Genomic DNA, 111,753 nt, shown 5'->3' with positions numbered 1-111,753 from the left:
TGTCCCAGACCTTGCCGCCGGTGCAGCTCTTGGTCGTCTCGGTCTTCGGCGGAGGATTGGTGTTGTCGTTGCTGTCGCCGGCCGCGAAGGCGGCGCTCGCCATGCCGAAGAAAAAGCCGGCGGCAAGTGTGGTTCTGCACAGGCGATGGAAGGGGGAAGTCATTGGCGGCTCCGTTCTGGGGCGATGCAGTTGATCGGATTGTACGCTTACCGGTAAAAATACCAAGAGGGTAAGCGGCCTCCATGACAAATGTTGCGGCGGCGGCGAAGCGCTTGGCAAGACCGCTTCAAGTGCTGCATGAATTGAGTCGGAAGTCAGCGCTAACCTGCGAAAATATCGACGCTTTCCGGCATCATTGCGTCGCCTGTCCTGTTCAGGCTGAAGCGCTCGCCGGTGAGTTCCCAGGCCCCTGGAGAGCCATCGATGGAGAAGAGGTTGTAGGCGGCCGGCGGCTTGATGCTGCCGGGGGCCTGCGAGGCCGACGCGACGCCGACGACGGGCACCGGCTGCACTTGGCCGCGCAGCCAGTGCAGCGTGTTCAGATGCGTGTGGCCGTGCAGCACGAGCTCGGCGCCGCCGGTCGAAATGACGGCTGCGAAGCGGCGGATACCGATCATGCGCTTGTAGAAGGTGGTGGCGCCACGGATCGGCGGATGGTGGATCATGACAACACGAAAGAGACCGGCCTCGCCGGCGGCGCGAAGCATGTTCACCGTATCGCGGGCCTGGCGAGCGCTGAAAAAGCCGGAGGCGGCGAAGGGCGGCGTGGCGACTGCCGTGGAACAGCCGACGATCGCGACTTTGTCACGGACGCGCAGATAGGGGAAAATATGGCGGTCTTCCTGCCATTGCGGCGAGGCGAGGTCGCCGCGGACATAGTCGTACCAGGCGCGCATCGACTTCTCATAGGCGCCCGGCACATAGGCGTCGTGATTGCCGGGAACGACCGAGGTGTCGGCAGGATCGCCGAGCGCGCGCAACCAGGCGGCGGCGGCACGGATCTCGATGCCGCTGGCCAGGTTGACGAGGTCGCCGGTGACGGCCAAATGATCGGCCTGATGAGCGCGGATGTCGTCGAGCAACAGATCCAGCGTGCTGCCGAAAAGGTGCTTGCGTCGATTTCGATGCCAGTTCACAAAGCCGGTGATGCGTTTTGAAAACAGCTCTTGAACAGAAAGACGGGGCAGCGGTCCGAGGTGGACGTCGGAAATATGCGCGAGCTTGAACATGCTACGAGACATAGACCAGCTTATTGACAAATCAAACACATCCGGCGCGATGAAAAGCCGAAACGGAACGATGGTGGATAAAGAGAAGCGCCCCCCTCACATCAGGCTGGCCCTGCGCCTCCTGCATGTCTATTTCTCCTTTGCCCGCGGCATGACGATGGGTGTCCGGGCGGCCTGCTTCGACAAGGACGGCCGTATTTTCCTCGTGCGCCACAGCTATATCGGCGGCTGGCATATGCCCGGAGGCGGGCTGGAGCGCAACGAGACGGCCGAAGAAGCGCTGGTGAAGGAACTGCGCGAGGAGGGCAATCTCAGGATCATCGGGAAACCACAACTGGTCCAGGTCTATTTCAACACCACGACCACCCGGCGCGACCATGTCGTGTTCTACCGCGTGACGGTCGAGCAGACGGCGCCGAGGCCGCCGGATTGGGAGATATCCGACAGCGGGTTCTTTTCGCTCGAAAGCCTGCCCGAAGGCACGACCGAGGCGACGCATCGCCGCCTCGCCGAACTTCGTGGCGAGCAGGAACCCGACCACCGCTGGTAAAAAGTTTCAGGCTGCATTCAGCTTGTCGCGCCCATGCGGGCTGCCGAGATCGAGTGTCGGGCCGACCGGAACGATGCCGCTCGGGTTTATCGTCTTGTGGCTGCGGTAATAATGCTGCTTGATGTGCTTCAGGTTTACCGTCTCGGCAACGCCTGCGGTCTGATAGAGGTCCCTGAGATAGCCGGGCAGGTTGCGGTAATCCGCGATGCGGCGGATATTGCACTTGAAGTGGCCGACATAAACAGGGTCGAAGCGCACCAGCGTGGTGAGGAGGCGCCAGTCCGCCTCGGTCAATATGTCGCCGAAGAGGTAGCGGCCCCTGCCCAGGCGATCGTCGAGAACATCGAGGGTTTCGAACAGTTTGCCGACATTTTCCTCGTATGCTTCTTGAGTTGTGGCAAAGCCTGCCTTGTAGACGCCGTTGTTGACGGTGTCGTAGACGGTAGCGTTCAGCGCGTCGATTTCGGCACGCAGATTCTCCGGATAAAAATCAGCCTTCGAGCCCGTCAGTGCATCGAAGGCGCCGTTGAACATGCGGATGATTTCGGCCGATTCATTGCTGACGATCGTGCCGGTCTTCTTGTCCCAGAGGACGGGAACGGTGACACGGCCGGAATAATGGGGGTCGGCCTTGACGTAGATCTGCCAGAGGGTGGCGGCGCCGAAGAGGTGATCGCCGGTGGCGCCGTCACCGACCTTGAACTCCCAGCCATTCTCGAGCATCAGCGGATCCACGACAGAAACCGAAATCAGCTCCTCCAGCTTCTTCAGCTTGCGGAAGATCAGCGTGCGGTGCGCCCAGGGACAGGCAAGCGAGACGTAGAGATGATAACGCCCGGCCTCGGCCTTGAAGCCGCCGTTTCCGGAAGGCCCAGCCTCGCCGTCCGCAGTCACCCAATTGCGGAACTGCGAGGGCTGCCGCTTGAAATGGCCTTTGCTCTCCTTCGTGTCGTACCAGACGTCATGCCAGACGCCGTCCACCAGCATTCCCATGATGTTCGTTCCCTTAAATGGCAGAGGTCCTGATTGGTGTCCGGACCGGTAATTGCGTTCGGATCGAAGATAGGTGAGATAGCGGGGCGTTGCAGGCGGTAAAGATTGAACAGTGCGTCACGTCATTCGTGTGGCAGTTCGTCCTTTGCGCTTCTGAAAAGACGCGAGGCGCTGTCGTGCGCATTTTGCGTTGGACGGCCGAAATTTTTCCTGCTATCGGCCTTCTCACGATTTAGGACCCTGCTTGATGTTCATTTTCAGAAACCCGCGACGACGCTGATGTTCCCGAACGCCGAAGGCGTGTTCGCGACCCATCAATCTGTCCATCCGGTTTCTGTCATCATGTACAAGCACGATCTCGTCTACCTCACTGAAGACGCGTCCCACGACGCCGCCATCGAACACATCAATGAAGAAGCCTTCGGTCCGGGCCGCTTCGCGCGGGCGGCGGCGCGAATCCGCGAACAAGGGCCGCATGACCTGTCGCTCTCCTTCATCTGCGCCGATGATGGCGAGACGATCGCCTCCGTGCGCATGACGCCGGTGCTGGCCGGCAAGGTGAAGGGGCATCTGCTCGGTCCGCTTGCCGTCCGTCCCTCGCACAAAAATATGGGCATCGGCCGGGAGTTGGTACGGATCGCAGTGGAAGCTGCGCGTCGCAAGGGTTCGGAAGCCGTCATCCTCGTCGGCGATCCTCCCTATTACGGCCCGCTCGGCTTCGAGAAGGTTGCCTACAATGCGCTTACCTTTCCTGGCCCCGTGGATCCAGGTCGGGTGCTCGTCGTTCCGATCGCCGAAGGTGTGCACGAACGGCTGAAAGGCCCCATTGCCTGGCGCGATACGTCTTATTAGAGCTTTGCAGAGGAAGCTGCTCGTGTCGTACCTTGGCCTCTTCGTCCGCTTTTGTGAGCATCCTCGCGTAAGACCGGCGCCGCTTAGCGTATCCGGAATAGGCCGCGGTCACCTAGCCGTCGCTATCGATGCGATTACCTTCCTTCGCGCCACCACATGGCGCCGAAGGCGAGCAGCAGGATGCCTACGCCGGCGAAGCCGGCAAAGAGCGGCAGCGTGTTGATACCCTTCAGAACGGTCTCGTTGGTCATGCGGATCATCATCCGATCGTGATCGGAGACGCGGACCTGGCCACGCACCGGCAGGATCGGCGGAACGCTGACCGCGCCACTTTCACTGACGACGCGGGCGACGAGTCCCTTGCTTCGGTCGGTAACCGGCCTCAACACATCCGTCGTCGAGATCATTGCCTTGAATTCCGGGGCATCGACGGCACCGATATGGACGAGCGTCGAAAGCGGGCCGTTGCGGATTTCGAAGAGGCCGATCTCGTCCATCCTCTTCTCGGCCTTGTAGAGCCCGGGCTCAGTCTGAGTGAGCGGCAGGGTTTCGGTCTTGCCGGAGGGATAGCGCACCGTGGCGTTGCCCGGATTGTCGCCGATTGTCTGGCGGGTTACTTCAAGGGTGCGGCCAGAGGCGCGCGCCGTCAGGGCTTCTTCCTCCAGCGCCGGTTCCTTCATCAGCCAGTGGGCGACACGGCGATAGAGCGAGACATTGGGGCCGCCGCCTTCGAAGCCGCGCGCCCAAAGCCAGCCCTGATCGGAAAGCAGCATGGCGACGCGGCCCTGGCCGGAGCGGTTCAGCACGAGAAGCGGGTGGTTGTCGGCGCCAAGCATGATCGTCTCGCCTTCAGGCTTCTCGACGTCGACGCTGCGGAACCAGCGGCCCCAATGCGGCGGATCCTCGCTGGAACCGTCCAGGCCGCGCGTGACGGGGTGCTTGCGACCTTCCTCGGAGAGTCGGGGATAGAAGGCTTTCTCGATCATCTGCCCGGTGGGCATTGCCGGCAGCACCGCGGAAAGCGGCGTCACCGCGATGGAATCGGGGCCGGCATGTTCGGGACCGGCGGCGACCAGCAGCGCGCCACCGTTTTCGACATATTGCGCGATGTTGTCGTAATAGAGCAGCGGCAGCACGCCACGATGCTGGTAGCGGTCGAAGATGATCAGGTCGAAATCCTTGATCTTGTCGACGAAGAGCTCGCGCGTCGGAAAGGCGATCAGGGAGAGCTCGTTGATCGGCGTGCCGTCCTGCTTCTCCGGCGGACGCAGAATGGTGAAGTGGACGAGATCGACCGAGGCGTCGGATTTCAACAGGTTGCGCCAGGCGCGCTCGCCGGCATGCGGCTCGCCGGACACGAGCAGGACGCGCAGATTCTGCCGGATGCCGTCGATGACGTGGACGGCCCGGTTGTTGGCGGCGGTGACTTCGCCGGGAAGCTCTGCGACGGAGAATTCGAGGACGTTGCTGCCGCCGCCCGGAACCTTGAAGGAGAAAGGTGTGTCCTGGCCGGGTGTCGCTCGCAGGGTCGCGATCTCGTTGCCGTTCAGCTTCACCGTGACATCGGCGGTGCCGCCGGGGCTCGGGCCGTCATCGAAGACGCGCAGAATGACCTGCTGCTCCTCATTGACGATGCCGAAACGCGGTCCCTTGATCACTTCGATGCGGCGATCGAACTCGTTTGCCTTGCCGGTCACAAGGCCGTGGATCGGCGCGTCGAAAGCGAGTGCCTGATTGGCGGCAGGAACGTCATGGATTTCCCCGTCAGTCAGCATGATGGCGCCGCCGACGCGGGCGGGCGGGACATCGGCGATGTTGGCCGACAGCGCGTCGAACAGACGGGTGGCGGGCACGTCGGAGTTGACGTCGCCTTCGACATCGACGAAGCGGGGTTCTATCTGGGGAAAGCGGGCGAGTTGTCCCTTCAAGGCGGCAAGTGCCTCGTCGGTCATCTTGACGCGATCGGGTGTCTGCTGGCTTTGGCTGCGGTCGACGATGACGGGGACGATCGTCGAAAGTTGATCGCGGTCTTCCTGCAGCAGCACGGGATTGGTCAGCGCGGTCAGCAGCGCCGCCGCTGCCAGCGTCCTGATCCAGGCGCCGCGGACACCGCGCCAGATCGCAAACGCGGCGATGAGAGCGCTGACGGCGGCCAGTGCGGCCAGAATCGGCCAAGGCAGGAAAGGCGAAAAATCGAAGGTCATCTCACTGTCCTAACCGTTCGAGGAGGTCGGGAACATGAACCTGGTCGGTTTTGTAATTGCCGGTCAGCATGTACATCATGATGTTGACGCCGGCGCGGTAGGCATATTCACGCTGCGCTTCATCCGAGGGCACTGTCGGCAGGATCGGGACCCCGTTGGCATCGACGGCCCAGGCGCCGGCAAAATCATTACCGGTGATGAGGATCGGCGAAACGCCATCGGCCGTCGCTGCCGATTTTTCGCTCGGCTCGCGACCGCCCTGACGTGCCTCGATCCATAGGGCGCTGCCGGCATAACGACCGGGAAAGCTCGACAGAAGATAGAAGGATTTCGTCAGCACATGATCTGATGGCACCGGCTCGAGCGGCGGGATGTCGAGATTGGCAAGGATTGCCTGCAGCCTCTCGCCATTGGCACTGACATTCCCGCCATTGTCCAGGGCGCTGATCTGGTCACGCGTGTCGAAAAGCACCGTGCCGCCATTGCGCATATAGGCGTCGATACGGCTGATCGCCGCCGATGACGGCATCGGCGCCGTTGCCGACACCGGCCAATAGATGATCGGATAGAAGGAGAGCTCGTCCTTGGTGAGATCGAGACCCACAGGCGGCGCCGGTTCCAGCGTCGTGCGGAAGGTCAGGAACTGGGTCAGTCCCTCAAGGCCGCGCTCGGATATATTGTCGACCTCCTGCTCGCCGGTGACGACGTAGGCAAGATGCGTATTGTCAAGCCGCTGCAGGATGAGATCGTCGCCAGGCCGGGAGTCGTCGGCGTGAAGCGTGCCGGGCTGGGCAAGAAAGCCTGCCGCGACTGCGATCGCGATCATCGTTGCCATACGGCCGGCGGGGCGCGATCGCGAGAAGGCGCCGTTCATGAAAAGCACAATCAGGCTATCGGCTAGAAGCAGCAGAAAGGCCGCGAGAAAAAGCGCAGGTTTTGCCGACCAGCTTTCGCCGCCGATCAGGCCTTCGCGCACCGCATTTATCCCCGTCGCGTCAAGCGGTTTCAATTCAGCGTTATCCGGCAGCACGTTCAAGGAGGTGAAACCGTCCTCGGAGCCGTAGAGCCCGGGCGGGTTGTCGAAATTCGCCGTCGGCTCAACTCCGGCTTTCGGAATGAGCGGCCGCGCCGAACCCGTCTCGGAGACGAGCGTGCCCTTTGCCGTCAGCATGCGGAATGGCGGCAGGCTTTCCGAGACACGCGCATTGCCGCGCGTCTCCGACGTCACGCCGCCCGAGCGCGATATCTGAAGGAGGTGGCGCAGCATATCGACGAAAGTGCCCGAGATCGGCAGATCGGACCAGGTCGCTTCCGCGGTGACGTGGAAGAGGACGATCTGGCCGGATGCGAGCTGCTTCATCGTGACCAGCGGCGTGCCGTCGGCAAGGCTTGCCCAGGTGCGTTCAGCAAGGTCGGGTGTCGGCTCGGCGAGCACCTGCCGTTTGACGACGACATCGACAGGACGCGGTATGCCCGCGAATGGCCCTATGCTTGGAAATTCGGCAAGCGACTGCGGTTCGCTCCAGGACAGGGTGCCGCCCAGCGCACGTTCTCCCTGGCGCAGGATGACCGGAATGAGCGGATCGTCGGCGGGGGCCGCCGCCATGCGCGGGCCGGCGAAACGCAGGAGCATGCCGCCGTTCGATATCCAGCGTGTCAGAGGCTCGTAGGTCTCCTCCGGCAGGCGGCCGATATCGGCCATGATGATGATTGAGGGGTTGCTGACGAGAAGTTTCGGTATCGCGACGGCCAGATCGGAATCCGTGGGCTGGATGAGATCAGCATAGGGCTGCAGCGCCCGCTGGATGTAGTAGAGCGGCGAGAGCAGCGGTTGGAATTCATCGGCTCCGGTGCCGGACAACAGCACGACACGTCGGCGCTTGAATGCGTCGTCGAGAAGGTGGACCGCGCCGGCCGTCGCGCCGCTGTCGACGCTGATCCGCGCGAAATCGTTACGCATCTCGAAGGGAGCCGTGATCGAACTTGTGGCGACGCTCTGACCGGGGCGGAAATCTGCCCTGCCGTTGGCGATCGAGCGGCCCTGGGCATCGACGGCGTTCAACGCCACGGATGCGGGGCGCGAACTGTCGAGCCGTGTGACCTTGACGGTCATGGCGTCGGCCGCATTGTTAGCCGCGGTGACGGCAACCGTCTTCGTGGCATCACCTTCGATCAGGCGCAGATCGGCGGGCTGGAGCTCGGCTAGCCTGCGCACCGTCGCGTCATCGGTCTTTGCGGCGGCACCGTCGGTCAAGAAGGCGAGAGTGCCCGGCTTGACGCCGTTCAGGGCCGCCCGCAGCGCCTGAAAGGCGCGCTCGCGGTCCGGGACCAGCGGCCGCGGTTCGGTCGCGCGCAACTTGTCGCGGGCGTTCGCTGCCGTGCCCGGTACGGCGTCGTTGGTAGGGTCGGCGGTGAAAGTGATCGACACCGGCATGCCGGCGGATTCAGCATCGTCCACCAGCGCGTCGGCGGTTTGGATGCGACGCTCCCAATCGGGCGCCGCCGCCCAGCTGTTGTCGACGAAGAGGACGAGCGGGCCGCTCGATGCGAGCGAATTGGTGCGCGGATTGAAGACCGGATCGGCAATCGCAAGGATGATGATGGCGGCGAGCAGCATGCGCAGCAGCGTCAGCCACCAGGGGCTCTGCGCCGGCGTTTCCTCTCGCTTCAAAACCGAGGCAAGGATCTTCAGCGGCGGAAAGACTTCCGTTTTGGGACGTGGCGGCGTCAGCCGCAACAGCCACCAGATGACCGGCAAAGCGATGAGGGCGCCGAGAATGGCGGGGTAGGCGAAGGCGAAGGGAAGGGCGCTCATAGCAGCCCTCCATGCGTTGCCTTGGCCGGCATGCCGGACAGGTACATGTGGACCGCGACCAGGGCTTCCGAGGCAAGATGATCGGTGCGGTGGGTCGTAAAGGTCCAGCCGAGATGACGCAGCGACTGGCCTAGGCTCTCCCTGCGGGCGAGGTAGGCGTTGCGATAGGCCTCGCGGATGTGTTCGGCGCGGCCGGAGATGAGCTTGGTCCCGGTCTCCGGATCGGTGAATTCGGTGCGGCCGCTGTAGGGAAATATCTCTTCGGCGGGGTCTGATATCTCGACTACGTGGCCGTGCAGGCCGCGGCGGGCAAGCGGGCCGAGCCGCTCCATGATTGCCGGCGCGTCGTCGAGGAAATCGCCGATGAGCACGAGATCGCTCCAGCCGCGGATCATTCCCGTTTCCGGCAGTCCACCGGTCAGCGGCGCGTGCACGAGCGCGGCTGCGAGGCGTTCGGCGGCATTGCGGGTGGAGGCGGGCTCCATGATGCCAGGGCAGCCGATGCGCTCGCCGGAGCGGGCGAGGATTTCGGCAAGCGCCAGCATGACGACCAGCGCCCGGCTTTCCTTGGAGACGCTGCCGTAGCTCGATTTGTACATCATCGAAGGCGACATGTCGCACCATAGCCAGATGGTGTGCGCTGCCTCCCATTCGCGCTCGCGCACATAGGTATGGTCGTCGCGGGCTGAGCGGCGCCAATCGATTCGCAACAGGCTCTCGCCCTCGGCATAGGGTCGGAACTGCCAGAAATTCTCGCCGATGCCGCGCTTGCGGCGTCCGTGCCAGCCAGCGATCACCGTGTTGGCGATGCGCTTGGCTTCCACCAGACAATCCGGCATCAAGGCGGCCCGCTGCCTGGCGCGGGAAAGGGCATCGCTGCCTGACGTCGGGTTGACGGTCTGTCCGATAGATGCCACGCGTCCGGCTTCCTTATCCCTTTGCCTGCTTGACCAGTCCGGCGACGACGTCGCGGACCGACATGCCTTCGGCGCGAGCGGCGAAAGTCAGAGCCATGCGGTGCTGGAGAATGGGTTCGGCAAGCGCGAAGACATCGTCGAGAGACGGCGCGAGGCGGCCTTCATAGAGCGAGCGGGCGCGCGCGCAAAGCATCATTGCCTGGCCGGCGCGCGGGCCTGGACCCCAGGCGACGTTCTTGTCGGTCGAGGCATTGCCGTGGCCTGGGCGGGCGGAGCGCACCAGGGAAAGGATGGCGTCGACGACCGTCTCGCTTACCGGCATCTGGCGCACCAGGGTCTGGATCTCGATCAGCCGCTGTGCATCGATGATGGCTTTCGGCCGCGTTTCCCCCAGGCCGGTCGTCTCGAGAAGGATCTGGCGCTCGGCGGCGAGCTCGGGATAGTTGACGTCGACTTGCAGCAGGAAGCGGTCGAGCTGGGCCTCGGGCAGGGGGTAGGTGCCTTCCTGCTCCAGCGGGTTCTGGGTGGCGAGCACATGGAAGGGAGCCGGCAGGTCATAGCGCTGGCCGGCGATGGTGATGTGATATTCCTGCATCGCCTGCAGAAGCGCCGACTGAGTGCGCGGCGAGGCGCGGTTGATTTCGTCGGCCATCAAGAGCTGGGCGAAAACCGGTCCTTTGACGAAACGGAAGGAACGGCGGCCGCTGTCGTCCTGGTCCATAACCTCCGAACCCAGAATATCGGAAGGCATCAGGTCCGGCGTGAATTGGATGCGGTTGGCGGCAAGGCCGAGCACTTCACCGAGCGTCGTCACCAGCCTGGTCTTGGCAAGGCCGGGGACGCCGACGAGCAGGGCGTGGCCGCCGGAGAGCACGGCGAGAATGGTGTTCTCGACCACGCTTTCCTGACCGAAGATCACCTTCGAGACTTCCCCGCGGATGGCGGCGATATCGGAGAGCGCCTTCTCGGCGGCGGCGACGATCGCCTTTTCATCGAGGCTGGCTTCGGTCTTCATCATACCCATGGGCATCTCCAACGGCTGAAATCATTCGGCAGCGAATCGGCGGGCTTATACATCTGCCTCATACTCGATAGAGTTATGGAGATGCGACGGGCTGACAAGTTCGCTATAAATGACTATCTCGTGACTTCACTTCGTTAAGGACAAACCGGGACGGAAGAATGGCAGCCGAGGAAATCAGCAGACAGGCGGATGCGGCGGGGCTTGCCGCGCTGATTTCGCGCGCGTCTGCCGAAAACAACGGAAAAAAACGCGGCCTGCCGCCCGTCGAGCAATGGAATCCGCCGTTCTGCGGCGATATTGACATGGAGATCAGGGCCGACGGCACCTGGTTCTACATGGGTACGCCGATCGGCCGGCCGGCACTGGTGCGGCTGTTTTCGACCGTCTTGCGGAGGGATGAGGATCAAAAGACCTATCTCGTGACTCCTGTGGAAAAGGTCGGGATAAGGGTCGTCGACGCGCCGTTCATCGCCGTCGAGATGAGCGTAACGGTGCGCAAGGGTCGCCAGGTGCTGACATTCCGCACCAATGTCGGCGATGTCGTGGAGGCGGGAGGAGAGCACCGGCTGCGCTTTGCGACTGCGGGCGATAATGCCGAACTGAAACCCTATCTGCATGTGCGCGGGCGGCTGGAGGCGCTGGTGTCGCGCGCGGTGATGTATGAACTGGTCGCGCTCGGCGAGATCCTCGACGTGGAGGGGCAGGCGACGTTTGCGATCCGCTCCGCCGGCGAGGTCTTCCCCGTCATGCCGGCCGATGAATTGGATGCGCTCAGCCAATGAACGACGCGATCACCCAACGTTATCCGCTGTTCTCAGCAGCCGAATTCCGCCGCCGTGCGCTCAACCAAAATGGCGGACCGGTGGACCATGCCTGGCGCGATCATGGCGACCATGTCCTCAATCCGGACATCGTGGCTGAGGTGGCGACCTTCAAGCTGCGGGATGCCGCGGTGCTCGTGCCTGTCGTCGACGACGGCGAGGAAGCGCGTGTAATCTTCACCAAGCGCACGACGACGCTGCGCAAGCATTCCGGCCAGATCGCCTTTCCCGGCGGTTCGATTGATCCGGCCGATATCTCGCCCGAAATGGCGGCGATCCGCGAGACGGAGGAGGAGATCGGCCTTTCCGGCTCCTTCGTGGAAACCGTCGGGCGGCTGCCGAACTACCTCGCCTCGACCGGTTTCCGCATCACGCCCGTGCTCGGTGTCGTCAAGCGTGGTTTCGCGCTGACGCTGAATCCGGCCGAGGTCGACGACGTTTTCGAGGTGCCGCTTTCCTTCCTGATGAACCCGATCAATCATGGCCGCGACAGGCGGGTCATCGACGGCATCGATCGGCATTTCTATCGCATGCCCTATGAAACCAGGATGATCTGGGGCATCACCGCAGGCATCGTCCGTACACTCTACGAAAGGCTTTATGCATGACCGGCATTGCCGACCAAGCATGGTTCCGCGACCCGGCGCTCGGCCGGATCCTCGCGCTTCTCAATGACGACGGCGGGGAAGGGCGTGTGGTCGGCGGCGCGGTGCGCAACAGTCTGATGGGCCTACCGGTCAGCGATATCGACATTGCCACGACGCTGACACCGGAGATCGTGATGGAGCGGGCGGCAGCGGCCGGCGTCAAGGCGGTTCCGACCGGCCTGCAGCATGGCACGGTGACGCTCGTCGTCGATGGCAAGCCTTTCGAGGTGACGACGCTGCGTACGGACGTCGAGACCGACGGGCGCCGCGCCAAGGTCGCCTTCAGCACCGATTGGAAGGCCGATGCCGAACGGCGGGACCTGACAATCAACGCGCTTTATGCCGACGCCAACGGCGAGGTGGTGGATCTCGTCGGCGGACTTGCCGATATCGAAACGCGCAACATCCGCTTCATCGGCGATGCCGCCAGGCGAATTGCCGAGGACCACCTGCGCATTCTTCGCTTCTTCCGCTTTTTTGCCTATTACGGCTCCGGGCGGCCGGACGCCCAGGGTCTGAAGGCCTGTGCGGCGGCGCGTGCGAAACTGAAGACACTGTCGGCCGAACGCGTCTGGTCGGAGCTCAGAAAACTGCTCGGCGCCGCCGATCCAGGCCGGGCGCTTCTCTGGATGCGGCAAGTGGCGGTGTTGACGGAAATTCTGCCGGAATCGGAACGTTGGGGGATCGATGCCATCCCTTCTCTGGTCGCTACTGAAAAGGCGCTCGGCTGGGGGCCCGACCCGCTGCTGCGCCTTGCGGCAATCGTGCCGCCCGATGCGGTTCGGCTGGAGGCGCTTGCGGCCCGGCTGAAACTCTCCAATGCGGAAGCGGCCGCTCTCAAGGCCTGGGCAATAGAGGCGCCGGTCAACGACGAACTCTCGCCGGCCGCCTTCGAACGGCTGCTTTACCGCAACGGTCCCGACGGCATCGTGACGCGGCTGAAGCTGGCGCTTGGCGTTTCGCGCGGCAAGGCTGAGGTCGATCTTGGCGAAATGGCACGCTCGGCGCGACTCGGCAAGCTCCTGGATAAGGCCACGACCTGGAAGAAACCGCAGTTTCCGGTGAATGGCGGCGATGTGATTGCGGCGGGCATCGCATCCGGTCCTCGCGTTGGCGAGTTGCTAGCGGTGCTGGAAAATCAGTGGGTGGAGGAAAACTTCGCCTCCGACCGGGCGACGCTGCTCGCCCGGCTGCAGGAACATACGCGATAGCGATACCGCGTCGCATCGGTGATGCAGCGCTGCTGTAGTCCGTCGGCATCAGGACCCAGGCACCGGCCCTCAGGCGGCGGTGGCTTCGTCGCGGATGCGAGCCTTGATGTTATCAACCATGTTCTCGCGTATGGTCGTTTCGCCGTGAGCAGTCCTCAGGTGCTCCACGGCGCGGCGAACCACTTCTGCGTCATTATCCGCCCGGGTGTGCCAGGCGCAGCCGGGAACGAGGGTGCCGCATTCGAAAAGTCGCATGGTTTTCTCCTCTGTCTGAAACGCAACGGCCATCGCGCTTTCACGGATTGATGAAATGTACGTGCGAAGAGAAGGTTCCGGCCGGCAGGAGGTGGCGACCGGAGAGGGTGGTTCAATCGGGCATCGCCCAGGCTTTGTAGGTTTCCGAGAGGTGGCCGGGCAGGTTGTTGTTGGCCGCCTCATTCTGCAGATCCTCCGGCGTCTTTCCGCCGGCCAGCTGCAGCTTGACCTGCTCGATGAAGCAGCACAGGGGCAGATCGGAGCCACTCTTGGCCCGCAGTTTCTCGGCAATACGGATTAGGAACTCCGGTGTGTCGACCGCACGGAGCGTTTCCTGGACATCCGTGGACGCAGGCGAGCCGCTTTGTGTCGTCATGACAATCCTCCTCCGATTGTTACGCACGTACACATAAAGTTAGGACTCACTGAATTTTTATGAAGGTCCCTCAGTCGAATTATCGATGAGATTTTACAGTCTCACGGCCAGCGAACGACCGGAGGCAGCGATGAGAGAATGGATTCGACATTGCCGCCCGTCTTCAGGCCGAAGATCGTGCCGCGATCATACAGCAGATTGAATTCGACATAGCGGCCTCGGCGGATCAATTGTTCGTCGCGATCGGCTTCGGTCCACTGCTTGTTGAAGTTGGAACGGACGATCTTCGGATAGACCATGGCGAAAGCCCTGCCGACATCGCGCGTGAAGGCGAAATCCGCGTCCCAGCCGCCGGCGTCCTCGCTCGAATGCAGCCAATCATAGAAGATGCCGCCGATGCCGCGGGGCTCATTGCGGTGCTTCAGGAAGAAATATTCGTCGCACCAGGCCTTGTAGGCGTCGTAGTCGGCGACGGCGTGATTGCGGCAGGCGATCTCCATGGCCTTGTGAAAGAGCTGGCTGTCCTCGTCATCCTGCGTGCGGCGGCGCGACAGCACCGGCGTCAGGTCGGCGCCGCCGCCAAACCAGCGGCTAGTCGTGACTACCATGCGGGTGTTCATATGCACGGCCGGAACGTTTGGGTTCACTGGATGGGCGATCAGCGAGATGCCCGACGCCCAGAAACGCGGATCGTCCTTGGCGCCAGGTATCTGAGCGCGAAAGTCATGAGAGAATTCGCCGTGGACGGTGGAGGTGTGGACCCCGACCTTCTCGAAGACGCGGCCCTCCATCATCGACATGCGGCCACCGCCGCCGGCGTCGTTTTCACGCGACCAATCCTTGGCTACGAAGCGGCCGGGCTCCTGATCTGAAAGCGGACCTTGCAACTCGTCTTCGAGGGCTTCGAAGGAGGCGCAGATCGTATCGCGCAGCCCCTCGAACCACCTGCGGGCGGCCGCCTTCTTTTCCTCGATGTCGTCAGGCAAGCCGATCGGCAGTTCCGGTCTTTCCATGTCACGCCTCCGCGGCCGGCATCCTGTAAGGACACGACTCGCTCATTCCTCGTTGCTCGCCACATCTAGCAGGTGGCGGCGGCCCTCGCCAAGCCGAGGTGAGCCCGGCCAGCGCATTCAAGATTCGACTCGCAAATCAAGTATTTCGGTACTACCTTTTCCGAAGAGGTAGGTTTGATGGCAAAAATTCCAGGACCTCCGTCCTTCGACGGCCTGAAGCGCAGAATGGCGAAACACCGGGCAGAAAATCCTACCCGCAGGAAAGACCATTTTGTACGCGAGACATATTGTCTCGGCCTCATCGACGCACGCGCAAAGGCACGCGAATGGTTCGACGAGTACCCAAAAGCAGCCTATTGGACCGAAGTGGAGAGCTGGCGCCAGCTCGACGGCGACCGGATCGAATTCACCATGCGCCGCCTGCCTTCGGCCGACTGACCGTCATTCCGCGGCAGTCCGCACGCGGCTTTCAATCAGCAATCCGCTTTCATCCATGATCGGGTGCGCAACCGAGACGATGTGGGCGTTGATGCGCTTCAAATCGCGCAGCATGTCGAGATGCAGCGAGCTTGTCTGAAGGCTGTCGGCACGTCCGTCACGCAGACGTTCGAGATGGTGTTCGGCCGACTGCTTCTCCATGCGGCGGACCTCGACTTTCGTTTCCATCATTTGGCGCGCGAGATTGAAATCGCGGGTGACGAAAATTGTCTGGGCGACCCGCAAGTTATCGATTGTCAGATCGAACAGCTTGCGCAGTTCCTGGTGGCCGTCTTCGGAAAATCTCAGTCCGAGCGAAATCTTCTTTGTCACTTGTTCCGCCAGACCCTTCTCGATGATGTCGCCCATATGTTCGAGATTGATGGCATAGTCGATAACGACAATGGTGCGGCGGCCGTTTTCGTCGCTGAGGCCTTCGCGGCCGAGCTTCGAGAGGTAGACCTTCACCGCCTGCTGCAGCCGGTCGACACGCTCTTCGAGGGCTGCAATCTCGGCAAGCTTGGATGCGTCGTTCCGTTCGAAGGCGTCGGAAACCCGCATCAGCATGCGCTCGATGAGATCTCCTATGCCGAGCACTTCCCGAGTGGCGCTGGCAAGGGCAATGACCGGCGTCGAAAGTTCCTGCGCGTCAAGATATTTCGGAGCGTCCTCAGGCTCCGGCTGATCTGGCACTAGCCGAGCCATCAATACGGCGATCGATCGTGAGAAGGGCCAGGCGAGCGCGGCAAGCAGAAGATTGAAAGCCAGATGAGCGTCAACCGGCAGCTTCGCCGGACCGAAAGGCAGCATCCGGATAAGTTCGGCACCATAGCCCACCAGCGGCAGGACGATGAAACAGCCGAGCGTGCGAACGGCGAGATTGCCGAGGGTGACGCGTCGTGCCGAGACCGGCCCGGACAATGTCGCAACAACAGGCGGTATTGCGCCGCCGAGATTGGCGCCAAGTACCAACACAATAACGAGTTCTGCGGAGATGAGCCCGGTCGACGCGATCGATAGGATGAGTACTACGACCGCGAGGCTTGACGAAGAGACGAACGCGAGCGCTGCCGAGAAGAGGAGCGCCACGGGCAGGGCGCCGCCCAGCAGGCTGATGAAGGCAGCTAGGGCGGGAGAGTCACGCATCGGCTCCGTCGCAAGGCTAAGAAGATGCAGCGAGAGCAGCATCAGCCCGACCCCGACAAGCGCTATCCCGCCGCCCTTGCTGGTGTTGGAAGGGCCGCGGCAAAGCACGATACCAGCGAGGATAAGTAAAGGTGAGAGCCATTCGATGCCGGTGGCGACGATCCAGGCGGTGATCGCAGTGCCGACATTGGCGCCGAGCAGGACAATCTGCGCCATGCGCGGCTTGATGAGATCACGTTCGACAAAGGAGGCGGTCATCAGCGCCGTTGCGGTCGAGCTCTGCAACGCGACGGTCGCCACGAGACCCGACAAGAATGAACGAGCGCTGCCCCGTGTGCCGGTCGCCAACCCCGTTCTCAGCCGGGCGCCGAAGGCTCTGGACACCCCGTCCTTCACTTGCGCGAGGCCGAACAGCAGCAGTGCCACGGCTCCGAACAGGTTGATCATGATGATCGTGGAATCCATTTCTTGTTTTATTCTGCTTTCTTTTAGCCTAGAGCTGCGGTGGCCTGAGGCGGTTCTCCACAAGCCATTGAATTTCCGAGGATCGCGCGAGACTTTTGGTTTCCCGGCTAATTAAATATACGCCGGATTGACCGATTGGCAATGTCGATTTCCGACACTCGCCGGTTAATCGGCAATCGCTTGTAGGCGGGGCCAATCAAGCCCACAGGGTCTGGCGCATCGCCTCACCGACGATCATGGCTGACGCGACCGCGACGTTGAGTGAGCGCTGGCCATCGACCATCGGGATCAAGATCCTGGCGTCGGCTCTCTCATGAACGTGGTCCGGCACGCCGGCGCTTTCGCGCCCGAAAAGCAGGATGTCATCAGAATGGAAGGCGAAGTCGGTATAGCGATCCGCAGCCTTGGTGGAGGCGAGGATCAGGCGGCGGCCGGCCGTGGCGCGCCACGCCTCGAAGCGGTCCCAGCTGACATGGCGGGTCAGCGCGGCGGCGGCGATATAATCCATTCCCGATCGTTTCAGGTTGCGGTCGGAGACGTCGAAGCCGGCGGGCTCGATCAAATCGACGGCAAAACCGAGGCACGCGGCAAGGCGCAGGATCGTGCCGGTATTGCCGGGAATGTCCGGCTGGTAGAGTGCCAGTCTGAGATCTGTCATTGAGGCGCCGCCTATTCTTTTCGACGCGGGAGGCCTAATACAACTGTGATTTCGGCGCAACGGGGCGCGGTTTGGCCCGAAAACGTTCGATGTATATCCGTAAAGGCCTAGAAATTTCGCGGTTTTCGCGTTATGCATGCACCTCTTCCAACGCCAGCAGGGAGGGCCACATGAATATTTTGCTCAATATGCGCTTTCCCGCCGTGATGCCGGTCAAGGTGACATGGCGCCGCTAGAGCGGGCTTCTTTCTAAAACTTCCCTTTTGATCCATCGCGCGGCTGTTTCAGCCTCGCCCCTTGAACGTCCGGTTCCCATATGTGCTTGCATGGCGCTGAGATGGCGCAAAGCCGGGAGCCGGAACGCTGGTGTTTCGGAGCAATTTCATGTTTGGCTGGTTCGAACAGCGACTCAATCCCTTTCCGAGCGAGGAGCCCGCGGCTCCTCCGAAAGGCCTCTTTGCCTTCTGCTGGCATTACAGCAAGCCGGCGGCGCCCTGGCTCGGCCTGATGGCGGTGCTGACTTCGCTGATCGCCATCGGCGAAGTGGCGCTCTTCCAGTTCCTGGGCGATATTGTCGACTGGCTGACTAATGCCGATCGTTCAACCTTCCTGCAGACGGAAGGCTACAAGCTGTTTTGGATGGGGGCGCTGGTGCTTGTGGGCTTGCCGCTGGCGGCCGGGCTCGATTCCCTCATCATGCACCAGATGCTGCTCGGCAATTATCCGATGATGGCGCGCTGGCAGATGCACCGCTTCCTGCTGCGCCACAGCATGTCGTTCTTCGCCAACGAGTTTGCCGGGCGCGTCGCTACCAAGGTGATGCAGACGTCGCTTGCCGTGCGCGAAACTGTGATGAAGATCCTCGACGTCTTCGTCTACGTCGTCAGTTATTTCCTGACGATGATCATCGTGATCGCGGCGGCCGATTGGCGACTGATGATCCCGATCCTCGTCTGGCTCGCCGTCTATGTCAGCATTGTCTCTTATTTCGTGCCGCGGCTTCGCAAGATCGCGGCCCAGCAGGCGGATGCGCGCTCGATGATGACGGGCCGCGTGGTCGACAGCTATACGAACATCGCGACCGTCAAGCTGTTCTCGCACGCGGGACGCGAGGAGATCTATGCCAAGCAGGGCATGGACGAGTTCCTGCAGACCGTGCACACGCAGATGCGCAAGGTAACGCTGTTTCATATAAGCGTTTATGTGAACAACTGCCTCGCGCTTTTCGTCGTCTCGGGCATGTCGATCTGGTTTTGGCTGAACGGGGCGATCTCCGTCGGCGCGATCGCCATCGCCATCGGTCTTGCCATGCGCGTCAACGGCATGTCGCAGTGGATCATGTGGGAAGTCTCGGCGCTGTTCGAGAATATTGGCACGGTCTATGACGGCATGGAGATGATGAGCAAGCAGCACGACATCATCGACAAGCCGAATGCGCCCGCGATGACGGCAAAGAAGGGGGCGATCCATTACGATCGCATCCGCTTCCACTATGGCAAGGGCAAGGGTGTTATCGACAATCTCTCGCTCGATATCAAGGCCGGCGAGAAAGTCGGCCTGGTCGGTCGCTCCGGCGCCGGCAAGACGACGCTGATGAACCTGCTGTTGCGTTTCTACGATCTGGAGGCGGGCCGCATCACGATCGACGGGCAGGATATATCGGGCGTCTCGCAGGAGAGCCTGCGTTCGCTGATTGGCGTGGTGACGCAGGACACCTCGCTGCTGCACCGCTCGATCCGCGACAACATCGCCTATGGCCGGCCGGAGGCGAGCGACGCCGAAGTGATCGAGGCCGCCAAGCGCGCCAATGCCTGGGAGTTCATCGAAGGCCTCGTCGACATGCAGGGCCGCCAGGGGCTCGACGCGCAGGTCGGCGAACGCGGCGTCAAGCTCTCCGGCGGCCAGCGCCAGCGTATCGCGATCGCCCGCGTGTTCCTGAAGGACGCGCCGATCCTGGTGCTCGATGAGGCGACATCGGCGCTCGATTCGGAGGTCGAGGCGGCGATCCAGGAAAACCTCTTCGCTCTGATGGAAGGCAAGACGGTGATCGCGATCGCCCACCGGCTTTCGACGTTGACGGAGATGGACCGGCTGATCGTGCTCGACAAGGGCAGGATCATCGAGGCCGGTTCGCACGCCGAACTGATCGGAACCGGCGGCATCTACGCCGACCTCTGGAACCGCCAGTCCGGCGGCTTCCTCTCTGATCACGCCGAAGAGGCGGAAGAGGCTGCGGAATGAGAGAAGCCCTCTCGGCGTAGTCGGGAAGGGCTTGCCATTTATGACTAAGATCTGTGCTCGCCAGATGAATGTCCAGGACCGGCGCCGGTCCTGTCGGCCCAATCTTTAAAGACTGTCGGCCCAGTCGATCACGCGGTCATGTTCGACGACGATGATGGTGTTGGCGGCTGCGATCGTGCGCAGCGTCACGATGCGGCGGCGCTCCTCGCTGTCGAGCCAGGCGGCGATGGCATCGGTGACGATCACGTCGCGCGGCAGCGCCAGGTCGAGAGCCAGGGCATCCAACCTTTCTGCAAGCGGAAGCGGAATATGCGCATCGAGCATTTTCGTTTCCATGAGCCTTCTCTCCGGTGAAGCGCGATCCTATCGTCAGATTGTGACGGGTTCGGGGGCAGTCAATGGCGATGCCGCCGATGTTATCGTTGATTACCAAAATATAAGGTTGCGTCCGCTTATCATTCCCTTTGCCGCTCCTCTCAATCCGCCTATATCGCTTCCATGTTTCTGCGACCCGTCTTCCGCCTGTTCGAAACCTGGATCGATCCTTTCCGCCCACGCGACAACTTGCAGCCGCCGCGCGCTACTCTCGGATTCATCTGGTTCTACATCGGCCAGGCGAAGATGCCGTTCATCGCCATGCTCATTCTCGGCGGCATGTCGGCGGCAATCGAGGCCGCACTCTTCTGGTTCGTTGGGCGTCTGGTCGATATTCTCGCCAGCACCACGCCCGGCGCCGGCTGGAGCGGCCTTCTCGCGGCCCATGGCGGCGAGCTGTTCGGCATGCTCGCTCTCATCGGCGTCGCGCGCTTCGTCGTCGCCTTCTTGATCGCGCTCGTCGACCAGCAGGTGATCACGCCCGGCTTCTATAATCTAGCACGCTGGCAATCTTATCTCCATGTCTCCCGACAGTCATTGTCGTTCTTTCAGAGCGATTTCTCCGGACGTATTGTCACCAAGGTCTGGTCGGCAGGGCAGGCGACCGGCGATCTCGTCACTTCGCTGATGGAAAGCGTGTGGTTTGTCGGCATTTATGCCGCAACCACGATCGCGCTCGTCGCCCGGCTGGATTTTTCGCTCGCAGCCGTCGTGCTGTTCTGGCTCGGCGCTTTCAGCCTGCTCGCTCGCCATTTCGTCCCGCGCATCCGTTATCACTCCCGCGAAACCGCGGAAGCCGGATCGATGCTGAACGGCAGGATGGTCGATTCTTACAGCAACATGCAGACACTGAAGCTGTTTGCACGCGACGAGGAGAGCGATCGATACATGCGGCAGGGCTTCGACATCTACCAGGATACGGTGCTGCGCTTCACGCGGTTCATCACCGGTGTGAGGGCCTCGATGGCGCTGCTCTCCGGCCTGATGATCGTAACGATGGCGGGATTGAGCGTCGATCTCTGGCTGCGCGGCCTCGTCAGCTCGGGCGCGGTGGCATTCTCGCTTGCATTGGTGCTCCGGCTGAATTTCCTGCTCGGGCGGCTGATGACGCAATTCAACGGGATCATGCGCAATCTCGGCACCATCCAGAACGCCGCGGAACTGATCTCGCAGCCGCTCGGGCTTGTCGATCGGCCCGATGCAAAGAGCCTGGCGATCCGGCAGCCAGGCATCCGTTTCGACAATGTTTCCTTCCGCTACGGCAAAGGCCAGCAGCCGATTGTCGAGAATTTCTCCCTGACCATCCGCCCGGGCGAAAAGGTCGGGATCGTTGGCCGTTCGGGCGCGGGAAAATCGACGTTGATGAACCTGCTGCTGCGTCTCTATGACCTCCAGGAGGGGCGCATCCTCGTCGACGGCCAGGATATATCGGCCGTGACCCAGGAATCGCTCAGGATGCAGATCGGCGTTGTCAGCCAGGACACGTCGCTGCTGCATCGTTCGGTGCGCGACAATATCCTGTTCGGACGGCCGGATGCCGGCGAGGAGCGGCTGGTCGAGGCGGCCAGGCGCGCCGAAGCCATCGACTTCATCTCGCGCCTGCAGGATCAGCAGGGCCGTAGAGGCTTCGACGCGCATGTCGGCGAACGCGGCGTCAAACTGTCGGGCGGCCAGCGGCAGCGCATCGCCATTGCCAGGGTCATGCTGAAGGACGCCCCGATCCTCGTGCTCGACGAAGCGACGTCGGCGCTCGATTCGGAAGTGGAGGAAGCGATCCAGTCCAATCTCCACCGGATCATGGAGGGCAAGACGGTGCTTGCAATCGCCCACCGGCTGTCGACGATCGCCGCCCTCGACCGGCTGATCGTGGTCGATCTTGGTCGGATCATCGAGGAGGGTAGCCACGACGAGCTGCTTCGCCGCGGCGGGCTCTACGCCGAACTCTGGGCACGCCAGTCCGGCGGCTTCCTCGCGTCCGACGGAGGCCAGGCCTCAAGGATCGATGGCGAAATCCGCCATCAGGCCAAAATGGTTTGATCCGAAACTGTTCGGGATGCGGCGGACCGATTTCAGCCGTAGGGGCGCTTTGCTGAAAACGTGATCGATCGCAATACCGAAGGGGCCGGCGATGATCGGCCACGTGGCTGGTTCCAGCGACACCGTACCCAAGCCCTGGCTGCGCATGAGATACTGCATGTCAGGAGCCAGAATCGAGGTGTTGAAGTCGCCGGCAAGCACGAGCGGTCCCGGCAGCGAAGGGATAAGCTCGGCGAGATCTTCGATTTCAAGGCCGTGGAATTCATCGTAATAGGGCTTGGTCAGGTGCGCGGCGAGGAAATTGACCTTCCGGCCGTCGAAATCGATCGTCGAGATCGTCAGCCGGTTGCGCCAGAGGAGCCCGAGGTTGCGGATGTGGGGCTCGATGAGAGGGCGCTTCGACAAGACGAGCGTATCGCATTGCTCCATGCCGATGCCGCAGCCGACGTAATAAGGATAGGTCTGCAAGAGCCGCGGCAGTTCGGACAGCAGCGGCTCGGCCTCGAGGATGTTGACGACATCGGCGCCAGAGGCGATGACCATGTCGGCGATATCACGGCCGTTTGCGAAATTATCATTCTCGATGTTGAAGGACATAAGCCGGAAGAGAACAGGGCGGCGCTCGTCGATGGCGGGTTCTACGAATTCACGCGCCATCACGACACCATGGACGGCGAGCATCACCGACACGCCGAGCGTCAGCAACGCGTACCAATGCCGTTTGACGAGAAAGGCCGCGACGGAAGCGACCGCTGCGGCCAGCGCCAGGTGGAGTTGGAAGCTGTAAAAGAAGGAAAGCAGATAGAAATCTTTGACGTAGCGCAGAGAGATAATGGCGAGGACAAGGGTCGTGAGGACGCTGAATACGCAAAAAATCGTGTCTCTCATCCGCTTCGGTCCGGCTTGCTGGCTTGGCTGCGACTGCGCCTATCATGCCAGCTTTTTTGTTGCAATGCAGCATAACGGCAAGTGGGTATTTGCCTTAAAAAGTTCATCGGAAATTTCCCGCGACATTGTGCCCACATCCCCTTGTCAAGGCTGGACATAATTTGCGATCAAGCTTAGAACGCGCCGGATTACCGGGGAGTCTATGGCCGAATTGTGTCTAGAGAGATTCGTTGGTAGAGGGGGCAGGGCGGAATTCCGCGATATTTGCGCAGAGGATGGTTAAGCCGTGAGCGAACACGAAACGACAAGCGAGGCTTCGACAGAGCCCACTCGCCGTGATTTCCTTTATCTCACCACTGGTATGGCTGGTGCTGTCGGCGCCGCAGCGTTCGCATGGCCGTTCATCGACCAGATGCGCCCGGATGCGTCGACGCTGGCGCTGGCTTCCATCGAAGTCGATGTCGCAAGCCTCGAGCCCGGCATGTCCTTGACGGTGAAGTGGCGTGGCAAGCCGATCTTCATCCGCAACCGCACGCCGGAAGAAGTCAAGGCCGCAGCCGATGTTCCGATGTCGGACCTCAAGGATCCGGTGGCCCGCAATGCAAACCTTCCTGCCGACGCTCAGGCAACGGGCGTCGACCGCTCGGGCGGCGAAGGCAAGGAAAACTGGATCGTCATGATCGGTACCTGCACCCATCTCGGTTGCGTCCCGCTCGGCCAGGCCGGCGAATACAATGGTTGGTTCTGTCCCTGCCATGGCTCGGTCTACGATACGGCCGGCCGCATCCGGAAGGGTCCTGCGCCTGAGAACCTGGCGATCCCGACCTTTTCATTTGTGTCCGATACCAAAATCAAGATCGGTTGAGGGGAGACTGATTCATGAGTGGCCATTCCAGCTACGAACCATCAACCGGCTTCGAGAAATGGGTCGATGCGCGCCTGCCGCTGCCGCGCATGGTGTATGACAGCTTCGTGGCATATCCGGTTCCGAGAAACCTGAACTATGCCTATACTTTTGGCGCCATGCTCTCCGTCATGCTGGTCGTGCAGATCCTGACGGGTATCGTGCTCGCCATGCATTACGCCGCGGACACAGCGATCGCCTTCAACTCCGTTGAAAAGATCATGCGCGACGTCAACCATGGCTGGCTGCTGCGCTACATGCATGCCAACGGCGCATCCTTCTTCTTCGTCGCCGTCTACCTGCACATCGCCCGCGGCCTCTATTACGGCTCCTATAAGGCGCCGCGCGAAATCCTCTGGATCCTCGGCGTCGTCATCTACCTGCTGATGATGGCGACCGGCTTCATGGGCTATGTCCTGCCCTGGGGCCAGATGTCCTTCTGGGGCGCGACCGTCATCACCGGCTTCTTCTCGGCCTTCCCGATGATCGGCGAATCGCTCCAGCAGTTCCTGCTCGGCGGCTTTGCCGTCGAACAGCCGACGCTGAACCGCTTCTTCTCGCTGCACTACCTGCTGCCCTTCATGATCGCCGGCGTCGTCGTCCTGCACATCTGGGCGCTGCACGTCACCGGCCAGACCAACCCGACCGGCGTCGAGGTCAAGACGAAGACGGACACCGTGCGCTTCACGCCATATGCGACGATGAAGGATGCGCTCGGCGTATCGGTCTTCCTGCTGGTCTATGCGTATTTCGTCTTCTATATGCCGAACTTCCTCGGCCATGCCGACAACTATATCCCGGCCGACCCGTTGAAGACGCCGGCACACATCGTTCCGGAATGGTATTTCCTGCCCTTCTACGCGATGCTGCGTTCGATCACCTTCAACATCGGCCCGATCGACTCCAAGCTCGGCGGCGTGCTCGTGATGTTCGGCGCGATCATCGTGCTGTTCTTCCTGCCCTGGCTTGATACCTCCAAGGTTCGCTCTGCGGTCTACCGTCCCTGGTACAAGTTGTTCTTCTGGCTGTTCGTGATCAACGCGATCATCCTCGGCTGGCTCGGGTCTCAGCCGGCGGAAGGGAGCTTCGTCATCATCTCGCAGATCTGCACGCTCCTTTACTTCGCCTTCTTCCTGGTTGCCATGCCGGTGCTCGGCCTAGTCGAGACGCCGCGGCGCATCCCGAACTCGATCACCGAAGCGGTGCTCGAGAAGCGCAACAAGACAGCTGCCGCCAGTGCAGCGGCCAATGCGTAAGCGCGAGACGGAAGGGAACAGAAACATGAAGACGCTTGTTGCAAGCATACTCTCGCTCGCTGTTGTTGCCGGTCTCAGCGGCGCGGCTCTGGCCGAAGAGCCGGGCCCGGCCGGTGCGGCTCCGGCCCATCACGCGGAAGGCGAGACGCCGCATTATCCGCTGAAGCATCCGAAGCAGCAGGACTGGAGTTTTGCCGGTCCCTTCGGCCATTACGACAAAGGCCAGCTGCAGCGCGGCCTCAAGGTCTACACGGAAGTCTGTGCAGCCTGCCATTCGATGAAGCTCGTGCCTTTTCGCACGCTTGGCGAACTCGGCTATTCCGAGGCGCAGGTGAAGGCCTTTGCCGCGAATTACGAGGTTCAGGACGGTCCCGACGCGAACGGCGAGATGTTTACCCGCAAGGCGGTTCCTTCCGATTACTTCCCGTCGCCTTTCCCCAATGCCGAAGCCGCTGCTGCTTCCAACAATGGCGCCGCTCCGCCCGATTTTTCGCTGATCGCCAAGGCCCGCGCAGTCGAGCGCGGCTTTCCGCAGTTCGTTTTCGACATGTTCACGCAGTATCAGGAAAGCGGCCCCGATTACATCTATTCGCTGCTGACCGGCTATGAAGAGCCGCCGGCCGGCACCAAGATAGCGCAGGGCGCGCACTACAATCCGTATTTCAACGCCGCTGACGTACTCGCCATGCCGAAGCCGCTCTCCGACGGCCAGGTGACCTATGACGACGGCGCACCGGCGACCGTCGACCAGTATTCCAAGGACGTCACTGCTTTCCTGATGTGGGCCGCCGAGCCGCATCTGGAGGAGCGCAAGCGTACCGGCTTCATGGTCATGGTCTTCCTGGCGATCTTCACCGTGCTGATCTACCTGACGAAGCGCTCGGTCTACGCCAATAAGGAGCATTGAGCGTTCCTTGGCTGAATTCGAAAGGCGGCTTGCGAGCCGCCTTTTTTGTTGGTTCCACCCTCGGCAATTGATAGGGTGCGGCCGGTTTATGCGCTCGCAGATACGGACTTTCCATGGACAATACAATTTCGGAGCTTGCAGCCAGCATCCGCTCCATTCCCGATTACCCCAAGCCCGGAATCATCTTCCGCGACATCACCACGTTGCTCGGCAACCCCCGTGCTTTCCGAAGGGCGGTCGACGAACTGGTGCAGCCCTATGCGGGCACGAAGATCGACAAAATCGCCGGCATGGAAGCGCGCGGTTTTATTCTCGGTGGCGCGGTGGCGCACCAGCTTTCCTCGGGCTTCGTGCCGATCCGCAAGAAGGGTAAGCTGCCGCACGACACCGTGCGAATTGCCTACAGCCTGGAATATGGCGTCGACGAAATGGAGATGCATCGTGATGCGATCCAGCCTGGCGAGAAGGTGATCCTGGTCGACGATCTCATTGCTACCGGCGGCACGGCCGTTGGGGCTACGAAGCTTCTACGCCAGATTGGTGCGGAGGTGGTCGGCGCCTGCTTCGTTATCGACCTGCCCGACCTTGGCGGCCGCAGGAAGCTCGAAGAGCTCGGCGTCGCCGTACACACGCTGGTCGAATTCTCCGGGCATTAGGCTTTCAGTGCATCCGCGTCAGTCAAACTCCAGGACGCCGCTTTCAAAGCGCATGACGGGATCGCCATTCTGATTGACGCCCTCGCAGAGGATGGTGTTGAGGTGCCAGCCTGGCCGCGAGGCGAGCGGCCGGCTGGAGAGAAGGGCGACGGAATAGGTTACGACGTCGCCTGCGAAGACTGGCCGCAGCCATTGCAGCTTCTGAAAGCCGGGCGAGGGGCCGACATTGGGCGACGTCAGGCCCTTTTCGGCGAGAATGACGCTTTGCCTTTGCCAGAATGCGAGGAAGGTCCGCATCCAAGCCGCCGTGGTGTGCCAGCCCGAGGCGCAGAGCCCGCCGAAGAGGGTGTCTTTGGCGGCCTCCTTGTCGACGTGAAAACGCTGCGGGTCGTAGCGTCTGGCAAAGCGAATAATGTTTTCCTCGGTGAAGGTGTAGCTGCCGATCTCGGCTTTCTCGCCGACGGCGTAAAGTTCGGACATTCTCATGCTGACAGCCCCGAGCTCATATTGGCCTCCTCCGGAGGGAGGCGCATGCGGATCATCACAGAATTTTCCGAGAGGCAGACGAGTTCGCCGCGCTGGTTTTCCACCTCGTGGCGGAACTTGACCATGCCCATTCCGGGGCGCGAACGCATCGGCCGGGCTTCGAGGACGATGGAACGGCCCTGCAGCGTATCGCCTGAAAGCACCGGTTTTCGCCATTCCATGAGATCGATGCCCGGCGCGCCCTCGCAGAGCGCGTTCAGGATGTAGCTGTCGGCCATCATGCGCATCAGCATCGAAGACGTATGCCAGCCGGAAGCGGCAAGCCCGCCGAGTATGCTGGCGCGGCCGGCCGCCTCGTCGAGATGCATAGGCTGCGGGTCATATTCTCGGGCGAACTCGATGATCTCCTCGGCCAGCACCAGCTGCGGCCCGAGGGGAAAACGGCGGCCGGGCTCAAAATCCTCAAAAGACAGCTTTTCTGCCGGCATTTTCTCCTCCGCCATATGCAGCGCACAATGCTTACAATAGCATCCGCGCGGGCTCAATGATTCCGGGGAGATAAACCGGCATGACCGAACTGAAGTCGATACTCGACGAAGCGGCGCGCCAAGGGCTGATTTCGCCAGAGGCGGGCGGCAGACTCTTGCCGTTTCTGACTGAGCACGGCGTAGCCGTCATCGAGACGCTACCTGTGTCGAGAGCCGATGGGCAGGCCTGGTCGGATACCGAGACGCCACGCTTCGTGCGCGGCTTCCACGACGTGCTGATTACCATTGGCGTTGTCGTCGCACTGGTCGGCCTCTGGGGCCTGGCGCCGCTTTACGCCGTGCCGGTCGCGATCATCGTACTTTCGGAAATCCTGGTGCGCCGCCAGCGACTCGCTTTGCCAGCGGTCAGCCTGACGATCGCGCTGTTCTGCTGGATATGTCTGCTGATGTCCCAATTCTTTCCGCCGTGGACACCGACCTCCCAGTCCTTCGGAGCGGAGGCGACGCAGTTCGTCGCCGGCTTCCCGATCATTCTCGGCGCCTATTATGCCCGCTACCGCGTGCCGCTGTCACTGGCGCTCTGCATCATGTCGGTGCTTGCGTTCGTCCTCACGCTGATCTTGCGCCTGGTGCAATGGGTAAGCGGTAATCCGGCGTTCTTCCTCGATCATCCCGTCGTGCTGGCGCTGGTTGCCCTCATCTGCGCGCTCGGCCTGTTTATGATGGCGCTCTATTTCGATCTCGGCGACCGGCTGCGGCGGACGACGCGTTCGGATATCGCCTTCTGGCTGCACCTCGGCGCGGCGCCGGCGCTGCTCTACAGCACCGTTTCGCTGCTGTCGTTCGGGGAAAGCGGCCGTATCTTCGACTTGGCGAACATGTCGGCGCGGACGCCTGTGGTCGTCGCGACGGTGGCGGCGCTGATGCTGATCGGCCTGGTCATCGACCGGCGCGCATTCGTTACCTCAGGGCTGCTGTCGCTCGGCGTCGCGATCTTCGGCGTCGTCCAGGAGGGAAATGCGACTATCGATACCTATATCTTCACGACGCTGATTATCGTTGGGGCCATCGTGCTCATTATCGGAACGGGCTGGATGCCGCTTCGGCGGCTGGTGCTCAGGGCACTGCCGCCGGCTATCGCAAGCAGGCTGCCGCCTGGTTAAGGCGGCAGCGAACTGATCAGGTGTTAAAGCGGAAGTGGATGACGTCGCCGTCCTGGACGACGTATTCCTTTCCTTCGTCGCGCGCCTTGCCGGCATCCTTGGCGCCGACTTCGCCGTTGTATTTGATGTAATCGTCATAGGCGATGGTGTTGGCGCGGATGAAGCCGCGTTCGAAATCCGAATGGATGACGCCGGCAGCCTGCGGCGCCTTGGTTCCGCGCTCAATCGTCCAGGCGCGCGTTTCCTTCGGGCCGACCGTGAAATAGGTGATGAGGTCGAGCAGCTTGTAGCCGGCGCGGATCAGCCGATCGAGGCCCGCCTCGTCGAGGCCGAGGGCGGAGAGGAATTCCTTGGCTTCCTCATCGGCAAGCTGGGCGACCTCGGCTTCGATCGCCGCCGAGATGATGACGGTTTCCGCACCCTGTTCTTTAGCCATGGCGGCGACGGCCGCGGTGAATTCGTTGCCGGTGGATGCATCGACCTCGGCGACGTTGCAGACATAGAGCACCGGATGCGAGGTGAGCAGGTTAAGGCCCTTCAGGATAGCTATCTCATCGGGGGCGAGCTTCGACAGCAGGGTGCGCACCGGCTTGCCTTCGTTGAGCAGCTTCAGCGAGGCTTCCATGATCGGCAGCATCGCCATCGAATCCTTGTCCTTGCCGGTGGCGCGCTTGCGCGTCTGCTCCGTGCGGCGCTCCAGGCTCTCGAGATCGGCGAGCATCAGCTCGGTCTCGATCGTCTCGGCGTCGGCAACCGGATTAATGCGACCCTCGACATGAGTGATGTCGCTATCTTCGAAGCAACGCAGCACATGCACAATCGCGTCGACTTCACGGATGTTGGCAAGGAACTGGTTGCCGAGGCCTTCGCCCTTAGAGGCGCCGCGGACGAGACCGGCGATGTCGACGAAGGAGATGCGGGTCGGAATCAGCTCCTTGGACTTGGCGATGTCGGCCAGCTTGCGCATGCGCGGGTCGGGCACGGCGACTTCGCCGGTGTTCGGCTCGATGGTGCAGAAGGGATAATTCGCAGCCTGTGCGGCCGCCGTCTTGGTGAGCGCATTGAAGAGAGTCGATTTGCCGACGTTCGGCAGACCGACGATGCCGCATTTGAAGCCCATGGCTTAATCCATATCTATTGGTGACTTTGCCCTGCCTATGCGGGAATGGCTGCCCCGGGTCAAGAGTTCGCGTCAATTGAAAGAGCATTGAGGCGCGGAAGGGTGATCGAGGGCCACAAGTTGCCTCGTCAATTCGCAGCCTTCGATGGGAAGCGGGTGCGGTGATCAAGAGCAGCGACCATCCCTCCCGCTCTCCATCGAACGACATTTACGCCATTGAACTGCCGTGCCGACGGTGCAATATAGTCCCTGCGGATGTTTCTTACGCCTTTTCATGTCATCAACGGTTGGGTTTTCCGATGAGTGACAATGACGTTGCCCTGAAACCGAAGACCAAGGTGAAGCCGAAGCTGGACAAGCCGAAGCTCTACAAGGTCATTCTCGTCAACGACGATTATACGCCTCGTGAATTCGTCATCGTGATCCTGAAAGTCGTCTTCCGCATGAGTGAGGAGACCGGCTATCGGGTGATGATGACGGCGCATAAGCTCGGCTCCTGCGTGGTCGTGGTCTGCGCCAAGGACATCGCCGAGACGAAGGCCAAGGAGGGTATCGACCTTGCCAAGGAGATGGGTTTTCCGCTGATGTTCACCACCGAGCCCGAGGAATAGCCCCAGCTCACTACCGACGGATCTGATAGCCGGTCTTGTCCTTCGTGAAGCCGCAATTTTCGTAGAAGCGCAGCGTCGCCGGGTTCTTAGAGCCGGTGAGCAACATCACCTTATAGCAGCCGGCCTTCCAGGCCTGCTCCACCGCGTGGCTGATGACGGCGCCGGCATAGCCGCGCCGGCGGTGCTCGGCGTGAGTGACGATGTTTTCGATCACTGCATAAGAGGCGCCGCCGCGCGTCAGGTTCGGCATGACGATTAGGGTGACGGTCGCCGCCGCGAAGTCGCCGGCAAAGCCGATGAAGACTGTCATGCCGGACCGGGCGAGGATGGCTGAGAAGCGCTCCTCGGCCTTGGCCCTGTCGAGAACTGGATCGGCTGGATTAAGGTGATGGTAGAGTGTAATCAGCCCCTCGAGATCGCCGGCGGTGGCGGGGCGGACAGTAAAATCCTGGTCCGGCACCGGCCTCATTCCCCTTTGTTGCCGAACATCTTCTTCAGCATCTCGGCCATCGGGCCGGTGGTGGGGAGCTTTGGCTGGTTATTGTTGCGAGCCTGGCGGATATGCGACTGGCCGGCCGGCTTCTTTTCGCTGTCCTTGCTGTTCTTCCGCGGCTTTTCCTCTTCGGCCTTGTCGCCGAGCGCCAGCGCGATCTTGTTCATCAGCTGCGAATCCTCGTTTCGCACCAGCATATCGGCATTGTCGGCCAGGGCGTCGAGAAGCGGCTCCAGCCAGGTTTTATCGGCCTTGGCGAAATCGCCGAGCACATGGTTCTGCACCATTTCCTTGACGCCGGGATGGCCGATGCCGAGGCGCAGCCGCCGGTATTCCTTACCGCAATGGGCATCCAGCGATTTTATGCCGTTATGGCCGCCATGGCCGCCGCCGGTTTTCAGTCGGGCTTTCCCGGGTGGCAGATCGAGTTCGTCATAGATCGCCACGAGGTCGGCCGGCTGGAGCTTGTAGAAGCGCATCGCCTCGCCGACCGCCTCGCCGGAAAGATTCATGTAGGTCTGCGGCTTGATCAGCAGTACCTTGTCGCCGCCGAGTTCGCCTTCGGCGATCTCGGCCTTGAACTTCTTCGACCAGGGCGAGAAGCTGTGACGCCGATGAATGGCGTCGACGGCCATGAAGCCGATATTGTGGCGGTTGCCGGCATATTTGCCGCCGGGATTGCCGAGACCGGCAATGATCAGCATGGCCTGTCGTCCTCGCTTGAGCGTTTCTGGACGTTCACCACCCGGAAACGAAGGTAAAGTCAAGCGGAAATGGCGAGCCGATCGGCAGCATCATTGCGAGAGGTTCATGCCGTATTTCAAGAAGATCTGCCGCTGGTCGCCGTCAGCGATCAGCTTGTCGAGGGCGGCCTGCATCTTGGCGCGCAAATCGTCGGGAAAGCTTTTCTCACAGGCGATGCCCATTGGTTGAGAGGAGAGCACGGTTACAATCTCCACCGGCTGATCGGCCTTCAGTTTTTCGAAATAGAGTTCGGAGATCGGCATCATGTCGATCCGACCGCTGAGCAGCTTGCGCAGCGTGGCGTTAAAGTCAGTAGCCACATCGAGCTTAGTGAACCCCTTTTCCTTCAGGATCGTCTCGGTATAGTCCTCGCGCTGGGTGCCGATCGTATATTTTTTTGCCTCTTCGAGATTGCCGGCTGTGACGCCCGACCCCTTGCGGGTGATCAGGATGTTTCGGTCGATGAGCAGCGGCTCGACCCATTTGAACAGCGGATCGCGTGCGCTGTTGTGGGCGGTGGCGAAAACACATGTCATCGGCGCAGTGCGCGCAAGGCTGAAAGCACGCGCCCAAGGCATGACTTCGATCGTGTAGTCGATGCCGATCGCAGCCATCACCTTTTCGACCTGCTCGACGGTCGCGCCCTTGATCACCTTGCCTTCGCGATAGTTGAAGGGAGCGTAATCCTCTGTCGTGAAAGCAACCGCCTGCGCGTTGGCAGGGGAGGGCAGCGCCAGGCATGCGAGAAGCAGGAGCTTTTTCATCATGTCATCCCCTTCATTCTTCGGTTATGAGGCGCGTGCGACGGCGGATTGCGGGGCCATCAGTTCCTCGATGAGAGCGGCTGCGTGCTGCGGACGATGGAAGAGATAGCCCTGGCCGTAGTCCAGACCCATCTGGTGAAGCGTGCGGCATTCCTCCTCCGTCTCGATGCCTTCGGCAATGACGGTGCAGTACATCTTGTGGGAAAGAGTGGTGATGCTTTCGATCAGCATCCGGCTCTTCTGGCGCACATCGTCGTCGCCGTCGTTGATCGCGCGGGTGAAAGACTGGTCGATCTTGATGATATCGACAGGAAAGCGGTTGAGGTAACTCAGCGATGAATAGCCGGTGCCGAAATCGTCCAGCGCGATGCGACACCCGAAGCGGCGAAGCTCTGCGACGATCATGCGAATTTGCGGGTTGTCGTGCATCAGCACGGCTTCCGTGATCTCGACGACGATGCGCTCGGGGCGGATGCCGTGGCGACCGACGATAGCGGCAAGGCGGGCCGGCAGCGCCGGGTCGAACTGCAATGGCGAGAAGTTGATTGCGAGGTAGGTATCCTGCATCCCCGATATACGAGAGATTTTCGCAAGATGGGAGATCGCCATTTCCATGATGACGTTGCCGACGCGGACGATCTTGCCCGTCTCCTCGGCGACGCCGATAATCTCGGCTGGCGGCATCAGACCCTTCTGCGGATGGTTGAGGCGCATCAGCGCCTCGAAACCGGCAATGCCGCGGCCGTTCAGGTTGACGATCGGCTGCAGGAAGGCTTCGAACCAATTGTCGACGAGGCCGGCTTCGATATTGGCTTCGATTTCGGCGCGGCTGCGGGCGCGGTCGAGCATGGCATTGTCGAAGAGCTGCGCGCCGTTCTTGCCGTCCCGCTTCTTGGCATACATTGCCATGTCGGATTTCTGCAACAGTTCGGCCGCGGTGGCGGCATGATGTGGATAGATGGCGATGCCGATGGAAGCGCTCAGATGCATATCCGGGGCAAATGGCGTTTCGAAGATTGAGGCGATCTGCTCGCACATCGCCCTGGCGCGTCTTTCGGCGTCCTTCGCAGGCAACAGGATGGCGAATTCGTCGCCGCCGAGACGGGCCGCTTCATCCGAGGGAGCGAGATGGGTCTTCAGGCGCTCGACCAGCTCGATCAGCGCCGCGTCGCCGGCGGCATGCCCCATATTGTCGTTGATCCACTTGAAGCGATCGAGATCGACGAAGAGGCAGGCAAGTTCCTGGCCGGCGGCGTCCGCGGCGGCGATCTTGTTATCGAGCACCGCCTCGAACCCTTGCCGGTTGAGGAGCCCGGTAAGATGATCGGTGATTGCCTGGCGATGGTTGCGGTCCTCCGAAGCCTTGAGCTCGGTCACATCGGTCATGACAGACAGCGAGAGGCGATCGTGAGCGCCGGCGCCGGCTTCCGCTTCCATAATGAGGACGTCCATCGTGCGGCCATCCAGGCAGACGAACTTGACGGTGACGGTGATGCCGTTTTCGGCCTGGCGACGCTTGACGAACTTGTCCCGGCTGCTTGATGTGACCAGATCTGCGAAATTGCGGCCGATGATGTCGGCGCGACTATAGCCGGTGGCGAGCAGCCAATAGTCGCTGACCGCGGTGATGCGATCTTCCTCATCGAGCGAGAAGAGCATGGCGGGCGTCAGGTTGTAGATATCGGTGGCGCGGCGGTGGGCGAGCTTCAGCTCCTTCTCCTCGCTTTCAAGCTTGGTTTGCATCTCGTTGAAGCTGCGGGCAAGCCGTCCCATCTCGTCGTTCGACTGCCAGTCGACATGATGGCGGGAGCCGAGCTGCCGGGTGGCCTCGATCGCCGCCGTCAGACGCATCAGCGGCTGGATGACGAAGAATCGGTTACCGATCAGCGCTGTGCCGAAAACGGTCAGAACCGCGAAGATGAAGATCGAAATGAAGACGACCTCTTCCTGCTTCAGGCCGGAAAACAGGCCGAGGGCGGGATAGTAGACGCTGATGCTGCCGAGATTCTTCGGGCCGTCGACGGTGTTGTAGATGATGGCGCGCGACACCTGCACGAGATCGCCGTCAAAGGAACGCGGAATGGTGGATTGGCTAACGTCGAGCTGGCCGGACTGATCACGCACCTCGACCTTGACAATTGCGCCTTGGGAGACGACCGTCGCGCTGATCTGGATGACGCTTTCTTCATCGAGGTCCCAGAGCGGTTTTGCCAGCGCTTGCGCGTTGGCTACAAGAAGAACAGAGATGTGGTCGCGTATTTCCTTGTCGGCGCGTTCCGAGGAAAGAAAGAGGAAGAGAACAAAAAGGGGAGCTACAAAAACAAGCAGCGCCCCGCAAACAATTCCAAAAAATCTGTTCTCAACGGAATTGTTCATGGTTCCGTCTACTCCCCCAGGCCGGCCATATTTGCTGTCGCGCGTTCGGGCCGGCTTCTTCGCAGCTGACGGCACATGCTTTCACGAATATGTTAAATGTTGCTGAAACGGAGCTTTGGCGGACAATGAAAAGCCCGCCTTCCTGTGAACTGACCCCGGAAAGTTGCGTGTTAACGCTCCGGGGCCAGTTCACTGGGAAAGCGGGCCATATGTTTACAAATTTGTCGAAGCTATCAGGCTTCGGTTTCGCCTTCAGCTTCCGCGGCGCTCTCGTCGACGCCGGCAGCAGGAGCGACAATGGTCGCGATCGTGAAGTCGCGGTCGATGACCGGGGTCACGCCCTTCGGCAGAGTGACTTCCGAAATATGGATGCTGTCGCCGATCTTCTTGCCGCTGAGGTCGATGTTGAAGAATTCCGGGATCGCATCGGCCGGGCAGTGAACTTCAACTTCATGGCGGACGATGTTCAAAACGCCGCCGACCTTGAGGCCCGGGGACTTCGCTTCATTGATGAAGTGAACCGGGATTTCGACGCTCACCTGGGTGTTGCCGGAGACGCGCAGGAAATCGACATGCAGTGTAAAATCGCGGACGGGGTCGAGCTGGTAGTCCTTCGGTAGAACCTTGTACTTCTTGCCGTCGACTTCGATGGTCGCCACGGTGGTCATGAAGCCACCGGCGTGAATGCGCTTCGTCACCTCATTGGTGTTGAGAGCGATGGCAATGGGGGCCTGCTTGTCACCATAGATGACAGCGGGAATCAAACCGTTGCGGCGAAGTTCACGGGCGGACCCCTTACCAACCCGTTCGCGCGCCTCGGCCTTGAGCTCGTAAGTTTCCTGGCTCATGGCTATTCCTTTCGAGGTTATTTGGAGAGTTCGGCGGCGGCCAGATGCCTTATGCCAGCGAACTGGAGGCGGGTTTCCCCATCCTCATCCGCGTTGCCTCCAAGGGTGTCTACGCGGACCGGTGGCCTATATTATAAGTCGCTCGGAAACGCAAGTTGCGGATTGCGGTGCGGATCACGCCCCTGCAGGCGTCGACCGTCAAGTCTTCAAATGAGCCCGGCAGGCGTAACCAGCGGGCGCCGGCATTTCGGCTCAAAGAGGCGAACTTCATGAAATCACTTCAAAACCGCGTCCGTCCAGGTAGCATAATTGCCATTAGCTGCCGCCACTTGGCTTGACATCGGCGCGCTTCGCATCTTTGGATGGCCGCCTTAAAGCGGCTGAGGAGAAACCAGACTATGCGTCTAAAATTTGTCACGGCAACGAGCCTGCTCGCCCTTTGCCTTTTTACCACGGCAGAGGCGGTGGAAATCAATCAGGACGGAGCCAATGCGGTCAGGGACACTTTGACGAAGCTGCTTCCCGATGATCTGGCGAAGAGCGGCTTCATCGCTGTCAATCCGGCAGGCACGCGCTATGAGATCATCTACGATCTGGCGAAGCTGCTAGCCAAAGCTGACCCTGCGACCTTCACGATCAATGGGCTGACCCCGTTCTCGACATTCGCCACGCCGCTCGACAACGGGCTCTGGAACATCGAGGGTGATGACAACTTCAACGTCTCCGGCCATTTTAAAGGCCCGGATCAGAAGCCGACGGATTTCACCTATTCCATCGCCTCGATTGTCTATAGCGGCGTTTTCGACCCGGCGATCAGCTATTTGCGCTCCGGCACCTTCGCGGCCAAGGACATAAAGATCGCCAGCAAGTCCGAAACCGAGGAGGTTCATGCCACCATCGCCAGCATGGACCAGAAGCTGAGCTCGACCGATAGCGCAGGCGGCAGTGCGCGTATCGATTTTGTCGGCAGCGCCTCGATGTCTGGTTTCTTCGAACAGGTTTCCGGCCTCCAGATGCCACCCATCGAAATTCGTGCCGGCTCGATCATCGTCGACGCCAAGGTGAACGGCCTGCCGGCAAAGCAGATTCGCGAGATGGTCTTGTTCGTGCTCGACCATCTTGATGAGAAGGAATTGAGCGCGGAAAATAGCGTCGAGATAAAAGGAATAGTGAAGGAAGCGTTCCCGCTTCTGACCTTGTTCAGCGAGACGATTGCGGTTAACGATCTCACGATCAGCAACGAGATGGGCAAGGGCGGAGCCAAGGCATTTGCCTATAACCTGGCGCTCGACGGCCCCAGTGACGCTATGCGTTTCGGTTTCGGAATGAATGCGCAGGAGATCAGCCTCGACACGCCGCTGATGCCGGCAAATTATGCGACCTTCATGCCGACCAATTTCGATTTCCAGCTTGCTCTTCCGAACCTGGATTTCGCAAAATTCGGCGATGCCCTCATGGCGGTGGATTTCAACGATGAGGCGCCCGAGAAGACCGGCGAGGAAATGGCGAAGAAGCTGTTCCGCGACGGGCGGCTCGCTGTCGAGTTCCCCAGGATCAGCGCCAAGTCCGCAGTTTACGACGTTGACATGACGGGCAAGATCGAAGGCCGGGTCGACACCGAGAAAGACTACTCGATGGAGGCGACAATTCTTGCCCGCGATCTCGACAAGACGATCGCGGCTGTCCAGGAACTCGCCAAGACGGACCCCGATCTCAACCAGGTCTCCTTCGGCATCATGATGGTGAAGGGCTTCGCCAAGACCGATTCCGACGGCCGTTCGCGCTGGGACATCAGCATCAGCCGCGATGGTTCCGTGGCGGTCAATGGCCAGCAGATCAAGGGACCGGACGGTCCGGATCAGGATCAGGGGCTAGAGCCGGACCAGGAGCAGGAATCGGATCAAGGTCAGGACGCGGAACCTGCGCCGCCGCAGCAGCCCTGAGCAGTTTTAACTGGAAACAGAAATGTAGGAGGCCGGCCTTTTGCCGGCCTTTTTGCGTCTGACGTCACCCGGCGTCAGCGAGACCCGTGTTCGGCACAGCGGCTTAATCCGGCTCCAGGAGCGCGGCTGGCGACCAATTGAGGGTCAGCCATTCATGCGCCTTCGCCGGGTTCATCTCATGCGGTAATTGAAAGAGCCGATCGAATGCCGGCTCTTTTTAATCGAAGAGGCTGGAGACGGACTCTTCCTGGCTCGTCCGGCTGATCGCCTCGCCGATCAGCGGAGCCGTGGTGACGATGCGGATGTTGTGCGCAGAAAGTACCGCTGTGGTCGGCTGGATCGAATCCGTGATCACGAGCTCGCGCAGTTTAGAGGAGGTGACACGGGTGACTGCGCCGCCGGAGAGAACACCGTGGGTGATATAGGCGGTGACGCTCGATGCACCCTTGGCCAGCATCGCATCGGCGGCGTTGCAGAGCGTGCCGCCGGAATCGACTATGTCGTCGATCAGCAGACAGTCCTTGCCTGTAATGTCGCCGATAATGTTCATGACTTCGGATTCACCAGGCCGATCGCGACGCTTGTCCACGATGGCGAGCAGACAGTCCAGGCGTTTGGCGAGCGCGCGGGCACGCACGACGCCGCCGACATCGGGTGAGACGACCATGACGTTGCTGAGGTCGTAGTGGCTCTTGATATCGCGTGTCAGCACGGGCAAGGCGAAGAGGTTATCCGTGGGAATATCGAAGAAGCCCTGGATCTGACCTGCGTGGAGATCGAGCGTCATGACGCGGTCGGCCCCGGCTTCGGTGATGAGATTGGCAACCAGCTTGGCCGAGATCGGCGTGCGGCCGGAAGCGCGGCGATCCTGACGGGCATAACCGAAATAAGGAAGCACAGCGGTGATGCGCCGGGCCGATGAACGACGCATTGCGTCGATCATGATCAGCAGTTCCATCAGATGGTCATTGGCAGGATAGGACGTAGGCTGTACGAGGAAAACGTCCTCACCGCGCACATTTTCCTGGATTTCGACGAAGATTTCCTGATCGGCAAACCTTCGGACACTGGCTCTCCCCAAGGGAACGTTGAGATAGTTGCAGATCGCTTCGGCCAGTTGCCGGTTCGAATTGCCTGCGAAAACCTTCATGTTGGTCCGCCTGTTATGCGCTGATAGCCGCGCTTTTTAGTCAGCTTCCCCGTGAATGCAAGGGCAAAGGCGCCACAGACTTTCATAATTGCAAAAAGTTTGTGACTAACCGCCCTGAGTCTGCCGCCAAGAGGTGAATTCCGCGATGGTTTTCGAAGCGATCTGCTGCATCACCGAAGCCGGAACGCCGGCCCAAGGGTCGGCCGCCGCCGTCGGTACGCTTTCCTGCCCTTGTATGCGATGCAGGCGGGCACCGCCGCTGTCGAGAATGTCCCAGACATAGATCACGGTGACCTTGCCGTCGTCGCTGAAGGCGGAGAGATAACCTTTGAGGATGTAGTCGCTGCTCGTATCGTTCGAGCTCTTGATGGAGAGGCCGTGTGAGCGCGCCTCGGCGCCGAGCTGGCGCGAGAGCGGAGTCACGGCCTGCACAGGCGCGCCGATGATCGGCAGGAAGCGCACCGTATTGCCGCGGGCGGAGGAGGCGCCGGGGTTGAGGGCGGCGGTCTGCTGCGGCTGCTGAGTGTCAAGTCGCTGGCCGGACTGTGCCAGAGACCCGGCGCCGGCGGCAGCCGGCGGCAGCGCCTGTCCCTCGATCGGGGCGGAGGCGGCAGGCGAAGAGCCGTTTCTGGAGAGGGCGTCTGCCTGCTCTTGCATCGTTGTCGGTGGTGCGCCGCTGCCGGGCCGATAGGTCCTCTGCGATTGATCATAGGCTGGATGATAACCACTCGGCTGGGCGCTTCCGGCGAAAACCGGTTGGCGGGCGCCCGCCAAACGTTCCGCCTCGCCCTGCGTGACCGGGCTTGACGGTGCGGTTCCGGAGGAATCGCCGATGCCGACTTGCGGCGTCAGCGCTTCGGTTGTGTTGCAGGCGGTCAGGAGAGCCATGACGAACAGGAGCGTGGGCACAGTCGCAGCTCGCGTCATCCCGTGATCCGTCCTTCCCACAATCGCATCAGCCCGCCCGAAGTTATGCGGGCGGGGACGATCCTCTGTCAATTCCGGATTCTCACCCTTCAATTCGGTCTTCAAAGGCCGATGAAATCGAGCGAATGACGGGAAAGTGTGCGCGGCGCATCCGCCGTCGTCAGATAGGTCTGTCCGAGCGTCATCGCCGTGCCCGTATCGGAGTCCGCAATGATCATGTGCACGAAGAGTGACATGTTCGGCTCGATAGGCTGCGGATTGCCGACATGGAACATCTGGTGCTCCATCCAGGAGGGCGAGAAGCGGGCGCCCAGCGAATAACCGCAGGCGTTCAGCCGGTGGCGGGCGAGGCCTCGTTCGTCCATGATCCTGGCATGCATGTCGAAGACGTCGCCGAAGGTGTGGCCGGGCTTCAGCACGGTCTCGATAGCCTCGATGGTTTCGCGGCAGGCATTGTAAAGCTCACGATGACGTTGCATCGGCTCGCCGATGACGATCGTACGCATCATGGCAGCATGGTAATGGGCGTAAGTGCCGGCCCATTCAAGCGTCAGCTGGTCCTTGGCGTCGAGCTTGCGGCGGCCGGCCTTGTAGCGGCAGAGCAGGGCGTCGGCCGCGGAGCCGATGATGAACTCGTTGGCGGGATAATCGCCACCGCCGGAAAAGATCGCACCCTGCATGGCCGCCAGGATGTCGGCCTCATCGGCGCCCGGTTTCGTCAGCCGGATTGCAGCGTCGAGCGCGTCGTCGGCGAGAGCGGCAGCTCGCTCCACATAGGCGACCTCGGTCTGGCTCTTGATGAGACGAAGACGACTGACGAGATAGGAGGCGTCGACGATCTGGCCGAAGGTGGTCAACTGCGCGTCGAGCAAGCGGGCGACGCGGCCGGTCATGCCATGCGTATCATATTCGACGCCGATGCGCGCGCCGAGCAGATCCATCTCGACCAGGAGGTTCTTCAGGTCGAGCGTCGGATCAGCATTGACCCTGTCGACCCAGATGTGGATATCCTCAAGGATTGACGTGTGTTTAGCCTGGCGAAGATCGGCCGAGCGCGTGATCAGCGCCATGGTGCCGTCGCTCTTGACGATCAGCGTCTGGAAAAAGCAGTAGCCGAAGGTGTCATAGCCGGTCAGCCAATACATGCTTTCCTGGGCGAAGAGCAGCAAGGCGTCGAGCTTTTCTTCCTTCATCTTCTCGGTGAGGCGCGCAAGCCTGCTTGAGAACTCGGCCTTTTCGAAGTGCAGTGCCATTCTGCTCAAGTCTCCCTGATTGATATCGCTGAAATCTGCCGGCCGTAGTCCGGCTCGTCGCGATGTGTCGTCCGGCGATAGGAAAAGAAGCGCTCGCTATCGGGATAGGTGCAGAGGCCGAGGCTTTCGGCCTGCACGCCAGCCCGGGTCAGCCTGTCGATCGTCAGCGCCGGCAGATCGAACATGGCGCGGCCCGGCGTTGCGGAGGGCTTGAAAAAGCGCTGGTAATCCGGATTTTCGGCGACGAAACGATCGACGAATTCCGGCCCGACTTCGTAACTCGCCTGACTGATCGAGGGGCCGACGCAGGCCAGTATGCCGGCACGGTCCGCCCCCAAGGCTTCCATGGCTGCAATGGTGTTTTCAAGCACGCCGGTCAGCGCGCCCTTCCAGCCGGCATGGGCGGCGCCGATGACCCGATTTTCGGGGTCGGCAAAGAGGATTGGGCCGCAATCGGCGGCCAGTACGCCAAGCGCAATGCCGGGAACCGCCGTCACCATCGCGTCGGCGTCGGGGCGGGCGCCGTCGTAATCAGCGCCGATCGTCACGACGTCGGGCGAATGCACCTGATGAACGGTTGCCAACCGCTCGAGCGGCAGATTGAACCAGGCAGCGACGCGGCGGCGGTTTTCCATGACGTTTCCGCGCTCGTCGCTGGAGCCGAGGCCGACATTGAGACCGCGATAGATCCCTTCGGAAACACCGCCGGCCCGGGTGAAATAACCGTGGCGGATGGCGGCGCCGGCGGCTTCATTCAGTAGCGCGCTTTGGATCGGTGCGGGAAAGGCCGCGTCCTGCATCTGTGATTCCGGGTTTTTCGAGAGGTTTGTTCTTGTCCCGAGCGCATCGCATCAGCGACGCGTTTCAAGTTCCTGTTTCGCGCGGATGTTGGCTCAGCCGCATGCGCCCTGTCAATCCACCGGGCGAAAGGGCATGAGGTCGACGGCTGGATGGGATACCGCCATTACCTTGAAGAGTTCGCCCATCCGACCCTCACCGGCGCCGGCAAGCCTGTCGACTGCCGACTGGATGACCTGCTGGGTCTGTGGTTCGCGGTCACGCTCGAGGGTGGCGGCGCGTTCGAGAATGCCGAGCCCGGTCAGAAAGTCGCCCTGATGCAGGGCGCCGTTCAGATGCAGGCCGGCCGCCAGCGCCGTTTCGGCGAGCTGCTGGAAGTCGACATGGCTCGTCAGGTCGGCTTCGCCGGGATGGGCGAGCGGCGGGTCGAATTCATGCATGCGCACCGCTTGCAGCGTATCGCCGAAGCCGGTGACGAGATGGCCGTAGTCGATGACCAGCGCCGTGCCGCCGAAGGCGCGCAGCCGCTCGCAGATCGCCAACATCACGGCCTGACGGGCGGGCGAGATCTCGAAGAGCGTGCCGAGCGGCAGGTTCTGCATCGGTTCGGGCAGCAGGGCCGGATCGAGGCCGGCGACACCGGCGGCAAAGGTCAGCTCGCCATCTGCGTCGAGGCCGACCATACGCTCGCGGAAACCCGTTTGCGTGCGGATGAACTGGCGGATCGGGATAGCGTCGAACAACTCGTTGGCGGCTATCAGCGTGAAACCCGGCGGCACCTCGTCGAAGCCGTGATGCCAGGCGATCTTTTCGCCGTAGGACTCGAGTGTCCGGCTTTGGACGTCGCGCAGGCGCTCGCTTGTTTCGACGAGATGAACGCTCATCGTTTCGAAAAGCGGCGGCGCGATGCGGGCGATGACACGCAGCATATCCGCCATCATCGTGCCGCGGCCGGGCCCGATCTCGACCAGGCGTACGCTGCCTGGCGTGCCGTGACGCTGCCAGGCGTGGACGACGAAGACGCCGATCATTTCACCGAAGATCTGGCTGACTTCCGGCGCGGTGACGAAATCGCCGGAGCGGCCGAAGGGCTCGCGGGTGCGGTAATAGCCGTGCTCGGGATCGGCGAGGCAGAGCGAGAAATAATCGGTGACGCTGATCGGACCGTTGGCCTGGATGATCGCCTTGATCTTTTCGCCTAAAGCGGTGGTCATGTCGCGCATCCTGCCATTGTCAGAGCTGCGGTGCAGCCTGGCGCCGGGCCCGCAGGATCGCCCAGAGGCCGAGCAGGATCATCGGGGAGGAGAGAACCATCCCCATGGTCAGCCAGTTCGTGCCGAGGAGGTAACCGAGCTGGGCGTCCGGCTCGCGGAAGAACTCGACGAAGATGCGCGACAGCGCATAGCCGCAGACGAAGACGCCGGAGACGAAGCCCGGGCTTTTCAGCGCGCGCATGCCATAGACCAGGGATGCCAACACCAGAAGGAGAACGATGCCCTCCAAGCCGGCCTCGTAAAGCTGGCTCGGATGGCGGGCGAAGGGGCCGCCGGTCGGGAACACCACGGCCCAGGGGACGTCGGTCAACCGGCCCCAGAGCTCGCCATTGATGAAATTGGCGATGCGGCCGAAGAACAGGCCGAAGGGAACGACGGCGGCGACGATATCGAACAGGCTCCAGATCGGAATGGCGTTGCGGCGCGCAAAGATGATCATCGCGATCGTCATGCCGGCCAGCCCACCGTGAAAGGACATGCCGCCGTTCCAGATTTCGACTGCACGGACGGGATCGCGCAGGACGGCGGACAGGTCGTAGAAGAAAATGTAGCCGAGACGGCCACCGAGGACGACGCCGAGCGCTGCCCAGACTATGAAATCGTCGAGCTGCGTCCTCGTTATCAGCGAGCGATTGCCCGGCCAGAGACTGTCATTGGCAGCGATGCGGCGCGCATAGGCCCAGCCGAGCAAGATCCCGGCGACGTAAGCCAGGCCGTACCAGTGAATCGCCAACGGACCGATCGAAAAAGCGATCGGATCGATGTCAGGGAAAGGCATGATGGCAAGGAGATTGGCTGCTGTCGGCAAGGTTTTCCCATCCATTGAGGTCGGCGGAACATGCCGCCGCGATCCCGGACGGTCAAGTGCATTGTTCGTGAATGCCCCTCCGTTACCGGCTTTGAACAAGGCTATCCCGCGTAAAGCGCTTGCATCGTGGGTGGCGAAGCCCTACCTCAATCTTCGAGGCCCCGAAGGGCTGAATTCACCTTATGCGAAGGGAGAAAAACGCCATGACGACCGGAACGAACCGCATCATGGACGAGTTCGCCAAGCTGATGACCGACGCGGCAGGTGCCGCCCAGGGCGTCCGCAAGGAGATCGAGACGGCTTTCAACGCCCAGGCCGAGCGTTGGTTGAACAGCATGGACGTCGTCAAGCGCGAGGAATTCGAGGCCGTGCGCGAGATGGCGATCAAGGCGCGCGATGAAAACGAGGCGCTTGCCGCCCGTATCGCGGCGTTGGAGGCCAAGCTTGCCGGCGAGGGGCATTAAATCCCGATACGGTGCAGATGCGGCGTTGCCTTCATGTCACACGCCGCGTCTGTCCTAAAAAATTCCAGGTGAGTTTTCCACCTGTGGACACTGCCAAAAAAGCCAATTCGCAGAGTCGCTTATTCTCCCTTCTGAATTGAGTTTCGAAGTGCTTTCCACAACGACCCGTCCCTATTTTCCTCTCTGGGGGCTGGCAGGTGGCGAGGGTCATTATACACTGATTTTAAATGATGATTCGAAGCGACTTGGTAAGCTCCGGGCAGGTTATCTGCGTTAAGTCTGGCAGCGGTTCAACGATCATCCAGTGGTGGTTTCCGGTATTTGCGTGTGTCTTTCTTGTGTTCGTATCCCAAGTTAGTCGCATTCGTTCCGGTCAAGAAGGTGCTGCATGAACCTGATGGAATTGGAAGTCGAGCGTCAATCGAACCCGGTCGATATGATCGAGTACGTGGCCTCCAACAACGACTGGTCGTTCGAGCGGTCCGGCGAGGACGAGATCGCGATGACGGTCGAAGGGCGCTGGACGGACTATCATGTCTCCTTCTCCTGGATGGAGGAATTCGAGGCGCTGCATCTTGGCTGCGCTTTCGATATCAAAGTCCCCGACATCAGGGTCAACGAGGTGATCAAACTGCTTTCGGCGATCAACGGGCAGGTGTTGATGGGGCATTTCGACCTCTGGCGTCAGGAAGATGTGGTCATCTTCAGGCAGTCGCTGCTGCTTGCCGGCGGCGCCGAGCCGACCAACCGTCAGGTAGAGGTGCTGCTTTCCAGCGCGCTCGACACCTGCGAAGCCTATTTCCAGGCATTCCAATTCGTCGTCTGGTCCGGCATGGACGCGACGAAGGCGATGGAAGCCGTGCTGTTCGAAACGGTGGGCGAGGCCTGAGATGCCGGCGAAAGCTTTTTCATCGGCAAATCCCGTCGTGCTGATCGGCGCGGGAAATATGGGCGGAGCGATGCTCGCCGGCTGGCTGAAGAGCGGCGTCCCGGGTTCAGCCGTCATCGTCGTGGATCCCGGCCCCTCGTCGGCGATGCTGGCGACGATCAAGGAAGCCGGTGCGACGCATCTGACCGAAGTCCCTGCGGAGTTGAAGGCGAGCGTCTTATTCCTCGCAGTCAAACCCCAAGTGATGGAAACGGTCTTGCCGGCGGTGAAAAGCGCCGTAGGGCCGGCCACAGTCGTCGTCTCGGTCGCAGCAGGCAAGACGCTCGGTTTTCTCGAAAGACATCTCGGCAAAGCTGCCATGGTGCGAGCCATGCCGAACACGCCGGCGATGGTCGGCCGCGGCGTAACCGGGGCCTTTGCCAATTCAAGGGTCAGCAATCAGCAGCGCGAGCGCGTCCATGCCCTTCTCAGCGTCTCCGGCCCCGTTGAATGGGTGCCCGCGGAGGCTGATATCGATGCCGTGACCGCGCTTTCCGGCAGTGGCCCGGCCTATGTGTTCTATCTCGTCGAATGTATGGCGGAGGCGGGCCGTAAACTCGGCCTGCAGGCGGACCTCGCCATGCGTCTTGCGCGGGAAACTGTCGCGGGGGCTGGTGAACTCTTGCACCAGTCCCCCGACGATGCTTCGCGGCTGCGGCAGAATGTGACCTCTCCCGGCGGCACGACAGCGGCGGCGCTAGCAGTGCTGATGGCGGAGAACGGCATGCAGCCCCTCTTCGATACGGCACTCGCGGCAGCGCGCAAGCGGGCCGAGGAGCTGGCCGGCTAGAGCGCCGCGCGTCTCTAAAGACGCGCTAAGGACGTTCTAACACTTTAGATTTGCGCATGATCCTTTCGTAAAATCGATCTCGATTTTCCGAAAGGATCATGCGGTAGCGGAGCCCCCATGGCCGAAGAGATCACCTACGTCGATTTCGAACGTGTCGACATTCGAATCGGCACGATCGTCGAGGCCAGCGCCTTTCCGGAAGCGCGCAAGCCGGCAATCAAGCTGGTCATCGATTTCGGTCCCGAGATCGGCTTGAAAAAATCCTCGGCGCAGATCACCGTCCACTACGCGCTGGAAAGCCTGATCGGCCGGCAGGTGCTCGGCGTGGTCAACTTCCCGCCGCGGCAGATCGGGCCGTTCCGCTCGGAGGTGCTGACGCTGGGATTTGAGGACGAGAACGGCGCGATCGTGCTTGCTGGGGTCGAACGGCCGGTGCCGAACGGCAGGAAGATGATGTGAGCGTCGGCTCATATCCTTTGGTCGGTGTCGCCAGATGCGCCGGTGCCAAAGGCTGCACCGGCTCTGATTTCCTGTAGAAACGGATTGCTCCGCCGTTCGTCGCCGATGCGGCTGCCAGGGCCGTGGCCGCAGATAAATCCGACGTCATCGCCAAGCGGCAGGACCTTGTCGCGGATCGAATCCAACAACTGCTGATGATTGCCGCCCGGCAGGTCGGTGCGGCCGATCGAGCCGTTGAAGAGCACGTCGCCGAGATGGGCGAAATTCTGAGCCCTGTTGAAATAGATCACGTGGCCGGGCGCATGGCCGGGCGCGTGATAGACCTCGAATTCGTGGGCGCCGAATGAGACCTTGTCACCGTCGTTCAGCCAGCGGTCGGGCAAAACATTCCGCAATCCGGATATGCCGTATGTCGCAGCCTGTGCCTCAATGCGCTGCAGCAGCGGCTGGTCGTCCTGATGCGGGCCGACGATGTCGACGCCGAGGGCTTCCTTCAACTCGCTTGCGCCGCCGGCATGGTCAAGATGACCGTGCGTCAGCCAGATTTCCTTGATGGTTAAGCCGCTTTTTTCAATCGCCTGAAGGATGAGCGGCACGTCGCCGCCCGGATCAACCACGACGCCTTCTTGGGTGTCAGGATCGAAGAAGACTGTGCAGTTCTGCTGGAAGGGTGTCACCGGAATGATGCCGGCTTGGAGCATGCCCATTAGTGCCTCGCTGGGGTGTCTCGGGTGCTCAGGATATAGTCCGAAACGACGGCAAGGACAGCCGAAATCTACTGCTTTGACGCGTGTTTCACGGGAACAAGACCGACTGAAACAGAAGTTTATAGGTCTCTTCGCCGCTCGGACGCTTTGAAGAAATCGCCTTTTCTTCTTTTATTCCAATTCCTTATAGGGGCAAGTTTACGGGTATCTTTTTGGCGGAGCGGTGCGGGGGGGAACATCGTGGAACGCCACGCGTTGTCCGGCCATCGAAACCAAGGAGACGCTCACATGACCTTGAAGAGAAACATCCTGCTGGCTGGAGCCGTGCTCCTAGCGAGCGGCGGCATGGCGCAGGCGGAGATGGTGGCGACCACGGTCAACGATCTCAACGTCCGCGCAGGTCCGGGCCCGCAATATCCGGCCGTCGGTCTCGCCACCCGCGGTTCCACCGCGGTGCTCGACGGCTGTATCGAAGGCAGCCGCTGGTGCCGTGTCGACGTCAACGGCATCCGCGGCTGGGTCTATGCGGATTATCTGCAGATGGAGTACGGCGGCAACCAAGTTATCGTCGAGCAGCATCGTGCCGAGATCGGCGTTCCGGTCGTGACCTACGAGTCAACCGCCAGCGTTGTCCCGGCTGACCCGCAACCGGCGCCGGGCGATGAATTGATCGGCCCCGTTGGAGCCGTCGAAACGATCACTCCGCCGGAGACGGTGCGGACCTATATCGAGACCAACCCCACCGAGACGGTGCGGCTCGGCGGCGATGTGGTCGTCGGTGCGGAAGTGCCTGCCGACGTGACTTTCCAGACAATTCCGGACTATGAATATCGCTACACAAGGATCAATGACCGGCCTGTTCTCGTTGATCCAGGTACGCGTCGGATCGTTTACGTCTATCAGTAAGATCATCGAAAAAGCTGTAAACGAGGCGGTCGGAAGGCCGCCTCGTAAGAGGCTACGTCCTCCCGCCTTAATCCCGCAAGGGTTGATTTGCCTTACGCGCTCCCTCTGTCTATTCAAAAATGCTAATATGCCGGGTTCGGCATGGATCGGCGATCGAGGAGGTCGCCAGTGGATGGAGGCGCTCTTCCGTTCGTCATACAATTGAATGCTGGTGCGATCGGCGCCAACGCCGCGAGTGCCGCTTTGAAGCAGCACGCGATCAACGTCGTTGCTCGTACGATCGCGGGCGCGATCGGCGGCATGCTGCTCGCGGTCGACGGAGAAGCGGCCATAGCCGGCCTGATTGCCGACGGCATCGGCGGCCTGATCGGCGGTGGCATCCTGTCGAAGCTCGCCGGACTGGTGATGGCAAAGGCGCATAGATAAAGGCCCGACGCGCATTTCGGCGCCGGGACCAATCGCCTAGGATCTTATCCGACGGCAACCGCCGCCGGATAGACTTCCTTTATATAGTCGTTCATCAGGGTTTCTGAGATCGTTGCCGGCGTAAACCGATACGGACCGATCTCAGAGACCGGAGTTACTTCCGCAGCCGAGCCGGTGAGGAAACACTCGCTGAAATCAGGCAGTTCCTCCGGCAGGATCGCGCGCTCGATCACTTCGATGCCTCGACGCTTGGCGAGCTCGATGACGGTCTGGCGGGTGATGCCGTTCAGGAAGCAATCAGGTGTCGGCGTATGAATGACGCCGTCCTTGACGAAGAAGATGTTGGCGCCTGTCGCTTCGGCGACCTGGCCGCGATAATCGAGCATCATCGCATCGGCGTAGCCCTTGGCTTCGGCGGCATGCTTGGAAATCGTGCAGATCATATAGAGGCCGGCAGCCTTGGAGGCGCAAGGTGCGGTCTTCGGATCGGGACGTCGGTACTCGGCGATATCGAGGCGAATGCCCTTCAGCTTCTCTGCCGGGTTGAAATAGCTGCCCCACTGCCAGATGGCGATGGCGACGTTGATGCGGTTCGCCTGTGCGGAAACGCCCATCATCTCGCTGCCGCGCCAAGCAATCGGCCTGACATAGGCGTCCTGAAACCCCTGGCGTTTCAACAGTTCGATGGTCGCGGCATCGAGTTCTTCGACGGAATAGGGCACCTTGAAACCGAGAATCTCGGCGGATCTGTGCAGGCGCTGGTTGTGTTCAGTGAGCTTGAACACCCGACCGCCATAGGCGCGCTCGCCCTCGAAGACGGCGCTGGCATAATGCAGGCCGTGTGTCAGCACGTGGATCTTAGCGTCCTTCCAGGCAACGAACTCGCCGTTGAACCATATTTCGCCATCCAGCTGGTCGAAAGGAACCGAAGCCATCCTAAACCTCCTCCGGCGCTTCACGCGCCATGTCTGTTGATTGTTGCCCCCAATACGTTTTATCCACAGACGCAAGGGGAATTGCTTTTTGCGTCGGAAGTTCCGGGCGGACGTTGGTTTCCAAAGAAATGCCAGGGAAATTGAGAGACCGGGGGCTCCCGCGAAGTTCGACAAAAGCTAGCAGCGGCGAAAATTTATGTCAACAATGCTGACATATCTTGGCGAAAGTTTCCCCCAATGCGCGGAACGAGAAAGGAAATGCCGAGTGTCACGACAGACCGGTTCGAAAGCAGGCACGCCGGAGCCGTTGGCCACACCGATGGAAGATACAGACGGTATCGACTTCGAGATCATCGAGCTCTTCTTCTTCGCCTACCGCGACTTCGTTTCCGATCCTGACGCCATCCTCGAAAAGAGTGGCTTCGGCCGGGCGCATCACCGCGTCGTACATTTCGTCAACCGCAATCCGGGCATGACGGTGGCTGATCTTCTCGACACACTGAAGATCACCAAGCAGAGTCTTGCAAGGGTGCTGAAACAGCTGATCGATTCGGGCTATATTCGCCAAGTGGCCGGACCCGAGGATCGGCGGCAACGTAAGCTGTATCCGACTAAATCGGGGCGCGAGCTGGCGCTTGCCCTTGCAGAGCCGCAATCGCGCCGCATTGAGCGGGCATTCGAAGGAGCTTCTGCGCAGGTGCGGGAGGGCGTGAAGGCCTTCCTCAGAGGCATGCGGGACAGAAAGAAGGCGGATTGAATGGCGGTCAAAACAGGTATTTCTGACGATGCGGCGCATCTGCTGGTGGTCGACGATGACTCCCGCATCCGTGCGCTGCTCAATCGCTATCTTGCGGAAAACGGTTTTCGCGTCACTGTTGCGGCCGACGGCGCCGAGGCGCAACGCAAACTCGCGGGCCTCGATTTCGATCTCATCATCATGGATGTGATGATGCCGGGCGAATCCGGCATCGACGTCACCCGCGGGCTTCGCGCCATCAAGAACGTGCCGATCATCATGCTGACAGCGCTGGCGGAATCGGGCAACCGCATCGAAGGCCTCGAGGCCGGCGCCGACGACTATCTTTCCAAACCCTTCGACCCACGCGAACTGGTGCTGCGCATCAACAATATCCTGCGCCGCAACTCCAACGGTGAGGGGCTAAAGATCGAACAGGTCATGTTTGGACCTTACACTTTCTCCTTGACCCGCAAGGAGCTGAAGAAGGCCAGCGAGGTGATCCGGCTCACCGACCGCGAGCAGGAAATCATGCTTCTCTTTGCGCGGCGCGCCGGTGACACCATCCCGCGCCATGAGCTGATCGGCAATGACACTGAAGTCGGCGAACGAACGATCGACGTGCAGATCAACCGGCTCAGGCGCAAGATCGAGGAGGATCCGGCCAACCCCGTCTGGCTGCAGACGGTGCGCGGCATCGGATACAGGCTGAGCATCGACTAGCTTTGAGAAGTGGGGCATGATGTCGATAACGTTCACACTTTCCTGCATCGTGCTCTGAACGGCCGGGACTGACGATGGTGACAATGGACAGCTTGCGGCGGGAAGACCGCGCTCCGGCGGCGGGCTGGCGCTGGATCGTCCGTTGGCTGCGGCGGCGGTTGCCCACCGGACTTTACGCCCGCTCGCTGCTGATCATCATCATCCCGATGGTGCTGCTGCAATCCGTCGTCGCGGCCGTTTTCATGGAGCGCCACTGGCAAATGGTGACCGAGCGGTTGTCGCTCGCCGTCACGCGCGACATCGCCGCGATCATCGAGATCGTCGAAACGTATCCGCAGAATTCGGACTATAGCGAGATCATTCGCATCGCGCGGGATCAACTCAACTTGCAGATATCGATCGAGCCGGACGGCGACCTGCCGCCGCCGCGCGTCAAGCCGTTCTTCTCAATCCTTGACGGCATCCTCAGCGACGAGATCACCGACGAGATCCACCGGCCTTTCTGGATCGACACGGTCGGCAATTCGAATCTCGTCGAGATTCGGATCAAGCTCGAGAACAAGATCCTCAGGGTGTTGGCCAAGCGCAGTCAGACATATGCCTCCAATACCCATATCTTCATCGTCTGGATGGTAGGCACATCGCTGGTGCTGATCGGCATTTCGATCCTCTTCCTGCGCGGGCAGATCCGGCCGATCCTGATGCTGGCGCGGGCGGCCGAAAGCTTCGGCAAAGGGCAGAAGCCAGACAATTTCTATCCGCGCGGCGCCGACGAGGTCAGGCGCGCCGGCCTTGCCTTCATCCTGATGCGCGAACGCATCGAGCGGCAGATCGAGCAGCGTACGGCGATGCTTTCCGGCGTCAGCCACGATCTGCGCACGATTCTCACTCGCTTCAAACTGCAACTGGCGCTCGCGGGCGACAATCCTGACCTGCATGGCCTGAACGACGACGTCAACGATATGCAGACGATGCTGGAGGCCTACATGGCCTTTGCCCGCGGCGAGGTCGAAGAGGATGTCGGCGAGCTGAAGCTCAGCGAGATCTTCGCCAAGCTGGAATCCGATTTCGTCCTGCACGGCAAGAAGTTTAGCTATTCGATCGAGGGCGACGACGACATTTCGGTCAGGCCGAATGCTTTCACGCGTCTTGTCACCAATCTTGCCTCGAACGCGCGCCGCTATGCCAACAGGCTAGACATCGAGGCCAAGCACAATGCCAAGTGGTTGACCGTTATCTTCGACGATGACGGGCCGGGAATCCCAGAAAGGAATCGCGAGGACGTGTTCAAACCGTTCTTCCGGCTGGATACGGCGCGCAACCTTGATGCATCGGGCACTGGCCTCGGTCTTGCGATCGCCCGCGATATCGCCCGCAGCCATGGGGGTAACGTGACGCTCGGCGACAGCCCGCTCGGGGGCTTGAGGGCAACGATCCGCATTCCGGCCTAAACGTTTGTGGCGCTCAGCTTTACGGCTTTGCGCGCGTCGAAATCGCCTAGCCGTTCGACGACCCATCGCCAAAGTGTTGCGACCTGCATGAGGAGATCGCGGCCAAGCGGCGTCAATTCATATTCAACGCGCAAGGGCACCTCGGGATAGAGGGTGCGGATGATGAGGCCGTCGTTTTCCAGAGTGCGCAGCGTCTGTGTCAGCACTTTCTGGCTGATGCCCTCGACCCGCTCCATGAGGCGCGAGAAGCGCAAGGGCGCACCGGCATCGGACAGCACGTGCAGGATGCGCAGCGGCCATTTCGCCGCCGCCCGCTCGATCAGGCCGCGCGCCCGCGCATCCTGCTCATCGGTCATGTTGCAACAGAAATTGAATGTGTCGTCGGCCACGTGAGTTACCTTCAGGTGCGTTTAGATCGTGTTGGTACCTTCTTTCGATCTGAAACAACAGAACATACATGAGCCGGGAACCAACAAGGAGAGGTTTCCGATGTCCAGAGTCTGGTTGATTACGGGAAGTTCGCGCGGCCTCGGGCGGGCGCTGGCGGAGGCGGTTCTTGCCTCCGGCGACAATCTGGTGGCGACGGCGCGCGACCCCGGCCGGCTTGCCGATCTTTCGGAACAGTATGGCGCTCAGGTGCTGCCGTTGGCGCTTGACGTGACCGACGAGGCGGCGGCAGCTGCCGCGGTGAAGGCCGCCGTGAAGCGGTTCGGACGCATAGACGTACTTGTCAACAATGCCGGCTACGGCAATGTCGGACCGATCGAGGATACCAGCCTTGCCGACTTCCGAGCCCAGATCGAGACCAACCTGTTCGGCACTGTTATCATGACCAAGGCGGTGATCGCCCTTATGCGCGAACAGCGGGCGGGCCATATAATCCAGTTTTCATCTGTCGGCGGCCGCATCGGACCGGCCGGACGCGGCGCCTATTCGGCAGCCAAATTCGCCGTCGAGGGCTTCTCGGAGGTGTTGTCGAAAGAGATCGCGCCATTCGGCATCAAGGTAACGGTGATCGAACCCGGCGGCTTCAGAACGGATTTCGCCGGCGCCTCGACGATACTGGCCGAGGGGCGTGCGGAGTATGCGGAAACGGTTGGCGCCACTGTGCGTTTCCAGCGTGAATATGACGGCCGTCAGCCCGGCGATCCCGCCAAAGCGGCCTCGGTCATCATTCACATTGCCGGTCTCGACGCACCGCCGTTCCGGCTGTTGCTGGGCAGCGATGCCGTGCGCAATGTCGAGAAGGCGGATGCGGCGCGCATCGAGGCCGATCGGGAATGGCGCGCCGTCAGCGTCTCGACTGATTTCGAGCCGGATGCCGAGGTGCAGGCGATGCCTTGGGAGAAGAAGGCCGGCTGAATAAGCCAAAAATAAAAGCGCCGCTGAAGAGCGGCGCTTTGCGATGAATTGTCGGAAGATCAGCCAGCGGTGCAGAAGTGACTGCGACCGTCATAGCCGATGTAGGTGCCGCTGCGCGGATCGAAGGAACGGTAGCGGTAGGAGCAATAACGCTCCCATTGCGGCGTCCAGGGTTCAACCGTTGCACGGGCCGGGGCATAGTATCGCGGCCGCTCGACATAGCGCGGTTCCTCGACGTAGACGCGGCGCGGGGCCCGGTACACCGGAGCAGGCTCGTAGTAATCTGGCTCGTAGGGCGGGTCGATGTAGCGAGGCTCATCGTAAACAGGGCCGTTATTGGCATTGGCAATGGCCGAGCCAACGATCAGGCCGGTTGCAAGGCCGACAGCGCCGCCGACAAGCGCATCGTTGCGACGCCAATGACGGTCGCGGGCCGATGCTTCACCGATGGCGGAGATGGTAAGCGCGGCGAGCGTTGCCGTCAGCAGAAGAGTTTTTGCGAGCCTTTTCATAAGCATAAGTCCCAATCTCGGGAGCCGAACGTCGGCTCCTTCCTCGATGATGCAGTAGTAAAGATCGCTAGCTGAACGAAGGCTGAACGACAAAACCCGGCATTGCTGCCGGGCTTCAACTCGAATTCGACAGCCTTGTTAAGGGCTCAGCCCGCAATCTGCAGATTGACTGCCTTAGGGCCCTTGCCGCGGCGATCCGGCTCCGTGTCGAAGCTTACCTTCTGGTTTTCCGTCAAACCGGCCAGCCCAGAGGCCTGTACGGCAGAAATGTGAACGAAGATATCGGCGCCGCCCCGGTCCGGCTTGATGAAGCCGAAGCCCTTGTCGGTATTGAAGAATTTTACAGTGCCAGTCTCGGCCATGCGTCAGGTCCTTTTCTCTCTGCCCGCCATCCACACGGGCAGCATCATAGCATTGCCTCCTTGCGGGAGGTGTTGGCAGGCAAGTCTTGAAATGTGAGAAAAAGGTCCCCTCTACCTCGGCCTGCTCCAAGCGGGACTTTTGCCCACCATTTTCGGAACCGGCTGACCGGAATATTAGCGTTCCCGGCGCGCAAATACTTAAGGACTTCCCATGCTCGCAAAATGCCCGAACGCGCCGAGAGTGCTGCGTTTAAGGGATTTTGGCAAGCAAAAGTTTTTTAACGTGTCCTTCCGGGCACACTTCGGCCGACATCCGATTTGCGCAAAAACGCAAAATTTCCGCCGTGAATGAGGAATGATTAACGTTTTATATTGTCTGCAATGTAAGTTCCGAGCAGATTTTGCCAAAAAATGCAACGTAAACGGGCTTTCAGCGTCGCTTAAAATTTTTTTCGAATTCGGCATCCCCCATATTTGGACGCGTGTTCAGGCGGCCGGCATGCGGCGGCGAGCAAAACCGGGCACGATCTCGACTACAAGCATAGCGGTAAACATTAGCGCACAACCTGTATATCCCGTCGTCGGCATCGACTCCCCGAGAATCAGGGCTGCGAGAGATGCGCCGAACAGCGCTTCGGACGAGAGGAAGATCGCCGCCTGCGAGGGCGTCGTGTAGCGCTGGGCAATTACCTGCAGCACGAAGGCCAAGCCGGAAGAGAAAATACCCACATAGAGGATCTCGGGTGCCGCGGCCCAAATCGCTGAGAGGCTGATCGGTTCGACGGCTGCGGCAATCGCAAGCGCGCAAACCGTGGTGACGGAAAACTGCGTTGCAGCCAAGGTGAGCGGCCTTCCGGTTTCTGAGACGGTCGTGCCGGCAAGGGTGATCTGGATCGCCCAGAAGAAGGCGCAGACGACCGTCAGGAGATCGCCTGATGTGAGCGCCGAGAGGTGACCTCCGGACAGGAGATAGATACCGGCGAGCGCCATCACCGCGCCCGGCCAGATGATCCAATGCGGGGCACGGCGCAGGAAGAACACAGCAATGAGCGGCACGAAGACGACGTACAGGCCGGTGATGAAGCTGGAATTCGTCACCGTCGTCGTCTGCAGACCGATTTGTTGGGTGGCAGCGCCGCTGAAAAGGGCAAGGCCGGTGAGGACATAGAGCTTCGCGTGGCGTGCGCTTGTCTTCTCGTCCGCCTTGCGCGCCTCGAGAAGAACGAAAGGCAACACCGCCAATGTAGCGACGGCAAAACGCAAGGCAATGAAGCAGAAGGGGCCGATCGCCTTCATCGCGGTCGACTGGGCGACGAAGCCGCCGCCCCAGATGGCGGCTGCAAGCAACAGGAGGATGTTCGCCTGAATGCGCGTCATGTCGTCCTCGAAGGGGAAGGGATGTGCCCCAGCGGTTAGCAGTTGCGTTTCCATTCGGCAAGGGTGAAGACTTGAGCCTGACGACGGAGATGAAGGCATGCCACATGAACAACGGCCAGCGAGCGGCGCGGCGGGTTATTCCGGCACGCCGCTCGTCAGAAAGCTCGGCCTCGCGAGTGGGCAGGCGGCTGCTCTTCTTGGTGTCCCCGAGACGATCGATGGCATCCATGGTTTCGATCGTTTTGCCTCGGTGGTCCGCACGCTTCCCGAAGTGCGTTGGCGGGCGTTCGACTATGTGCATCTGTTTGTTACCGAACGGGCGACGCTTGAGGCTGCCGCGTCCGAGCTTTTTCATGTTCTAAGGCCCGACGGGATGGTCTGGATCTCCTGGCCGAAGAAGAGTTCACGGGTGGCGACGGATATTACCGAGGACGTGCTGCGGGAGATCCTGCTTCCGACTGGCCTGGTCGACGTCAAGGTTTGCGCCGTCGATGAGATCTGGTCTGGGCTGAAATTCGTCATCCGCAAGGAGTTGCGTGGTTCACTGTGACGTCTCAGCCGTTACTCGCCTGCGCCCTGGAAACCCTGAGCAGCGCGCCGTGGTCCTCATCTGTCACCATCAGCAACGCCCCGTCGGGCGCGACGACGACATCGCGGATGCGCCCGTAATCGCCTTCGAACAGGCGCTCCTCGGCAACGAAGGCACCGCTCTCATCTCGCTGCATTCGCGAAAGCAGCTGGAATTTCAGCGCTGCAACGAGGAAATCGCCGTTCCATTCCGGGAACATGGCGCCGCGATAGATGGCGAGCGCGCCGGGCGCGATCGAAGGGTCCCAATACTGCAACGGCTGCTCCAGCCCTTCCTTGGCGGTGCCTTCGCCGATCTCGGCGCCCGAATAGTCGCGGCCGTAGGTGATGATCGGCCAACCGTAATTCTTGCCCGCTTCGGGCTGGTTGATTTCGTCGCCGCCGCGCGCGCCATGTTCGACCGTATAGAGCTTGCCGTCCTTGGCGTCGAAGGTGATGCCCTGCGGGTTGCGGTGGCCTTTTGACCAGATCTCCGGCAGCGCCTTGCCGCCGTCTTTGAAGGGATTGTCAGCGGGGATGCTGCCGTCCGCATTGATATGGACGATCGCGCCGGCATTGTCCTGCCAATCCTGGGAACGGTCGCGGTCGCCGCGGTCCCCCACGCTGATGAACAGTGTGCCGTCACGGGCAATCGCGATCCGCGAGCCATAGTGGATGTTGGTGGATGTGAAGCGCCGCATGGTGAAGACAGGCGTCACAGCTTCGAGCTTCTTCTCGTCTTTGGAAAGCGTCGCGCTGAAGGCTTCGGTGCCGGAGCCCTGGCGGCCGGCCATGGAAGCCGTAAAATAGAGCTTTCTGCTCGTGGCAAAATCCGGGGCGAGCGCCAGGTCCAGGAGCCCGCCCTGGCCGCGCGCACTGACCTTGGGTACGTTGCCGATCGGCTCAGAGAGTTTACCGTCGCGGATAATGCGCATTCGGCCGGGCCGCTCGGTGACGAGGTAGGCGCCGTCGGGCAACACCTCGACCGCCCAGGGGTGATCGAGGCCATCGGCGAGTTTTTCGACACGAAGGGTCGGGCCTTGCGTGTTCACGGTATCTGCCGCATCGGCCGACACTGCGCCCGCGAAAACCAGCGCTGCCGTGAAATGGAAGGCGGATATTCTCTTCATCTTGCTCCCCGTCGTCTCTTTATGCTGAACGTGGAGCGGGCAGGGGACGGCTTCAAGCCTCACTCGCCTTGCAATAACGGCTTTGTGTTCGGCGATTGAACGGAGCCTGTCGCCTCACCATCGACCAGTTCCGCTTCGAGGATGTAGCGCAGCGGCCCGCGTTCGGTTGTATCGAAGGGCCAGCAGGTGGTCAGTACGAGGCGGCGGCCATCGGAGGAGGCATCGATGCCGCTTGCGTCCCAAGGGGCTATGCGGCCTTCGCCGGCCTTGAAGGTCAATAGCTTTCCGTCGCGGCGGGTAATTTCGATCGCATCGCCGGGCCTTACATGTTGCAGCCAGCGGAAGTGTGTGTCGCGATGGGCGGCGATGACGGAGGTGCCTTCTTCGCCCGGCTGCGGTGTGTTGGCGAGCCAGGCCGGACCGAAGGCGAGCGCCTCGCCCGAGGCGCCGGAAAGCACGATCGCCTCCTGGCCAAGGCGCGGCGCGCGCACCTTCGCTTCCGTGGTGAAATCGGCCCAGGGCCAGGGCTTCGTCTCCTTGCCGCTCAATTCGGCGGCAAAAGCACGCTTCAGCAGGACCTGCGAGATTTCTGCCTTCGCCTTCAGCAGAAAGCCGTCGCCGATCAGCGCCAGGCCGTAGAAGGCAAGGCCGGCGATGGCGAGGGCAATCGTCTTTTCGATCGGCGAAAGACGCCAGAGGAAGAAACCCTTCCTCTGGCGTGCCTTCGGAGTTTCGTGGGCCGTGGCGGCGGCCATTGCGAGTTCCAGATAAGTCGGAAGCGGCTCGAATTCAGCCGCTTCCTCATTGTTGCTAGAAACCATCGCGCTTGGCTCCGACCGTGACGAGCTTCTTAAGGCGGCGGCGCCAGATGGCGAGGCCGCTCGCGGCTGCCAGCGCCAGCAGCAGCATGGTGAGCCCGCGCATGATCTGCTCGTCGGCGCGTGTCGCCGTCTGCGGCAAGTTCACGGTCGAGCTCTTCTGCGCGATCAGCGTGGCGGCTCTCGCCGTTGGCGCAGCGGCCATCAAGTGGGCGATCTCGGACGATGCGGCGAGATCCTGCGTTGCGGCTGCGACCAGTTGTGGCTCAGCGCTTCCGGCCGGCGTCGCCGCGCCGTGGCGCTCTGCGCCGCCTGATGGGACGGCATTTTCGCCGAAGACCTTCCCGAAGTCCCAACCTTCGGGCAGGTTGAGCGGCAGCTTCGCAGAGCCGAGCGGTTCGTTCACCGGCCGCGACGGGGTGACGTCGACGGCAACAAGGCTGGTGACGCGCGAGACGAGGTGGTGGGCGAGCGCCACCGTCTCGATATCCTTGTCGAGGGCGACGGGATCCCGCCGCTCAGAGGCGCGGGCTTCGAAATCGTCGATCTTGCGCCGCGCCCAAAGCTTGGAGATGCCGCTCCCGTCGGCAGCATTGGCGATATCCATCTCGACCCGCCAGGGCCGGTCGCCCGTCGTGCCGACGATCTGCAGCTTGCCGGCGGGTTTGCCCTGCGGCAGCTCCGCCGTCAGGACGACAGGCTCGCCGCTATAGAGGTCGGGCATCGGGTTCGGCGTGATATCTTCAGCAGCGATGCCTTCGAAATTTGCGGCGATATCGGTCATGGCCGGGTTTTGCAGCTTGGCAAAGAGTTCGCTCATGCGGCTCGCCACCTGATAGGTCGAGCCGATCTGCGTGAAGGTGCCGCGGCCGATTTCGGCAGCCTTGGTCATGAAATAGGTGTTCGGCGCGGAGCCGATGCCGACGGTGAAGACACGGGCATCGCCGCGGTTTGCGGTGATTTCCTGGAAGAGCTGCTGTTCGTTGCCGATCGCGCCATCTGTGAGGAACACGACCTGGCGCAGCGCTCCGCTTGCGACCGGACCCTGGTTGCGCAGCGCATCCTCGAGCGCTGGCAACATTTCCGTGCCGCCATCGGCGGTCAAGCTACGGACATAGGCGATGGCTTTTTCGCGATTGTCTGGCGTGGCGGCGACGAGACCCTTGAAATAATCGGTCATCGTGTCGTCGAAACGGATGACGTTGAAGCGGTCCTCCGGCTTCAGCTTGGAAATGGCAAGGGCCAGGCTCTGCCTTGCCTGCTCGATGGATTGGCCGGACATGGATCCGGAATTGTCGATGACGAAGACCACCTCGCGTTTTGCCGGCGGCTCCGCCGCATCCGGTGCCGTCGGCGGGTTGACGAAGGCGAGCAGATAGGTCTTGCCGTTCATCACCTCACGAAAAAGGCCGGCGCTCGGCGTCTTTCCGGGCGCGGCCTTCCAGGTGAGCTCGAAATCCTTGTCGGCGGAAACGGAGTCCCCCTTCAAGCTGATCGCTCTCGACTGGTCTCCGTCCTGCCGGATTTCGACCTCGTGGAAGGAGGATTTGACGTCGCCGAGAGGGAAACCGGCCTTGAGATCCACGGTCAGAGAAACCGGATTGATTTTGGCGTTCTCGCGCGGATCGATCACGGGGGCTTCTATCCTGTCGCGATTTTCCACTGGGTCGCTTGGCGTGGCGAAGCCGGCACCGTTGTTGAATTCGACGGTCTGAACGATCGGCGCCGGATTGTAGCGCGGCGCGACGACCATCGGGAAGCGCAACGAGAACTCGCCGCCGGACTGGCGGACCGTCTGCTGATATTCGATCTGCACGACGATGTCTTCGCCGGGTCCGATATTGGCAACCTGATTGCTGAAAATGTTCGGGCGCTGCTGTTCGAGCAGCGCCGTCTTCTTGCCCTCGGCTTTGGCCTGCTCGTAGATCTCGCGGGCCTGCTGGCGCGGCCTGATCTGGCCTTCGATGAAGCGCTCGCCGATCTGCATCTTCAATGCGTCGACGGCGGAATTCACCGGCAGCGGGAAGACATAGGTGCCCTCGACCCAGCCCGGGCTCGGGTTCTGGAAGCGCTGCGTCACCTTCACCCTGGCGATCGGTCCGGAGACGTCGATTGCGACGTCGGTCTTCAGTCGCGGCGCTTCGACATAAAAGCCGGGCTCCTTCGACGGAAAGAGCAGCGAGCCGCTGTTGACGTCATTCGGCCGGACAAGTGCCACGAGCTGGCCGGACGCGTGCTGCGCTTCGGCCCGCGCGGCTGAGGCCAGTCCCAGCATAGCGGCGACGCAGGCCACAAAGGCGGTGGCGGCGACAAGAAATGAAATGGAAATTCGGCGCATGCGCATGCGCCCAATGGCGAACTCATCTTCCAGAAACATTGGTGTACCCTCAATAACCAATTTTGGATGAAGCAATGATGCGGCTTCGATCTCGGCGCGCTCGCGACCGAATTGCGGCGGCGTGCGGCATTTGTTGCGGCTTATTCGTGGCGATGACGAAATCCGACGATCTCTCTGATTTCTAAAGACGAAAGGCCGGATCGCCCCAACTGCGAAAGCGCCGGAGTCGAGGCCATACCCTGGGACCGGACTGTCGCGGCTCCTAAGGACGGGTGATCCTGTAGATCAACAGATTCTCCGAATCTACAAGCTTGGTTGCGGTCCTGTCGAGATGATCGATAATCCCATCATGGTGCTCGAGGAACAGCCGGGCCTCCTTGTCGGTGGCGTTCTTGGCCACGCCGAACAGATCCGCGCCCTGGGCGCGTAGTTCCTCGAGCTGGGCGATCGCGGTGGTGTCATCGGCGACGAATTTCGACCATTCGGCATCGCCTCCGCCAGGCGGGAATACCCAGCCGCGCGCCCTGCTGTAGTAGACGGCGACGGGATCGCCGACCTCGGGCGCGATGGCGACGACGAGGTCGCCCGGCTGGGCCAGTCGCGCCAGTTCCTCGCCAAGCAGCTTGCCGTTCATGGCGATTGGCTTTTTCATTGTCCTGACGAGGGGAAGGGTCGACCAGCCCACCGCGACGATCACGATGCAGATGGAGCGGAGCACGACCGTCGGGTTTAGAACGGTTTTCGATGAAAGCTTCGCCAGAAGAAGCGCGCCGTGGCCGCAGAACATCGCGGCCGGCACATGGAAGACGTGCAAGTTCCACACATTGCTGGTGATCTCGCCCGCTGCGGCCAGATAGAGGATCACAGCCGCGGCCAGCCAGACATAGGGAATCGCCGAAAGGGCGCGTTGCCTCGGATCTTTGGCGCGGCTGAGCGGCATCCACAAGCCAACCGCAAACAGCAGCATGAACGGGTAGCCATAGAACCACAAAACCGAGGTGTTCCAGACGGATTGGAAGTAGAACCTGTCCTTGACATAAGACCAGACGCCGTAATCCCAGATATAGCCGCCGCTGCCAGCGAAATGGAACGGCGGATAGCTGCGGGCGAGATAGATCGCCCAGCTGAAATAAGCGCCGATGATGGCAAGGCTCAAAAGCCCGAAGAGGAAAACCAAGCGTGCCTGCTTCCACTTCCTCTCCAGAATCCAGCAGACCATCAGGTAAAAGATGACGGCGCCGGCAGCGATGCCCGGTGGCTTCGACAGCGCGCCGAGCGAAAAGCTGGCGGTGGCGAGCGGCAAGAGCCAGCCGCTGCCACCGGCCCAGTACTTGACGAACAGCCAAACGCCAAGGGTCACCAAGGCGAGCATCGCTGGATCGGGAAGAAACGAGCTGTCGATCATGATCGCCGCCGGCATCAGCGCATAGGCAAGTGCCGCCGCGTGGGCGTGCATCTTGTCCCAGCACAGCGCTGTCAGCCTGTGCAACGAAACCACCGTCACCAGACCGAAGATGGCCGCAACCACGCGGCCGAACCAGTCGTGCCAGCCGAAGAGTTGGTAGAGCAGGGCGGTGAGATAGCTGACAATCTGGAACTCGCGGCCCTGATAACTTGGCCCGGGGCCGCTCCAGCTGACCTCTGGAAAGAAGATATTCCAGCTACGCTGCTGGAAATTATCGGCCATCATCGCGGTGCTTATTTGGCGCCAGCTGAAGCCGTCGACCAGCGGCAAGGTGATCTTGTAGAACCGGAAGACGATCGCGATAAACACGATTCCAAGCAAGATTGCCGTGTCGATGCTGATGTAGCTGCGAGCGGCGATGCTCCGGCTGGTCGTCCGGTGCTGATATTGCTGACCTTCGACCTGATTCAATCCCCGGGCGTCCGTCATCTGAAGCCGTGTCCTCCCGGACACTCGACGCGGCGCGGTACGCGCCGGCATCGGATCGAGAGAAAGATGATGCTGGGCAGGTTCTCGCCGCTGGGGCGCCCGGCTGCGGGGAGCGGCGCGCCATCACGGAGCCGTGGCTTGAAAGGCTTGCTGTGCGGCTTTGTCATGACGGCACTTCACCAACAATGCCTTGAAAAGCAATTCGCCCAGAATGAGTAGTGACCCACCCCTGAGGCGAACATAATAAGAACATTCGCGAGACCGCCAAGAGCTGTGCAGAGCAAATCCAACGTCGTGCTGAAAACCTTGCCGCAAGGGACCGACAGGCCATTTCGCCGGTGCGACGAAACGATCAATAAGAATCATCGTCCTCATCACGCCTTTGCGCTTGAAATGCCGTCATACATTGGACATAGAGCTAACCGCAGAACTCCGGTCCCGGCTTTCTGCCCGTTTCAACCATTAGGACCGATATCATGGCCTTCCTTGCCGATGCTCTTTCCCGCGTGAAGCCTTCAGCCACCATCGCAGTCTCCCAAAAAGCGCGCGAGCTGAAAGCAAAAGGACGGGACGTCATCGGCCTTGGCGCTGGCGAGCCGGATTTTGATACGCCCGAGAATATCAAGAAGGCGGCCATCGACGCGATCAACCGCGGTGAGACGAAGTACACGCCGGTTTCCGGCATCCCTGAGCTGCGGAAGGCGATCGCCGCCAAGTTCAAGCGGGAGAACGGCCTCGACTATTCCTGGGAGCAGACGATCGTCGGCACCGGCGGCAAGCAGATCCTGTTCAACGCCTTCATGGCGACCCTGAACCCAGGCGACGAAGTCGTCGTCCCGGCGCCTTACTGGGTCTCATACCCTGAGATGGTGGCGCTCTGCGGCGGCACGCCGGTTTTCGTTTCGGCCACCCAGGAGCATAACTTCAAGCTCCAGGCCGCCGATCTCGAAAAGGCGATCACGCCGAAGACTAAGTGGTTCATCTTCAACTCGCCGTCGAACCCGACGGGCGCGGCATATACGCATGCCGAGCTGAAGGCCTTGACCGACGTGCTGATGAAGCATCCGCATGTCTGGGTGCTGACGGACGACATGTACGAGCACCTGACCTATGGCGACTTCAAGTTCGTCACGCCCGTCGAAGTCGAGCCGAAGCTCTATGAGCGCACGCTGACGATGAACGGCGTCTCCAAGGCCTATGCGATGACCGGCTGGCGTATCGGCTATGCCGCAGGTCCGATCCAGCTCATCAAGGCGATGGACATGATCCAGGGCCAGCAGACCTCAGGCGCGACCTCGATCGCCCAGTGGGCGGCTGTCGAGGCGCTGAACGGCACGCAGGACTTCATCCCTGAGAACAAGAAGATCTTTGAAGGCCGCCGCGATCTCGTCGTCTCCATGCTGAACCAGGCCAAGGGCATCGTTTGCCCAGTACCGGAAGGCGCCTTCTACGTCTATCCGTCCTGCGCCGGCCTGATCGGCAAGACGGCGCCCTCCGGCAAGGTCATCGAGACGGACGAGGATTTCGTTTCCGAGCTTCTGGAAACGGAAGGTGTTGCGGTCGTTCATGGCTCGGCCTTCGGCCTCGGCCCGAACTTCCGTATCTCCTATGCGACGTCGGAAGCGCTTCTGGAGGAGGCCTGCCGACGCATTCAGCGCTTCTGCGCCGCCTGCAAGTAAAGCGGGCCGCGACAACATCATCGAAAGGCCCGCCGGTGACGGCGGGCCTTTTTGTTTGCCGTTGGCGCTTCGACCCTGGGCTCACATTCGGATTCAAGGTCTTGCGCCAGCGATTCCGCTTTGCCTCGCAAGTCGTTGAATTTCGATTCAAAACGTGACGGGGAGGGCGTGTTTGGCTGGTGATCAGCGGTTGCGGGCAGCTGTCAAACCAAATAGATATCCGGCATCAAGTTTAAACCGCCGCTTCAGGAGGCCGGATTTGCCGCACAGTGCCGTCATCGTATGTTCGGACGTTAACATGCTGCCGGCCGCCTGCTGCACCCTGCTTTCCGTCAAGCGCAATCTGGCCAACGCCGGGATAGAGTTCCTGCTTCTCGGCATCGACCTCAAGCAGAAGGAGGTCGCCGAGGTCGATAACTTTGGGCGGCTTCACGGTATGGCGATCAGGGTTCTTCCCTATAAGACGCCTGATACCGGCCTTCAGGCGCGGGGCCGCTGGTCCGCCGCGACGCTGGCGCGGCTCTACATGGATCGGGATATACCCGACCATATCGAACGCTTGCTTTACCTCGATGCTGACGTACTGGCGGTTGCGCCCGTCGATCAACTCTTTGCACTTGATCTCCGAGGCAAGGCGCTTGCCGCCGTCGACGATTACGTCATGGCCTTTCCCGACAAGGCCGGTGCACGGCAGCGCAAGATCGGCATGGGCGAAGGCGGCCGCTATTTCAATGCCGGCGTGCTGCTGTTCGACTGGTCGGCTTGTCGGGCGAAGGGGCTTTTCGCCAGGACCCGGGACATCTTCGAGGAGCGGTCGCATCTGTTCGAAAATAACGACCAGGATGCGCTGAACGTCACTTTCGACCGCGACTGGCTGGTGCTCGATCCGCGCTGGAATACGCAGACGGGCCTGCTGCCTTTCGTCGATCGGCCGGCCATCTTTCATTTTACCGGCCGCAAGAAGCCCTGGCAGGCGACCGTCCCCTGGGTGCACCGGCGGATGTCCAAACGTTATGCCGAGGATCTGCGAAACACGCCCTGGGCTTCCTTTTGCAGGCAGCCGTCGATGGCAGGCCGGGTCACGGGCTTCCTCTCGCATGTGGGAAAGCAGATTGGCGGATTGACGCGGCTTGCCCGAATGCGCGCCTATTTCAGCAACAGCTAGTGAGGCGGGCCGAGCGCATCGTCCTTGGAAAGTGCATGTGAGCCGATATGGAATCGATCCCCAGCGACACGCAAATTACGACCACCGCAGACGGCGGTTTGAATGTCCTGACGCAGGATGCGTGGAAGGCGCTGCTGTCGCGCTACTCGCACATCGTGCTGGTGGCAAACAGCGAGGCGGTGGATTTCGAGCGGCTCAGAAGCGAACTGCCGGAGACGGCGCTCTACGTCTTCTTCAACAATGTCTATAAGGTGCTCGATGAACCTTTCGCTGGCCATGCGGTGCTTGTTGCCCGCAGCGGCGTGATGGGCGCCAATATAGTTCACCGGCGCGAGGTGGGGGATGTCCTGCGCTTCTTTGCCGGCTACGATTTTCTGGGCGTCGTCAACATTCGCGTCTCCCCGGAAGAAAACTTCAGCGAGGAGAGCCGCTTCAAAGGCGTCAGAGCCCGCCACCTCGATCTGACGCAAATGATCGGCGATCTCTATCCGGCAGGCAAGATCGCGACGAGCGGCTTTGCAATGGCGCTCTGGCTCGCCGACTTGCAACTGCCGGGCAAGATCCTGCTCGCCGGCTTTTCGGCGAAGAGGAGCGAGAAGTGGAAGGTCTTCGACGTGCATGATTGGACGTTCGAGCAGATCTTTTTGCGTCTCTTTGCCCGGATGGGTTCGATTTCGATGATGGGCGGCGTCGACGCCAGCCCTTACGCAGCGCTCTCCAAACGGTTTCCGCAGGTGCCGCCGATCGAGATCGCTATGACGGCGGCGGAGGTCTTGTCCGAACGGCTCCATAATGCCAACAGCCAGATCGACAGACTGATGTCCGTCACCAAGTCCATTCGCGCCATCGAAAATTTCTTCCGGCGATTCAAGCCGAAAACCCGCAAAGAGCGCTTCCTCGAAAAGTCGAAGGAATGATGGTCGCGGGCGGTTTCCGGCAGCACACCGCTTCAAAGCCCGAGCGCCGTCAGCATGACGAAGGTGGCAAAGAGGATGAAATGTGTCATGCCCTCGATGGCGTTTGTCTCGCCGTCGTTGAGATTGATCGCAGCAGCAATCAACGTGATCGCCACCATCACCGTCTGCACCGGCGTCATCGCCATGATGAAGGGTTGGCCGGTATAAAGCGCGATCGCCTCCATCACGGGCACCGTCAGGATCACTGTCGACAGTGAGGCGCCCATGGCGATGTTGACCGTCGCCTGCATGCGGTTCCTCAGCGCTGCCCTCAATGCGGTCAGGATCTCGGGCGCAGCCGAAATCGCCGCGACGACGACGGCGGTCACGGCGATCGGCGCGCCGCTGTCGCGCAGCCCTTCGGTCATGAAGGCCGACATGAACTCCGCCAGCAGGCCGATGATGACGACGCCGACGAGGATGATGGCGATTGAAACGGCGGCCGGTCCGTCGGCGCCTTCTTTATTGTGACTTTCCTTGTTCCGTTCGGAACGCGGGTAGCTATAGCTGAAGAAATAGCTGTGCTGGCCGACCTGCATGCGCAGAAAGAGACCGTAGAGAGCGATCATCGCAACGATGGTGAAGGCGGAATAATAGTGCCATTTATCGCTCGGCACGAATTCCGGCACGACCATGGAGATGCCCATGGCGGTGAGGATCATCACGCCATAGGTCTTGCCGGAATTGTCGTTGTAGGGCTGCTCCCCGTGCTTGAGTCCGCCGAGAAGGGCTGCGAGGCCGAGAATGCCATTGATATCGAACATCAGGGCGGAATAGATCGTGTCGCGCACAAGCGTTGGAGAGTTCTCGCCAGTCATCATGATGGCAAGGATGATGACTTCGACGGCGAGGGCCGAAAGCGTCAAGATCATCGTGCCGTAGGGATCGCCGACCTTGACCGCGAGCAGTTCGGCATGGTGGGCAACGCGGATCGAGGCGAGCACGATGGTGGCGACCAGGGCGGCGGCGGCGATGAGCGCCCAGCTCCGCCCCATCTCCATAACCGTATGCTCCAGAAGATAGGCGATCACTGCGACGATGAGTGCAGCAATCAAAAATTTTTCCTCTTCAAGCTGTGCCGCGATGCCCAATTCTCAGCTCCCGTTGCAATTCACGCCTGTTAACTAAGTCACTGATTTCGGATGGGAAGCACGCGGCGGCACTCTGCTATTTGCAGTCTTCGGCGTTTAATGGAATACTGAATGCTATCGGGGCCGGAAAGCAGATCGCGGCGTCCTCGAATTCTCGTCACGCGGCCGCGATGATCCGGACCCTGTCCGGAAGCATGCGAATGCGCAACAAGATGATGAGGAGACGGATGCATGATCAAGGTGGTCTATGAAGTCGTGCCGCATGACGGCGGTTGGGCCTACAGGCTGGGAGGCGTTTATTCCGAGGCATTCCCGACCCATGCCGAGGCGCTCGAAGCCGCGCGCATCGTGGCGGCCGAACAGCAGGTCGGCGGCGATTCCGCCGAGATCAGCTGGCAGGACGAGAACGGCAAATGGCATGAGGAATATGCTGAGGGCGGAGACCGGCCGGAAACTGAAGTGGTCGACGGTTTTTGGCAAGAGCGTGCGGCCGGAGCCTCGCAGAGCGCCGGACGCTAACCTCCGCCCGTCAATGCCCGCGTGACGATTGTGTCGACGAACTCGCGTTTCTCCGCGGTATAGCGATCGCCGTCCATTTTGAATTCGGCTGCCAGCCTGCGTTTTAGCGCGGCATATTCGCCCGCCGCCTCTGGATGCGCGATGAGATAATTCCGGAAAGCCAGCCTGTTTCGGTGGGTTCCGTTGCCGACCGGGCAAAGATAGACGCGCTCCGCCGGCAGCGAATCTCTCGATAAAAATGCCCACACCTGGTCATCATAGCGGTTGCCGCGCGGTTCATAGTTTTCCGAGAGAAGCACCTGGGTTGCGCTCTCGATGTGCTCCAGACCGGGAAGAACGATGTCGATATCGATGAGGGGCTTGGCGGTCATATCAGGTATGGCGGTGCTGCCGACGTGATCGATGGCGAGCGCCTGCGGCAGCAAGGCCGCTAGCTTGGCCCGGATGCGTTGGAAAGCAACCGGCCATTCCCTGTCATAATTTACGAGTTCAACCGGCCTGTGCATCGTCATCTCCATACGATGCTGCGACATTGCCCATGATTCTCGTCGAAAATCGATCTCAATTTTGTGCTTACGTGCCCGTGCAGTGACGATGATAAGCCTGGAGGCCCCTGACCAGCGCGTCGAAAGTGGCGCGGCAGCGCGGCGAGGTCTTCAGGCTCTCATGCATCACCACCCATGTGCCGAGCGGTATGGAGAAAGCATCGGACAGGATGTGCACGAGGTCAGGATTTTCCCGAGCCAGTCCGATCTGGCAGAGGCCGATGCCGACGCCGGCGCGGATTGCGCAAAGCTGGGCAAGATTGCTGTCGGTCCTGTAGGAGAATTTAATGTCTGCGGGCACCGGGTAGCGTTTCATCACCATGCGCACATAGGCTGTCTGCCGGTCGAAGCCGATGAGCCTGTGGTTGGCGAGATCCGCTATGGTTTGCGGATTGCCGTGCCGTTCGAGATAACAGCGGTGTGCGTGAAAGCCGATCGGTATGTCGCCGATGCGGCGCACGATGAGCGCTCCCTGCTGCGGCTCTGCCATACGCACGGCGATATCGGCTTCGCGGTTCACCAGATCCTCGATCACATCGGATGCCGAGAGCTCGATCTGGAGTTCCGGATAGGCGTCCTGCAGGCTCCCGAGAATTTTCGGCAGCACCTCAACGGCGATGACCTCGCTGGCGCTGACTCTCACCGTTCCCGCAACGCGTTCACGCTCGCCGGAGGCGGTGCGCAAGAGCGCGGCTGTGGTTGCGGCCAGCGTCTCCGCATAGGGTTTCAGCGCCTGCGCGGCGTCGGTCGGCAGCAGTCCGTTCGGAGAACGGATGAAAAGTTCGGCGCCGATTGCTTTTTCCAGCGCATCGACGTGACGACCGATCGTTGGTTGGGTCAGCCCGAGTTCACGCGCGGCGGCCGAAAGTGAACCCTGCTGAAGCACGGTCAGAAAACTGCGGTAGAAATCCCAGCTTGGTTCGATGCTCATATATTTTCGTATAACAGATGCACTAATTTCGTCAATTTTGTCTATCTCCTTCGAGGTGCATACTCCTCTCATGCGATCGAGGAGATAGTCATGAGTCGAGAAGTTAAGACGGCCCTGGTGCTCGGCGCGACCGGTGGTATCGGCAGCGCAGTAGCGCGCAAGCTGCTGGAGCGTGGCTGGCGCATCCGGGCACTCAACCGTCAGGCGGCTAAGGCATCGAGGAACGAGCCGGCATTCGAATGGGTGCAGGGCGACGCGATGAATGCCGCCGATGTGCTGAAGGCTGCCGAAGATGTCGGCGTTGTCGTCCATGCGGTCAATCCGCCCGGCTATCGCCACTGGGAAAGGCTGGTGCTGCCGATGCTCGACAATAGCATCGCTGCTGCCCGCGTCGTCGGCGTCCGCATCGTGCTGCCTGGGAATGTCTACAATTTCGGTCCTGATGCTCTGCCGGCGCCGATGGAGGAAAGTACGCAGCATCCGCTGACGAAGAAGGGGGCGATCCGCGTCGAAATGGAGAAGCGGCTGAAGTCGGCGTCGCAATCCGGCGCGGGCGCCATCATCGTCCGCGCCGGCGATTTCTTCGGTCCGGGCGCGACAGCCAATAGCTGGTTCTCGTCGGGGCTGGTGACGCCGGGAAAACCGGTCGGCACGATCAAGAATCCGGGGCGGCGCGGCGTCGGCCATCAGTGGGCCTATCTGCCCGACATGGCGGAAGCCGTCGCCCAGCTCATCGAGCGGGCCGATCAGTTGCCGCCCTTTGCTGTCTACCATATGGATGGGTTCTGGGACGCAGATGGCATGCAGATGGCAGAAGCAATCAAGCGCGTTTGCGGCGGCAAGGCAAAGATCGGGCGTTTCCCCTGGTGGATCGTGCCGCTCGCCGCCCCTTTCGTTCCGCTCATGCGGGAGATCAGGGAAATGCGCTATCAATGGAAGGTGCCGCTCAGGATGAACAACGCCAAGCTCGTGGCCGAACTCGGCAAGGAGCCGCAGACGCCGATCGACGAGGCAGTGAGAGCCACACTGGTGGCGCTCGGCTGCCTGCCGGAACCGCATCGGGACATGGCGGCGGCCTTCGTTGGATCTTTACCGCAGAGGGCGCGTTAGGCGGCCAGTTCGGAAAGTGCAATCCGGGCGACCGTCAAGGCCGTTTCAGCCTGCTCGATGTTTGGGTCGCCTAAGAACCAGGCGGCGGAAAGGCCGGAATAGGCAGCGATCCACTGCAGCAGCCGTTTCGGCTCCAGACCCGCCTCCCTGGAGACGACTGCGAGCTGGCGGCGGAAACGGGCGGGATCGGTGATAACAGGCAGTTCCTCGTTGGCAAAAATATTGGCGAAATCGAAACCGCGCTCGCCGTGGAGCCGCTTCGGATCGATCGCCAGCCAGCCGCGCGCCTCGAAATCGAGAATGTTTTGGTGGTGGATATCGCCATGGAGGACGGTGAGATCGCGCGGATCGGCAAGAAGGGCATTGGCGATTGCCGAGCAATCGGCAAGCGTGCCGCCATATTTGGCGGAGGCCGGTTCGAGATCGCGGAACCAGCGGATGAGGGGTATGGGATCAGGAAGCGGCTTTTCGCGCGGGGCATGCAGCCGCGCGGCGGTGCGGCAGAGGATGCGGCTTGCCTCGTCGTCCTCGCCGTCCATCGCCATGGCGAGCAGCGAGCGTTTTCCCATTGCCCGTTCCAGGAGCACGGCGTCGCCCTCATGGGCGTAGACATGAGCTGCCCCATCGCCATCCCACCATCGCATCAACAGCGCGCCGTATCGTTCGTCGATGTCGGCGGCTACTTTCAGCATGGCGGGCCTATCCTGCCAGAGGACCGGTAGCAGGCGGCTCGAATGGGTGATGATGGGCTCGCCGTCTGAGATGAGCGACCAGCGATCGAGATAGGGAGCGAACATGGCGCCTTATATAGGGATCTTGAACGCAGAAATCCCGCCTCTCGGCGGGATTTTGCGGTTCGTATCCTGAGGGTTCAAGCGACCTTTTCGAGGGTTGGATAGTCGATGTAGCCCTTGGCGGTGCCGCCATAGAAGGTCGATTGATCGGGCGTATTGAGCGGCAGGTTTTTTGCCAGTCGTTCGACGAGATCAGGATTGGCGATGAAGGGCTTGCCGAAGGCGACGAGATCGGCGCGGCCGCTATCGACGGCGTCGATCGCGAGATCGCGGTCATAGCCGTTGTTGACCATCCAGCTGGCCTTGCCGCCGGCCTTTTCATAGGCTTGGCGCAGCGCCTTGTAATCGAAAGAGGCATGGTTTCCCTGCCTGTAGTCTCGGTCGCCGCCGGTCTGGCCTTCGATAACGTGGATATAGGCGAGTTCTTGTTTGGCCAGGCCCTCGACGACGTGGGTGAAGGTCGCCTGCGGATTGGAATCATAGCTTTCGCCCGAGGGCGTCACCGGTGAAATACGGATCGCCGTGCGGCCTGCGCCGATCTCCTTCACAACGGCATCGACGACTTCGAATGTAAGACGGGTGCGGTTTTCGATCGAACCGCCATATTGATCGGCGCGGTCGTTGACGCCGTCGCGGATGAACTGGTCGAGCAGGTAGCCGTTGGCGCCATGGATCTCGACACCGTCAAAGCCGGCGTCGATGGCGGCGCGGGCTGCCCTGCGGTAATCCTCGACGATGCCGGGAATCTCGGCGGTTTCGAGCGCACGCGGTTCGGAAGCGTCGGCAAAGCTGCCGCTGCCATCTTCATTGACCAGATAGGTCTTGGCCTTGGCAACGCGGTTGGTTGAGGACACCGGCTTCGCGCCGTTTGGCTGCAGCGTCGTGTGCGAGATGCGGCCGACATGCCACATCTGGACGACGATCTTGCCGCCTGCGGTGTGAACGGCGTCGGTTACTCGCCGCCAGCCATTGAGCGCTTCCCTGCTGTAGAGACCGGGTACATCGGCATAGCCCTGGCCCTGATGAGTGATGGCAGTGGCTTCAGTGATGATCAAACCTGCCGTGGCGCGTTGGCGGTAATATTCGACGTTGAGGTCGTTCGGGATCGCACCCGGCGAGCGGTTGCGAGTGAGCGGCGCCATGACGATGCGATTCTTGACCGATATGTCGCCAACCTTGGTGGGTTCGAAAAGCTTTGCCATGATGGTCCTTTCTTTTGCTGGGGGATTACTCGGCAGGGGCAAGGGCGGCCCGGCCCCTGGCGGAGAGATAGGTGAGCGCCGTCGCTCCAAGGCCGATCAGGGCCATCAGGGCAGCGGCGAGCGGAACGCGGGTGAGATCGAAGCCGGAATCGATGACCAGGCCGCCGGCCCAGGCGCCGAGCGCATTGCCGGTGTTGAAGGCGCCGATATTGATCGTCGAGACCAAGTTGGGCGCGTCCTTGCCGAAGCCGACGACGCCGACCTGCAGCGCCGGCACGGCGGCAAAGCTCGCTAGTGCCCAGAGGAAGAGGGTGATTTCCGCTGGAATGAAGAAGCGGCTGGTATAGCTGAAGGCGACCGAAGTGATGGCGATAGCGGCGAAGACGCCGGCAAGCGTCGCGCCGAGCCGCCAATCGGCAAGCTTGCCGCCGACGAGATTGCCGACGGTCAGGCCGAGACCGATCAGGAAAAGCGTCCAAGTGACGCCCTCGGGCGAAACGCCAGTGACATCACGCAGCAGCGGCGCAATATAGGTGAAGAGGGCGAACATCGAGGCGGAGAAGAAGACGGTGGTGGACAGCGCCAGCCAAAGGCCGCCATTCCTCAGTGCTGCGATCTCGCGCAGGATGCTGCCGCTCTCATGCTGCCGGTCCTTCGGCAGGATGGCGATCAGGCCTGATATGGTGATGATACCGATGACGGTGACGATGCCGAAGGTGGCGCGCCAGCCATAGGCCTGGCCGATGGCGGTGCCGAGCGGCACGCCGAGCACATTTGCAAGCGTAAGGCCGGTAAACATCAGCGCCACGGCGCGGGCCCTGCGGTCTTCGGCGACAAGACCGGCGGCGACGACCGAGCCGATGCCGAAGAAGGCGCCATGGCAAAGCGCGGTGATGATGCGGGCAATCATCAGCACCCAATAGCCGCTCGCCAGGGCGCAAAGCAGGTTGCCGGCGATGAAGAAGGCCATCAACGCAATCAGCGCTGTGCGGCGCTTGAGCTTGGCGGTCGACACTGCCATGACCGGCGCGCCGATTGCGACCGCCAGCGCATAACCGGTCACCAGCCATCCTGCCTGCGGGATGGTCACCGAGAGATCGGCGGCGACTTCCGGTAGCAGCCCCATGATGACGAATTCGGTCGTGCCTATCGCAAAGGAGCTCAAGGCCAGCACGAGAAGGGCTAGGGGCATTCTAAAGATCCTGTGTCAGCTGCTTGAGGAAAGCGGCGATGGTTTCTTCGTTGCGTTTGTAAAAGATCCATTGGCCGACGCGCCTGGTGGTGACGAGGCCGGCGCGATGGAGCGTTCCGAGATGGGCGGAAACCGTCGATTGAGACAGGCCGCAGCGCTCAAATTGGCTGGCGCAGACACCCATTTCAAAGGGGTGTTCTTGCGTGGGGAAATGTTCCTCGGGATTTTTCAGCCAGCTCAGAATGTCCATCCGGGTGGGGTGGGCGAGCGCCTTGATAATCTCGTCTTTGTCCATCGATGTTGTTCGATCCATAAATCGTACTTTCCCGATATATGGTTCGATGCCCGTCGATATGCAAATCACGGAGACGTGAGGCGATGGGTTTTAGCAACTGAGCAAATTTTGGGCAAAAAAAGAGGGCCACCGGAAAACCAGGGCCCTTGTAATTGTGAAGGTCAAAAACCTCCAGAGGGGAACAGCTAATGCGGTGGAACTGGGAGAGAAACCACGAAGTGCATCAGCCATGAGGGATATGGTGCTTCCTTGAGCAGGTTTCAATGCTTTTTTGTGCATGTCTGCTATGCGCCGCACAATTTTTTTGCGGTGCGGCATTTATCGAGGAGGTAAGGCAAAAAAAGAGGGCCGCTGGAAAACCAGGGCCCTTATAAGTGTGAAGGTTTAAAAACCTCCAGAGGGGAACAGCTAATGCGGTGGAACTGGGAGGAAAAGCCACCATGTGCATCAGCTATGTGCGATATGGTGGTTTAATGGGCAAACGGCAACCCACATTTGTGCATGCCAGTCATGCGCTCAATGCATAGTATGGAAAACATTTCATAAAACTGGCTTAAAAATTCCAGTTTCTGGCCTTGCTGACAATGAAATCGCGGAAAGCCTTCAATTTGGCTGCGTTCTTGATTTCGTCGGGATAGCAGAAATAAGTGTCGAATGAAGGGACATCGGCATTTATTGCGAGCTGAATCAGGCCGGGATCGCGTCCGACGATGTAGTCCGGCAGGCAGGCGACACCGATTCCGAGCAGGCAGGCCCGCTTGATAGAGGTCTGGCTGTTGATCTGCAGATGCGGGATCCGCTTGTTGTCGGACGAACGGCCGGCGACTTCGAGCCAGTTGACGTCGAGCAGATAGCTCGGCGCCGGTTCACCGAAGGTAATGATGCGGTGGTTGTCGAGATCCTCGATCTTCTGCGGTTCGCCGTGGCGATTGATATAGGAGGGGGCCGCATAAACGTGCATGTGCACGGTAAAGAGCTTGCGCTGAATGAGGTCGGACTGCTGCGGCTGGCGCAGCCGGATCGCGCAATCAGCATGGCGCATGTTCACATCCACTTCCTCGTTGTCGAGGATCAGTTGGATCTGAACGTCGGGGTAGAGCTGCAGGAATTCCTGGATCTTGTCGGTGAGCCAACCCTGGCCGAGGCCGACGGTCGTCGTCACGCGCAGCTTGCCGGACGGCGTCTCGGTCGTCTCGGTAAGCTGCATCTTGACGGTTTCGAGCTTCAGCAGGACGTCATGGGCGGTGCGGTAGAGCAGTTCGCCCTGTTCCGTGAGAATCAGCCCGCGCGCGTGGCGGTGAAACAGCTTGGTGCCGACATCCTGCTCCAACGCGCTCACCTGGCGGCTGATGGCGGATTGGGACAGATGAAGTTTATCCGCCGCGTGTGTAAACGAACCCGCTTCGGCTGCTGCGTGGAAAATACGCAGCTTGTCCCAATCCAATGGCATTCCCCCACCCCTCATGCCGATTTTACTCCGCTGCCACGGCGACGGGCATATGGCCTGTCAGATATCGCTCCGCTTCAAGCGCGGCCATGCAACCCATGCCGGCAGCGGTGACCGCCTGGCGGAATGTATCGTCCGTCACGTCGCCTGCGGCATAGACCCCCTCGAGGCTGGTCGCGGTCGAATCCGGCGCGGTCCACAGATAGCCATTGTCCTTCAGCTTCAGCTTGCCCTTGAAAAGCTCGGTCGCCGGGGCATGGCCGATCGCAACGAAGACGCCGTCGATCGGCATTTCGGTGATTGTGCCCGTTCTGACGTCGCGCAGGCGCGCGCCAGTCACCGATTGGGGCATCGGCGGCTTTGCCGGAGTGCCGGTGATCTCAGCCACTTCGGTGTTCCACAGCACCTTGACGTTTTCTTTGGCGAACAAGCGTTCCTGCAGGATCTTCTCGGCGCGGAAGGAGTCGCGGCGGTGTACCAATGTGACCGACTTGGCGATGTTAGAGAGATACAGCGCCTCTTCAACGGCGCTGTTGCCGCCGCCGACCACGATCACATCCTTGTTGCGATAGAAGAAACCGTCGCAGGTGGCGCAGGCCGAAACGCCGAAGCCCTGGAAGTGCTGCTCGCTTTCGATTCCGAGCCACTTGGCCTTGGCGCCGGTAGCGATGATCAGCGTATCAGCCGTCCATACCTGGCCGCTATCGGTGCGGGCGATGAAGGGGCGCTGGTTCAAGTCCACCTCGGTCACGAGGTCGTTGACGATCTCGGTGCCGACATGTTTTGCCTGCTGCAGCATCTGGTCCATCAGCCAGGGACCCTGAATTGGATCGGCAAAGCCCGGATAGTTCTCGACATCGGTGGTGATCATCAGCTGTCCGCCCTGTTCGAGGCCGGCGATCAGAACCGGCTTGAGCATGGCGCGCGCGGCGTAGACCGCGGCAGTATAGCCGGCGGGTCCGGAACCGATGATGAGCACCTTGGTGTGGCGGGCGGGCATGTCATTTCCTTTCGACTGTCAGGAGGCGGCGGCTAAAAGGCGATTGCGGCCGTTTCGCGGTCCATGCGCCATTTATGAACGTCCAATGCTATTATTCAAGGGCAGCCTTGCATTACCAACAAGGCAAATCGCCTTGATGTGCAAGAATCCGTCATCGGCTTGAAACTTTCTTGCGTATTCCGCCGCTTTATATAGAAGCTCGCCGCGAAGAATTAAAGAAAGGCCACGATGTGGGTCGCACCGAACTCGACGTCATCGACATAAAGATACTCCGGGAGCTGCAGGCCGACGGCCGCATGACCAATGTCGAGCTCGCCGACCGCGTCGGCATCTCGGCGCCGCCCTGCTTGCGCCGGGTGCGCAAGCTCGAGGAAGCCGGCATTATCGAAGGCTATCACGCCATGCTGAACAGCCCGAAGCTCGGCTTCGATCTCGTCGCTTTCTGCATGGTCGGCCTCAAGCATCAGTCGGAAGCCAACCTCAAGGCGTTTGCCGCCGCCACCACCGGATGGCCGCTGGTGCGCCAGGCCTGGATGGTCTCGGGCGACAGCGATTTCCTGCTGCATTGCGTGGCGGAGAACCTCACCCACTTCCAGGATTTCGTCATCGAAATTCTGACGGCGAACGAACATGTCGACACCGTGCGCACCATGCTGACGATCCGGCAGGTGAAGAAGCTGGGACTGGTCGAGGTCTGAAACAGCCTAAAGCGCGTTGCGATCTTTCAGGTTCGCTCGTTGCGCCTTCAGGTTTTGTTTTTACGCATGTCGTTGCCGCAAAACCGCTGCACACTTTTGCGCGACATGCCTTATTTGCGCGAAGCGTAGCCGCCTCGATTGATGCCGTGGCGCTGCAGCTTGTCGTAGAATGTCTTTCTCGGAATGCCGAGCGCTTCGATGGTGCGGCGCACGTCGCCCTCATTGGCGGTGAGCGCGTCGCGGATGATCTCCGCCTCGTAACGTTCCAGCCGTTCGGGCAGCGTTCCGCCCGTCGGCTGCGCGGGGACGGGTGCGGCTCCGCCGCCTTCCACTCCGAGCACCACGCGTTCGGCATAGTGGGAGAGCTCGCGGACATTGCCCGGCCATGCATGGGTGGCGAGGTGGCGGCGAACTTTCTCTGAAAGCTGGGGCACATCGCGGTGGAAGCGCTCCGCGGCGCGGGCGGCGAAATGGGAAAACAGCAGCGGGATATCGTCGCGACGCTCCCTCAGCGGCGGGATGGAAATCGTCACGACATTCAGCCTGTAATAGAGATCCTCGCGAAAATCTCCGCGCACCTCGGGATCGCCAAGGTCGATCTTGGCTGCCGCGACGACGCGCAGGTCGACCGCGCGCACCTCGTTGGTGCCGAGCGGGGTGATTTCGCGCATCTCCAGCACTCTCAGTATCTTGACCTGCGTGGCGAGAGGCATGCTCTCGATCTCGTCGAGGAAAAGCGTACCGCCGCTTGCATGCTCGATGCGGCCGGTGCGGCGCTTCTGGGCGCCGGTAAAGGCGCCGGCCTCGTGGCCGAACAGCTCGCTTTCGATGACGGTTTCGGGTAGCGCCCCACAGTTCAGCGCCACGAAATTGCCTTTCCGGCGGTGGCTCCACTGATGCAGGATCTGCGCGACCACTTCCTTGCCGCTACCTGTCTCGCCGGCAACGAGCACGTCGACGTCGGTATCGGCGATGTGGCGGAGAATCTTTCTGAGATTCTCCATGACGGGCGTCTGGCCGATCAGCGGCAAAGTCTCTTGCGCATCTTCGGCCGCCCTGCGCAGCATTCGGTTTTCCAGAACGAGCCGACGTTTTTCGCTGGCGCGGCGCACGCTCTGGACGAGCCTGTCGGCGGGGAAAGGTTTGGCGATGAAATCATAGACGCCATCCTGAATGGCCTGGACCGCCGTCGGGATATCGCCGTGGCCGGTCATCAATATCACCGGCAGGTCGGCATCCATGCCTTGCAGCGTGGCGAAGAGCTGCAGCCCGTCGATCTCGGGCATGCGGATATCGGTGACGACAGGGCCGGCGAAGTCGGCCGGCAAGTCCGCCAGCGCTGCCTTGGCGCCGTCATAGGCGGAAACGGAGAAGCCGGCGAGCTCCAGCGTCTGGGCCGTGGCGCGGCGCAGATCCCTGTCGTCGTCGATCAGCGCAACGGGGCTTGGTGTGTCCATGGCATCAGGCCTTTCTCAGATGAACGATGAACCGACTTCCTTCGCCATTGCTCTCCACCTCCATTCGGCCACCATAATCGCCGACAATGTCCTTGGAGATGACGAGCCCGAGGCCGAGACCCTTTTCCTTCGATGTGTTGAACGGCGTGAACAGTCCCTTGCGGATTTCAGGCGAAATGCCGGGGCCATTGTCGACGACAGTCAGCGTCACCGTCTCCGCATCGGCTGACGTCCTCACCTCGACGCGCCCCGCTTCGGCCTTCGGCGCCACCGCCTCCAGGGCGTTCTGAAGCAGGTTGATCAGCACCTGCTCGAGGCGGATACGGTTTCCCATGACCTGCAGCTCGGCCGGCGGCAGCTCAATGTCAAGCGTATCCATGCGGCCGGCGAAGCGGCTGCGCAACAACATCACCGCGCCCTCGACGACGTCCCTCAGACCCGTCGGTTCGGCACTGCCGCGGCCCTTGCGGGCGAAAGTCTTCAGCTCCTCGGTGATCGTGCCTATGCGCTCCGTCAGTGCCGCGATGTTCTGAAGATTTTCGCCGGCAGGCGCGGTCTGGCCGCGCTCGAGGAAGGTGCGGGCATTGTCCGCATAGGCCCGTATGGTCGCTACCGGTTGGTTGATTTCATGGGCGACACCGGCGGCCACCTGACCGAGGATCGCCAGCCGGTTGGCCTGAACCAGATCCTGCTGCACTGTCTGGAGCTTCTGCTCCGTGCTGCGGTGACCGGCGATCTCAGCCTGCAGGCGATCCCGCGCCTGGCTGAGATCGACCGTCCGCTCGGCGACGCGCCGTTCCAGTTCTTCGCGCGCCCGCTGTTCCCTGAAAATCCTGAGGGTGATCGTCTGGCGGCGGCGCAAGAGGAAGGCTGCGGTTGCCAAAAGCGGCAAAAGCAAGAGTAGCGCCAGCATGCGCGTTTCGCGGACCGCCGCGTCGACGGAGGGCCCCAGCGCCACAAGATGCTGCAGATGCCATCCGGTCGCAGGAACCGGCATTGCAACATTGAGGAAGCTGGTTTTTCCAGCGCCGCCGGGCATGACGATCTCGACGACGTCCAGCCGGGCGCCCAGCTGCCGGACGACCTCGAGCGGCAACGGCTGAAGTGGCGCATCGCCGAACTGAAGGCTGTCGCGGATCGCCGTCAGCCGATCCACGGCGATGCGGCCGATCGTCATGAACCGCCATGAGGGAACGCTGGTGATGAGGACGATGCCGCGATCGTCGATGACGTAGGACGGTGCGCCCGAGGCATTCCAATCCGCCTCGACATCGTCGAATTCCACCTTGACGACGACGACCCCCAGAAAACCGCCGCTGCCAGATATCCGCTCGGAAATATAAAGGCCGGGCTTCTTGCTGACCGTGCCCAGCGCGAAATGTTCGGCCTGTCCTTCAGTGACCGCGCTCTGGAAGTATTCGCGGAATCGATAGTCGTTGCCGACGAAGCTCGTCGGTTCGCGCCAGTTGCTTGCCGAAACCGCGATACCATTCTTGTCTATGACGTATATGACGGCAGCCTTCGTGCCGGCGGCCAGCGTCTCCAGCTTCCGGCTGAGTTCATCGAACATGCCGGCGTCGCGCCCCGCCAGGGCGGCGGCAAGCGCGGCATCCTGCGACAGCACGAAGGGCAGCGCCCGGTATTTTTCGAGCACCGTGCGCAGCAGCGCCACATTCATCCCCGCATCGGTTCGGGCTTGTTCCTCCAGGGCCGCCTCCGCCCGGCGCCGGCCGATCTCGCCGCTCACCCACAGGCTTGAGATGACGGCTGAGAGGGCGAGCACCGCGTAGGCCCACCACATCCGGCGGATGCGGTGCTGCAAGGGCAAGGTGGGCCAAAGCCTTTGCGCGGCTGATAAGGACATGGTGGATTTGTGCATTTTTCCGCACGAAACGCAAACGGATTTGTGTGGTTTTTCGCATTTCTTGAACGATCTAGCGATCAGAAAAAGATTTTTAACAAGAAATACAATGCGTTGGAGCGGAGATACGAAACTGGCACGACGCTTGCGAAAGAGATGGCAACAACGGCTGAGCTGTTGGAGTGAAGCGAACGGCTCGGGAGGCTGGAGTTCGTTCCGTAGGAGCCTTTAGGAGGACATCATGATCGCAGCACCATTCGATGCAGTTGCAGACAGCAAGGGCAAGAAGCCCTTTTATACCCATCTTTACGTTCAGGTTCTCGCCGCCATCGCGGCGGGCATCCTTCTCGGCCATTATTACCCCGAGCTCGGTACGCAGCTGAAGCCGCTCGGCGATGCATTCATCAAGCTTGTGAAGATGGTCATCGCCCCAGTCATCTTCCTGACGGTGGCAACCGGCATTGCCGGGATGAGCGACCTGAAGAAGGTCGGGCGCGTCGCCGGCAAGGCGATGTTGTACTTCCTGACCGTCTCGACCTTGGCCCTTGTGATCGGAATGGTCGTCGCCAACGTCGTTCAGCCCGGCGCCGGCATGAACATCGATCCGGCTTCGCTTGACCCGAAGGCCGTCGCCACCTTTGCCGAGAAGGCGCATGAGCAGAGCATTGTCGGCTTCCTCACCAACATTATTCCGTCGACCATCGTCGGCGCCTTTGCCGATGGCGATATTCTGCAGGTGCTGTTCTTCTCGGTGCTCTTCGGCATTGCGCTCGCCATGGTCGGCGAAAAGGGCGAGCCGGTCATCAATATCCTCAATGCGCTGACGGCTCCGATCTTCAAGCTGGTCGCCATCCTGATGAAGGCCGCCCCGATCGGCGCCTTCGGCGCCATGGCCTTCACCATCGGCAAGTACGGCATCGGATCGATCGCCAATCTCGCCATGCTGATCGGCACCTTCTACATCACATCGCTGCTCTTCGTTCTCTTCGTTCTCGGCGCCGTCGCCCGCTACAACGGCTTCTCGATCCTGGCGCTGCTGCGCTACATCAAGGAAGAGCTGCTGCTGGTTCTCGGCACCTCATCTTCCGAGGCAGCCCTTCCGGGCCTGATGAACAAGATGGAAAAGGCCGGCTGCAAGCGCTCGGTCGTCGGCCTCGTCATCCCAACAGGCTATTCCTTCAACCTCGACGGCACCAACATCTATATGACGCTGGCCGCACTGTTCATTGCCCAGGCAACGGGCATCCAGCTCTCCTGGGGCGACCAGATCCTGCTGCTGCTCGTGGCGATGCTGAGCTCGAAAGGTGCAGCCGGCATCACCGGCGCCGGCTTCATCACCCTTGCCGCGACGCTCTCCGTCGTACCCTCCGTTCCCGTCGCCGGCATGGCGCTGATCCTCGGCATCGACCGTTTCATGTCGGAATGCCGGGCACTCACGAACCTTGTCGGCAATGCGGTCGCGACGATCGTCGTGGCACGCTGGGAAAAGGAGCTGGATACGGCGCAGCTCGCCGTGGCTCTCGGCGGTCAGGCAGAAGAGGGCGCTCCGGCTGTCGCGCTTCAGCCGGCCGAATAAAAGGCCGACTTGTTCGGTGTTGGCAGCGGCCCGCTATCAGCGGGCCGTTCTTTTCGCTTAGCCGCGATTGTCGCCAAGAAGGCGATCGTAGACCGCCCCGATCGCGCTTGCTTCCTTCTCCAGCGCAAAATTTTCCCTGACATGACGCAGCCCATTGTCGCCATGCGCAATTGCCAATGCCGGGTCTGCGAGATAGCGGGCGATCGCCCGTGTCAGCGCCTCGCGATCGCCGGCGGCCACCACAGAGCCCGTTTCGCCTTCGGCGACGAGTTCGGCATAGGCGCCGGCATCAGACGCCACCACCGCCGTGCGTGAAGCCATGGCTTCGAGCGGCGTCAGGCCGAAGCCCTCATTGCGGGAAGGGGCGACGTAAAGCGTCAGGCGGCGATACCAGATTTTGATATCGGGTACTTCGCCGAGGAAAAGAATACGGTCGCTAAGGCCTGCGGCGGCGACATCGGCCTTGAGCTTCTCCCCGAAGGCGGCGTGCTCCGCCGTCACCCGGCCGGAGACGACGGCTGTCCATTCCGGGTGTTGCGGCAGCAGTTCGATCATCGCCTGCACGAAGAGATCGGTGCCCTTCTGGTGACGTACGCGTCCGAAACAGCCGACGAGGTAACGGCCGGGCAGGCCGGTGGCGGCAATAGCGTCCTCGGCCGTTTCCGGCGGGTGGAACAGGGAAAGGTCGACGCCGTGCTGGATGACGGTGTGAGGCACTTCGAGGAAGGAGCCGGAACGGTCGCTGGTTGCGATCACCGCATCCATTCGGCGGATCAGCCATTTCGTATAGGCGGTGTGACGGCGTTGCGCAGCCGAAGTGAAGAGCAGCTTCAGCGGCATGCGCACGACATGACGGAGCAGGATGCCGACGGCCATCTCATTGTTGCGGCGGGCGTGCCAGATGCGGTGGCGCCGGCGCGCCGGCGGGCGCCACAGGCCAAGGAGCTGCGGCCATTTCAGCTTTTCCAGGCCCTCCGGCAGGCCGGCACCGAGCGTTGCGATCCTGATGCCAAGCCGGATCTGGCATGGGATGAGCTGAACGATGGTCGAGGTGACGCCGGAGAGCCGGCGCTTGAAGTTGGGCGCGATGATCTCGACGTCACGAATGTCCGGCAAGGAATGAGTCTCGTGTGTGGCGGCGATCAGCCCCAGGAAACCTGGAGGATTTCGTAGGCCTTGGAACCACCCGGCGCGTTGACCTCGATGGAATCGCCGACTTCCTTGCCGATCAGCGCGCGCGCGATCGGAGAGGAGATGGAGATACGGCCGGCCTTGACGTCGGCTTCCTGGTCGCCGACGATCTGGTAGGTCTTTTCTTCCTCGGTGTCCTCGTCGACGAGCTTCACCTTGGCGCCGAACTTGATCTTGTCGCCGGACATCTTGGTGAGATCGATGACCTCGGCGCGCGCCGTCAGATCTTCGAGCTCGGTGATGCGGCCCTCATTGTGGCTCTGAGCTTCCTTGGCGGCATGGTATTCGGCGTTTTCGGAAAGGTCGCCGTGGGCACGGGCTTCGGCGATCGCCTCGATGATTCGGGGACGCTCTTCCTGCTGACGCCAGCGCAGTTCTTCCTGCAGCTTGACGAAACCACCCTGTGTCATCGGTACCTTATCAACCATTTTTCTGTCCTTCACTCCCTGCGTCTGCACGCTCGAGCACACACAAAAGAAAACAGGTCCCGAAGGGGAGCTTCGGAACCGTGCCACAAACTTAGTCGAATGCTTATAGCAGATCGGCAAGGCCGATTTCCAGAAAATTCGCATAAGCGAAACGCAACCCACTGCGACATCAAGCGATACGCCCCAAAATGGGCAACGGCCGGATCGTCTAGGTTGACTATGTACATTAGAACGTATAGTGAACAAAAGAATGAAGAAGTCGCTTGCCGAACGCCTCGCCATCCTTTCCGACGCCGCAAAATATGACGCGTCCTGCGCTTCCAGCGGCACGGTTAAGCGAGATTCAAGCGTGAGCGGCGGGCTCGGCTCGACGGAGGGATCCGGCATCTGTCACGCCTATGCACCGGACGGGCGGTGCATTTCGCTTCTGAAGATATTGCTGACCAATTTCTGCATTTACGACTGCGCCTATTGCGTCAATCGCTCCTCCAGCAATGTCGAGCGGGCACGCTTTACCGCCGAGGAGGTCGTCTGGCTCACGCTGGAATTCTACCGCCGCAATTATATCGAAGGCCTGTTCCTTTCCTCCGGCATCATCCGCTCGTCCGATTATACGATGGAGGAGATGGTCCGCATCGTCCGCGAGCTGCGCCTGACGCATAATTTCCGCGGCTATATCCATCTCAAAGCGATCCCTGAGGCATCGCCGCATCTGATGGAGGAGGCGGGGCTTCATGCCGACAGGCTGTCGCTCAACATCGAGCTGCCGACCGACAGCGGGATTTCCCGCTTCGCGCCGGAAAAGAAGCCCGCCAATATCAGGCGATCTATGGCGGATCTCAGATTGAAGATCGAGGCGGCTGATGAGCCGACGCTCAAGACCAGGAAACGCCAGCGTTTCGTCCCGGCTGGCCAGAGCACACAGATGATCGTCGGGGCGGATGGAGCCAATGACGCGACCATCCTTGCCAGCAGCAGCCGGCTATACAGCAGCTATGGACTGAAGCGTGTCTATTATTCCGCCTTCAGCCCCATCCCCGACGCCTCTAAAAACCTGCCGCTGATCAAGCCGCCGCTGATGCGCGAACATCGGCTCTACCAGGCCGACTGGCTCTATCGGTTCTACGGTTTCGGCATCGAGGAGATCACCGCAAACCAGGCGGGCGGCATGCTCGATCTCAATCTCGATCCGAAGCTTGCCTGGGCGCTTGCGAATCGCGGGGAATTTCCGGTCGACATTAACAAGGCCGAGCGCGAGCGGTTGCTGCGTGTCCCCGGTCTCGGCACCAAAACAGTCAAGGCGATCGTCTCGGCGCGCCGATTTCGGCGCCTACGGCTCGATGATCTCTCCCGGCTCGGCGTCTCAATCAAAAAGGTCCGGTCCTTCATCTCGGCGGAAGGCTGGTCGCCGCGACGGCTGATCGACCGGCCGGATCTGCGCGCCATGTTCGGGCCGCAGCCTGAGCAACTGTCGTTGCTGTGATGCGCCGGGTCGTGCTTTCGGGACGCGGAGAGCTTGCCGAATGGCGTGATGCCGCACGCGCCTTGGCGGCCGCCGGCATTTTGCCCGAGGAGATCGACTGGCGCGAAAAAAGCGCCGAGGCCGATCTGTCGTTTCGACGTGACGCCATGCCGCCGGCGCCGGCGGCATCACGCAAGCCGATGACGGTGCCGCCCGCCTTCATCGAGCTTGCGGAGACGGTTCTTTGCCATTGCGATACGGCGCGGTTTTCCCTGCTTTACCGTCTGCTTTGGCGGCTGCAGCTGGACCGGCGACTGCTTGAGGTTGCGTCTGACGAGGATGTCGCGCGTGCCCGTCTGATGGCGAAGAACGTTCGCCGCGACGCGCACAAGATGACGGCTTTCGTCCGCTTCAAGGAAGTCGGGGCGGTATCGGCGGGTCGCCGAAAATTCCTCGCCTGGTTTGAGCCGGACCATCATATCGTCAGGCGCACCGCTCCCTTCTTCCAGCGGCGTTTCACCGATATGGACTGGCTGATTGTTACGCCCAAGGGATCGGCCGCCTGGGACGGGGATCGGCTGACGATTGCCGACGAGCCGTGCGAAAAGCCTGATCTCAGCGACGCCACCGACGAACTCTGGCGCACCTACTATTCCAGCATCTTCAATCCGGCGCGTTTGAAGGTGAAGGCAATGCAGGCGGAGATGCCGAAGAAGTACTGGAAGAACCTGCCGGAAGCCGATCTCATTCCTGACTTGATTGCCTCGGCCGAAAGCAAGGTGCGGGAGATGGTAGCGCGGGAGACGACGCAATCGCTGCCTTTTCACGACCGCTTACAGGAGGCCGCACGCAATCTCCCCGCAGAACCTGATGCTCCGGCGGGCACATGGGAAGCACTGCGCGCGGAAGCCGCCGTCTGCACGCGCTGCCCGCTTCACGCCAATGCGACGCAGACGGTATTTGGCGAAGGGCCGCAGGATGCGCAGGTCATGTTCGTCGGCGAACAGCCGGGCGATCAGGAGGATATTGCAGGGCGTCCCTTCGTTGGTCCAGCCGGCAGGCTTCTTGATCAGGTGATATCGGAGGCTGGCATCGACCGGTCGACGCTCTACGTCACCAATGCGGTAAAGCATTTCAAATACGAGCCACGCGGCAAGCGCCGCATCCACCAGAAGCCCAACATGGGGGAGGTGAAGCATTGCCGCCGGTGGCTTGATCTGGAGTTGGCGCTCGTCAAGCCGAAACTCATCGTCGCGATGGGGGCGACGGCGCTTGCGGCGCTGACCGATGTGAAGGAGCGCCTGCAGGATGTCAGGGGGAAGGCGATGGCGATCGAGGGAGGGCGCACGCTCTTCGTGACCGTGCATCCATCCTATCTCCTGCGCATTCCGGACGAGCGGCTGAAGGCGGAAGAGATGGCACGGTTTCGTGTGGATATGCTGAAAATTCAGCGGCTTATGGCATCAGTCAAACAAATTGATTCCGGCTGAGCTGGCGCCACCGCCCGCGGGCGTTGGCGCTATCTCTTTGTTTTCACTCAATTCGGGATACAAAACACGGCACTATTTTGCTGGAATTGCTCTCATCTCAAGCGAAGTAGCTCTGCAGCGGCCGGACTTCGAGATTGCCTGCCCTCAGCGCCTTGATCGCCTGGGCGGCGGCTTCGGCGCCGGCCATCGTCGTGTAATAGGGCACCTTCTGCATCAGCGTCGCGCGGCGCAACGACTTGGAGTCCGAGATCGCCTTGTTGCCGTCGGTAGTGTTGATGACGAGCTGGACCTGGCGGTTGCGGATGGCGTCCTCGATGTGCGGGCGGCCCTCCAGAACCTTGTTGATCTTGGTGGCGGTGATGCCGTTTTCGCCGAGGAAGCGGGCGGTGCCGCCGGTCGCCAGCACTTTGAAGCCCTCTTCGACGAGGATGCGGATTGCCGGCAGCACGCGCGGCTTGTCCTCGTCGCGCACGGAAACGAAGACCGTTCCATCGCGCGGCAGTTCGACGCCGGCGCCGAGCTGCGACTTGGCGAAGGCCAACGCAAAATCGGTGTCGAGACCGATCACTTCACCGGTCGAGCGCATTTCCGGGCCGAGCAGCGTGTCGACGCCGGGGAATCGAGCGAAGGGGAAGACGGCTTCCTTGACGGCAATATGCTTGAGCTTGCGCGGATCGGGCTTCTGCCCATAGGCGGCGAAGGTCGCATCGAGTTTCTCGCCGGCCATGACGCGGGCGGCGATCTTGGCGATCGGCGCGCCGATGGTCTTGGCGACGAAGGGCACGGTGCGCGAGGCACGCGGGTTGACCTCGAGAACGTAGACCGTGCCGTCCTTGATGGCGAACTGGACGTTCATCAGGCCCCCGACGTTGAGCGCCTTTGCCATCGCCTTTGCCTGGCGCTCCAGCTCGTCGATCAGTTCCACGGACAGCGAACGGGGCGGCAACGAGCAGGCCGAGTCGCCCGAGTGGATGCCGGCTTCCTCGATATGTTCCATGATACCGGCGACATAGACGTCGGTGCCGTCGGAGAGGCAGTCGACATCGACTTCGATCGCGTGGGTGAGATAGCTGTCGAAGAGCAGCGGGTTCTTGCCGAGCAGGGTGTTGATCTGGCCAGTCTTGTCATTGGGGTAACGCTGCTTGATATCCTCAGGCACCAGTTCCGGCACCGTGTCGAGCAGATAGGTCTGCAACTGGCTCTCGGCGTGGATGATCTGCATGGCTCGGCCGCCGAGCACGTAGGAGGGGCGCACGACCAGCGGGAAGCCGATCTCGGCGGCGACCAGGCGGGCCTGCTCGACAGAATAGGCGATGCCGTTGTTCGGCTGATTGAGGTCGAGCTTCATCAGAAGCTTTTGGAAGCGGTCGCGGTCTTCGGCAAGATCGATCATGTCGGGGGCGGTGCCGAGGATCGGGATGCCGTTCTTTTCCAGCGCCTCGGCAAGCTTCAGCGGCGTCTGTCCGCCGAATTGGACGATGACGCCGACGACTTCACCCTTTTCCTGTTCGGCGCGCAGGATTTCGATCACGTCCTCGGCCGTCAGCGGCTCGAAATAGAGGCGATCTGACGTGTCGTAGTCGGTCGAGACGGTTTCCGGATTGCAGTTGATCATGATCGCTTCATAGCCTGCATCCTTCAGCGCGAAGGCGGCATGGCAGCAGCAATAGTCGAATTCGATGCCCTGGCCGATGCGGTTCGGGCCGCCGCCGAGGATGACGACCTTCTTGCGGTCGGAGACCTGAGCTTCCGAGCGGGCGGCGCCGACAAAGGGCGTCTCGTAGGTCGAATACATGTAAGCGGTCGGCGAAGCGAATTCGGCCGCACAGGTATCGATGCGTTTGAAAACGGGGCGGACGTTCAGGCCGTTGCGGAGTTCGGCAACTTCCTTCGGGCGCTTGCCGGTCAGCGTGGCAAGGCGGGCGTCGGAGAAGCCCATCGCCTTCAGCATGCGCAGGTTGGCGGCATCCTCCGGCAGGCCGTGCTCGCGGATGCGGGCTTCCATGTCGACTATATTCTTGAGCTGGGCGATGAACCAGGGATCGATCTTGCAGCCCTCATGCACCTCTTCGATGCTGAGGCCCTGGCGCAACGCCTGGGCGACCATGCGTAAGCGGTCCGGCGTCGGCGTGCCGATGGCGGCGCGGATGGCGTTCTGGCTGGATTCGCCTTCCTCGAAATCGGGGATCTCGATTTCGTCGAGGCCGGTCAGGCCGGTCTCGAGGCCGCGCAGCGCCTTCTGCAGCGATTCAGCGAAGGTGCGGCCGATCGCCATGACTTCACCGACCGACTTCATGGCCGTGGTCAGCACCGGCGAGGCGCCGGGAAATTTCTCGAAGGCGAAGCGCGGGATCTTTGTCACGACATAATCGATCGACGGCTCGAACGAAGCGGGCGTCGCGCCGCCGGTGATGTCGTTTTCCAGTTCGTCCAGCGTATAGCCGATGGCGAGCTTGGCCGCGACCTTGGCGATGGGGAAACCGGTTGCCTTGGATGCAAGCGCCGAAGAACGCGACACACGTGGGTTCATTTCGATGACGACGAGGCGGCCGTCTTTCGGATTGACCGCGAACTGGACGTTAGAGCCGCCGGTCTCGACGCCGATCTCGCGCAGCACCGCGATCGAGGCGTTGCGCATGATCTGGTATTCCTTGTCGGTCAGCGTCAGCGCCGGCGCGACGGTGATGGAATCGCCGGTATGCACGCCCATCGGATCGATGTTTTCGATCGAGCAGATGATGATGCAGTTGTCCGCCTTGTCGCGGACGACTTCCATCTCATACTCCTTCCAGCCGAGCACGGACTCTTCGATCAGCACTTCGGTGGTCGGCGAGGCGTCGAGGCCGCCGCCGACGATCTCGAAGAATTCCGAACGGTTGTAGGCGATGCCGCCGCCGGTGCCGCCGAGCGTGAAAGACGGGCGGATGATAGCGGGCAGGCCGACATGGTCGAGCGCCTGGGCGGCAATCGCCATGGCGTGGTTCATGTAGCGCTGCTTGCGGTCGCTCTCGCCGAGATTCCACTGATTTTCCAGCTCGTCCAACGCCTTGTCGAGATCGGATCCGGAAAGGCTTTCGCGCAGCTTATTGCGCTCGGCCTCGTGCGTCTTACGGTCCAGATCCTTGATGTCGGTGGCGTTCGCAAGCATCGAGCGCGGCGTTTCCAGGCCGATGCGAGCCATGGCCTCGCGAAACAGCGCGCGGTCTTCGGCCATGTCGATGGCCGCCGGCTTGGCGCCGATCATCTCGACATTGTAGCGGTCGAGCACGCCCATGCGCTTGAGGGAGAGGGCGGTGTTCAGAGCCGTCTGGCCGCCCATGGTCGGCAGTAGCGCGTCAGGGCGTTCCTTGGCGATGATCTTGGCGACGACCTCGGGGGTGATCGGCTCGACGTAAGTTGCGTCGGCCAGCCCCGGATCGGTCATGATCGTTGCAGGATTGGAATTGACGAGGATGACGCGGTAGCCTTCTTCCTTCAACGCCTTGCAGGCCTGGGTGCCGGAATAGTCGAATTCGCAAGCCTGGCCAATGACGATCGGTCCCGCGCCGATGATGAGGATCGATTTGATGTCTTGGCGCTTCGGCATGGCGATATCCATTTTCTGGCTGCGCAGAAAACCGGCCAGGGTGGGAGATCACCGGGTCGGTTGCGCATGCTGGGTCTTTTCAGGCTAGAAGCGGCTTATAGGCAAATGTATTTGCAAACGGAACCCCATAAATCGCGGAATCGACAGGAATTCGAACCGGCGCGGGAGGCTACTGCCGGCCGGGAATGACGAGCGCCCGGATTTCGCCGCCGCGAGCCGGGTTGATGATCGCATCGGGAGCTTCCGCGAGCGTAATCCTGCGGGAGATCAACGGCTCGATCTTGATCCTGCCGGTGGCGATCAGATCGGCGGCGCGGCCATGGGTGAAAGGGTTGACGAAGGAGCTTATCAGCCTGACTTCGCGAAACAGCAGGTCGAAGGGCTCGATCTCGATCTTTGCCCCCTGCGGCATGACGCCCAGAATGACGGCGCTGCCGCCACGGCGGGCAAGCCGCGGCGCCTGCTGCATGGTGTCGGTGACGCCGGCGCATTCGAAGACGACGTCGGCGCCGCCGGGGAGCAGTCCGTCTGCGGCGGTGATGCGCGCAATGACATCGCCGTCACCCGGATCGGCCGTTGCGGTGGCACCGAGGCTTTCGGCCAAGCGCCGTTTCTCGGCGCTCCGCGTCACCAGCACGAGGCGAGTTGCGCCGGCAAGCCTGGCCAGCTGAAGGGTGAGCAGGCCGATCACGCCGCCGCCGAGCACGATGGCCGATGAGCCGGTGTGCAGCCCGGCAAGATCGACTCCGTGTATGCAGCAGGCGAGCGGTTCGCAGAAGGCGCCGTGAAGCGGATCTAGATCGGCCGGCAGCGCGAAGGCCTGGCTTTGCGGCATGCAGACATAGTCGGCAAAACCGCCGTCGCGGTGAATGCCGATCGCCCGCAGGTTCCGGCAGAGATTGACGCGGCCGCGCCGGCACTCCTCGCAGCCGCCGCAGGAAATGTTCGGATCCCCTGTCACGCGCATGCCGGGGCGGAAATCGGTCACGCCCGGTCCGACCGTCTCGACAATGCCTGCGAATTCATGGCCGAGTGTCACCGGCGGCTTCGACGGAAATTCGCCGTGGAAGATATGGCGGTCGGTGCCGCAGATGCCGCAGGCCTCGATCCGGACGAGCAATTCGCCCGGACGTGGCGCCGGTTTTTCGATCTCGCAAAGCTGCAACTGTCCTGTTGCCTGCAGGCGCACCGCCTTCATCGCCATCTCCTCCCGCATTCTCCTCTTTTTCAGGAAGAGCGAAAAAGGGAGTCTCGTCAAGCGCTTGACGCATCTTCTTTACGCAATGGAAGACAAATGCCGAGGCATGGTCGCGGCCGATCGGGGCTTCGCGGCCGTCACGATCGGAAGAGCGAGCGCTTGCTCCGTCGGGGGAACAATATCGCGTCCTTCAGGTTTGCGGTCGAGAAGCTGGAGGTCGTGATGGTAGATCCGAAAGACAAGGACCCGGCAGAAGGGTCGCGGGAGACCGTGGATAAGGAGCTGGCACGTCAGGGGGAGGGCAAGTCGCATAGCAGCGCCGGCAAAAGCGACGGACAAAAGGGACCGGCGCAACCAAGCCCGAGGAAAAAGTGAGCTGTTCAACCCCTTGTTCCGTGTGATGAAGCCGCTGGAATTCCTCCCGGCGGCGGTTATATAAATTCTTGAGCGCAAGCACGAGCGTTGCCGGGGAGAACGAAAATGGAATGGAGAGGCCGGCGTCAGTCCGACAATGTCGAAGATCGTCGCGGCAGTCGCACAGGAGGTGGTTTTGGCCGCGGCGGCGGTTTCAGCTTTCCCTCCGGCGGCGGCGTCCGCCGCGCCGGCGGCGGCTTGAGCATCGGCACGATCATTTTCCTTATCGTCATCTATTTCATCTTCAAGCTGATGGGTGTCGATCTGCTGCAGGTGCTGGAAACCGGCGGCATGTCGAGCGGCCCAGGTTACGAGCAGAGCCAATCGGACACCCGCACGCCGGCTAATGACGAGATGACCGCCTTCATGCGCACCGTTCTTGCCGAGACCGAGGATACCTGGAACGGCATTTTCCAGGCACGAGGCCAGACCTACGAAGAGCCACGTCTCGTGCTGTTCTCCGACCAGACGCAGTCGGCCTGCGGCTTCGCGTCAGCCGCCACCGGTCCGTTCTATTGCCCTGGCGATCGCAAGGTCTATCTCGACACGACCTTCTTCAAGGAGCTGTCCGACCGGTTCGGCGCATCGGGCGATTTCGCCGAAGCCTATGTCGTCGCCCATGAGGTCGGCCATCACGTGCAGAACCTTCTCGGCATCCTGCCGAAATTCAACCAGGCACGTCAGCGCATGAGCGAGGAGGAGGCCAATAAGATGTCGGTGCGTGTCGAGCTGCAGGCCGATTGCTTCGCCGGCATCTGGGGCAAATATACCCAGCAGAAAGGCCTGCTTGAGGCCGGCGATCTGGAGGAGGCGCTCAACGCCGCCCAGCAGATCGGCGACGATACGCTGCAGAAACGCTCGCAGGGCTACGTCGTGCCCGAGAGCTTCAACCACGGCACCTCGGCGCAGCGCGCCAGGTGGTTCAAGCGCGGTTTCGACAGCGGACAGCTGACGGCGTGCGATACGTTTTCAGGTCCGGTCTGAAAAGGCGAGATCATGCCGTGCAACTGCACGGCATGACGCTTCAGCCCTTTTACCCGACCTTACTTCTCACTATCCATATGCTGGAGCATATGCTCGGGATAACGCCCGCCGGCCGCCGCATCCTTCGGAATTGCCCTTTCGATTGCAGCGAAATCTTCCGGCGACAGGTCGACCGCGCGTGAGCCGAGCGCCTCGCTCAGCCGGTCGCGGCGGCGGGCGCCGATGAGCGGGACGATGTCCTTGCCCTTGGTGGCGACCCAGGCGATGGCGATCTGGGCGACTGAGACGCTTTTTGCTTGGGCGATCTCGCGCAGCTTTTCTACCAGTGCGAGGTTCTGATCGATATTGCCGTCCTGGAAGCGCGGGCTATGGGTACGGAAGTCGCCGGCGGTGGCCTGCCCCTTCTGCCAATGCCCGCTGATTAGGCCGCGCGAAAGCACGCCGTAAGCGGTAATCGAAATGCCTAGTTCCCGGGTCGTCGGCAGGATGCGGTCCTCGATCCCGCGCGAGATTAGCGAATATTCGATCTGCAGATCGACGATCGGGGCGCCGGCGGCGGCACGGCGGATCGTGTCGGCGCCGACTTCCGACAGACCAATATGTTTGACGTAACCGGCCTCGATCAAATCGGCGATCGCGCCGACCGTGTCCTCGATGGGCACATTCGGATCGAGGCGGGCAGGGCGGTATATGTCGATATAGTCGACGCCGAGGCGCTGTAGCGTGTAGGCGAGGAAATTCTTCACGGCTACGGGGCGGGCATCGATGCCGCTCCATCCGCCTGCGGGATCGCGAAGCGCGCCGAACTTGACGCTGATGACGGCGTCTTCGCGCCTGCGGCCCTTCAATGCCTCGCCGATCAGCATTTCATTGTGGCCCATGCCGTAGAAGTCGCCCGTGTCGAGCAGGTTGATGCCGGAATCGAGCGCGGCATGGATTGTCGCAATGCTCTCTGCGCGGTCGGCGGGACCATACATGCCCGACATGCCCATGCAGCCGAGGCCGATGGCCGAGACATCGGGTCCGGTGTGTCCCAAACGATAGGTCTGCATTGTCTTCTCCTTTGTTGCGCCGCTGGCGCGAGGGACATCCGCGCCACCGCGGCGCTGCCGACGCCGTTTTACCGTTTCCGCATTCGGGCGATAATCGGACGGTGTCGGACAGGCTGTGCGGGAGAATGCACAATGGATAATTTGCCCTGCTCAATCTGGATGCCTTCGCGGCCTTTGCAGGGGAACGGACCCCCGGCGATCTTGCGTGCATCGGTTGAGGCTCTGATGATTTTCCCGTACAACTCAGCGGATACATTTGAATGTTCACGGATTGTTTCGGTGTCTTTTCTGAGCTATGTCACTGTGGAGCGCCGTGCATCTTTTCGGATGCACGAAGGAAGCTCTGACACTCTGAAGCTGCGCATCGTGCTTTCCGAAATCGATGCCGACTTTCGGGCCGATACGCTCGCGGTGACGAGATCGTCTTTTCAGAAACGATTGCTGTAGAGATGCTTCATGCTTGATCCCAGATTCGTTCGCCGTGGCCTTTTCCTGGTCTTCATCATCCTCTTCCTCGACATTATCGGCATCGCCATCATCATGCCGGTGCTGCCCGCCTATCTGGAGCAGCTGACCGGCGGCAGCGTCAGCGACGCGGCGATCGACGGCGGCTGGCTGATGCTCGTCTATGCCGGCATGCAGTTCCTGTTCGCGCCGCTGCTCGGAAACCTCTCCGACCGTTTCGGCCGCAGGCCGATCCTTCTTCTTTCGGTGCTGACCTTTGCGATCGACAATTTCATCTGCGGCATCGCCACCAGCTTCTGGATGCTGTTCGTCGGCCGTGTGCTTGCCGGCATCAGCGGCGGCAGCTTCGCCACCTGTTCGGCCTATATCGCCGATATCAGCACCGAGGAGAACCGGGCGAAAAATTTCGGGCTGATCGGTATCGCCTTCGGCGTCGGCTTCACCATCGGCCCCGTCATCGGTGGATTTCTCGGGGAATTCGGCCCGCGCGTGCCGTTCCTCGGCGCAGCCGCTTTGTCGCTTCTCAATTTCATTGCCGCCTGCTTCTTGCTGCCGGAAACGCTGGAAGCGAAGAACCGACGCCGCTTCGAGTGGAAACGTGCCAATCCGCTCGGCGCGCTGCGCCAGATGCGCCATTACCCCGGCATCGGCGGGGTCAGCCTCGTCATGTTCCTGTTCTTCCTGGCGCATGCCGTCTATCCCTCGGTCTGGTCTTTCGTCTCGACCTACCGCTATGGCTGGAGCGAGGGCCAGATCGGCCTGTCGCTCGGCATTTACGGCATCGGCGCGGCGCTCGTCATGGGCTTGGTCCTGCCGCGTGTCGTGCCTCTGCTTGGCGAATGGAAGACGGCGCTTCTCGGCCTCTGCTTCTCCGCCGCAGGACTGACCGGCTATGCCTTCGCCTGGGAGGGCTGGGTGGTTTACGTCGTTATCGTCGCGACCGTCATCGAAAATGTCGCCGATCCGCCACTGCGCAGCATTGCCGCCGGCATGGTGCCGCCGTCGGCGCAGGGCGAATTGCAGGGTGCGCTGACCAGCCTCAGCAGCATCACCACCATCGTCGGCCCGCTGATCTTCACGCAGATGTTCGGCTATTTCACACGGCCTGAGGCGCCCGTCACTTTCGCCGGCGCGCCGTATCTCACGGCCGCCGTGCTCATCCTTCTGGCCGCCGCGGTATTCCTGACACGGGTTCGGGCGAGGGAGCCGGCCGAGGCGCTGGAAGCCGCCGGCTGATTGATCAGAAATGGTGATGCGATGATGAATTTTTCATCATCTGCTCGTTTTGGGGTAGTTCTTGTCCGGGCTTTGATCTAAGTCCGAATGATATTTCGCAGCAAGTTGCGACGACCACATATTTCAATCACAGGACCGGTGTCATGGACACGTCGATCGACGCGCGCAGCCTTGCGCCGACAAACGATAATCGTTGGGGCGCACATTTCCGTGCGACGCTGGCGCTCGGCATTCCGCTGATCGGCGCCCAGCTCGCACAGCTCGGCATCCACACCACCGATGTGATGATCATCGGCCGCCTTGGCGCCGAGCAGTTGGCGGCCATGGTGCTGTCAGCCCAGTTCCTGTTCACGATCCTCATCTTCGGTTCGGGCTTTTCCATTGCCGTCATTCCGATGGTGGCGCAGGCCTATGGCCGCGGCGACGTCGTCTCGGTGCGCCGATCGCTGCGCATGGGGCTCTGGGTGGTCATCGGATTCTGGATCATCGCGCAACCGGCCTTTTTCAATGCAGAGCAGATACTGCTTTTTGCGCAGCAGAAGCCGGAGGTGGCCAGGCTCGCCCATGGCTATATTCTGATCGGCCAATTCGGCGTGCTGCCGGCCCTTCTTTTCAATGTCCTGCGGGCGCTGGTCAGCGCCATCGGCAAGGCAGGCATCATCCTCAACGTCACCATCGTCACGCTGGTGATGAATGCGATCTTCGCCTATGCGCTCGTGCTCGGCCATTTCGGCTTGCCGGCCATGGGGCTCGAGGGCGCGGCGATCGTCTCCGTGGTCGTACAGACGGCCGGCTTTCTCTTCATTCTCGTTTTCGTCCAGCGGCGGGAAGAGACACGGCGCTATGAGATCTTCGTGCGGTTCTGGAAGCCGGATTGGCACGCGCTGCTGGAGGTCATCCGGCTCGGTTTCCCGATCAGCGTCACCGTACTTGCCGAGGTCAGTCTGTTTACGGTCGCGTCGCTCTTGATGGGTTATATCGGCACCATCGAGCTCGCCGCCCACGGCATCGCGCTGCAATGGGCCTCGATCGCCTTCATGATCCCGCTCGGTCTCAGCCAGGCGGCGACGGTGCGCATCGGCGTTGCTCACGGGCAGGGCGATTATGACGGACTGGTGCGCGCTTCGATCATGGTCGTGATCATCGCTTGCGCCATGTCGGCGGTCGGATCGGTCATCTTCGCCACCATGCCGCAATTCCTCGGCAGCTGGTTCCTCGACGTCAGCTCGCCCGAGGCGCCCGAGGTGCTTGCCTATGCCGGGCCGCTGATCGTCGTTGCCGGGCTATTCCAGCTGGTCGACGGCCTGCAGGTGATCGCCAATGGATTGCTGCGTGGATTGAAGGACGCGCGCGTGCCGATGATCATGGCGCTGATTGCTTACTGGCCGATCGGCTTCCTCCTCGCCTGGGCCTTCGCCTTTCCGCTGGGTTTCGGCGGCATCGGCATCTGGTTCGGCTTCCTCGTCGGGCTGGCAGCCGCCGCGACAATGCTCTGCGGACGGTTCTACCTTCTGCTTCGTCGGGAAGGGGCAGCGGCCGGCGCCTGAGCCGGCCCCCTCTCTCCTTAAGCTGCGACAGGCTTGTAGCTGGCGATATCGGCTCTGATACCGAGACGCGAAAACATTTCCTGCGGATCGAAATTTGCAGCCTTATGGGCGGCCGCCACGGCTGCCCGCGCGCGTTCGACGACCTCGGAATTTTGCCATTCGGCAATGGTGACGAAATTGAACTTGCCGGGACCTGCGACCTGCTCCAGCACCCTATGATCGACGAATCCCTCCTGTGCCTCCAGCAGCTTGTGGGTCATCATCACTTTGACAAGAAACTCCTCACGCGCCGCAGCCGGCACGATGAACTTGTCGACACGATAGAAAGTTCCGCTCATTTGTTTCTCCTGCATCGGATCTGCAGGCACTTCTGTAATTCCTCAACCATGGTTGAGGTCAATATGGAAGTGAAAGGGACCCGTTAGACCGCGAAGCGCCTCGCGCCGATCTATGGAAGGCTTGCCGCAAGCGCGGATTAAATCAGAGCGCACATTTCGCCCGACACTGCAGAGCAGTTCGTCGACCTCACGTCCTAATGCTAGCTAAGAACGTGGCCTGGCGGTTATGGGTGGCGCCAAGATCGTCACCGCGGGGCAGTTACCTCGTTGAACGCCTGATACGATCGCCGCCGACGATTTCGCGGCAGGTGGGATCGAAGCCCTCCGTCCGGCGAAAAAGGCGCGCCAGATGTTTTTTGGCGGTGCGACCCTCAAGAGCCGCACCAGCGGGGCGTGGAACCTGCAGTCAATTAAGGGGAGGTACCGGGTAGAGCAGCGCGTCCCGTCCCGCAGGCCTATTCGGCGGCATCTTTCAGCGCTGCGACAACGTCTGGATTCTCCGACTGAAGACGTCCACCCGCGCCGGCAAGCTCCAACGGATATTCATTGCATAGGATCAAGATGTCATCAGTGTTGGCAATGCCGGCAAACGCCCTCGCGACGGCGCCATTCAACTTCTCTATCAGCGAACGCCGAGCGTCGAGACCTGGCAACCGCGGCGCCTCGACGAAGCAGACCGGCCGGACTGGTTCTGCTTCGATACGACCGTCCTGTGCCACATTGGCAGGTGCGTGCTCACGGAGGAAGATGCGGACATCTGGGATGTGGTACGCCTCCTCGAGCGCAGAGGCTATCTCTCCCATCATCTTCGTCCTGGCCTCGCTTCGCAGACCCTGAGGGCCTTCGATAATAAAAGTGGGCATGTCGTTTCTCCTGGTTAAATCAGTGGCGCTGTCCGGCTTCGCACAGAAACAGTGCTTGGACCGGGGACTACACAGGAGAAGACGACCGGATTGTCGAAAAGGATTCGCAGAGATTTTTCCACGGTAGGCGAATCTTTCTAAGCCCGACGCGCGTCTCGTAGAGGAGATCGCTAATCGAGGAGGCATTGATGAAACGCATCGCAATCCGCTATAGAACGAGACCCGAGAGCGCTGACGAGAACCAGAGGCTGATCGAGGAGGTATTCCGGGAGCTGACCGAAAAGGCACCTTCCGGCGTGAAATACGCTGCTCTGCGGCTCGATGAATCCGTCTTTCTGCATCTCCTCGCAGTGGAGGATGGTGTAGACGACTCTGTCGCCAGCCTCCACGCGTTCCGTGCGTTCCGGAACGGCATTCTTAATCGCTGCCTTGAGGAACCGGCCCAAGCCGTAGTGCAGGTAATTGGCGACTTTGAAATGTTCAGCAAATGAGCGACGAATGACCGCCCCCGCCGCATGGAGTGAGATCTTTGCCGCAACCTTCGGTCCGCGGCTCGGGACATTGAGGCCAAAGCTACACCGCTACTGCGCACGCATGACCGGTTCGGTAATCGACGCAGAGGATGTCTTGCAGGACGCTCTGGCGAAGGCGATGGAGGCACTGCCAGCGGCAGCGCCGATTGCCAATCCCGAAGGTTGGCTGTTTCGCATTGCTCATAACGCTGCACTCGACTTCCTGAGGCGACGTAGCCGGCTGGCCGATCTCATCACGGAGGAAGAGGTTGACATGGTTGTCGAACCTCTGTCCCAGACCGAGGCGCGCGAGATCGCTGCCACCAGCCTACGCACCTTCATGCGGCTGCCAGTTCGCGAGCGCAGCAGCGTCATCCTGATGGATGTGCTCGGCTATTCGCTGCGTGAGATTTGCTCGATTACCGGTGTTACCCTGCCCGCCCTCAAGGCGCTTCTACATCGCGGTCGGATCAGGCTGCGCGACGTAGCGGCCGATCCGGTAGAGCGGTTGCTGCCCGTTCTTTCGGCCGCGGAGAAAGAGCTCCTCGCCTTTTATATCGATCGCTTCAACGCGCGCGATTTCGACGCGCTAAGGCAAAGACTTGCCGACGACGTTAAAGCAGATCTCGTTGGTGAGGTGGTGATGCATGGTCGGAGCCAGGTCTCGTCCTACTTCGGTAACTACTCCCGCGAAGACAGATGGAGGCTGGGGGCTGGCCTAATTGAGGGCCGTCCCGCGGTACTGGTGTTTGAGCAGGGCCCCAACAGCAGTCATCCTGCCTATTTTGTTCTCTTAAATTGGGCCGGTGATATGCTTCACACGATCCGTGACTTTCGTTACGCGCAATATGCCATGGAAGCCGCGGACATTCGGATTCTGGACTTGGCGATCTCGAAGGACGATCGAAGTTAAAACGGTCAAGAGGGGCATTGCATGTCGATCTCGCGGGGGGCTAGCGGCTGACGGCCAACCGATACAGCGGATACCGGTGACGGCAAGTTGCACGCAGACCCGCTTTTGGTTTGCGAAGAAACCCGTCCGCTGTAGCTTGGCGCGTCAGCATGGCTGATGCGACGTTCTCTGTCGCCGCCCAGCGACACCTGTTTCGATGATCAGGCATCTTGGGGTCGCCGAGAGAGTTCTGCGATCAGATAGTCCGCGACCGTTCGAACTGAGGGGAGCTGTCCGCGGCGATGGGGGATCAGCAAGGTTGTCGTCACGCCACCTGCTGTCCATTCGGGTAAAATGCGAATAAGCGCGCGAGATGCAACGAGTGGTGCACAGAAGCTGCTTGCAAGGCAAGCCACGCCAAGACCGGCCTTTGCTGCTTCCAGTAGCGAGATAGTTTCATTGGCCACATAGCGCGGCATTGGCGTGATCTTGGCGACGGCGCCTTCGCCATTTCGAAGTGTCCATACCGTTTGCGAGGGCGATGCCATGAGCCCATCGAGCTCACTTGCTTCCTCGGGTCGAGAACACACGCCTTTCTCCCTGATATAGTCGGCGGAGGCGACGAGCCAGGCGGGATCGTCATAGATCCGACGTTGCACGAGATCGGTGTCGGGCAGCGGGGCGAAGTGGTTGCGGATGGCAATGTCAAAGCCCTCCTGCACGAGGTCCACGAACCTGTCGGAAACGTCAAGTATGATGCGCACCTTCGGGTAGATCGCTGCGAGGCGCGGAAGCAGCGCCGCCAAGCGGAATTGGGCAATTGGCAGCGAGGCCGTGATCCGAACAGTTCCGCTCGGTTCCGCCAGACGGCCCTTGATGACATGCTCCGCCGCCTCCGCCTCGATGAGCATGGCGGCGGCATGACGATATAGTTCCTGGCCAATCTCGGTCACGGCGAAGCTGCGCGAGGTTCGCTGGATTAGGCGGACGCCGATTTCCCTTTCCAACTCGGCTAGCCGTTTGCTGAGCGTGGACTTGGGAAGGCGCAGCGCGCGACCGGCTGCAGCGAAACCGCCGTGATCCACTACTTGAACGAAAACGAGAAGGTCGTTGAGATTCAGCATTGATCCGTCGTTCCGATTTGTAGACGATGGGTCTATGAATAGCCCACTACTACACAGCCGTCCAATATTGCATCTTTCGGCGACCGCTCGCTCGGGCGGGCGTTGCAAGAAGAAGGTGAAAGGACGGACACATACATGGCCAATATCTCGGTTCTCGGCCTGGGAGCGATGGGGCAGGCGCTGGCGGCCCGCTTTCTCCAACAAGGTCATTCAGTCACCCTATGGAACCGTACGCCCGGCAAGGCTGGCTCTTTGGTTGCCAAGGGAGCACGCGAATGCAGCAGCGCGGCAGACGCCGTCGCCTCAAGCGATGTCACCGTGATTTGCGTCTTGGACTACGCCGCATCGAATTCCGTGCTTGACGGTGCGGCCTCGGCGCTCGCTGGGCGTGCGGTGGTCAATCTAACCAATGGAACGCCGGCCCAGGCCCGCGCTGTCGCCGAGCGGGTCGCAGGCCTCAGCGCCGCCTATCTCGACGGCGGCATCATGGCGACGCCTCCGATGATCGGAGGCGACCATGCGCTCATCCTCTACAGCGGTTCGAAAGCGACTTTCGATGCGCATGTCCGCACTCTTGAGGCGCTTGGCGCTGCGACCTATCTCGGTGCGGATGCCGGACTGGCATCGCTACACGATCTCGCTCTTCTCAGCGGCATGTATGGCCTTTTTGCCGGCTTCTTTCACGCCAGCGCCCTTGTCGATTCTGAAGGCATCCGTGCAAGTGAATTTCTGAAGCTGCTTGGCCCCTGGATGACCGCGATGATGGGTGAACTTCCAGGATATGCGGAGAAGATCGATAGCGGCCGGCACGGCGTCAATGTCGTGTCGAATCTCGCCATGCAGACCGCCTCGCTGCAAAACATCCTCACCGCCACCCGCGAGCAGGGTGTCGCCACCTATTTGCTTGAGCCCATGCTGGAACTGTTCCGCAAACGGGATGGTGCTGGACATGGAAACGAAGATATTTCAGGCGTGTTTGAGCTGATCCGGCTCAAGAGCCGCGGAGGAAGCTGAAGCTATGATATCACGCCTGTTCGCTGCGGGCTTTCACGCTCACTTGGGCCAGGATTTAGCGGACGAGCGCCAATTTCCTCGCTCCGTTCATGACGATTAACGCACTTACGGCCAGACAGTTTAGGTGTTCACTATGTTCACTCTGCCCGTCAGCGGCGTAGGACTGACGTTAAGCGATCTCTCGATCTGCCGAGGGTCTCGTGCGCTATCGAAAAGTGCCCTCGTGGAATTGCACTCTCCTTAGGCACGGTTTCGGCAAGCCGCGTCTTGTCTTCGTGAAATGCTCGTTGCGGAGTGACAAACAACTGGCAGACCGGGTTTGCGGCGAGCGGCCCGGTTATGTTGAGCTTGCGACAGGTGGGCGCAAAGCAGCCTTACCTTCGACACCAAAAAAGACCGCTCACGCAGATAGCGGCCCTTCTCTTATTGCGGTGTTTCAAGATTCAAGAGAGTCACATCGCAGGAGTGGCTGCCGGTTTGGCGGCCCTTCTCGAGATCGACCTTCATGAAATCAGCGTTCTGCGAGCGCCGGTTCGCCCTTCTTCTCGCGCACCATGTTGATGAAGCGACGGAAGAGATAGTGACTGTCCTGCGGACCGGGGGAGGCCTCCGGATGGTGCTGGACGGAGAAGACTTGCTTGCCGAGCACGCGCAGGCCGCAATTGGTGCCGTCGAACAGGGAAATATGAGTCTCTTCAACGCCGTCGGGCAGAGACTTCGAGTCCACCGCGAAGCCGTGGTTCATCGAGACGATCTCGACCTTTCCTGTTGTATGATCCTTGACCGGGTGGTTGGCGCCGTGATGGCCCTGATGCATCTTTTCGGTCTTGGCACCCAAGGCGAGACCGAGCATCTGGTGGCCGAGGCAGATGCCGAAAACCGGTATATCGGTTTTGATCAGCGTCTTGATGACGGGCACGGCATATTCGCCGGTCGCCGCCGGATCGCCCGGGCCGTTCGACAGGAAGATGCCGTCCGGCTGCATGGCAAGCACATCTTCGGCACTGGTGGTGGCCGGCAAGACGGTTACCTTGCAATCGAGGCCGGCAAATAGGCGCAGGATGTTGCGCTTGACGCCGTAATCGAGGCAGACGACGTGATATTTCGCATCCGCCGCGCCGAGTTCGCCGTAGCCTTCGTTCCAGACCCACGGCGTCTGTGCCCATTGCGAGGACTGGCCTGAAGAGGCGATCTTGGCAAGATCGAGACCTTCAAGGCCGCTCCAGGCCTTGGCTTCGGCCTTCAGCGCCTCGATGTCGAAGACGCCGTTGGAGTCGTGGGCGATCACAGCATTCGGCGCGCCGTTCTCGCGGATCCAGGCGGTCAGCGCACGCGTGTCGATGCCGCAGAGACCGATGATGCCGCGGGCCTTCAGCCATTGGTCGAGATGCCTGGCGGCGCGGTAGTTCGAGGGTTCGGTGATATCGGCCTTGAAGATGACGCCGACGGCGCCGTGGCGGGCGGCGGGAGTCAGGTCCTCGATGTCTTCCTCGTTGGTGCCGATATTGCCGATATGCGGAAAAGTGAAGGTGACGATCTGGCCAAGATAGGAGGGATCCGTCAGGATCTCCTCGTAACCCGTCAGCGCCGTGTTGAAGACCACTTCGGCCTGGACCTTGCCGGTGGCGCCGATCCCCTTACCTTCGATCACTGTGCCATCGGAAAGAACGAGCAGGGCGGTCGGCTTTTCGGTTGTCCAGGGTGCTGTTGCGGTCATCTTCATCCCGTTTCCGGCGGCCGATGCGCCTAGCCGCGCTCGTCGCCATTTGATCTCGCAGACGTGTGGGCACGGCAATGCCGCGCGCTTTCAGGCCTGATCACGAATTTTGGTGCAGGTGGCGGTAAATAGCCACGCAATCGCTTAGCGTCAATCTTTGTAGCCGGGATTGCGGCCGTTTTCCTGCGCTTTCTCGCGATGATCGCGCAATTTATTTGATCCCCCGCATCGGCGTGGTTTATGAAGCGGCATCAAAAAAGGAGTGAAGACATGCTGCGCGATCAACTCGCCACCCAGCTGAAAGAGGCGATGAAGGCCAAGGATTCGGAGCGGCTGTCCACCGTCCGGCTGATTCAGGCCGCGATCAAGGACCGCGATATTGCCAATCGCGGCGCCGGCAAGGAGCAGGCGAGCGACGACGAGATCCTGCAGATTCTCGCCAAAATGGTGAAGCAGCGCGACGAATCGGCCAAGATCTACGGCGAGAACTCCCGGCCGGAGCTTGCCGCCAAGGAGCGTGCGGAAATCGCAGTCATCCAGGACTTCATGCCGAAGCAGCTTTCCGACGGCGAAGTGCGCGCCAATATCTCGGCGATCATCGCGGAAACGGGTGCTGCCGGGGTCAAGGACATGGGCAAGGTGATGGCGGCGCTCAAGGAGCGTTATGCCGGCCAGATGGATTTCGCCAAGGCGTCGGCAACCGTCAAGGAGCTTTTGAACTGATCGCTTAGAGCGCCGTGCGTCCTTTCGGACGCACGAGAACGCTCTAACACTCTGAATCTGCGCATCGTGCTTTTCCGAAAATCGATTCCGATTTTAGGACCGATGCGCTAGACGACCCGCCTTGCCTGCAGTTCATTGCGAACCGCAGGCCCGAGTACGGTCTCGGCGGCGGCGTCAACAATGGCGAACTTCGCCGCTTGGTAACTGCGATACTCAAGGATGAAACGGCCTGACAGCCAGAAGTCGCCCTTGCGGGCAGGTTTGGTCCAGCCAATGCTTTCCATGGTCGCCGCCTGGGTCAGAAGCCGTTTCAGATGCGTGTTGGAGATCATGAACTGTTCGCGGATTTCCCTGAGCGACAGCGAACCGAGGACGACGCGTTCTTCCGTCTTGGGAAATTCCGGGAGGCGTGAGATCAGGTAGTCCATCACCAGCCCGCCGGAATTCGCCCAGTTGAATAAGTTGAAGGTGGGGCCGGGACTGCGCACCGCTTCACTCCCTATGATCGCCGCTGCGATCCGCGGCTGGATCGCCGCCATCATGGCCGAAGGATCGGCGAGGATCCTGTCGGCGCGCCCGCCGCCGTCGAGGCTGTCGAGCATCATCATATGGGTGACGAGCCATCGGGTGAAATTCTGCTCGGCGATCTCGGTGGGTTCCAAATAGCGCGTGCGCCTGTCGGGGCCGGGAACCAGTCGGAGGAAGCGATAGGCCAGCATTTCCTGCATGAAAGCAGCGGCCGTGTTGCGGCTGGCGATGTCATGCTTGACCGCGAAATCGATGAAGCGGCCGGAATAGAGACCGGGGCTCTGGCCGTCGTCGGGAAAGCCGTAATGAAGCGCAAAGCCGGCATGCGCCATCAGCCAGCGCTGCTGCGCTGCGAAGATGGAGCCGATGCGCGGGCTCTCGTGATAGATCGCAAGGAGCTGATCGGCGCAATGAAGGATTGCAGCGAGAAAGCGATCGTCGGCTGCAAGATTTTCCGCAGTGAAGGCCATTGAAAGCGGTCCAGGATGTCGGCGCATTCATCTTTCATGCGAGCGCAGCATGTCAATGCTATTGTCAACAAACGGTTAATTCTAAAAGCGAAACTGTCTCGGAGAGAGCCAAAAATTAAGAAGGCAGGAGCTGGGGGCGCTCCTGCCTTCTTGCTCTTTGCTTCCGCCGGCAACGCAGGGCCGAGGCCCAAGCCGGAGGGTATTTGCAAAGGCACCCTTGCGAAGCGGCGCCGGGGGTAGGGATGGTGCTTCGCTCGGGGATCGCTTTGTTGAGATCGAACCTATTGCGGTGCGGCGGCTTGTTCAAATTACAAAAAAATAATGATTGCCGGAAATGGCACTTTGAGAGGCTTCGAAGCGAGGGTTCAGCAGGCGCCACGAAGATCACGACGTGCGTCGACGATGGCCGTAAGCTTCTGTTTTCAGATGTTTTATTCCAAATTCTGTCCGCACACCCCTCATGCCGGAGCACTTGCGGTGGCCGGCCTCCGCCTGTTCGGCGAAAATAATGTCGCACCCCTGTCGCGGGGGGTGCTCACGCGTTGTTGATTGGATGACGACGCCGCCGAGGTCGGGTGCACTTGCCTGTGAATAGCGGGTTTTCCTGACGAGTTTCGTGGCATGGTGCGGCAAAGCAGCTTATATGGAGCTTGGCCAAGAGGTATAAATGCGCTTTTCCAACACCTTTCTCGATGAAATCCGCGACCGCGTTCCGATTTCGAACGTGATCGCGCGCCGAGTCAGCTGGGACAAGCGCAAGACCAATGTCTCGCGTGGTGACTACTGGGCCTGCTGCCCCTTCCATGGCGAGAAATCGCCGAGCTTCCACTGCGAGGATCGAAAGGGCCGGTATCATTGCTTCGGCTGCGGCGTCACCGGTGACCATTTCCGCTTTCTGACGGAGCTGGAGGGCTTGAGTTTTCCCGAGGCGGTGCAGCAGATTGCCGACATGGCAGGCGTGCCGATGCCGCTTGCCGATGCCGCGACGGAGAAGCGCGAAAAGGAACGTGGTTCGCTGATCGACGTCATGGAAATGGCGACGTGCTTCTTTCAGGATCAGCTGCAGACGGCGAATGGGGCAAAGGCGCGCGCCTATCTGCGCGATCGCGGGCTGACCGGGCGTACCATCGAGACCTTCCGTCTCGGTTACGCGCCTGACAGCCGCAATGCACTCAAGGAATTCCTCGCCGGCAAGGGCGTTTCCAAGGAGCAGATCGAGGCCTGCGGCCTGGTCGTTCATGAAAACGTGCCGGTCTCCTATGATCGCTTCCGCGACCGGATCATGTTCCCAATCCTGTCGTCCCGGGAAAAGGTGATCGCCTTCGGCGGCCGCGCCATGTCGTCCGATGCGCCGGCGAAATATCTGAACTCCAATGAAACGGAGCTCTTCCACAAGGGCAACGTGCTCTACAATTTCGCCCGCGCGCGCCGCGCAATCCAGGGAGCCGGGCGCGGCGATCCTCAGGATGAGAATGCGAGCGGCACCATCATTGCCGTCGAAGGCTATATGGACGTGATCGCACTTCATCAGGCGGGCATCGAGAACGCCGTTGCGCCGCTCGGCACGGCGCTCACGGAAAACCAGCTCGAGCTGCTCTGGAAAATGGTGCCGCAGCCGGTGCTCTGCTTCGATGGCGACGGCGCCGGCATTCGCGCCGCCAATCGCGCTGCCGAACTGGCGCTGCCGCATCTGAAGCCCGGCCGCTCCGTCCGCTTCGCGCTCCTGCCCGACGGCAAGGATCCCGACGATCTCGTGCGTGATGAAGGGCGCGCTCCCTTCGACAAGGTGATGAGCCAGGCAAAGCCGCTCTCCGATATGCTCTGGAACCGCGAGATCAACACCGGCAAGTTCGACACGCCGGAAGCGCGCGCCGAGCTTGAGGCGCGGCTGAAACAGCTCGTCTCCGTCATCGCCGACGAAAATGTGCGCCGTCACTACCAGCAGGATATACGCGACCGGCTGAACGCCTTCTTCCAACCTCAGTTCCAGAACCGCGGCAATGGCGAGCGGCGCGGCTTCAGCGGCCGGGCAGGCCGCGACAATGGCGGCAAGGCGGGGCCGAAAACTCCGAACGTCATTTCCGACCGGCTTGCCCGCTCCGGCCTTGTGCGCGGTCATCAGGACAATGCGGCTCTGCGTGAAAGCGTGCTGGCGCTGACGATCGTCAACCATCCCTCGCTGATGATAGACGATTATGACGAGATCGCTGCAATCGAATATGACAGCAAGCCGCTGCAGCGGCTCTGGTCGGCGATGCTGGGGGCTGCGGCTGCCGTCGCCGGTCCACATCTGACGCGGGAATATCTGACCGAAAGACTGGAATTCGAAGGTTTCGGCCCGCTCATCAAGAGCCTCGATCAGCAGGTGCGCAATGCCCGGCTGTGGACGGCGACCGAGGAGGCGGCGATTGAGGATGCACGCGAGGGATATCGCCAGGCGCTCGCCTTTCACAAGCGCGCCAAAGCGCTGCGCCGGCAGAAGATGGAACTCGAGCGCGAAATCGCGCTCGCGACTGAAGCCGGCGATGGCGAGGCAATAGCGCAGCTGATGCGGGCGCAACAGGAAGTGCATTACGAAGGTGTGCGCCTGGAGAACCAGGAGGCGATCATCGACGGCTTCGGCGTGCTTTCCGGCCGCGTCAAGGGGGCGGCGAACCACTGATGCCGCTCAGCGAACGTAATGAACCTGGCTTTTCCGCTTCCGATGCGCTGTTTTCCGCCGGCCGCTCGCCGCTGGACGTCCTGAAGCAGGTCTATGGCTATTCCTCCTTCCGCGGCAAGCAGCAGCAGGTGGTCGAGCACGTGGTTTCGGGCGGTGATGCGGTGGTGCTTTTTCCGACAGGTGCGGGCAAATCGCTGTGCTTTCAGATTCCGGCGCTTTGCCGCGACGGCGTCGGCATCGTCGTTTCGCCGTTGATTGCGTTGATGCGCGATCAGGTGGAGGCGATGAAGCAGCTCGGCATCAGGGCTGCGGCACTGAATTCGTCACTATCGCGCGAGGAATTCGTCGAGGTCCGCCGCGCGCTTTTGGCGGGAAAGCTCGACCTTCTCTACGTGACGCCCGAGCGCATCCTGACCGACGGTTTCCGCGAGCTGATCGCAAGTGAGAAGATCGCGCTGTTTGCCATCGATGAGGCCCATTGCGTCTCCCAATGGGGTCATGATTTCCGCCCGGAATATCGCGAACTCGGCCGCCTCGGCGCGCAGTATCCTGATGTACCCCGCGTGGCGCTGACGGCAACGGCCGACCCGCATACGCGTGACGATATCGTCGAGCGGCTGGGGCTCGGCAATGCCGAAGTCTTCACCACCAGCTTCGACAGGCCGAATATTGCCTATGAAATCGTCGAGCGCGACCAGCCGCGCCAGCAGCTCCTGCGCTTCCTGTCCGGCCATAAGGGCAACAGCGGCATCGTCTATTGCCTGTCGCGCGCCAAAGTCGAGGATACGGCCGACTGGCTGAACGGGCAGGGCATCCGTGCGCTGCCCTATCATGCCGGCATGGACCGGGCGCTGCGCGACGCCAATCAGGATGCTTTCCTGAAAGAAGAGAACCTCTGCCTGGTCGCGACCGTCGCCTTCGGCATGGGCATCGACAAGCCGAATGTGCGTTATGTCGCCCATCTCGATCTGCCGGGCTCGGTGGAGGCCTATTATCAGGAGACCGGGCGCGCCGGCCGAGACGGCCTGCCGTCCGACGTTTGGATGGCCTATGGCATGGCCGACGTCATCCAACGCCGCCGCATGATCGACGAGGGCAATGCCGCAGACGAGATCAAGCGGGTCGAGCGCGCCAAGCTCAATGCCTTGCTGGCGATCTGCGAAACCGCCTCCTGCCGTCGGCAGGCGATCCTTGCCCATTTCGGCGAGGCTCATGCCGGCCAATGCGGCAATTGCGACACCTGCCTGAAACCGGTCGAAACCTGGGAGGGCACGGAAGCGGCGATCAAGGCGCTCGCCGCCGTCTACCGCACCGGCGAGCGGTTCGGCGCCGGCCATGTGATCGATGTTCTGGTCGGCAACGTCAACGAAAAGACCGAACGTTTCGGCCATGTCGATATGCCGGTCTTCGGCGCCGGCAAGGACATTCCCGCGCGCACATGGCAATCCGTCTACCGCCAGCTGCTCGCCATGGGGCTGATCCGCATCGATCATGAGGCTTATGGAGCGCTGAAGCTGGAGCCGGAGGCGCGCGCCGTCTTCAAGCAAGAGCGACAGGTATTCTTCCGCAAGGACAGGCCGGCCTCGGAGCGGCGCACGAAGAAGGCCGAGCGCAGCGAGCGCAAATCGGGCCTGTCGGGCGCCGACGGCACGCTTTTCGAGGCGCTGCGGGCCGAGCGCATGCGGATCGCCAAATCGCTCGGCGTGCCGCCCTATGTCGTCTTTCCCGACACGACGCTCATTGCCTTCGCGACGGAACGGCCGCGCAACCGTAAGGAATTGCTCGGCATATCGGGCGTCGGCCAATCGAAACTCGAGCGCTATGGCGACGCGTTTCTGGAGATCATTCTCTCTCACGACAAGGACTGAAGGGTCAGGGCGATCCTTGAGATCGGCCGGATTGGCATGATAGATGCTGCTCCGAGGAGAAATGCCGATGGCTCAGAATATCTACGACCGGCCGGAATTCTTCGCCGGATACAGCGACCTTAGCCGATCTCTTCGCGGGCTCGGCGGAGCGGCCGAGTGGCCAGCGGTGCGTGCGCTTCTGCCCGATCTTACCGGCAAACGCGTCGTCGATCTCGGCTGTGGCTTCGGCTGGTTTTCGCGTTTTGCCAGAAGCCAGGGTGCCGCAAGCGTGCTCGCCCTTGATATTTCAGAAAAGATGATCGCCAGAGCCAGGGCCGATACGAGCGATGCGGCGGTCACCTACGAAATCGCCGATCTCGAATATCTCGAACTTGCCGAAGGCGCTTTCGATTTCGCCTACAGTTCGCTGGCGCTGCACTATATCGAGAATTTCACCGGGCTCGTCGCGATGGTCCAACGCGCGCTTCTGCCGGGATCGCATTTCGTCTTCACCATCGAGCATCCGATCTATATGGCGCCAAGCAGGCCGGATTGGACGAGCGATGCCGAAGGGCGACGGATCTGGCCGCTCGATCGCTATTCCGTCGAAGGCGCGCGCACGACGGACTGGCTCGCCAAGGGCGTGATCAAGCAGCACCGCAAGCTTAGTACGACGCTCAACGCCTTGATCGGGGCTGGCTTTTCCATCCGCCATGTCGAGGAGTGGAGCCCGACCAAGGAGGAATTGCGGGATAATCCCGACTGGACGACGGAAATGGACCGGCCGATGTTCCTGCTGATCTCGGCGCAGCGCTGAAGAAGACAAGCCGGTGGCGATATGCTAACCCGAGGCCTATAGAAACGTCAGGAAGGGCTGCCCATGACCTCGCCATTTCTTTCCCATCTCCGGGCCGAGATTTCGGCCCTGAAGGATGCCGGCCTTTATAAGTCGGAGCGGGTCATCAGTTCCAAGCAGGCCGGCGAAATTGCGATTTCCACGGGCGAGCGGGTGCTGAATTTCTGCGCCAACAACTATCTCGGCCTTGCCGATAATGAGGAACTGGCCGAGGCCGGCAAGAGAGCGCTCGACCGCTACGGTTACGGCATGGCGTCGGTGCGGTTCATCTGCGGAACGCAGGAGGAGCACAAGCAGCTCGAAGCGCGCATCTCCTCCTTTCTCGGCATGGAAGACACGATCCTCTATTCCTCCTGTTTCGACGCCAATGGCGGTCTGTTCGAGACGGTGCTCGGCGAAGAGGATGCGATTATTTCCGACGTGCTGAACCATGCCTCGATCATCGATGGCGTGCGCCTCTCCAAGGCAAAGCGCTTCCGCTACGCCAACAATGATATGGCGGCGCTGGAAGATGAGCTGAAAAAAGCCGAAGGCAGCCGCTTCAAGATGATTGCGACCGACGGCGTCTTTTCCATGGACGGGATCAT

Annotated in this window: 106 protein-coding genes (2 of these 106 cut by a window edge); 47 read left to right on the top strand and 59 right to left on the bottom strand. The window is 61.1% G+C overall.

Annotated features, from left to right (window positions below; translation table 11 throughout):
• Both J2J98_RS15430 and J2J98_RS15425 read right to left on the bottom strand, forming a co-directional pair.
• On the bottom strand, positions 1-163 hold the beginning of the coding sequence (locus J2J98_RS15430) for a tetratricopeptide repeat protein (RefSeq protein ID WP_064705771.1). Its footprint begins 398 nt before the window's first position; 163 of the gene's 561 nt are visible here — the first part of the coding sequence; its start codon is at positions 161-163; its stop codon lies off the left edge, out of view.
• A 158-nt stretch (positions 164-321) separates the two neighbouring features.
• Positions 322-1,230: a metallophosphoesterase family protein gene (locus J2J98_RS15425; protein WP_207603145.1), complete on the bottom strand. Its 909-nt coding sequence runs from the start codon at positions 1,228-1,230 to the stop codon at positions 322-324.
• A gap of 70 nt (positions 1,231-1,300) precedes the next feature.
• Here J2J98_RS15425 and J2J98_RS15420 point away from each other — a divergent pair, with 70 nt between their 5' ends.
• The gene (locus tag J2J98_RS15420; RefSeq protein WP_207601503.1) at positions 1,301-1,780 is read left to right on the top strand and encodes an NUDIX domain-containing protein; all 480 of its coding nucleotides are present in this window, start codon (positions 1,301-1,303) and stop codon (positions 1,778-1,780) included.
• Positions 1,781-1,786: 6 nt separating this feature from the next.
• Here J2J98_RS15420 and J2J98_RS15415 read toward each other — a convergent pair whose 3' ends face one another.
• Complete coding sequence (locus J2J98_RS15415) at positions 1,787-2,773, bottom strand: glutathione S-transferase family protein (RefSeq protein WP_207601502.1); 987 nt, start codon at positions 2,771-2,773, stop codon at positions 1,787-1,789.
• A gap of 279 nt (positions 2,774-3,052) precedes the next feature.
• Between J2J98_RS15415 and J2J98_RS15410 the strand changes: the two genes are divergently transcribed.
• A complete protein-coding gene (locus J2J98_RS15410; RefSeq protein ID WP_207601501.1) occupies positions 3,053-3,625 on the top strand; it encodes a GNAT family N-acetyltransferase in 573 nt (190 codons plus the stop codon).
• 134 nt (positions 3,626-3,759) lie between these two features.
• On the opposite strand, the gene J2J98_RS15405 is transcribed toward J2J98_RS15410, so the two are convergent.
• Genes J2J98_RS15405 through J2J98_RS15390 form a run of 4 tightly spaced genes read right to left on the bottom strand, consistent with a single transcriptional unit; the run spans position 3,760 to position 10,585 of the window.
• On the bottom strand, positions 3,760-5,829 hold the full coding sequence (locus J2J98_RS15405; RefSeq protein ID WP_138393031.1) for a hypothetical protein: 2,070 nt from the start codon (positions 5,827-5,829) through the stop codon (positions 3,760-3,762).
• A gap of 1 nt (position 5,830) precedes the next feature.
• A complete protein-coding gene (locus J2J98_RS15400; protein WP_207601500.1) occupies positions 5,831-8,644 on the bottom strand; it encodes a DUF4159 domain-containing protein in 2,814 nt (937 codons plus the stop codon).
• Entirely contained in the window at positions 8,641-9,561 is a 921-nt protein-coding gene (locus J2J98_RS15395) for a DUF58 domain-containing protein (protein WP_207601499.1), read from the bottom strand. Before J2J98_RS15395 ends, J2J98_RS15400 begins: the two co-directional genes overlap by 4 nt.
• Positions 9,562-9,574: 13 nt before the next feature.
• Positions 9,575-10,585: an AAA family ATPase gene (locus tag J2J98_RS15390; RefSeq protein WP_064705765.1), complete on the bottom strand. Its 1,011-nt coding sequence runs from the start codon at positions 10,583-10,585 to the stop codon at positions 9,575-9,577.
• Between the two features lie 158 nt (positions 10,586-10,743).
• On the opposite strand from J2J98_RS15390, the gene J2J98_RS15385 reads away from it, so the two are divergent.
• The 3 genes from J2J98_RS15385 to J2J98_RS15375 are packed head-to-tail and all read left to right on the top strand — an operon-like array spanning position 10,744 to position 13,264.
• Positions 10,744-11,367 carry a DUF1285 domain-containing protein gene (locus J2J98_RS15385; RefSeq protein ID WP_207601498.1) on the top strand — a complete coding sequence of 208 codons (624 nt, stop codon included), beginning with the start codon at positions 10,744-10,746 and terminating at the stop codon, positions 11,365-11,367.
• Positions 11,364-12,014, top strand: coding sequence for a CoA pyrophosphatase (locus J2J98_RS15380; RefSeq protein WP_064705763.1), 651 nt, complete (start codon positions 11,364-11,366; stop codon positions 12,012-12,014). Before J2J98_RS15385 ends, J2J98_RS15380 begins: the two co-directional genes overlap by 4 nt.
• A complete protein-coding gene (locus J2J98_RS15375; RefSeq protein WP_207601497.1) occupies positions 12,011-13,264 on the top strand; it encodes a CCA tRNA nucleotidyltransferase in 1,254 nt (417 codons plus the stop codon). Before J2J98_RS15380 ends, J2J98_RS15375 begins: the two co-directional genes overlap by 4 nt.
• A gap of 69 nt (positions 13,265-13,333) precedes the next feature.
• On the opposite strand, the gene J2J98_RS15370 is transcribed toward J2J98_RS15375, so the two are convergent.
• From J2J98_RS15370 to hemF, 3 genes are all read right to left on the bottom strand, one after another.
• Positions 13,334-13,519 carry a DUF1059 domain-containing protein gene (locus J2J98_RS15370; RefSeq protein ID WP_064706142.1) on the bottom strand — a complete coding sequence of 62 codons (186 nt, stop codon included), beginning with the start codon at positions 13,517-13,519 and terminating at the stop codon, positions 13,334-13,336.
• Between the two features lie 112 nt (positions 13,520-13,631).
• Positions 13,632-13,895: a hypothetical protein gene (locus J2J98_RS15365; protein WP_064705761.1), complete on the bottom strand. Its 264-nt coding sequence runs from the start codon at positions 13,893-13,895 to the stop codon at positions 13,632-13,634.
• Between the two features lie 101 nt (positions 13,896-13,996).
• Positions 13,997-14,908 (bottom strand): oxygen-dependent coproporphyrinogen oxidase, encoded by a 912-nt coding sequence (gene hemF / locus J2J98_RS15360; protein WP_207601496.1) that lies wholly within the window; start codon positions 14,906-14,908, stop codon positions 13,997-13,999.
• 177 nt (positions 14,909-15,085) lie between these two features.
• Between hemF and J2J98_RS15355 the strand changes: the two genes are divergently transcribed.
• Positions 15,086-15,346, top strand: a complete 261-nt coding sequence (locus J2J98_RS15355; protein ID WP_064705759.1) for a hypothetical protein — start codon at positions 15,086-15,088, stop codon at positions 15,344-15,346.
• A gap of 3 nt (positions 15,347-15,349) precedes the next feature.
• On the opposite strand, the gene J2J98_RS15350 is transcribed toward J2J98_RS15355, so the two are convergent.
• Both J2J98_RS15350 and J2J98_RS15345 read right to left on the bottom strand, forming a co-directional pair.
• Complete coding sequence (locus J2J98_RS15350; RefSeq protein ID WP_207601495.1) at positions 15,350-16,996, bottom strand: Na/Pi cotransporter family protein; 1,647 nt, start codon at positions 16,994-16,996, stop codon at positions 15,350-15,352.
• Positions 16,997-17,192: 196 nt separating this feature from the next.
• A complete protein-coding gene (locus J2J98_RS15345) occupies positions 17,193-17,654 on the bottom strand; it encodes a tRNA (cytidine(34)-2'-O)-methyltransferase (RefSeq protein ID WP_064705757.1) in 462 nt (153 codons plus the stop codon).
• Positions 17,655-18,038: 384 nt separating this feature from the next.
• Between J2J98_RS15345 and J2J98_RS15340 the strand changes: the two genes are divergently transcribed.
• A complete protein-coding gene (locus J2J98_RS15340) occupies positions 18,039-19,895 on the top strand; it encodes an ABC transporter ATP-binding protein (protein ID WP_207601494.1) in 1,857 nt (618 codons plus the stop codon).
• 105 nt (positions 19,896-20,000) lie between these two features.
• Here the strand turns inward: J2J98_RS15340 and J2J98_RS15335 are convergent, their stop codons facing one another.
• Positions 20,001-20,231 (bottom strand): hypothetical protein, encoded by a 231-nt coding sequence (locus J2J98_RS15335; RefSeq protein ID WP_064705755.1) that lies wholly within the window; start codon positions 20,229-20,231, stop codon positions 20,001-20,003.
• Positions 20,232-20,393: 162 nt separating this feature from the next.
• Between J2J98_RS15335 and J2J98_RS15330 the strand changes: the two genes are divergently transcribed.
• Entirely contained in the window at positions 20,394-22,307 is a 1,914-nt protein-coding gene (locus J2J98_RS15330; RefSeq protein WP_207601493.1) for an ABC transporter ATP-binding protein, read from the top strand.
• Here J2J98_RS15330 and J2J98_RS15325 read toward each other — a convergent pair.
• Positions 22,263-23,195 (bottom strand): endonuclease/exonuclease/phosphatase family protein, encoded by a 933-nt coding sequence (locus J2J98_RS15325; protein WP_207601492.1) that lies wholly within the window; start codon positions 23,193-23,195, stop codon positions 22,263-22,265. The genes J2J98_RS15330 and J2J98_RS15325 overlap by 45 nt on opposite strands.
• 286 nt (positions 23,196-23,481) lie before the next feature.
• On the opposite strand from J2J98_RS15325, the gene petA reads away from it, so the two are divergent.
• The 4 genes from petA to J2J98_RS15305 all read left to right on the top strand — a co-directional run bounded on the left by petA (position 23,482) and on the right by J2J98_RS15305 (position 26,918).
• Positions 23,482-24,060, top strand: coding sequence for a ubiquinol-cytochrome c reductase iron-sulfur subunit (petA, locus tag J2J98_RS15320; RefSeq protein ID WP_064705752.1), 579 nt, complete (start codon positions 23,482-23,484; stop codon positions 24,058-24,060).
• 14 nt (positions 24,061-24,074) lie between these two features.
• Entirely contained in the window at positions 24,075-25,355 is a 1,281-nt protein-coding gene (locus tag J2J98_RS15315; protein ID WP_064705751.1) for a cytochrome b, read from the top strand.
• 25 nt (positions 25,356-25,380) lie between these two features.
• On the top strand, positions 25,381-26,262 hold the full coding sequence (locus J2J98_RS15310) for a cytochrome c1 (RefSeq protein ID WP_064705750.1): 882 nt from the start codon (positions 25,381-25,383) through the stop codon (positions 26,260-26,262).
• A 113-nt stretch (positions 26,263-26,375) separates the two neighbouring features.
• Positions 26,376-26,918, top strand: coding sequence for an adenine phosphoribosyltransferase (locus J2J98_RS15305; protein WP_064705749.1), 543 nt, complete (start codon positions 26,376-26,378; stop codon positions 26,916-26,918).
• A gap of 18 nt (positions 26,919-26,936) precedes the next feature.
• Here J2J98_RS15305 and J2J98_RS15300 read toward each other — a convergent pair whose 3' ends face one another.
• Both J2J98_RS15300 and J2J98_RS15295 read right to left on the bottom strand, forming a co-directional pair.
• The gene (locus J2J98_RS15300; RefSeq protein ID WP_064705748.1) at positions 26,937-27,404 is read right to left on the bottom strand and encodes a MaoC family dehydratase; all 468 of its coding nucleotides are present in this window, start codon (positions 27,402-27,404) and stop codon (positions 26,937-26,939) included.
• A complete protein-coding gene (locus J2J98_RS15295) occupies positions 27,401-27,892 on the bottom strand; it encodes a MaoC family dehydratase (protein WP_207601491.1) in 492 nt (163 codons plus the stop codon). The genes J2J98_RS15300 and J2J98_RS15295 overlap by 4 nt, the downstream gene beginning before the upstream one ends.
• An 80-nt stretch (positions 27,893-27,972) precedes the next feature.
• On the opposite strand from J2J98_RS15295, the gene J2J98_RS15290 reads away from it, so the two are divergent.
• Positions 27,973-29,055, top strand: coding sequence for a hypothetical protein (locus J2J98_RS15290; protein WP_207601490.1), 1,083 nt, complete (start codon positions 27,973-27,975; stop codon positions 29,053-29,055).
• Positions 29,056-29,071: 16 nt separating this feature from the next.
• Here J2J98_RS15290 and ychF read toward each other — a convergent pair whose 3' ends face one another.
• Positions 29,072-30,175, bottom strand: coding sequence for a redox-regulated ATPase YchF (gene ychF / locus J2J98_RS15285; RefSeq protein WP_138393048.1), 1,104 nt, complete (start codon positions 30,173-30,175; stop codon positions 29,072-29,074).
• 299 nt (positions 30,176-30,474) lie between these two features.
• On the opposite strand from ychF, the gene clpS reads away from it, so the two are divergent.
• Complete coding sequence (clpS, locus tag J2J98_RS15280; RefSeq protein WP_004680128.1) at positions 30,475-30,786, top strand: ATP-dependent Clp protease adapter ClpS; 312 nt, start codon at positions 30,475-30,477, stop codon at positions 30,784-30,786.
• 10 nt (positions 30,787-30,796) lie between these two features.
• Here clpS and J2J98_RS15275 read toward each other — a convergent pair whose 3' ends face one another.
• The 5 genes from J2J98_RS15275 to J2J98_RS15255 all read right to left on the bottom strand — a co-directional run bounded on the left by J2J98_RS15275 (position 30,797) and on the right by J2J98_RS15255 (position 36,011).
• Positions 30,797-31,255 (bottom strand): GNAT family N-acetyltransferase, encoded by a 459-nt coding sequence (locus J2J98_RS15275; protein WP_207601489.1) that lies wholly within the window; start codon positions 31,253-31,255, stop codon positions 30,797-30,799.
• Positions 31,252-31,983 (bottom strand): aminoacyl-tRNA hydrolase, encoded by a 732-nt coding sequence (gene pth, locus J2J98_RS15270; RefSeq protein ID WP_064705743.1) that lies wholly within the window; start codon positions 31,981-31,983, stop codon positions 31,252-31,254. The genes J2J98_RS15275 and pth overlap by 4 nt, the downstream gene beginning before the upstream one ends.
• A gap of 90 nt (positions 31,984-32,073) precedes the next feature.
• A complete protein-coding gene (locus tag J2J98_RS15265) occupies positions 32,074-32,787 on the bottom strand; it encodes a substrate-binding periplasmic protein (RefSeq protein ID WP_064705742.1) in 714 nt (237 codons plus the stop codon).
• A 24-nt stretch (positions 32,788-32,811) separates the two neighbouring features.
• On the bottom strand, positions 32,812-35,163 hold the full coding sequence (locus J2J98_RS15260) for an EAL domain-containing protein (protein WP_207601488.1): 2,352 nt from the start codon (positions 35,161-35,163) through the stop codon (positions 32,812-32,814).
• A gap of 233 nt (positions 35,164-35,396) precedes the next feature.
• The gene (locus J2J98_RS15255) at positions 35,397-36,011 is read right to left on the bottom strand and encodes a 50S ribosomal protein L25/general stress protein Ctc (RefSeq protein ID WP_064705740.1); all 615 of its coding nucleotides are present in this window, start codon (positions 36,009-36,011) and stop codon (positions 35,397-35,399) included.
• Between the two features lie 398 nt (positions 36,012-36,409).
• On the opposite strand from J2J98_RS15255, the gene J2J98_RS15250 reads away from it, so the two are divergent.
• On the top strand, positions 36,410-37,954 hold the full coding sequence (locus J2J98_RS15250) for a hypothetical protein (RefSeq protein WP_207601487.1): 1,545 nt from the start codon (positions 36,410-36,412) through the stop codon (positions 37,952-37,954).
• Positions 37,955-38,171: 217 nt separating this feature from the next.
• On the opposite strand, the gene J2J98_RS15245 is transcribed toward J2J98_RS15250, so the two are convergent.
• From J2J98_RS15245 to lgt, 6 genes are all read right to left on the bottom strand, one after another.
• Positions 38,172-39,104, bottom strand: a complete 933-nt coding sequence (locus tag J2J98_RS15245) for a ribose-phosphate pyrophosphokinase (RefSeq protein ID WP_064705738.1) — start codon at positions 39,102-39,104, stop codon at positions 38,172-38,174.
• Between the two features lie 105 nt (positions 39,105-39,209).
• Positions 39,210-40,031: a hypothetical protein gene (locus tag J2J98_RS15240; protein ID WP_207601486.1), complete on the bottom strand. Its 822-nt coding sequence runs from the start codon at positions 40,029-40,031 to the stop codon at positions 39,210-39,212.
• 101 nt (positions 40,032-40,132) lie between these two features.
• Positions 40,133-41,284, bottom strand: coding sequence for a M24 family metallopeptidase (locus J2J98_RS15235; protein WP_064705736.1), 1,152 nt, complete (start codon positions 41,282-41,284; stop codon positions 40,133-40,135).
• A 5-nt stretch (positions 41,285-41,289) separates the two neighbouring features.
• Entirely contained in the window at positions 41,290-42,084 is a 795-nt protein-coding gene (gene pgeF, locus J2J98_RS15230) for a peptidoglycan editing factor PgeF (RefSeq protein WP_138393053.1), read from the bottom strand.
• Positions 42,085-42,195: 111 nt separating this feature from the next.
• Entirely contained in the window at positions 42,196-43,296 is a 1,101-nt protein-coding gene (locus J2J98_RS15225) for a class I SAM-dependent methyltransferase (RefSeq protein WP_138393054.1), read from the bottom strand.
• 19 nt (positions 43,297-43,315) lie between these two features.
• On the bottom strand, positions 43,316-44,164 hold the full coding sequence (gene lgt, locus J2J98_RS15220; protein ID WP_138393055.1) for a prolipoprotein diacylglyceryl transferase: 849 nt from the start codon (positions 44,162-44,164) through the stop codon (positions 43,316-43,318).
• 203 nt (positions 44,165-44,367) lie between these two features.
• Between lgt and J2J98_RS15215 the strand changes: the two genes are divergently transcribed.
• From J2J98_RS15215 to J2J98_RS15200, 4 genes are all read left to right on the top strand, one after another.
• Positions 44,368-44,628 carry an accessory factor UbiK family protein gene (locus J2J98_RS15215; protein ID WP_009997186.1) on the top strand — a complete coding sequence of 87 codons (261 nt, stop codon included), beginning with the start codon at positions 44,368-44,370 and terminating at the stop codon, positions 44,626-44,628.
• Positions 44,629-45,016: 388 nt separating this feature from the next.
• Positions 45,017-45,517 (top strand): type III secretion system chaperone family protein, encoded by a 501-nt coding sequence (locus J2J98_RS15210; protein ID WP_207601485.1) that lies wholly within the window; start codon positions 45,017-45,019, stop codon positions 45,515-45,517.
• 1 nt (position 45,518) lies between these two features.
• Positions 45,519-46,346, top strand: coding sequence for a pyrroline-5-carboxylate reductase (proC, locus tag J2J98_RS15205; RefSeq protein WP_207601484.1), 828 nt, complete (start codon positions 45,519-45,521; stop codon positions 46,344-46,346).
• Between the two features lie 117 nt (positions 46,347-46,463).
• Entirely contained in the window at positions 46,464-46,805 is a 342-nt protein-coding gene (locus J2J98_RS15200) for a tRNA-binding protein (RefSeq protein ID WP_064705731.1), read from the top strand.
• 8 nt (positions 46,806-46,813) lie between these two features.
• On the opposite strand, the gene J2J98_RS15195 is transcribed toward J2J98_RS15200, so the two are convergent.
• Positions 46,814-47,512, bottom strand: coding sequence for an MBL fold metallo-hydrolase (locus tag J2J98_RS15195; protein WP_064711469.1), 699 nt, complete (start codon positions 47,510-47,512; stop codon positions 46,814-46,816).
• A 288-nt stretch (positions 47,513-47,800) separates the two neighbouring features.
• On the opposite strand from J2J98_RS15195, the gene J2J98_RS15190 reads away from it, so the two are divergent.
• Both J2J98_RS15190 and J2J98_RS15185 read left to right on the top strand, forming a co-directional pair.
• Complete coding sequence (locus tag J2J98_RS15190) at positions 47,801-48,418, top strand: DUF1236 domain-containing protein (protein WP_064711470.1); 618 nt, start codon at positions 47,801-47,803, stop codon at positions 48,416-48,418.
• A 168-nt stretch (positions 48,419-48,586) separates the two neighbouring features.
• The gene (locus J2J98_RS15185) at positions 48,587-48,844 is read left to right on the top strand and encodes a hypothetical protein (RefSeq protein WP_246569376.1); all 258 of its coding nucleotides are present in this window, start codon (positions 48,587-48,589) and stop codon (positions 48,842-48,844) included.
• A 44-nt stretch (positions 48,845-48,888) separates the two neighbouring features.
• Here the strand turns inward: J2J98_RS15185 and J2J98_RS15180 are convergent, their stop codons facing one another.
• On the bottom strand, positions 48,889-49,779 hold the full coding sequence (locus J2J98_RS15180; RefSeq protein ID WP_207601482.1) for a branched-chain amino acid aminotransferase: 891 nt from the start codon (positions 49,777-49,779) through the stop codon (positions 48,889-48,891).
• Between the two features lie 265 nt (positions 49,780-50,044).
• Here J2J98_RS15180 and J2J98_RS15175 point away from each other — a divergent pair, with 265 nt between their 5' ends.
• The 3 genes from J2J98_RS15175 (at position 50,045) to J2J98_RS15165 (ending at position 52,689) form a co-directional block, all read left to right on the top strand.
• Positions 50,045-50,536, top strand: a complete 492-nt coding sequence (locus J2J98_RS15175; RefSeq protein WP_064705726.1) for a MarR family winged helix-turn-helix transcriptional regulator — start codon at positions 50,045-50,047, stop codon at positions 50,534-50,536.
• A complete protein-coding gene (locus tag J2J98_RS15170) occupies positions 50,537-51,238 on the top strand; it encodes a response regulator (RefSeq protein ID WP_064705725.1) in 702 nt (233 codons plus the stop codon).
• Between the two features lie 74 nt (positions 51,239-51,312).
• Positions 51,313-52,689: an ATP-binding protein gene (locus J2J98_RS15165; protein WP_064705724.1), complete on the top strand. Its 1,377-nt coding sequence runs from the start codon at positions 51,313-51,315 to the stop codon at positions 52,687-52,689.
• Here the strand turns inward: J2J98_RS15165 and J2J98_RS15160 are convergent.
• The gene (locus J2J98_RS15160; RefSeq protein ID WP_064711473.1) at positions 52,686-53,045 is read right to left on the bottom strand and encodes a winged helix-turn-helix transcriptional regulator; all 360 of its coding nucleotides are present in this window, start codon (positions 53,043-53,045) and stop codon (positions 52,686-52,688) included. The genes J2J98_RS15165 and J2J98_RS15160 overlap by 4 nt on opposite strands.
• 133 nt (positions 53,046-53,178) lie before the next feature.
• Between J2J98_RS15160 and J2J98_RS15155 the strand changes: the two genes are divergently transcribed.
• Complete coding sequence (locus J2J98_RS15155; protein ID WP_064705723.1) at positions 53,179-54,051, top strand: oxidoreductase; 873 nt, start codon at positions 53,179-53,181, stop codon at positions 54,049-54,051.
• Positions 54,052-54,110: 59 nt separating this feature from the next.
• Here J2J98_RS15155 and J2J98_RS15150 read toward each other — a convergent pair whose 3' ends face one another.
• The 3 genes from J2J98_RS15150 to J2J98_RS15140 form a co-directional block, all read right to left on the bottom strand.
• Entirely contained in the window at positions 54,111-54,563 is a 453-nt protein-coding gene (locus J2J98_RS15150) for a BA14K family protein (RefSeq protein ID WP_064706141.1), read from the bottom strand.
• Positions 54,564-54,709: 146 nt separating this feature from the next.
• Positions 54,710-54,925, bottom strand: coding sequence for a cold-shock protein (locus J2J98_RS15145; protein ID WP_003561293.1), 216 nt, complete (start codon positions 54,923-54,925; stop codon positions 54,710-54,712).
• Positions 54,926-55,411: 486 nt separating this feature from the next.
• Positions 55,412-56,302 (bottom strand): DMT family transporter, encoded by an 891-nt coding sequence (locus tag J2J98_RS15140; protein ID WP_207601481.1) that lies wholly within the window; start codon positions 56,300-56,302, stop codon positions 55,412-55,414.
• 97 nt (positions 56,303-56,399) lie between these two features.
• On the opposite strand from J2J98_RS15140, the gene J2J98_RS15135 reads away from it, so the two are divergent.
• On the top strand, positions 56,400-56,852 hold the full coding sequence (locus tag J2J98_RS15135) for a DUF3052 domain-containing protein (protein WP_138393059.1): 453 nt from the start codon (positions 56,400-56,402) through the stop codon (positions 56,850-56,852).
• 4 nt (positions 56,853-56,856) lie between these two features.
• Here J2J98_RS15135 and J2J98_RS15130 read toward each other — a convergent pair whose 3' ends face one another.
• From J2J98_RS15130 to J2J98_RS15115, 4 genes are all read right to left on the bottom strand, one after another.
• Positions 56,857-57,999 carry a PQQ-dependent sugar dehydrogenase gene (locus J2J98_RS15130; RefSeq protein WP_138393060.1) on the bottom strand — a complete coding sequence of 381 codons (1,143 nt, stop codon included), beginning with the start codon at positions 57,997-57,999 and terminating at the stop codon, positions 56,857-56,859.
• Between the two features lie 59 nt (positions 58,000-58,058).
• Positions 58,059-58,820, bottom strand: coding sequence for a class GN sortase (locus J2J98_RS15125; protein ID WP_138393061.1), 762 nt, complete (start codon positions 58,818-58,820; stop codon positions 58,059-58,061).
• The gene (locus tag J2J98_RS15120; RefSeq protein WP_207601480.1) at positions 58,810-61,194 is read right to left on the bottom strand and encodes a marine proteobacterial sortase target protein; all 2,385 of its coding nucleotides are present in this window, start codon (positions 61,192-61,194) and stop codon (positions 58,810-58,812) included. The genes J2J98_RS15125 and J2J98_RS15120 overlap by 11 nt, the downstream gene beginning before the upstream one ends.
• A gap of 223 nt (positions 61,195-61,417) precedes the next feature.
• On the bottom strand, positions 61,418-63,049 hold the full coding sequence (locus J2J98_RS15115; RefSeq protein ID WP_207601479.1) for an ArnT family glycosyltransferase: 1,632 nt from the start codon (positions 63,047-63,049) through the stop codon (positions 61,418-61,420).
• Between the two features lie 476 nt (positions 63,050-63,525).
• On the opposite strand from J2J98_RS15115, the gene J2J98_RS15110 reads away from it, so the two are divergent.
• The 3 genes from J2J98_RS15110 (at position 63,526) to J2J98_RS15100 (ending at position 66,810) form a co-directional block, all read left to right on the top strand.
• Positions 63,526-64,728: a pyridoxal phosphate-dependent aminotransferase gene (locus tag J2J98_RS15110; protein ID WP_064705716.1), complete on the top strand. Its 1,203-nt coding sequence runs from the start codon at positions 63,526-63,528 to the stop codon at positions 64,726-64,728.
• A gap of 259 nt (positions 64,729-64,987) precedes the next feature.
• Complete coding sequence (locus J2J98_RS15105) at positions 64,988-65,893, top strand: glycosyltransferase family 8 protein (protein WP_207601478.1); 906 nt, start codon at positions 64,988-64,990, stop codon at positions 65,891-65,893.
• A 47-nt stretch (positions 65,894-65,940) separates the two neighbouring features.
• Positions 65,941-66,810 carry a 3-deoxy-manno-octulosonate cytidylyltransferase gene (locus J2J98_RS15100; protein ID WP_207601477.1) on the top strand — a complete coding sequence of 290 codons (870 nt, stop codon included), beginning with the start codon at positions 65,941-65,943 and terminating at the stop codon, positions 66,808-66,810.
• Between the two features lie 32 nt (positions 66,811-66,842).
• On the opposite strand, the gene J2J98_RS15095 is transcribed toward J2J98_RS15100, so the two are convergent.
• Positions 66,843-67,940: a calcium:cation antiporter gene (locus J2J98_RS15095; protein ID WP_207601476.1), complete on the bottom strand. Its 1,098-nt coding sequence runs from the start codon at positions 67,938-67,940 to the stop codon at positions 66,843-66,845.
• Positions 67,941-68,171: 231 nt separating this feature from the next.
• Between J2J98_RS15095 and J2J98_RS15090 the strand changes: the two genes are divergently transcribed.
• Entirely contained in the window at positions 68,172-68,459 is a 288-nt protein-coding gene (locus J2J98_RS15090; RefSeq protein ID WP_064705713.1) for a DUF2188 domain-containing protein, read from the top strand.
• Here J2J98_RS15090 and J2J98_RS15085 read toward each other — a convergent pair.
• Both J2J98_RS15085 and J2J98_RS15080 read right to left on the bottom strand, forming a co-directional pair.
• A complete protein-coding gene (locus J2J98_RS15085) occupies positions 68,456-68,971 on the bottom strand; it encodes a GrpB family protein (RefSeq protein ID WP_207603144.1) in 516 nt (171 codons plus the stop codon). The two genes, J2J98_RS15090 and J2J98_RS15085, sit on opposite strands and share 4 nt — an antisense overlap.
• A gap of 61 nt (positions 68,972-69,032) precedes the next feature.
• Positions 69,033-69,935: a LysR family transcriptional regulator gene (locus J2J98_RS15080; protein ID WP_207601475.1), complete on the bottom strand. Its 903-nt coding sequence runs from the start codon at positions 69,933-69,935 to the stop codon at positions 69,033-69,035.
• 90 nt (positions 69,936-70,025) lie between these two features.
• On the opposite strand from J2J98_RS15080, the gene J2J98_RS15075 reads away from it, so the two are divergent.
• Complete coding sequence (locus tag J2J98_RS15075) at positions 70,026-71,045, top strand: SDR family NAD(P)-dependent oxidoreductase (protein WP_207601474.1); 1,020 nt, start codon at positions 70,026-70,028, stop codon at positions 71,043-71,045.
• On the opposite strand, the gene J2J98_RS15070 is transcribed toward J2J98_RS15075, so the two are convergent.
• From J2J98_RS15070 to trxB, 6 genes are all read right to left on the bottom strand, one after another.
• Positions 71,042-71,842, bottom strand: a complete 801-nt coding sequence (locus J2J98_RS15070; protein WP_064705710.1) for an aminoglycoside phosphotransferase family protein — start codon at positions 71,840-71,842, stop codon at positions 71,042-71,044. The two genes, J2J98_RS15075 and J2J98_RS15070, sit on opposite strands and share 4 nt — an antisense overlap.
• Before the next feature lie 74 nt (positions 71,843-71,916).
• Entirely contained in the window at positions 71,917-73,041 is a 1,125-nt protein-coding gene (locus J2J98_RS15065) for an alkene reductase (protein ID WP_207601473.1), read from the bottom strand.
• A 25-nt stretch (positions 73,042-73,066) separates the two neighbouring features.
• Positions 73,067-74,233: an MFS transporter gene (locus J2J98_RS15060; RefSeq protein ID WP_207601472.1), complete on the bottom strand. Its 1,167-nt coding sequence runs from the start codon at positions 74,231-74,233 to the stop codon at positions 73,067-73,069.
• A gap of 1 nt (position 74,234) precedes the next feature.
• Positions 74,235-74,528, bottom strand: a complete 294-nt coding sequence (locus J2J98_RS15055; RefSeq protein ID WP_064705707.1) for an ArsR/SmtB family transcription factor — start codon at positions 74,526-74,528, stop codon at positions 74,235-74,237.
• A 553-nt stretch (positions 74,529-75,081) separates the two neighbouring features.
• Complete coding sequence (locus J2J98_RS15050) at positions 75,082-75,978, bottom strand: LysR family transcriptional regulator VtlR (protein ID WP_004671024.1); 897 nt, start codon at positions 75,976-75,978, stop codon at positions 75,082-75,084.
• Between the two features lie 22 nt (positions 75,979-76,000).
• Positions 76,001-76,975 carry a thioredoxin-disulfide reductase gene (trxB, locus tag J2J98_RS15045; protein ID WP_064705706.1) on the bottom strand — a complete coding sequence of 325 codons (975 nt, stop codon included), beginning with the start codon at positions 76,973-76,975 and terminating at the stop codon, positions 76,001-76,003.
• Positions 76,976-77,205: 230 nt separating this feature from the next.
• Here trxB and J2J98_RS15040 point away from each other — a divergent pair, with 230 nt between their 5' ends.
• Complete coding sequence (locus J2J98_RS15040; RefSeq protein ID WP_064706138.1) at positions 77,206-77,673, top strand: Lrp/AsnC family transcriptional regulator; 468 nt, start codon at positions 77,206-77,208, stop codon at positions 77,671-77,673.
• 110 nt (positions 77,674-77,783) lie between these two features.
• Here J2J98_RS15040 and J2J98_RS15035 read toward each other — a convergent pair whose 3' ends face one another.
• Both J2J98_RS15035 and J2J98_RS15030 read right to left on the bottom strand, forming a co-directional pair.
• Positions 77,784-79,130, bottom strand: a complete 1,347-nt coding sequence (locus J2J98_RS15035; protein ID WP_207601471.1) for a sigma-54-dependent transcriptional regulator — start codon at positions 79,128-79,130, stop codon at positions 77,784-77,786.
• 4 nt (positions 79,131-79,134) lie between these two features.
• On the bottom strand, positions 79,135-81,009 hold the full coding sequence (locus tag J2J98_RS15030) for a sensor histidine kinase (protein ID WP_207601470.1): 1,875 nt from the start codon (positions 81,007-81,009) through the stop codon (positions 79,135-79,137).
• A 223-nt stretch (positions 81,010-81,232) separates the two neighbouring features.
• On the opposite strand from J2J98_RS15030, the gene J2J98_RS15025 reads away from it, so the two are divergent.
• The gene (locus tag J2J98_RS15025; protein WP_207601469.1) at positions 81,233-82,567 is read left to right on the top strand and encodes a dicarboxylate/amino acid:cation symporter; all 1,335 of its coding nucleotides are present in this window, start codon (positions 81,233-81,235) and stop codon (positions 82,565-82,567) included.
• 57 nt (positions 82,568-82,624) lie between these two features.
• Here J2J98_RS15025 and J2J98_RS15020 read toward each other — a convergent pair whose 3' ends face one another.
• Complete coding sequence (locus J2J98_RS15020) at positions 82,625-83,683, bottom strand: glycosyltransferase family 4 protein (protein WP_207601468.1); 1,059 nt, start codon at positions 83,681-83,683, stop codon at positions 82,625-82,627.
• A 26-nt stretch (positions 83,684-83,709) separates the two neighbouring features.
• A complete protein-coding gene (gene greA / locus J2J98_RS15015; RefSeq protein WP_004672775.1) occupies positions 83,710-84,186 on the bottom strand; it encodes a transcription elongation factor GreA in 477 nt (158 codons plus the stop codon).
• Positions 84,187-84,436: 250 nt separating this feature from the next.
• On the opposite strand from greA, the gene J2J98_RS15010 reads away from it, so the two are divergent.
• Both J2J98_RS15010 and J2J98_RS15005 read left to right on the top strand, forming a co-directional pair.
• Positions 84,437-85,669, top strand: a complete 1,233-nt coding sequence (locus tag J2J98_RS15010; protein WP_207601467.1) for a putative DNA modification/repair radical SAM protein — start codon at positions 84,437-84,439, stop codon at positions 85,667-85,669.
• Positions 85,669-87,138, top strand: a complete 1,470-nt coding sequence (locus tag J2J98_RS15005) for a UdgX family uracil-DNA binding protein (protein WP_207601466.1) — start codon at positions 85,669-85,671, stop codon at positions 87,136-87,138. The genes J2J98_RS15010 and J2J98_RS15005 overlap by 1 nt, the downstream gene beginning before the upstream one ends.
• A 97-nt stretch (positions 87,139-87,235) precedes the next feature.
• Here J2J98_RS15005 and carB read toward each other — a convergent pair whose 3' ends face one another.
• Positions 87,236-90,724, bottom strand: a complete 3,489-nt coding sequence (carB, locus tag J2J98_RS15000; RefSeq protein ID WP_064705699.1) for a carbamoyl-phosphate synthase large subunit — start codon at positions 90,722-90,724, stop codon at positions 87,236-87,238.
• Between the two features lie 169 nt (positions 90,725-90,893).
• Positions 90,894-91,922, bottom strand: a complete 1,029-nt coding sequence (locus tag J2J98_RS14995; protein WP_207601465.1) for a zinc-dependent alcohol dehydrogenase family protein — start codon at positions 91,920-91,922, stop codon at positions 90,894-90,896.
• Positions 91,923-92,402: 480 nt separating this feature from the next.
• On the opposite strand from J2J98_RS14995, the gene ypfJ reads away from it, so the two are divergent.
• A complete protein-coding gene (gene ypfJ, locus J2J98_RS14990) occupies positions 92,403-93,320 on the top strand; it encodes a KPN_02809 family neutral zinc metallopeptidase (protein ID WP_207601464.1) in 918 nt (305 codons plus the stop codon).
• Between the two features lie 59 nt (positions 93,321-93,379).
• On the opposite strand, the gene J2J98_RS14985 is transcribed toward ypfJ, so the two are convergent.
• Positions 93,380-94,372, bottom strand: a complete 993-nt coding sequence (locus J2J98_RS14985) for an aldo/keto reductase (protein WP_207601463.1) — start codon at positions 94,370-94,372, stop codon at positions 93,380-93,382.
• A 132-nt stretch (positions 94,373-94,504) separates the two neighbouring features.
• Here J2J98_RS14985 and J2J98_RS14980 point away from each other — a divergent pair, with 132 nt between their 5' ends.
• The 3 genes from J2J98_RS14980 to J2J98_RS14970 all read left to right on the top strand — a co-directional run bounded on the left by J2J98_RS14980 (position 94,505) and on the right by J2J98_RS14970 (position 97,620).
• Positions 94,505-94,819 carry a hypothetical protein gene (locus J2J98_RS14980; RefSeq protein ID WP_207601462.1) on the top strand — a complete coding sequence of 105 codons (315 nt, stop codon included), beginning with the start codon at positions 94,505-94,507 and terminating at the stop codon, positions 94,817-94,819.
• Between the two features lie 9 nt (positions 94,820-94,828).
• A complete protein-coding gene (locus tag J2J98_RS14975; protein ID WP_207601461.1) occupies positions 94,829-96,073 on the top strand; it encodes a TCR/Tet family MFS transporter in 1,245 nt (414 codons plus the stop codon).
• A 143-nt stretch (positions 96,074-96,216) separates the two neighbouring features.
• Positions 96,217-97,620, top strand: a complete 1,404-nt coding sequence (locus J2J98_RS14970; RefSeq protein WP_207601460.1) for an MATE family efflux transporter — start codon at positions 96,217-96,219, stop codon at positions 97,618-97,620.
• 17 nt (positions 97,621-97,637) lie between these two features.
• On the opposite strand, the gene J2J98_RS14965 is transcribed toward J2J98_RS14970, so the two are convergent.
• Positions 97,638-97,958, bottom strand: a complete 321-nt coding sequence (locus tag J2J98_RS14965) for a hypothetical protein (protein ID WP_064705693.1) — start codon at positions 97,956-97,958, stop codon at positions 97,638-97,640.
• A gap of 455 nt (positions 97,959-98,413) precedes the next feature.
• Positions 98,414-98,821 (bottom strand): hypothetical protein, encoded by a 408-nt coding sequence (locus J2J98_RS14960; RefSeq protein WP_207601459.1) that lies wholly within the window; start codon positions 98,819-98,821, stop codon positions 98,414-98,416.
• 188 nt (positions 98,822-99,009) lie between these two features.
• Here J2J98_RS14960 and J2J98_RS14955 point away from each other — a divergent pair, with 188 nt between their 5' ends.
• Positions 99,010-99,312 (top strand): hypothetical protein, encoded by a 303-nt coding sequence (locus J2J98_RS14955; protein WP_207601458.1) that lies wholly within the window; start codon positions 99,010-99,012, stop codon positions 99,310-99,312.
• A 7-nt stretch (positions 99,313-99,319) separates the two neighbouring features.
• Positions 99,320-100,246: an RNA polymerase sigma factor gene (locus tag J2J98_RS14950; protein ID WP_207601457.1), complete on the top strand. Its 927-nt coding sequence runs from the start codon at positions 99,320-99,322 to the stop codon at positions 100,244-100,246.
• 200 nt (positions 100,247-100,446) lie between these two features.
• Here the strand turns inward: J2J98_RS14950 and J2J98_RS14945 are convergent, their stop codons facing one another.
• Positions 100,447-101,349 (bottom strand): LysR substrate-binding domain-containing protein, encoded by a 903-nt coding sequence (locus J2J98_RS14945; RefSeq protein ID WP_207601456.1) that lies wholly within the window; start codon positions 101,347-101,349, stop codon positions 100,447-100,449.
• Positions 101,350-101,484: 135 nt separating this feature from the next.
• Here J2J98_RS14945 and J2J98_RS14940 point away from each other — a divergent pair, with 135 nt between their 5' ends.
• The gene (locus J2J98_RS14940; RefSeq protein ID WP_207601455.1) at positions 101,485-102,363 is read left to right on the top strand and encodes an NAD(P)-dependent oxidoreductase; all 879 of its coding nucleotides are present in this window, start codon (positions 101,485-101,487) and stop codon (positions 102,361-102,363) included.
• A 511-nt stretch (positions 102,364-102,874) separates the two neighbouring features.
• Here J2J98_RS14940 and carA read toward each other — a convergent pair.
• Positions 102,875-104,080, bottom strand: a complete 1,206-nt coding sequence (carA, locus tag J2J98_RS14935; protein WP_207603143.1) for a glutamine-hydrolyzing carbamoyl-phosphate synthase small subunit — start codon at positions 104,078-104,080, stop codon at positions 102,875-102,877.
• 270 nt (positions 104,081-104,350) lie between these two features.
• Here carA and J2J98_RS14930 point away from each other — a divergent pair, with 270 nt between their 5' ends.
• The gene (locus tag J2J98_RS14930; RefSeq protein ID WP_064705688.1) at positions 104,351-104,803 is read left to right on the top strand and encodes a GatB/YqeY domain-containing protein; all 453 of its coding nucleotides are present in this window, start codon (positions 104,351-104,353) and stop codon (positions 104,801-104,803) included.
• A gap of 107 nt (positions 104,804-104,910) precedes the next feature.
• Here J2J98_RS14930 and J2J98_RS14925 read toward each other — a convergent pair whose 3' ends face one another.
• Positions 104,911-105,801 (bottom strand): hypothetical protein, encoded by an 891-nt coding sequence (locus tag J2J98_RS14925; RefSeq protein ID WP_207601454.1) that lies wholly within the window; start codon positions 105,799-105,801, stop codon positions 104,911-104,913.
• Between the two features lie 667 nt (positions 105,802-106,468).
• Between J2J98_RS14925 and dnaG the strand changes: the two genes are divergently transcribed.
• The 4 genes from dnaG to J2J98_RS14905 all read left to right on the top strand — a co-directional run.
• Positions 106,469-108,463 carry a DNA primase gene (gene dnaG / locus J2J98_RS14920; RefSeq protein WP_207601453.1) on the top strand — a complete coding sequence of 665 codons (1,995 nt, stop codon included), beginning with the start codon at positions 106,469-106,471 and terminating at the stop codon, positions 108,461-108,463.
• Positions 108,463-110,331, top strand: coding sequence for a DNA helicase RecQ (gene recQ, locus J2J98_RS14915; RefSeq protein ID WP_207601452.1), 1,869 nt, complete (start codon positions 108,463-108,465; stop codon positions 110,329-110,331). Before dnaG ends, recQ begins: the two co-directional genes overlap by 1 nt.
• Positions 110,332-110,398: 67 nt before the next feature.
• On the top strand, positions 110,399-111,127 hold the full coding sequence (locus tag J2J98_RS14910) for a class I SAM-dependent methyltransferase (protein WP_207601451.1): 729 nt from the start codon (positions 110,399-110,401) through the stop codon (positions 111,125-111,127).
• 63 nt (positions 111,128-111,190) lie between these two features.
• A protein-coding gene (locus J2J98_RS14905) for a glycine C-acetyltransferase (protein WP_138393093.1) crosses the window boundary here: on the top strand, positions 111,191-111,753 show its 5' end (the start). It continues 625 nt past the right edge of the window; the window shows 563 of its 1,188 coding nt (coding positions 1-563); it begins with the start codon at positions 111,191-111,193; its stop codon lies off the right edge, out of view.

Source organism: Rhizobium bangladeshense, from assembly GCF_017357245.1.
Taxonomy (GTDB): domain Bacteria; phylum Pseudomonadota; class Alphaproteobacteria; order Rhizobiales; family Rhizobiaceae; genus Rhizobium; species Rhizobium bangladeshense.
Note: the sequence above shows the minus strand (reverse complement) of the source record. Positions and strands in the feature narration are given on the sequence as shown.

Bases quoted from the DNA above. Each gene is read 5' to 3' on its own strand.
- J2J98_RS15195 (WP_064711469.1), bottom strand. From the start codon at position 47,512: ATGGGCATGCTCCAAGCCGGCATCATTCCGGTGACACCCTTCCAGCAG.
- J2J98_RS15260 (WP_207601488.1), bottom strand. From the start codon at position 35,163: ATGAACAATTCCGTTGAGAACAGATTTTTTGGAATTGTTTGCGGGGCG.
- J2J98_RS15135 (WP_138393059.1), top strand. From the start codon at position 56,400: ATGCCACATGAACAACGGCCAGCGAGCGGCGCGGCGGGTTATTCCGGC.
- greA (WP_004672775.1), bottom strand. From the start codon at position 84,186: ATGGTTGATAAGGTACCGATGACACAGGGTGGTTTCGTCAAGCTGCAG.
- J2J98_RS15375 (WP_207601497.1), top strand. From the start codon at position 12,011: ATGACCGGCATTGCCGACCAAGCATGGTTCCGCGACCCGGCGCTCGGC.
- J2J98_RS14980 (WP_207601462.1), top strand. From the start codon at position 94,505: ATGGATAATTTGCCCTGCTCAATCTGGATGCCTTCGCGGCCTTTGCAG.
- J2J98_RS14925 (WP_207601454.1), bottom strand. From the start codon at position 105,801: ATGGCCTTCACTGCGGAAAATCTTGCAGCCGACGATCGCTTTCTCGCT.
- J2J98_RS15310 (WP_064705750.1), top strand. From the start codon at position 25,381: ATGAAGACGCTTGTTGCAAGCATACTCTCGCTCGCTGTTGTTGCCGGT.
- J2J98_RS15410 (WP_207601501.1), top strand. From the start codon at position 3,053: ATGTTCCCGAACGCCGAAGGCGTGTTCGCGACCCATCAATCTGTCCAT.
- J2J98_RS15190 (WP_064711470.1), top strand. From the start codon at position 47,801: ATGACCTTGAAGAGAAACATCCTGCTGGCTGGAGCCGTGCTCCTAGCG.
- J2J98_RS15075 (WP_207601474.1), top strand. From the start codon at position 70,026: ATGAGTCGAGAAGTTAAGACGGCCCTGGTGCTCGGCGCGACCGGTGGT.
- J2J98_RS15370 (WP_064706142.1), bottom strand. From the start codon at position 13,519: ATGCGACTTTTCGAATGCGGCACCCTCGTTCCCGGCTGCGCCTGGCAC.
- J2J98_RS15160 (WP_064711473.1), bottom strand. From the start codon at position 53,045: ATGACCGATGAGCAGGATGCGCGGGCGCGCGGCCTGATCGAGCGGGCG.
- J2J98_RS15250 (WP_207601487.1), top strand. From the start codon at position 36,410: ATGCGTCTAAAATTTGTCACGGCAACGAGCCTGCTCGCCCTTTGCCTT.
- J2J98_RS15420 (WP_207601503.1), top strand. From the start codon at position 1,301: ATGGTGGATAAAGAGAAGCGCCCCCCTCACATCAGGCTGGCCCTGCGC.
- J2J98_RS15055 (WP_064705707.1), bottom strand. From the start codon at position 74,528: ATGGACAAAGACGAGATTATCAAGGCGCTCGCCCACCCCACCCGGATG.
- J2J98_RS15140 (WP_207601481.1), bottom strand. From the start codon at position 56,302: ATGACGCGCATTCAGGCGAACATCCTCCTGTTGCTTGCAGCCGCCATC.
- J2J98_RS14975 (WP_207601461.1), top strand. From the start codon at position 94,829: ATGCTTGATCCCAGATTCGTTCGCCGTGGCCTTTTCCTGGTCTTCATC.
- J2J98_RS15200 (WP_064705731.1), top strand. From the start codon at position 46,464: ATGGCCGAAGAGATCACCTACGTCGATTTCGAACGTGTCGACATTCGA.
- J2J98_RS15025 (WP_207601469.1), top strand. From the start codon at position 81,233: ATGATCGCAGCACCATTCGATGCAGTTGCAGACAGCAAGGGCAAGAAG.
- recQ (WP_207601452.1), top strand. From the start codon at position 108,463: ATGCCGCTCAGCGAACGTAATGAACCTGGCTTTTCCGCTTCCGATGCG.
- J2J98_RS15155 (WP_064705723.1), top strand. From the start codon at position 53,179: ATGTCCAGAGTCTGGTTGATTACGGGAAGTTCGCGCGGCCTCGGGCGG.
- J2J98_RS15035 (WP_207601471.1), bottom strand. From the start codon at position 79,130: ATGGACACACCAAGCCCCGTTGCGCTGATCGACGACGACAGGGATCTG.
- J2J98_RS15365 (WP_064705761.1), bottom strand. From the start codon at position 13,895: ATGACGACACAAAGCGGCTCGCCTGCGTCCACGGATGTCCAGGAAACG.
- J2J98_RS15170 (WP_064705725.1), top strand. From the start codon at position 50,537: ATGGCGGTCAAAACAGGTATTTCTGACGATGCGGCGCATCTGCTGGTG.
- J2J98_RS15145 (WP_003561293.1), bottom strand. From the start codon at position 54,925: ATGGCCGAGACTGGCACTGTAAAATTCTTCAATACCGACAAGGGCTTC.
- J2J98_RS15215 (WP_009997186.1), top strand. From the start codon at position 44,368: ATGACGACCGGAACGAACCGCATCATGGACGAGTTCGCCAAGCTGATG.
- carA (WP_207603143.1), bottom strand. From the start codon at position 104,080: ATGACCGCAACAGCACCCTGGACAACCGAAAAGCCGACCGCCCTGCTC.
- J2J98_RS15005 (WP_207601466.1), top strand. From the start codon at position 85,669: ATGCGCCGGGTCGTGCTTTCGGGACGCGGAGAGCTTGCCGAATGGCGT.
- J2J98_RS15290 (WP_207601490.1), top strand. From the start codon at position 27,973: ATGACCGAACTGAAGTCGATACTCGACGAAGCGGCGCGCCAAGGGCTG.
- J2J98_RS15065 (WP_207601473.1), bottom strand. From the start codon at position 73,041: ATGGCAAAGCTTTTCGAACCCACCAAGGTTGGCGACATATCGGTCAAG.
- J2J98_RS15030 (WP_207601470.1), bottom strand. From the start codon at position 81,009: ATGCACAAATCCACCATGTCCTTATCAGCCGCGCAAAGGCTTTGGCCC.
- dnaG (WP_207601453.1), top strand. From the start codon at position 106,469: ATGCGCTTTTCCAACACCTTTCTCGATGAAATCCGCGACCGCGTTCCG.
- J2J98_RS14960 (WP_207601459.1), bottom strand. From the start codon at position 98,821: ATGCCCACTTTTATTATCGAAGGCCCTCAGGGTCTGCGAAGCGAGGCC.
- J2J98_RS15405 (WP_138393031.1), bottom strand. From the start codon at position 5,829: ATGACCTTCGATTTTTCGCCTTTCCTGCCTTGGCCGATTCTGGCCGCA.
- J2J98_RS15275 (WP_207601489.1), bottom strand. From the start codon at position 31,255: ATGAGGCCGGTGCCGGACCAGGATTTTACTGTCCGCCCCGCCACCGCC.
- J2J98_RS15235 (WP_064705736.1), bottom strand. From the start codon at position 41,284: ATGGCACTGCACTTCGAAAAGGCCGAGTTCTCAAGCAGGCTTGCGCGC.
- J2J98_RS15325 (WP_207601492.1), bottom strand. From the start codon at position 23,195: ATGAGAGACACGATTTTTTGCGTATTCAGCGTCCTCACGACCCTTGTC.
- J2J98_RS14930 (WP_064705688.1), top strand. From the start codon at position 104,351: ATGCTGCGCGATCAACTCGCCACCCAGCTGAAAGAGGCGATGAAGGCC.
- J2J98_RS15050 (WP_004671024.1), bottom strand. From the start codon at position 75,978: ATGCCATTGGATTGGGACAAGCTGCGTATTTTCCACGCAGCAGCCGAA.
- J2J98_RS15245 (WP_064705738.1), bottom strand. From the start codon at position 39,104: ATGAAGGTTTTCGCAGGCAATTCGAACCGGCAACTGGCCGAAGCGATC.
- J2J98_RS15300 (WP_064705748.1), bottom strand. From the start codon at position 27,404: ATGAGAATGTCCGAACTTTACGCCGTCGGCGAGAAAGCCGAGATCGGC.
- clpS (WP_004680128.1), top strand. From the start codon at position 30,475: ATGAGTGACAATGACGTTGCCCTGAAACCGAAGACCAAGGTGAAGCCG.
- J2J98_RS15315 (WP_064705751.1), top strand. From the start codon at position 24,075: ATGAGTGGCCATTCCAGCTACGAACCATCAACCGGCTTCGAGAAATGG.
- J2J98_RS15165 (WP_064705724.1), top strand. From the start codon at position 51,313: ATGGTGACAATGGACAGCTTGCGGCGGGAAGACCGCGCTCCGGCGGCG.
- pth (WP_064705743.1), bottom strand. From the start codon at position 31,983: ATGCTGATCATTGCCGGTCTCGGCAATCCCGGCGGCAAATATGCCGGC.
- J2J98_RS15355 (WP_064705759.1), top strand. From the start codon at position 15,086: ATGGCAAAAATTCCAGGACCTCCGTCCTTCGACGGCCTGAAGCGCAGA.
- J2J98_RS15210 (WP_207601485.1), top strand. From the start codon at position 45,017: ATGAACCTGATGGAATTGGAAGTCGAGCGTCAATCGAACCCGGTCGAT.
- J2J98_RS15060 (WP_207601472.1), bottom strand. From the start codon at position 74,233: ATGCCCCTAGCCCTTCTCGTGCTGGCCTTGAGCTCCTTTGCGATAGGC.
- J2J98_RS15085 (WP_207603144.1), bottom strand. From the start codon at position 68,971: ATGACGATGCACAGGCCGGTTGAACTCGTAAATTATGACAGGGAATGG.
- J2J98_RS15305 (WP_064705749.1), top strand. From the start codon at position 26,376: ATGGACAATACAATTTCGGAGCTTGCAGCCAGCATCCGCTCCATTCCC.
- ypfJ (WP_207601464.1), top strand. From the start codon at position 92,403: ATGGAATGGAGAGGCCGGCGTCAGTCCGACAATGTCGAAGATCGTCGC.
- J2J98_RS15385 (WP_207601498.1), top strand. From the start codon at position 10,744: ATGGCAGCCGAGGAAATCAGCAGACAGGCGGATGCGGCGGGGCTTGCC.
- J2J98_RS15380 (WP_064705763.1), top strand. From the start codon at position 11,364: ATGAACGACGCGATCACCCAACGTTATCCGCTGTTCTCAGCAGCCGAA.
- J2J98_RS15425 (WP_207603145.1), bottom strand. From the start codon at position 1,230: ATGTTCAAGCTCGCGCATATTTCCGACGTCCACCTCGGACCGCTGCCC.
- J2J98_RS15225 (WP_138393054.1), bottom strand. From the start codon at position 43,296: ATGACCACCGCTTTAGGCGAAAAGATCAAGGCGATCATCCAGGCCAAC.
- carB (WP_064705699.1), bottom strand. From the start codon at position 90,724: ATGCCGAAGCGCCAAGACATCAAATCGATCCTCATCATCGGCGCGGGA.
- J2J98_RS15265 (WP_064705742.1), bottom strand. From the start codon at position 32,787: ATGAAAAAGCTCCTGCTTCTCGCATGCCTGGCGCTGCCCTCCCCTGCC.
- J2J98_RS15240 (WP_207601486.1), bottom strand. From the start codon at position 40,031: ATGACGCGAGCTGCGACTGTGCCCACGCTCCTGTTCGTCATGGCTCTC.
- J2J98_RS15255 (WP_064705740.1), bottom strand. From the start codon at position 36,011: ATGAGCCAGGAAACTTACGAGCTCAAGGCCGAGGCGCGCGAACGGGTT.
- J2J98_RS14970 (WP_207601460.1), top strand. From the start codon at position 96,217: ATGGACACGTCGATCGACGCGCGCAGCCTTGCGCCGACAAACGATAAT.
- J2J98_RS15125 (WP_138393061.1), bottom strand. From the start codon at position 58,820: ATGGTTTCTAGCAACAATGAGGAAGCGGCTGAATTCGAGCCGCTTCCG.
- J2J98_RS15340 (WP_207601494.1), top strand. From the start codon at position 18,039: ATGTTTGGCTGGTTCGAACAGCGACTCAATCCCTTTCCGAGCGAGGAG.
- J2J98_RS15150 (WP_064706141.1), bottom strand. From the start codon at position 54,563: ATGAAAAGGCTCGCAAAAACTCTTCTGCTGACGGCAACGCTCGCCGCG.
- pgeF (WP_138393053.1), bottom strand. From the start codon at position 42,084: ATGCAGGACGCGGCCTTTCCCGCACCGATCCAAAGCGCGCTACTGAAT.
- J2J98_RS15010 (WP_207601467.1), top strand. From the start codon at position 84,437: ATGAAGAAGTCGCTTGCCGAACGCCTCGCCATCCTTTCCGACGCCGCA.
- J2J98_RS14985 (WP_207601463.1), bottom strand. From the start codon at position 94,372: ATGCAGACCTATCGTTTGGGACACACCGGACCCGATGTCTCGGCCATC.
- J2J98_RS15350 (WP_207601495.1), bottom strand. From the start codon at position 16,996: ATGGATTCCACGATCATCATGATCAACCTGTTCGGAGCCGTGGCACTG.
- ychF (WP_138393048.1), bottom strand. From the start codon at position 30,175: ATGGGCTTCAAATGCGGCATCGTCGGTCTGCCGAACGTCGGCAAATCG.
- J2J98_RS15120 (WP_207601480.1), bottom strand. From the start codon at position 61,194: ATGTTTCTGGAAGATGAGTTCGCCATTGGGCGCATGCGCATGCGCCGA.
- trxB (WP_064705706.1), bottom strand. From the start codon at position 76,975: ATGCCCGCCCGCCACACCAAGGTGCTCATCATCGGTTCCGGACCCGCC.
- J2J98_RS14910 (WP_207601451.1), top strand. From the start codon at position 110,399: ATGGCTCAGAATATCTACGACCGGCCGGAATTCTTCGCCGGATACAGC.
- J2J98_RS14950 (WP_207601457.1), top strand. From the start codon at position 99,320: ATGACCGCCCCCGCCGCATGGAGTGAGATCTTTGCCGCAACCTTCGGT.
- J2J98_RS14955 (WP_207601458.1), top strand. From the start codon at position 99,010: ATGAAACGCATCGCAATCCGCTATAGAACGAGACCCGAGAGCGCTGAC.
- J2J98_RS15335 (WP_064705755.1), bottom strand. From the start codon at position 20,231: ATGGAAACGAAAATGCTCGATGCGCATATTCCGCTTCCGCTTGCAGAA.
- J2J98_RS14945 (WP_207601456.1), bottom strand. From the start codon at position 101,349: ATGCTGAATCTCAACGACCTTCTCGTTTTCGTTCAAGTAGTGGATCAC.
- J2J98_RS15090 (WP_064705713.1), top strand. From the start codon at position 68,172: ATGATCAAGGTGGTCTATGAAGTCGTGCCGCATGACGGCGGTTGGGCC.
- J2J98_RS15080 (WP_207601475.1), bottom strand. From the start codon at position 69,935: ATGAGCATCGAACCAAGCTGGGATTTCTACCGCAGTTTTCTGACCGTG.
- hemF (WP_207601496.1), bottom strand. From the start codon at position 14,908: ATGGAAAGACCGGAACTGCCGATCGGCTTGCCTGACGACATCGAGGAA.
- J2J98_RS15130 (WP_138393060.1), bottom strand. From the start codon at position 57,999: ATGAAGAGAATATCCGCCTTCCATTTCACGGCAGCGCTGGTTTTCGCG.
- J2J98_RS15115 (WP_207601479.1), bottom strand. From the start codon at position 63,049: ATGACGGACGCCCGGGGATTGAATCAGGTCGAAGGTCAGCAATATCAG.
- proC (WP_207601484.1), top strand. From the start codon at position 45,519: ATGCCGGCGAAAGCTTTTTCATCGGCAAATCCCGTCGTGCTGATCGGC.
- J2J98_RS15180 (WP_207601482.1), bottom strand. From the start codon at position 49,779: ATGGCTTCGGTTCCTTTCGACCAGCTGGATGGCGAAATATGGTTCAAC.
- J2J98_RS15345 (WP_064705757.1), bottom strand. From the start codon at position 17,654: ATGACAGATCTCAGACTGGCACTCTACCAGCCGGACATTCCCGGCAAT.
- J2J98_RS15110 (WP_064705716.1), top strand. From the start codon at position 63,526: ATGGCCTTCCTTGCCGATGCTCTTTCCCGCGTGAAGCCTTCAGCCACC.
- J2J98_RS14940 (WP_207601455.1), top strand. From the start codon at position 101,485: ATGGCCAATATCTCGGTTCTCGGCCTGGGAGCGATGGGGCAGGCGCTG.
- J2J98_RS15400 (WP_207601500.1), bottom strand. From the start codon at position 8,644: ATGAGCGCCCTTCCCTTCGCCTTCGCCTACCCCGCCATTCTCGGCGCC.
- J2J98_RS15330 (WP_207601493.1), top strand. From the start codon at position 20,394: ATGTTTCTGCGACCCGTCTTCCGCCTGTTCGAAACCTGGATCGATCCT.
- J2J98_RS15390 (WP_064705765.1), bottom strand. From the start codon at position 10,585: ATGGGTATGATGAAGACCGAAGCCAGCCTCGATGAAAAGGCGATCGTC.
- J2J98_RS14965 (WP_064705693.1), bottom strand. From the start codon at position 97,958: ATGAGCGGAACTTTCTATCGTGTCGACAAGTTCATCGTGCCGGCTGCG.
- J2J98_RS15100 (WP_207601477.1), top strand. From the start codon at position 65,941: ATGGAATCGATCCCCAGCGACACGCAAATTACGACCACCGCAGACGGC.
- J2J98_RS15070 (WP_064705710.1), bottom strand. From the start codon at position 71,842: ATGTTCGCTCCCTATCTCGATCGCTGGTCGCTCATCTCAGACGGCGAG.
- J2J98_RS15415 (WP_207601502.1), bottom strand. From the start codon at position 2,773: ATGGGAATGCTGGTGGACGGCGTCTGGCATGACGTCTGGTACGACACG.
- J2J98_RS15295 (WP_207601491.1), bottom strand. From the start codon at position 27,892: ATGCCGGCAGAAAAGCTGTCTTTTGAGGATTTTGAGCCCGGCCGCCGT.
- J2J98_RS14995 (WP_207601465.1), bottom strand. From the start codon at position 91,922: ATGAAGGCGGTGCGCCTGCAGGCAACAGGACAGTTGCAGCTTTGCGAG.